This window comes from Enterobacter cloacae complex sp. IR5384 (assembly GCF_049237265.1).
GTDB classification, from domain to species: domain Bacteria; phylum Pseudomonadota; class Gammaproteobacteria; order Enterobacterales; family Enterobacteriaceae; genus Enterobacter; species Enterobacter cloacae.
In genome coordinates, this window is the sequence record NZ_JBMKHJ010000001.1 from 1 (window position 1) to 112,957 (window position 112,957).

General features: G+C 54.9%; 113 protein-coding genes, 2 tRNA genes and 1 other RNA gene (1 of these 116 cut by a window edge). 47 read left to right on the forward strand and 69 right to left on the reverse strand.

Annotated features, from left to right (window positions below; translation table 11 throughout):
- The first annotated feature begins 270 nt into the window (after positions 1-270).
- Genes potA through potD form a run of 4 tightly spaced genes read left to right on the forward strand, consistent with a single transcriptional unit; the run spans position 271 to position 4,049 of the window.
- Positions 271-1,389, forward strand: a complete 1,119-nt coding sequence (gene potA / locus ACOTX3_RS00005) for a spermidine/putrescine ABC transporter ATP-binding protein PotA (RefSeq protein ID WP_029881970.1) — start codon at positions 271-273, stop codon at positions 1,387-1,389.
- A complete protein-coding gene (gene potB, locus ACOTX3_RS00010) occupies positions 1,373-2,230 on the forward strand; it encodes a spermidine/putrescine ABC transporter permease PotB (protein WP_013097090.1) in 858 nt (285 codons plus the stop codon). The genes potA and potB overlap by 17 nt, the downstream gene beginning before the upstream one ends.
- Positions 2,227-3,018: a spermidine/putrescine ABC transporter permease PotC gene (gene potC / locus ACOTX3_RS00015; RefSeq protein ID WP_013097091.1), complete on the forward strand. Its 792-nt coding sequence runs from the start codon at positions 2,227-2,229 to the stop codon at positions 3,016-3,018. The genes potB and potC overlap by 4 nt, the downstream gene beginning before the upstream one ends.
- On the forward strand, positions 3,015-4,049 hold the full coding sequence (gene potD, locus ACOTX3_RS00020; protein WP_013097092.1) for a spermidine/putrescine ABC transporter substrate-binding protein PotD: 1,035 nt from the start codon (positions 3,015-3,017) through the stop codon (positions 4,047-4,049). Before potC ends, potD begins: the two co-directional genes overlap by 4 nt.
- Positions 4,050-4,092: 43 nt before the next feature.
- Here the strand turns inward: potD and ACOTX3_RS00025 are convergent, their stop codons facing one another.
- The 6 genes from ACOTX3_RS00025 to lolC all read right to left on the reverse strand — a co-directional run bounded on the left by ACOTX3_RS00025 (position 4,093) and on the right by lolC (position 10,487).
- The gene (locus tag ACOTX3_RS00025) at positions 4,093-5,322 is read right to left on the reverse strand and encodes an EAL and HDOD domain-containing protein (RefSeq protein ID WP_058679145.1); all 1,230 of its coding nucleotides are present in this window, start codon (positions 5,320-5,322) and stop codon (positions 4,093-4,095) included.
- A gap of 226 nt (positions 5,323-5,548) precedes the next feature.
- The gene (gene cobB / locus ACOTX3_RS00030; RefSeq protein ID WP_013097094.1) at positions 5,549-6,370 is read right to left on the reverse strand and encodes a Sir2 family NAD+-dependent deacetylase; all 822 of its coding nucleotides are present in this window, start codon (positions 6,368-6,370) and stop codon (positions 5,549-5,551) included.
- 14 nt (positions 6,371-6,384) lie between these two features.
- A complete protein-coding gene (nagK, locus tag ACOTX3_RS00035; protein ID WP_013097095.1) occupies positions 6,385-7,296 on the reverse strand; it encodes an N-acetylglucosamine kinase in 912 nt (303 codons plus the stop codon).
- Positions 7,297-7,349: 53 nt separating this feature from the next.
- On the reverse strand, positions 7,350-8,594 hold the full coding sequence (lolE, locus tag ACOTX3_RS00040; RefSeq protein ID WP_013097096.1) for a lipoprotein-releasing ABC transporter permease subunit LolE: 1,245 nt from the start codon (positions 8,592-8,594) through the stop codon (positions 7,350-7,352).
- Positions 8,594-9,295 (reverse strand): lipoprotein-releasing ABC transporter ATP-binding protein LolD, encoded by a 702-nt coding sequence (gene lolD / locus ACOTX3_RS00045; protein WP_013097097.1) that lies wholly within the window; start codon positions 9,293-9,295, stop codon positions 8,594-8,596. Before lolD ends, lolE begins: the two co-directional genes overlap by 1 nt.
- Positions 9,288-10,487 carry a lipoprotein-releasing ABC transporter permease subunit LolC gene (gene lolC / locus ACOTX3_RS00050; protein WP_013097098.1) on the reverse strand — a complete coding sequence of 400 codons (1,200 nt, stop codon included), beginning with the start codon at positions 10,485-10,487 and terminating at the stop codon, positions 9,288-9,290. Before lolC ends, lolD begins: the two co-directional genes overlap by 8 nt.
- Positions 10,488-10,743: 256 nt before the next feature.
- Here lolC and ACOTX3_RS00055 point away from each other — a divergent pair, with 256 nt between their 5' ends.
- The 3 genes from ACOTX3_RS00055 (at position 10,744) to ldtC (ending at position 16,527) form a co-directional block, all read left to right on the forward strand.
- The gene (locus ACOTX3_RS00055; RefSeq protein WP_058679146.1) at positions 10,744-11,817 is read left to right on the forward strand and encodes an acyltransferase family protein; all 1,074 of its coding nucleotides are present in this window, start codon (positions 10,744-10,746) and stop codon (positions 11,815-11,817) included.
- Between the two features lie 148 nt (positions 11,818-11,965).
- Positions 11,966-15,412: a transcription-repair coupling factor gene (gene mfd, locus ACOTX3_RS00060; RefSeq protein ID WP_058679147.1), complete on the forward strand. Its 3,447-nt coding sequence runs from the start codon at positions 11,966-11,968 to the stop codon at positions 15,410-15,412.
- 149 nt (positions 15,413-15,561) lie between these two features.
- Positions 15,562-16,527: a L,D-transpeptidase LdtC gene (gene ldtC / locus ACOTX3_RS00065; protein ID WP_020689587.1), complete on the forward strand. Its 966-nt coding sequence runs from the start codon at positions 15,562-15,564 to the stop codon at positions 16,525-16,527.
- Positions 16,528-16,600: 73 nt separating this feature from the next.
- Here the strand turns inward: ldtC and bhsA are convergent, their stop codons facing one another.
- Positions 16,601-16,858, reverse strand: coding sequence for a multiple stress resistance protein BhsA (bhsA, locus tag ACOTX3_RS00070; protein WP_013097102.1), 258 nt, complete (start codon positions 16,856-16,858; stop codon positions 16,601-16,603).
- 244 nt (positions 16,859-17,102) lie between these two features.
- Between bhsA and ACOTX3_RS00075 the strand changes: the two genes are divergently transcribed.
- Positions 17,103-17,744, forward strand: coding sequence for a TetR/AcrR family transcriptional regulator (locus tag ACOTX3_RS00075; RefSeq protein ID WP_013097103.1), 642 nt, complete (start codon positions 17,103-17,105; stop codon positions 17,742-17,744).
- A gap of 55 nt (positions 17,745-17,799) precedes the next feature.
- On the opposite strand, the gene ACOTX3_RS00080 is transcribed toward ACOTX3_RS00075, so the two are convergent.
- The 8 genes from ACOTX3_RS00080 to hinT all read right to left on the reverse strand — a co-directional run bounded on the left by ACOTX3_RS00080 (position 17,800) and on the right by hinT (position 23,888).
- A complete protein-coding gene (locus ACOTX3_RS00080) occupies positions 17,800-18,339 on the reverse strand; it encodes a glycine zipper 2TM domain-containing protein (RefSeq protein ID WP_013097104.1) in 540 nt (179 codons plus the stop codon).
- Between the two features lie 193 nt (positions 18,340-18,532).
- On the reverse strand, positions 18,533-19,837 hold the full coding sequence (locus ACOTX3_RS00085) for an NAD(P)/FAD-dependent oxidoreductase (protein ID WP_013097105.1): 1,305 nt from the start codon (positions 19,835-19,837) through the stop codon (positions 18,533-18,535).
- Between the two features lie 238 nt (positions 19,838-20,075).
- Positions 20,076-20,618 carry an alpha/beta hydrolase YcfP gene (ycfP, locus tag ACOTX3_RS00090; protein WP_020689592.1) on the reverse strand — a complete coding sequence of 181 codons (543 nt, stop codon included), beginning with the start codon at positions 20,616-20,618 and terminating at the stop codon, positions 20,076-20,078.
- Between the two features lie 34 nt (positions 20,619-20,652).
- Complete coding sequence (gene nagZ, locus ACOTX3_RS00095; RefSeq protein WP_044158668.1) at positions 20,653-21,678, reverse strand: beta-N-acetylhexosaminidase; 1,026 nt, start codon at positions 21,676-21,678, stop codon at positions 20,653-20,655.
- 11 nt (positions 21,679-21,689) lie between these two features.
- Positions 21,690-22,514 carry a thiamine kinase gene (gene thiK, locus ACOTX3_RS00100; RefSeq protein WP_058679148.1) on the reverse strand — a complete coding sequence of 275 codons (825 nt, stop codon included), beginning with the start codon at positions 22,512-22,514 and terminating at the stop codon, positions 21,690-21,692.
- Complete coding sequence (gene lpoB / locus ACOTX3_RS00105; protein WP_013097109.1) at positions 22,495-23,142, reverse strand: penicillin-binding protein activator LpoB; 648 nt, start codon at positions 23,140-23,142, stop codon at positions 22,495-22,497. Before lpoB ends, thiK begins: the two co-directional genes overlap by 20 nt.
- A gap of 10 nt (positions 23,143-23,152) precedes the next feature.
- Positions 23,153-23,527, reverse strand: coding sequence for a YcfL family protein (locus tag ACOTX3_RS00110; RefSeq protein WP_023621894.1), 375 nt, complete (start codon positions 23,525-23,527; stop codon positions 23,153-23,155).
- Between the two features lies 1 nt (position 23,528).
- The gene (gene hinT / locus ACOTX3_RS00115; protein ID WP_013097111.1) at positions 23,529-23,888 is read right to left on the reverse strand and encodes a purine nucleoside phosphoramidase; all 360 of its coding nucleotides are present in this window, start codon (positions 23,886-23,888) and stop codon (positions 23,529-23,531) included.
- A 351-nt stretch (positions 23,889-24,239) separates the two neighbouring features.
- Between hinT and fhuE the strand changes: the two genes are divergently transcribed.
- Positions 24,240-26,429 carry a ferric-rhodotorulic acid/ferric-coprogen receptor FhuE gene (gene fhuE, locus ACOTX3_RS00120; RefSeq protein ID WP_048971490.1) on the forward strand — a complete coding sequence of 730 codons (2,190 nt, stop codon included), beginning with the start codon at positions 24,240-24,242 and terminating at the stop codon, positions 26,427-26,429.
- An 84-nt stretch (positions 26,430-26,513) separates the two neighbouring features.
- Here fhuE and ptsG read toward each other — a convergent pair whose 3' ends face one another.
- The 14 genes from ptsG to yceD all read right to left on the reverse strand — a co-directional run bounded on the left by ptsG (position 26,514) and on the right by yceD (position 38,840).
- The gene (gene ptsG, locus ACOTX3_RS00125; protein ID WP_058679149.1) at positions 26,514-27,947 is read right to left on the reverse strand and encodes a PTS glucose transporter subunit IIBC; all 1,434 of its coding nucleotides are present in this window, start codon (positions 27,945-27,947) and stop codon (positions 26,514-26,516) included.
- A gap of 297 nt (positions 27,948-28,244) precedes the next feature.
- Entirely contained in the window at positions 28,245-29,039 is a 795-nt protein-coding gene (locus ACOTX3_RS00130; protein WP_020689599.1) for a metal-dependent hydrolase, read from the reverse strand.
- A 10-nt stretch (positions 29,040-29,049) separates the two neighbouring features.
- Positions 29,050-30,054: a DNA polymerase III subunit delta' gene (gene holB / locus ACOTX3_RS00135; protein ID WP_023621897.1), complete on the reverse strand. Its 1,005-nt coding sequence runs from the start codon at positions 30,052-30,054 to the stop codon at positions 29,050-29,052.
- The gene (tmk, locus tag ACOTX3_RS00140) at positions 30,051-30,692 is read right to left on the reverse strand and encodes a dTMP kinase (RefSeq protein ID WP_058679150.1); all 642 of its coding nucleotides are present in this window, start codon (positions 30,690-30,692) and stop codon (positions 30,051-30,053) included. Before tmk ends, holB begins: the two co-directional genes overlap by 4 nt.
- Positions 30,682-31,704: a cell division protein YceG gene (gene yceG / locus ACOTX3_RS00145; RefSeq protein ID WP_038979809.1), complete on the reverse strand. Its 1,023-nt coding sequence runs from the start codon at positions 31,702-31,704 to the stop codon at positions 30,682-30,684. The genes tmk and yceG overlap by 11 nt, the downstream gene beginning before the upstream one ends.
- Before the next feature lie 2 nt (positions 31,705-31,706).
- The gene (gene pabC / locus ACOTX3_RS00150; protein ID WP_058679151.1) at positions 31,707-32,516 is read right to left on the reverse strand and encodes an aminodeoxychorismate lyase; all 810 of its coding nucleotides are present in this window, start codon (positions 32,514-32,516) and stop codon (positions 31,707-31,709) included.
- A 121-nt stretch (positions 32,517-32,637) separates the two neighbouring features.
- Entirely contained in the window at positions 32,638-33,879 is a 1,242-nt protein-coding gene (fabF, locus tag ACOTX3_RS00155) for a beta-ketoacyl-ACP synthase II (RefSeq protein ID WP_028028098.1), read from the reverse strand.
- A 91-nt stretch (positions 33,880-33,970) separates the two neighbouring features.
- Complete coding sequence (acpP, locus tag ACOTX3_RS00160; protein WP_003857954.1) at positions 33,971-34,207, reverse strand: acyl carrier protein; 237 nt, start codon at positions 34,205-34,207, stop codon at positions 33,971-33,973.
- 154 nt (positions 34,208-34,361) lie between these two features.
- Positions 34,362-35,096, reverse strand: a complete 735-nt coding sequence (gene fabG / locus ACOTX3_RS00165; RefSeq protein ID WP_013097120.1) for a 3-oxoacyl-ACP reductase FabG — start codon at positions 35,094-35,096, stop codon at positions 34,362-34,364.
- A 12-nt stretch (positions 35,097-35,108) separates the two neighbouring features.
- Positions 35,109-36,038, reverse strand: coding sequence for an ACP S-malonyltransferase (gene fabD, locus ACOTX3_RS00170; protein ID WP_023621900.1), 930 nt, complete (start codon positions 36,036-36,038; stop codon positions 35,109-35,111).
- Between the two features lie 15 nt (positions 36,039-36,053).
- The gene (locus tag ACOTX3_RS00175) at positions 36,054-37,007 is read right to left on the reverse strand and encodes a beta-ketoacyl-ACP synthase III (protein ID WP_013097122.1); all 954 of its coding nucleotides are present in this window, start codon (positions 37,005-37,007) and stop codon (positions 36,054-36,056) included.
- Positions 37,008-37,013: 6 nt separating this feature from the next.
- Positions 37,014-38,048 carry a phosphate acyltransferase PlsX gene (gene plsX / locus ACOTX3_RS00180; protein ID WP_060578773.1) on the reverse strand — a complete coding sequence of 345 codons (1,035 nt, stop codon included), beginning with the start codon at positions 38,046-38,048 and terminating at the stop codon, positions 37,014-37,016.
- 80 nt (positions 38,049-38,128) lie between these two features.
- A complete protein-coding gene (gene rpmF, locus ACOTX3_RS00185) occupies positions 38,129-38,302 on the reverse strand; it encodes a 50S ribosomal protein L32 (protein WP_003857964.1) in 174 nt (57 codons plus the stop codon).
- Positions 38,303-38,318: 16 nt separating this feature from the next.
- Entirely contained in the window at positions 38,319-38,840 is a 522-nt protein-coding gene (gene yceD, locus ACOTX3_RS00190; protein WP_013097124.1) for a 23S rRNA accumulation protein YceD, read from the reverse strand.
- 140 nt (positions 38,841-38,980) lie between these two features.
- Here yceD and ACOTX3_RS00195 point away from each other — a divergent pair, with 140 nt between their 5' ends.
- Positions 38,981-39,565 (forward strand): Maf family protein, encoded by a 585-nt coding sequence (locus ACOTX3_RS00195; protein ID WP_058679153.1) that lies wholly within the window; start codon positions 38,981-38,983, stop codon positions 39,563-39,565.
- A 94-nt stretch (positions 39,566-39,659) separates the two neighbouring features.
- On the opposite strand, the gene rluC is transcribed toward ACOTX3_RS00195, so the two are convergent.
- A complete protein-coding gene (rluC, locus tag ACOTX3_RS00200; protein ID WP_038419104.1) occupies positions 39,660-40,607 on the reverse strand; it encodes a 23S rRNA pseudouridine(955/2504/2580) synthase RluC in 948 nt (315 codons plus the stop codon).
- Positions 40,608-41,178: 571 nt separating this feature from the next.
- Between rluC and rne the strand changes: the two genes are divergently transcribed.
- On the forward strand, positions 41,179-44,283 hold the full coding sequence (rne, locus tag ACOTX3_RS00205) for a ribonuclease E (RefSeq protein ID WP_040019482.1): 3,105 nt from the start codon (positions 41,179-41,181) through the stop codon (positions 44,281-44,283).
- Between the two features lie 40 nt (positions 44,284-44,323).
- Here rne and ACOTX3_RS00210 read toward each other — a convergent pair whose 3' ends face one another.
- Positions 44,324-45,226 carry a LysR family transcriptional regulator gene (locus ACOTX3_RS00210; protein ID WP_013097129.1) on the reverse strand — a complete coding sequence of 301 codons (903 nt, stop codon included), beginning with the start codon at positions 45,224-45,226 and terminating at the stop codon, positions 44,324-44,326.
- 145 nt (positions 45,227-45,371) lie between these two features.
- Between ACOTX3_RS00210 and ACOTX3_RS00215 the strand changes: the two genes are divergently transcribed.
- Positions 45,372-46,586 (forward strand): MFS transporter, encoded by a 1,215-nt coding sequence (locus tag ACOTX3_RS00215; RefSeq protein ID WP_058679155.1) that lies wholly within the window; start codon positions 45,372-45,374, stop codon positions 46,584-46,586.
- Between the two features lie 76 nt (positions 46,587-46,662).
- Here ACOTX3_RS00215 and flgL read toward each other — a convergent pair whose 3' ends face one another.
- From flgL to flgB, 11 genes are all read right to left on the reverse strand, one after another.
- Positions 46,663-47,616 (reverse strand): flagellar hook-associated protein FlgL, encoded by a 954-nt coding sequence (flgL, locus tag ACOTX3_RS00220; protein WP_013097131.1) that lies wholly within the window; start codon positions 47,614-47,616, stop codon positions 46,663-46,665.
- A 14-nt stretch (positions 47,617-47,630) separates the two neighbouring features.
- Entirely contained in the window at positions 47,631-49,268 is a 1,638-nt protein-coding gene (gene flgK / locus ACOTX3_RS00225; protein WP_013097132.1) for a flagellar hook-associated protein FlgK, read from the reverse strand.
- Positions 49,269-49,343: 75 nt separating this feature from the next.
- Positions 49,344-50,297, reverse strand: a complete 954-nt coding sequence (gene flgJ, locus ACOTX3_RS00230) for a flagellar assembly peptidoglycan hydrolase FlgJ (protein ID WP_020689612.1) — start codon at positions 50,295-50,297, stop codon at positions 49,344-49,346.
- Positions 50,297-51,394, reverse strand: coding sequence for a flagellar basal body P-ring protein FlgI (locus ACOTX3_RS00235; RefSeq protein ID WP_013097134.1), 1,098 nt, complete (start codon positions 51,392-51,394; stop codon positions 50,297-50,299). The genes flgJ and ACOTX3_RS00235 overlap by 1 nt, the downstream gene beginning before the upstream one ends.
- A 12-nt stretch (positions 51,395-51,406) precedes the next feature.
- Entirely contained in the window at positions 51,407-52,105 is a 699-nt protein-coding gene (gene flgH, locus ACOTX3_RS00240; RefSeq protein ID WP_003857987.1) for a flagellar basal body L-ring protein FlgH, read from the reverse strand.
- 57 nt (positions 52,106-52,162) lie between these two features.
- A complete protein-coding gene (gene flgG / locus ACOTX3_RS00245; protein ID WP_008500810.1) occupies positions 52,163-52,945 on the reverse strand; it encodes a flagellar basal-body rod protein FlgG in 783 nt (260 codons plus the stop codon).
- Between the two features lie 11 nt (positions 52,946-52,956).
- The gene (locus tag ACOTX3_RS00250; protein WP_013097135.1) at positions 52,957-53,712 is read right to left on the reverse strand and encodes a flagellar basal body rod protein FlgF; all 756 of its coding nucleotides are present in this window, start codon (positions 53,710-53,712) and stop codon (positions 52,957-52,959) included.
- Positions 53,713-53,732: 20 nt separating this feature from the next.
- On the reverse strand, positions 53,733-54,941 hold the full coding sequence (flgE, locus tag ACOTX3_RS00255) for a flagellar hook protein FlgE (protein ID WP_013097136.1): 1,209 nt from the start codon (positions 54,939-54,941) through the stop codon (positions 53,733-53,735).
- Between the two features lie 26 nt (positions 54,942-54,967).
- Complete coding sequence (gene flgD / locus ACOTX3_RS00260; RefSeq protein WP_013097137.1) at positions 54,968-55,678, reverse strand: flagellar hook assembly protein FlgD; 711 nt, start codon at positions 55,676-55,678, stop codon at positions 54,968-54,970.
- Positions 55,679-55,689: 11 nt separating this feature from the next.
- Positions 55,690-56,094 carry a flagellar basal body rod protein FlgC gene (flgC, locus tag ACOTX3_RS00265; protein WP_013097138.1) on the reverse strand — a complete coding sequence of 135 codons (405 nt, stop codon included), beginning with the start codon at positions 56,092-56,094 and terminating at the stop codon, positions 55,690-55,692.
- The gene (gene flgB, locus ACOTX3_RS00270; RefSeq protein ID WP_013097139.1) at positions 56,095-56,514 is read right to left on the reverse strand and encodes a flagellar basal body rod protein FlgB; all 420 of its coding nucleotides are present in this window, start codon (positions 56,512-56,514) and stop codon (positions 56,095-56,097) included.
- Between the two features lie 157 nt (positions 56,515-56,671).
- Here flgB and flgA point away from each other — a divergent pair, with 157 nt between their 5' ends.
- The 3 genes from flgA to flgN all read left to right on the forward strand — a co-directional run bounded on the left by flgA (position 56,672) and on the right by flgN (position 58,145).
- On the forward strand, positions 56,672-57,328 hold the full coding sequence (flgA, locus tag ACOTX3_RS00275) for a flagellar basal body P-ring formation chaperone FlgA (protein ID WP_013097140.1): 657 nt from the start codon (positions 56,672-56,674) through the stop codon (positions 57,326-57,328).
- Positions 57,329-57,421: 93 nt separating this feature from the next.
- Positions 57,422-57,715, forward strand: coding sequence for a flagellar biosynthesis anti-sigma factor FlgM (flgM, locus tag ACOTX3_RS00280; RefSeq protein WP_013097141.1), 294 nt, complete (start codon positions 57,422-57,424; stop codon positions 57,713-57,715).
- 4 nt (positions 57,716-57,719) lie between these two features.
- Positions 57,720-58,145: a flagella biosynthesis chaperone FlgN gene (gene flgN, locus ACOTX3_RS00285; protein WP_028027944.1), complete on the forward strand. Its 426-nt coding sequence runs from the start codon at positions 57,720-57,722 to the stop codon at positions 58,143-58,145.
- 59 nt (positions 58,146-58,204) lie between these two features.
- On the opposite strand, the gene murJ is transcribed toward flgN, so the two are convergent.
- The 4 genes from murJ to rimJ all read right to left on the reverse strand — a co-directional run bounded on the left by murJ (position 58,205) and on the right by rimJ (position 62,040).
- Positions 58,205-59,740, reverse strand: a complete 1,536-nt coding sequence (gene murJ / locus ACOTX3_RS00290) for a murein biosynthesis integral membrane protein MurJ (protein WP_023620179.1) — start codon at positions 59,738-59,740, stop codon at positions 58,205-58,207.
- A 129-nt stretch (positions 59,741-59,869) separates the two neighbouring features.
- Positions 59,870-60,793, reverse strand: a complete 924-nt coding sequence (locus ACOTX3_RS00295; RefSeq protein WP_013097144.1) for a Gfo/Idh/MocA family protein — start codon at positions 60,791-60,793, stop codon at positions 59,870-59,872.
- Between the two features lie 2 nt (positions 60,794-60,795).
- Complete coding sequence (locus tag ACOTX3_RS00300) at positions 60,796-61,446, reverse strand: YceH family protein (RefSeq protein ID WP_013097145.1); 651 nt, start codon at positions 61,444-61,446, stop codon at positions 60,796-60,798.
- A 9-nt stretch (positions 61,447-61,455) separates the two neighbouring features.
- Positions 61,456-62,040: a ribosomal protein S5-alanine N-acetyltransferase gene (rimJ, locus tag ACOTX3_RS00305; RefSeq protein WP_013097146.1), complete on the reverse strand. Its 585-nt coding sequence runs from the start codon at positions 62,038-62,040 to the stop codon at positions 61,456-61,458.
- Positions 62,041-62,276: 236 nt separating this feature from the next.
- Here rimJ and mdtH point away from each other — a divergent pair, with 236 nt between their 5' ends.
- The 9 genes from mdtH (at position 62,277) to ACOTX3_RS00350 (ending at position 68,958) form a co-directional block, all read left to right on the forward strand.
- A complete protein-coding gene (mdtH, locus tag ACOTX3_RS00310; protein ID WP_038979779.1) occupies positions 62,277-63,485 on the forward strand; it encodes a multidrug efflux MFS transporter MdtH in 1,209 nt (402 codons plus the stop codon).
- Between the two features lie 121 nt (positions 63,486-63,606).
- Positions 63,607-64,167, forward strand: coding sequence for a lipoprotein (locus ACOTX3_RS00315; protein ID WP_013097149.1), 561 nt, complete (start codon positions 63,607-63,609; stop codon positions 64,165-64,167).
- A 127-nt stretch (positions 64,168-64,294) separates the two neighbouring features.
- On the forward strand, positions 64,295-65,341 hold the full coding sequence (pyrC, locus tag ACOTX3_RS00320) for a dihydroorotase (protein ID WP_020689622.1): 1,047 nt from the start codon (positions 64,295-64,297) through the stop codon (positions 65,339-65,341).
- Between the two features lie 74 nt (positions 65,342-65,415).
- A complete protein-coding gene (gene dinI / locus ACOTX3_RS00325) occupies positions 65,416-65,661 on the forward strand; it encodes a DNA damage-inducible protein I (RefSeq protein WP_013097151.1) in 246 nt (81 codons plus the stop codon).
- A gap of 272 nt (positions 65,662-65,933) precedes the next feature.
- Positions 65,934-66,188 (forward strand): biofilm formation regulator BssS, encoded by a 255-nt coding sequence (gene bssS / locus ACOTX3_RS00330; protein WP_008500827.1) that lies wholly within the window; start codon positions 65,934-65,936, stop codon positions 66,186-66,188.
- 116 nt (positions 66,189-66,304) lie between these two features.
- Entirely contained in the window at positions 66,305-67,423 is a 1,119-nt protein-coding gene (gene solA, locus ACOTX3_RS00335) for an N-methyl-L-tryptophan oxidase (RefSeq protein ID WP_044158660.1), read from the forward strand.
- Positions 67,424-67,479: 56 nt separating this feature from the next.
- Positions 67,480-67,593: a YceO family protein gene (locus tag ACOTX3_RS00340; RefSeq protein ID WP_020689623.1), complete on the forward strand. Its 114-nt coding sequence runs from the start codon at positions 67,480-67,482 to the stop codon at positions 67,591-67,593.
- 218 nt (positions 67,594-67,811) lie between these two features.
- Entirely contained in the window at positions 67,812-68,378 is a 567-nt protein-coding gene (locus ACOTX3_RS00345) for a cytochrome b (protein ID WP_028027945.1), read from the forward strand.
- Position 68,379: 1 nt separating this feature from the next.
- Positions 68,380-68,958 carry a YceI family protein gene (locus tag ACOTX3_RS00350; protein WP_013097156.1) on the forward strand — a complete coding sequence of 193 codons (579 nt, stop codon included), beginning with the start codon at positions 68,380-68,382 and terminating at the stop codon, positions 68,956-68,958.
- A gap of 41 nt (positions 68,959-68,999) precedes the next feature.
- Here the strand turns inward: ACOTX3_RS00350 and ACOTX3_RS00355 are convergent, their stop codons facing one another.
- Positions 69,000-70,049: a rhodanese-related sulfurtransferase gene (locus tag ACOTX3_RS00355; protein WP_013097157.1), complete on the reverse strand. Its 1,050-nt coding sequence runs from the start codon at positions 70,047-70,049 to the stop codon at positions 69,000-69,002.
- Positions 70,050-70,272: 223 nt separating this feature from the next.
- On the opposite strand from ACOTX3_RS00355, the gene ACOTX3_RS00360 reads away from it, so the two are divergent.
- From ACOTX3_RS00360 to ACOTX3_RS00370, 3 genes are all read left to right on the forward strand, one after another.
- Positions 70,273-71,199: a Kdo(2)-lipid IV(A) acyltransferase gene (locus ACOTX3_RS00360; RefSeq protein ID WP_029881949.1), complete on the forward strand. Its 927-nt coding sequence runs from the start codon at positions 70,273-70,275 to the stop codon at positions 71,197-71,199.
- Positions 71,200-71,341: 142 nt separating this feature from the next.
- Positions 71,342-72,559, forward strand: coding sequence for a multidrug efflux MFS transporter MdtG (gene mdtG, locus ACOTX3_RS00365; RefSeq protein WP_028027946.1), 1,218 nt, complete (start codon positions 71,342-71,344; stop codon positions 72,557-72,559).
- A gap of 97 nt (positions 72,560-72,656) precedes the next feature.
- Complete coding sequence (locus ACOTX3_RS00370; RefSeq protein ID WP_014831418.1) at positions 72,657-73,031, forward strand: MysB family protein; 375 nt, start codon at positions 72,657-72,659, stop codon at positions 73,029-73,031.
- 6 nt (positions 73,032-73,037) lie between these two features.
- Here ACOTX3_RS00370 and ACOTX3_RS00375 read toward each other — a convergent pair whose 3' ends face one another.
- The 3 genes from ACOTX3_RS00375 to mdoG form a co-directional block, all read right to left on the reverse strand.
- Positions 73,038-73,265, reverse strand: a complete 228-nt coding sequence (locus ACOTX3_RS00375; RefSeq protein WP_013097162.1) for a YceK/YidQ family lipoprotein — start codon at positions 73,263-73,265, stop codon at positions 73,038-73,040.
- Between the two features lie 84 nt (positions 73,266-73,349).
- Positions 73,350-75,878: a glucans biosynthesis glucosyltransferase MdoH gene (mdoH, locus tag ACOTX3_RS00380; RefSeq protein ID WP_058679156.1), complete on the reverse strand. Its 2,529-nt coding sequence runs from the start codon at positions 75,876-75,878 to the stop codon at positions 73,350-73,352.
- A complete protein-coding gene (gene mdoG, locus ACOTX3_RS00385) occupies positions 75,871-77,424 on the reverse strand; it encodes a glucans biosynthesis protein MdoG (RefSeq protein ID WP_020689627.1) in 1,554 nt (517 codons plus the stop codon). The genes mdoH and mdoG overlap by 8 nt, the downstream gene beginning before the upstream one ends.
- Positions 77,425-77,679: 255 nt before the next feature.
- Here mdoG and mdoC point away from each other — a divergent pair, with 255 nt between their 5' ends.
- Positions 77,680-78,819 (forward strand): glucans biosynthesis protein MdoC, encoded by a 1,140-nt coding sequence (mdoC, locus tag ACOTX3_RS00390; RefSeq protein ID WP_013097165.1) that lies wholly within the window; start codon positions 77,680-77,682, stop codon positions 78,817-78,819.
- A gap of 34 nt (positions 78,820-78,853) precedes the next feature.
- On the opposite strand, the gene ymdB is transcribed toward mdoC, so the two are convergent.
- From ymdB to csgB, 5 genes are all read right to left on the reverse strand, one after another.
- Positions 78,854-79,396: an O-acetyl-ADP-ribose deacetylase gene (gene ymdB / locus ACOTX3_RS00395; RefSeq protein WP_045295774.1), complete on the reverse strand. Its 543-nt coding sequence runs from the start codon at positions 79,394-79,396 to the stop codon at positions 78,854-78,856.
- A 105-nt stretch (positions 79,397-79,501) separates the two neighbouring features.
- Positions 79,502-79,822 (reverse strand): type 1 fimbrial protein, encoded by a 321-nt coding sequence (locus ACOTX3_RS00400; RefSeq protein ID WP_029881947.1) that lies wholly within the window; start codon positions 79,820-79,822, stop codon positions 79,502-79,504.
- Positions 79,823-79,983: 161 nt separating this feature from the next.
- Positions 79,984-80,316, reverse strand: coding sequence for a curli assembly chaperone CsgC (csgC, locus tag ACOTX3_RS00405; protein WP_023620193.1), 333 nt, complete (start codon positions 80,314-80,316; stop codon positions 79,984-79,986).
- Positions 80,317-80,377: 61 nt separating this feature from the next.
- A complete protein-coding gene (gene csgA / locus ACOTX3_RS00410; RefSeq protein WP_023620194.1) occupies positions 80,378-80,839 on the reverse strand; it encodes a curli major subunit CsgA in 462 nt (153 codons plus the stop codon).
- A 41-nt stretch (positions 80,840-80,880) separates the two neighbouring features.
- The gene (gene csgB / locus ACOTX3_RS00415) at positions 80,881-81,336 is read right to left on the reverse strand and encodes a curli minor subunit CsgB (RefSeq protein WP_013097170.1); all 456 of its coding nucleotides are present in this window, start codon (positions 81,334-81,336) and stop codon (positions 80,881-80,883) included.
- Between the two features lie 743 nt (positions 81,337-82,079).
- Between csgB and csgD the strand changes: the two genes are divergently transcribed.
- The 4 genes from csgD to csgG are packed head-to-tail and all read left to right on the forward strand — an operon-like array spanning position 82,080 to position 84,421.
- Positions 82,080-82,730 (forward strand): biofilm master transcriptional regulator CsgD, encoded by a 651-nt coding sequence (csgD, locus tag ACOTX3_RS00420; RefSeq protein ID WP_023620195.1) that lies wholly within the window; start codon positions 82,080-82,082, stop codon positions 82,728-82,730.
- Between the two features lie 4 nt (positions 82,731-82,734).
- Complete coding sequence (gene csgE, locus ACOTX3_RS00425) at positions 82,735-83,124, forward strand: curli production assembly/transport protein CsgE (protein ID WP_023620196.1); 390 nt, start codon at positions 82,735-82,737, stop codon at positions 83,122-83,124.
- Positions 83,125-83,147: 23 nt separating this feature from the next.
- Entirely contained in the window at positions 83,148-83,561 is a 414-nt protein-coding gene (csgF, locus tag ACOTX3_RS00430) for a curli production assembly/transport protein CsgF (RefSeq protein WP_013097173.1), read from the forward strand.
- Between the two features lie 26 nt (positions 83,562-83,587).
- A complete protein-coding gene (csgG, locus tag ACOTX3_RS00435) occupies positions 83,588-84,421 on the forward strand; it encodes a curli production assembly/transport protein CsgG (RefSeq protein ID WP_028027948.1) in 834 nt (277 codons plus the stop codon).
- Positions 84,422-84,464: 43 nt separating this feature from the next.
- Here csgG and ACOTX3_RS00440 read toward each other — a convergent pair whose 3' ends face one another.
- The 4 genes from ACOTX3_RS00440 to ghrA all read right to left on the reverse strand — a co-directional run bounded on the left by ACOTX3_RS00440 (position 84,465) and on the right by ghrA (position 87,379).
- Positions 84,465-84,947: a DUF1097 domain-containing protein gene (locus ACOTX3_RS00440; RefSeq protein ID WP_072200468.1), complete on the reverse strand. Its 483-nt coding sequence runs from the start codon at positions 84,945-84,947 to the stop codon at positions 84,465-84,467.
- Between the two features lie 96 nt (positions 84,948-85,043).
- Positions 85,044-85,598 (reverse strand): TorD/DmsD family molecular chaperone, encoded by a 555-nt coding sequence (locus tag ACOTX3_RS00445; protein ID WP_013097176.1) that lies wholly within the window; start codon positions 85,596-85,598, stop codon positions 85,044-85,046.
- 20 nt (positions 85,599-85,618) lie between these two features.
- On the reverse strand, positions 85,619-86,356 hold the full coding sequence (locus ACOTX3_RS00450; protein WP_023622347.1) for a phosphatase: 738 nt from the start codon (positions 86,354-86,356) through the stop codon (positions 85,619-85,621).
- 84 nt (positions 86,357-86,440) lie between these two features.
- Positions 86,441-87,379, reverse strand: coding sequence for a glyoxylate/hydroxypyruvate reductase GhrA (ghrA, locus tag ACOTX3_RS00455; protein WP_013097178.1), 939 nt, complete (start codon positions 87,377-87,379; stop codon positions 86,441-86,443).
- Between the two features lie 231 nt (positions 87,380-87,610).
- Here ghrA and ACOTX3_RS00460 point away from each other — a divergent pair.
- Together ACOTX3_RS00460 and ACOTX3_RS00465 are read left to right on the forward strand one after the other, a co-directional pair.
- Positions 87,611-87,698: transfer RNA gene (locus ACOTX3_RS00460), tRNA-Ser, on the forward strand.
- A gap of 45 nt (positions 87,699-87,743) precedes the next feature.
- A non-coding RNA gene (locus tag ACOTX3_RS00465) (RtT sRNA) lies at positions 87,744-87,879 on the forward strand.
- Positions 87,880-88,010: 131 nt separating this feature from the next.
- On the opposite strand, the gene ACOTX3_RS00470 is transcribed toward ACOTX3_RS00465, so the two are convergent.
- On the reverse strand, positions 88,011-88,916 hold the full coding sequence (locus ACOTX3_RS00470) for a LysR family transcriptional regulator (protein ID WP_029881942.1): 906 nt from the start codon (positions 88,914-88,916) through the stop codon (positions 88,011-88,013).
- Positions 88,917-89,025: 109 nt separating this feature from the next.
- Between ACOTX3_RS00470 and ACOTX3_RS00475 the strand changes: the two genes are divergently transcribed.
- From ACOTX3_RS00475 to ACOTX3_RS00485, 3 genes are all read left to right on the forward strand, one after another.
- Positions 89,026-89,886 carry a pirin family protein gene (locus tag ACOTX3_RS00475; RefSeq protein WP_023622203.1) on the forward strand — a complete coding sequence of 287 codons (861 nt, stop codon included), beginning with the start codon at positions 89,026-89,028 and terminating at the stop codon, positions 89,884-89,886.
- A gap of 20 nt (positions 89,887-89,906) precedes the next feature.
- Positions 89,907-90,584 (forward strand): isochorismatase family protein, encoded by a 678-nt coding sequence (locus ACOTX3_RS00480; protein WP_020689641.1) that lies wholly within the window; start codon positions 89,907-89,909, stop codon positions 90,582-90,584.
- Positions 90,585-90,721: 137 nt separating this feature from the next.
- Positions 90,722-90,809: transfer RNA gene (locus tag ACOTX3_RS00485), tRNA-Ser, on the forward strand.
- 192 nt (positions 90,810-91,001) lie between these two features.
- Here the strand turns inward: ACOTX3_RS00485 and ACOTX3_RS00490 are convergent.
- The 5 genes from ACOTX3_RS00490 to efeU all read right to left on the reverse strand — a co-directional run bounded on the left by ACOTX3_RS00490 (position 91,002) and on the right by efeU (position 97,501).
- On the reverse strand, positions 91,002-92,507 hold the full coding sequence (locus ACOTX3_RS00490) for an alanine/glycine:cation symporter family protein (protein WP_038419085.1): 1,506 nt from the start codon (positions 92,505-92,507) through the stop codon (positions 91,002-91,004).
- A gap of 408 nt (positions 92,508-92,915) precedes the next feature.
- Positions 92,916-93,707, reverse strand: coding sequence for a phosphate starvation-inducible protein PhoH (phoH, locus tag ACOTX3_RS00495; protein WP_013097183.1), 792 nt, complete (start codon positions 93,705-93,707; stop codon positions 92,916-92,918).
- Positions 93,708-94,207: 500 nt separating this feature from the next.
- Entirely contained in the window at positions 94,208-95,491 is a 1,284-nt protein-coding gene (efeB, locus tag ACOTX3_RS00500) for an iron uptake transporter deferrochelatase/peroxidase subunit (RefSeq protein ID WP_029882758.1), read from the reverse strand.
- Between the two features lie 5 nt (positions 95,492-95,496).
- Positions 95,497-96,624: an iron uptake system protein EfeO gene (gene efeO / locus ACOTX3_RS00505; protein WP_127868997.1), complete on the reverse strand. Its 1,128-nt coding sequence runs from the start codon at positions 96,622-96,624 to the stop codon at positions 95,497-95,499.
- Positions 96,625-96,667: 43 nt separating this feature from the next.
- Complete coding sequence (efeU, locus tag ACOTX3_RS00510) at positions 96,668-97,501, reverse strand: iron uptake transporter permease EfeU (protein ID WP_013097186.1); 834 nt, start codon at positions 97,499-97,501, stop codon at positions 96,668-96,670.
- A gap of 250 nt (positions 97,502-97,751) precedes the next feature.
- Between efeU and ACOTX3_RS00515 the strand changes: the two genes are divergently transcribed.
- Complete coding sequence (locus tag ACOTX3_RS00515; RefSeq protein ID WP_058678379.1) at positions 97,752-98,936, forward strand: NupC/NupG family nucleoside CNT transporter; 1,185 nt, start codon at positions 97,752-97,754, stop codon at positions 98,934-98,936.
- A 70-nt stretch (positions 98,937-99,006) separates the two neighbouring features.
- Here ACOTX3_RS00515 and ACOTX3_RS00520 read toward each other — a convergent pair whose 3' ends face one another.
- Positions 99,007-99,426, reverse strand: coding sequence for a DUF3574 domain-containing protein (locus ACOTX3_RS00520; protein WP_421631595.1), 420 nt, complete (start codon positions 99,424-99,426; stop codon positions 99,007-99,009).
- A gap of 117 nt (positions 99,427-99,543) precedes the next feature.
- Positions 99,544-101,052 carry a sodium/proline symporter PutP gene (putP, locus tag ACOTX3_RS00525; RefSeq protein WP_029882760.1) on the reverse strand — a complete coding sequence of 503 codons (1,509 nt, stop codon included), beginning with the start codon at positions 101,050-101,052 and terminating at the stop codon, positions 99,544-99,546.
- 422 nt (positions 101,053-101,474) lie between these two features.
- Here putP and putA point away from each other — a divergent pair, with 422 nt between their 5' ends.
- Both putA and ACOTX3_RS00535 read left to right on the forward strand, forming a co-directional pair.
- Positions 101,475-105,437, forward strand: a complete 3,963-nt coding sequence (gene putA, locus ACOTX3_RS00530; RefSeq protein WP_038419081.1) for a trifunctional transcriptional regulator/proline dehydrogenase/L-glutamate gamma-semialdehyde dehydrogenase — start codon at positions 101,475-101,477, stop codon at positions 105,435-105,437.
- Between the two features lie 101 nt (positions 105,438-105,538).
- Positions 105,539-105,928 (forward strand): lysozyme inhibitor LprI family protein, encoded by a 390-nt coding sequence (locus tag ACOTX3_RS00535; RefSeq protein WP_044158640.1) that lies wholly within the window; start codon positions 105,539-105,541, stop codon positions 105,926-105,928.
- A gap of 68 nt (positions 105,929-105,996) precedes the next feature.
- Here ACOTX3_RS00535 and rutR read toward each other — a convergent pair whose 3' ends face one another.
- Complete coding sequence (gene rutR / locus ACOTX3_RS00540; protein WP_013097192.1) at positions 105,997-106,635, reverse strand: HTH-type transcriptional regulator RutR; 639 nt, start codon at positions 106,633-106,635, stop codon at positions 105,997-105,999.
- 242 nt (positions 106,636-106,877) lie between these two features.
- On the opposite strand from rutR, the gene rutA reads away from it, so the two are divergent.
- From rutA to rutG, 7 genes are read left to right on the forward strand one after another with little or no spacing between them, the layout of a single operon-like run.
- Positions 106,878-107,969 carry a pyrimidine utilization protein A gene (gene rutA, locus ACOTX3_RS00545; protein ID WP_029882763.1) on the forward strand — a complete coding sequence of 364 codons (1,092 nt, stop codon included), beginning with the start codon at positions 106,878-106,880 and terminating at the stop codon, positions 107,967-107,969.
- A complete protein-coding gene (rutB, locus tag ACOTX3_RS00550) occupies positions 107,969-108,658 on the forward strand; it encodes a pyrimidine utilization protein B (protein ID WP_013097194.1) in 690 nt (229 codons plus the stop codon). The genes rutA and rutB overlap by 1 nt, the downstream gene beginning before the upstream one ends.
- A gap of 11 nt (positions 108,659-108,669) precedes the next feature.
- Entirely contained in the window at positions 108,670-109,056 is a 387-nt protein-coding gene (gene rutC / locus ACOTX3_RS00555; protein WP_013097195.1) for a pyrimidine utilization protein C, read from the forward strand.
- 7 nt (positions 109,057-109,063) lie between these two features.
- A complete protein-coding gene (rutD, locus tag ACOTX3_RS00560; protein ID WP_038419080.1) occupies positions 109,064-109,864 on the forward strand; it encodes a pyrimidine utilization protein D in 801 nt (266 codons plus the stop codon).
- Positions 109,865-109,873: 9 nt separating this feature from the next.
- On the forward strand, positions 109,874-110,464 hold the full coding sequence (locus ACOTX3_RS00565; RefSeq protein ID WP_013097197.1) for a malonic semialdehyde reductase: 591 nt from the start codon (positions 109,874-109,876) through the stop codon (positions 110,462-110,464).
- Positions 110,465-110,473: 9 nt separating this feature from the next.
- Positions 110,474-110,968: an NADH-dependent FMN reductase RutF gene (gene rutF / locus ACOTX3_RS00570; RefSeq protein ID WP_013097198.1), complete on the forward strand. Its 495-nt coding sequence runs from the start codon at positions 110,474-110,476 to the stop codon at positions 110,966-110,968.
- 21 nt (positions 110,969-110,989) lie between these two features.
- Positions 110,990-112,318, forward strand: coding sequence for a pyrimidine utilization transport protein G (rutG, locus tag ACOTX3_RS00575; RefSeq protein ID WP_058678380.1), 1,329 nt, complete (start codon positions 110,990-110,992; stop codon positions 112,316-112,318).
- Positions 112,319-112,353: 35 nt separating this feature from the next.
- Here rutG and ACOTX3_RS00580 read toward each other — a convergent pair whose 3' ends face one another.
- A protein-coding gene (locus ACOTX3_RS00580; protein WP_029882766.1) for a DMT family transporter crosses the window boundary here: on the reverse strand, positions 112,354-112,957 show its 3' portion. The gene runs 290 nt beyond the window's last position; the window shows 604 of its 894 coding nt (coding positions 291-894); its start codon lies beyond the right edge, outside the window — the gene reads right to left on this strand; it ends in the stop codon at positions 112,354-112,356.

Consider the following 112,957-nt stretch of genomic DNA (forward strand, 5'->3'; position numbering starts at 1 on the left):
AAGGCGCGGGAATAAAATCCCATTCAGACGCCGGATAGATTCAAGCAAGCCAACTTGTCGTCAAAATCGGTGTTGCAAAAACGGGAGTGACCATAGATTCCGTTTATATCGTGTACGTCAGTAAATGTAGCTTATGAATCAGTGACAAGGATTGGCGATTACAGTGGTTTGCCGTAGAATGTCCGCCCTCATTACGAGTCACCAAGGTGGTTACACACAAACCCCGCTTCGGTCTGCTGCCCGGAGCGTCTATATGGGACAGCGCAAAAATTGAATACTCAATCCCGTTCACGTTCACCGCTGGTGCAACTGGAACGAATTCGTAAAAGTTTTGATGGTAAAGATGTCATTTCCGACCTCAACCTGACCATCAATGATGGTGAGTTCCTCACGCTGCTTGGCCCTTCTGGCTGCGGCAAGACAACCGTACTGCGCCTTATCGCCGGGCTGGAAAGCGTCGATAGCGGCCATATCCACCTTGAAAAGCAGGACATTACCCAGGTCCCCGCTGAAGATCGTCACGTTAACACCGTCTTTCAAAGCTATGCTTTGTTCCCGCACATGACCGTGTTTGAAAACGTTGCGTTTGGTCTGCGGATGCAAAAAACACCGGCCAGCGAGATCCCGCCGCGCGTGACCGAGGCTCTACGGATGGTACAGCTGGAGGAGTTTGCTCAACGCAAACCGCATCAGCTGTCTGGTGGTCAACAGCAACGTGTGGCCATCGCCCGTGCGGTGGTCAACAAACCGCGTCTGCTTCTGCTGGATGAGTCCCTCTCCGCGCTGGACTACAAACTGCGCAAGCAGATGCAGAACGAGCTTAAGGCCCTGCAGCGTAAGCTCGGCATCACCTTCGTCTTTGTGACGCATGACCAGGAAGAAGCGCTCACCATGTCTGACCGTATCGTGGTGATGCGTGATGGTAAAATCGAGCAGGACGGCACGCCGCGTGAAATTTACGAAGAGCCGAAAAACCTGTTTGTGGCCAGCTTCATTGGCGAGATCAATATCTTCAACGCCACGGTTGTCGAGCGTCTGGATGAGCAGCGCGTTCGGGCGAATGTCGAAGGCCGCGAGTGCAATATCACCGTTAATTTTGCCGTTGAGAAGGGACAAAAGCTCAACGTGCTGTTACGCCCGGAAGATCTGCGCGTCGAGGAGATCCACGGCAATGCGCAAGCCGAAGGATTGATCGGCTATATCCGCGAGCGTAATTACAAGGGGATGACGCTGGAATCCGTTGTCGAACTGGAAAACGGTAAGATGGTGATGGTCAGCGAGTTCTTTAACGAGGACGACCCGGACTTTGATCACTCGCTCGATCAAAAAATGGTTATTAACTGGGTAGAAAGCTGGGAGGTTGTGCTGGCTGATGAAGAACACAAGTAAATTCCAGAATGTGGTGATTGCCACGATCGTCGGTTGGCTTGTGTTGTTTGTCTTTTTACCCAACCTGATGATCATCGCCACCAGCTTCCTGACCCGCGACGATGCCCACTTTGTGGCGCTGGTCTTTACGCTGGATAACTACTCACGTCTGCTCGATCCGCTCTACTTTGATGTGCTGCTGCACTCATTGAACATGGCGCTGATCGCCACCGTTGCCTGCCTGGTGCTGGGGTATCCCTTCGCGTGGTTCCTGGCGCGTCTGCCACAAAAAATCCGCCCGCTGCTGCTCTTTTTACTGATTGTGCCGTTCTGGACCAACTCCTTAATTCGCATCTACGGGCTGAAAATTTTCCTCAGCACCAAAGGCTATCTGAACGAGTTTCTGCTGTGGCTGGGGGTGATTGATACGCCAATCCGCATTATGTTTACCCCGGGCGCGGTGATTATTGGTCTGGTCTATATCCTGCTGCCGTTTATGGTGATGCCGCTCTACTCCAGCATTGAGAAGCTGGATAAACCGCTGCTGGAAGCGGCCAAAGATCTGGGGGCGAATAAGCTGCAGACCTTTATCCGCATTATCATTCCGCTGACGATGCCCGGCATTATCGCAGGCTGTCTGCTGGTGATGCTTCCGGCGATGGGCTTGTTCTACGTCTCTGACCTGATGGGCGGTGCGAAAAACCTGCTGATCGGAAACGTGATTAAGAGCCAGTTCCTTAACATTCGCGACTGGCCGTTCGGCTCCGCCACCAGCATTACGCTGACGGTGGTGATGGGTCTGATGCTGCTGGTTTACTGGCGCGCGTCGCGGCTGCTGAATAAGAAGGTGGAACTCGAATGATCGGTCGACTGCTTCGCGGCGGTTTTATGACCGCCATTTACGCTTACCTGTATATTCCGATTATCATTTTGATCGTGAACTCGTTCAACAGTTCACGCTTCGGGATCAACTGGCAGGGCTTTACCACTAACTGGTACAGCCTGCTGATGAACAACGACAGCCTGCTCCAGGCCGCGCAGCACTCATTAACCATGGCGATTTTTTCAGCAACGTTCGCCACGCTGATTGGTTCGCTCACCGCCGTGGCACTGTATCGCTACCGCTTTCGCGGTAAACCGTTCGTCAGCGGCATGCTGTTTGTGGTGATGATGTCACCGGATATCGTCATGGCGATTTCTCTGCTGGTACTGTTTATGCTGCTGGGTGTCCAGCTCGGCTTCTGGTCGCTGCTGTTTTCCCACATCACCTTCTGCCTGCCATTTGTGGTGGTGACGGTCTATGCACGCCTGAAAGGCTTTGATGTGCGTATGCTGGAGGCCGCAAAAGATCTCGGCGCCAGCGAGATGACCATTTTGCGCAAAATTATCCTGCCGCTGGCGATGCCCGCCGTCGCGGCCGGGTGGCTGCTCAGCTTCACCCTGTCGATGGATGACGTTGTGGTCTCCTCTTTTGTGACCGGGCCGAGCTATGAAATTCTGCCGTTGAAAATCTATTCGATGGTGAAAGTCGGCGTCTCGCCTGAGGTGAACGCGCTGGCGACCATACTGTTAGTGTTCTCTCTGGTACTGGTGATTGCCAGCCAGATTATTGCTCGTGATAAAACAAAATCTCAGGGGACAATGAAATGAAAAAAATGCTTGCCGCTGCGGCACTGGTGCTCGGAATGGGCGTCGCGCACGCTGATGACAGCAAAACGCTCTACTTCTATAACTGGACTGAGTATGTGCCGCCGGGTCTGCTGGAGCAGTTCACCAAAGAGACGGGCATTAAGGTCATCTACTCTACCTACGAGTCCAATGAAACCATGTACGCCAAGCTTAAAACGTACAAGGACGGCGCGTACGATCTGGTGGTGCCATCGACCTACTTCGTCGACAAGATGCGTAAAGAGGGCATGATCCAGAAGATCGACAAGTCGAAGCTGACCAACTTCAACAACCTCGATCCGCAGATGCTCAACAAACCGTTCGATCCGAACAACGACTACTCCATTCCGTACATCTGGGGTGCGACCGCCATCGGGGTTAACAGCGAAGCAATCGATCCTAAAACCGTCACCCAGTGGGCCGACCTGTGGAAGCCTGAATACAAAGGCAGCCTGCTGTTAACCGACGATGCCCGTGAAGTGTTCCAGGTGGCGCTGCGCAAGCTGGGTTACTCGGGCAACACAACGGACCCGAAAGAGATTGAAGCGGCCTATAACGAGCTGAAAAAACTGATGCCTAACGTGGCGGCGTTCAACTCCGATAACCCGGCGAACCCGTACATGGAAGGAGAAGTGAATCTCGGCATGGTGTGGAACGGCTCTGCATGGGTTGCGCGTCAGGCCGGTACGCCGCTGGAGGTCGTCTGGCCGAAAGAAGGCGGTATCTTCTGGATGGACAGCCTGGCTATTCCTGCCAATGCGAAAAACGTTGACGGTGCCCTGAAGCTCATTAACTTCCTGCTGCGCCCGGACGTGGCGAAGCAGGTTGCCGAGACTATTGGCTACCCAACGCCAAACCTGGCCGCCCGCAAGCTACTGAAGCCTGAAGTGGCGAATGATAAATCCCTCTACCCGGATGCCGACACCATCAGCAAAGGTGAATGGCAAAACGATGTCGGCGACGCGAGCCGTCTGTATGAAGAGTATTACCAGAAATTAAAAGCCGGCCGATAAGGGCCGCAGTCTGGCTCCTCACGTCGCCACGCCGTGAGGGGCCTTAACCCGCCGCATTTTCCCCCGCCCAGATCGTCGCCATTCTCATGGCATCGACAACGTCGTCATCCGACAGCCCAAGACCGTTCGCTATCCTGGCCGCCTCCTCCCACTCCTGCTGTTCATAGTGGCGGCACAGCGTCACCATATCGGCTAACACGCCTTCCTGATGACACAGGGCCTGGCTGACAGCCTGCGGCACCGCAATTTGCTTCATCAACTCCGCCATTGGCAATTCAAGCAAGGTATCAAGCAGAGAGAACAGGCCACACATAAACGCGTTTTCCGCGAGCCCCGGCGCAGGCATCTTCTCTGCAATCAGCTCACAGAATTTGCCCCGCATCATGCTCAGAGGATACAGCTCATCGACGGTGTCGTTGCCGGCACTGGCCAGCACCACCACCGCAACAAAGCGTCGCAGCTGATTTTCCCCCAGATACCTGAGGACTTCGCTGAGCGTTAACTTGCTAAAATTGCAGGCACCGACGTGTTTAAACGCCGTGTGTTTCATATAACGCATGATTTTATAGGACAAGGTGAGATCGGTTTTTATTAACGACTCGATGATCCGAAAATCAGGTTTATTCCGCCCCACTTCCATCTGCAGGCGGAAAATCGCCAGTTGATTTTGTGATAAGCGTTTATATTTAATCACTTCAGGGCGACAGAAAAAGTAACCCTGAAAAAGCGAAAAACCGGCATCACGATAGCGTTTGAATTCCTCTTTAGTCTCAACTTTTTCAGCGAGATACTTTATATGGTGAGTCAGGCTTTTACGTGTACGCAGGTAATCCTGAATTTGCGCTAAGGTATAATTTCTGACATCAAATTTAAGTACAGAAATATAGGGTAAAAAGCGATCCCATTCCGGCGCGAGGGTAAAATCATCAAGCGCAAAGCGATATCCGTGCGCATTCATCTCTTTCACGGCCTGCAATAACGCCTCGCCGGGAACAGCATCTTCAAGGATCTCAATGACCACGCTCTCCTTGTCCAGCGCTTCACCGCTGCGGTCGATGACCATTCTGGATGGAAAGTTGATAAACAAGGTCTGTGTCCCGGCGATACGCTGAGACGGTACAGATAAAAAATGGTCGGATATCATTCTGGATGTTGCATATTCTGCCGATACATCCGGAAAACGGTTTGCCATCCCATCCCTGAAAAGCAGTTCATAAGCTACCGTATTCATATCCGGGTTAAAAATGGGTTGTCTCGCAATAAATCCGTACATATCCCATCCTCCTTATCGACGTTATATTTATTAGCATCCTCTTTCTACACCACGATAACGAGCATTATTAAGCACTATTTTGAGTGAATGCACAAAATAATAGCATCCACACTAATTAACAGGGCTTATATTGTGGTTTAGTAAACATCATTAATGGTAATTTCAGCGGACGAGTTTATAAACAAAAAAGCACCCGCTTAACGGGTGCCTTTTCATACTGTCGCTATTACAGACCTTTGAGCAGCTTGTCGACGAACTCGGGTACGACCTCGCTTGCCAGCCCATAGTGCTTCTCTTCAAACTCGCTTCCCACCTGGCTGGGTTCGAGGTTCAGCTCTACGGTATGCGCACCGTGCAGACGCGCTTCGTGAACAAACCCCGCCGCCGGATAGACATGCCCAGAGGTACCGATGGCGATAAACACATCCGCCATGGCCAGCGCGCTGTAAATCTCATCCATCCCCAGCGGCATTTCACCAAACCAGACCACATGCGGACGCAGACGCGAAGGGAACTGGCAGCAGTGACATTTATCCTCAGGCAGCACGTCCTCTTTCCACTCCAGCACCTGGCCGCTCCAGGCACAGCGCACCTTCAGTAGCTCGCCGTGCATGTGGATGATGTTTTTGTTGCCGGCTCGCTCGTGCAGGTTATCGATATTCTGCGTAACCAGCAGAAAACGGTCACCCAGCGCCTCCTCCAGCTTCGCCAGCGCCAGGTGCGCCGGATTAGGCGCTATTTCTGGCTGCTGAAGCTGACGACGGCGGGCATTGTAAAATGCCTGCACAAGATCCGGGTCACGGGCGAAGCCTTCTGGTGTCGCCACATCCTCAACACGGTGCTCTTCCCACAACCCGTCCGCAGCACGGAAGGTTCGAATACCGGACTCGGCAGAGATCCCCGCCCCGGTCAGCACCACCACTCTGGGTTTATCCATCGCTTCTGGCATCATTCTGTCTCTGAAAAAGATCCGCTGGCGCAAGCGCTCACGTAAGCGGCGTTTATTTTTGCGAAAACGGCTGAGTCGACCCTGGCGACGCGACAGCATAGTAACCTCGTAAACTAGTCGGTGAGATGAAGGAATGCGGCTCCGCGCATGCCTCCTGCGTCCCCGTGTCGCGCACGTTCAATACGCGGCACGCGGGCGACTGGCAATAAATGTCGGGGCAGACGCCCGGACAGGTGTTCCGTTATCGCGGTAAAGTTTGATAACCCGCCCCCAATCACCAGCAGATCCGGATCGACGATGGTGAGGATATTTCCCAGACACACCGCCAGCAGATCGAGATAACGTTCAACGTGCTCTCGCGCCTGCGCATCGCCCTGCTCCCACAGGGTAATGATTTGAGGGGCTTCGAGTTTCTGATGATAGAAGTGTTCGTAAAGCCATGCAAACCCACGACCTGACAGGTAGTTCTCAATACAGCCATGCTGACCACAGCCGCAGCGGGTAAGCGGGAAATCGCGTCCCACGACCTCAAGCGCATCTACCGGTAAACGGATATGACCAAACTCTCCCGTGATATAGCTGCGCCCGGTGATCGGTTTGCCATTAATAACAATTCCCCCGCCAACGCCGGTGCCAAGGATCAACCCCATCACCAGCGGATAGTGACGGAATTCATCATCCCAGGCTTCAGAGAGCGCAAAGCAGTTGGCATCGTTATCTAAACGCACGTCGCGTTCAAGGAGAGCAGTGAGATCGGCGCGCAGCGGTTTGCCGCTGGCAGCAGGGACGTTGGCGGCATACAGCGTGCCGTCGTCGGTTTCAGGCATGCCTGGAATACCGATGCCGACGCTGCCTTTTACGCCAAAGCGTTCATCCGCTTGCGCCACCAGCGCGGCAATGGCGGTTAAAAATTCATCGTAGCTTTCGCGCGGCGTGGGAACGCGGGTTTCCCACTGCAGTTTGAGATCGTTATCAAACGCGCCGAGCGCAATTTTGGTGCCGCCAATATCAAATCCGTAATACATAACGCATTCCTCTTTTAACCTGGCGGCCCGTAAGCCGCTAGATCATGACGTAATTACTGGCCACTTAATACCCTCGCCGGATCAATTCGGCTTGCGCGACGCGCCGGATACCAGCTTGCCAGCAGACTCAGTAAAAGTGCTGTAACCAGCACATAAATAACGTCCAGCCAGTGCAATTCAGACGGCAGGAAGTCAATAAAATAGATATCACCCGACAGGAACTGGTGGCCGATCAGCTTCTCAATTCCGTTGATGATTGGCGTGAGCTGTAACGACACCACGACGCCAATCACCACCCCGCACAGGCTACCGAACAGCCCCGCCAGCAGACCATACCAGACAAAAATGGCGCGAATAAGACCGTCCTTTGCCCCAAGGGTACGCAGAACCGCGATGTCGCCACTCTTGTCTTTGACCGCCATAACCAGCGTCGAGACGATATTAAAGCACGCCACACCAATCACCAGCACCATCGCCAGATACATGATGGCGCGGATCATCTGGATATCACGATACATATACCCGTAAGTGCCGATCCAGCTTTTGATGTAGACATAGTTATTGGTCACGCTGCCCGCATCACGCACCAGTTTATTGGCGTTGAAGACGTCGTTGACCTTAATGGCGATGCCCGTCACGCTGTCGCCCATGTCCAGATACTGACGTGCGTCTTCCAGCGGTACCATTGCAAAGCTGTGATCGAGTTGACCGCTCAGTTGCAGGATCCCGGTGACGTGCAGACGCACGCGCTTAGGCTGCTGCAATTTATGGTCAGCGCTGGCGTTTGGGATCATGATCGACACCCAGTCGCCCTGCTTCACTTTCAGCGCGTCGGCCACACCTTTGCCCATGATGATCTGTTGCTCACCGGCCTTAAAGTTTGCCCACGCGCCGTTCTGCACATACTTCGGCAGCGCGCTCAGACGCGCCTCCTGCGCCGGGTTCACCCCTTTCACCTGAATGGCGCGCAGGTTAACACCGCTTTCCACCAGCCCTGTAAAGTTGATGTAAGGTGCAGCGGCGGCAATGCCCGGCACGTTTTCCACTTTGCTGAGGGCATCACGCCAGTTGTTCCACGGCTGATTAACCGGTTCGATTTCGCCGTGCGGCACAACGGCCAGAATACGGTTATTCAGCTCACGCTCAAAACCGTTCATGGCGCTTAATCCCACAATCAATACCGCCACGCCGAGCGCAATACCGATGGTGGAGATCACCGAGATAAGGGAGACCATCCCGCCGCGACGACGGCCGCGGCTGAAGCGTAGCCCGATGAGTAACGATAACGGTGAGGCCATTACTCCGCTCCCATCAGAGTCAGTTCAGCGTTCAGATGACCATCACGCATCTCAAGCTGGCGTCCCATCCGTTTTGCCAGCTGCAAATCGTGGGTCACCACCAGAAACGCCGTCCCCTGTGAGGCATTCAGCTCACCCAGAAGCTGGAAAATACTGTCAGCATTGCGCGCATCCAGGTTGCCGGTTGGTTCATCCGCCAGCACCAGACGCGGGTTGTTCACCAGCGCACGGGCAATTGCTACACGCTGACGCTCGCCACCGGACAGCTCAGACGGACGGTGGTCACCGCGATGCCCCAGGCCTACGGCTTTCAGCATGTCGCTGGCACGGGCATTAATTTCTGCCGGTTTCTTTTTACCAATCAGCAAAGGCATCGCCACGTTTTCCAGCGCCGTGAAATCCGGCAGCAGATGGTGGAACTGGTAGATAAAGCCCAGCTCACGGTTACGCAGCTCCGCTTTTGCCGCAGAAGACATTTTGCTCATCGGCTGGCCAGAGAAAATCACGTCGCCACTGGTCGGCGTATCCAGCCCGCCCAGCAGGTGTAATAAGGTACTTTTGCCGGAACCGGAGCTGCCGACAATCGCCATCATCTCGCCTTCGCCCACGCTGAAGCTCACATTGTGCAGCACATCAGTCTGTACAGAGCCTTCCTGATAGCGTTTGGACAGGTTGTCGCATTGCAACAGGATCTTATTCATAACGTAAAGCCTCAGCGGGTTGAGTGGCGGCAGCGCGCCAGGAAGGATAGAGCGTAGAAAGCAGCGCAATGGCCATCGCGGCCAGCGCAATACCGACCACCTGCAGCGGTTCGATAGCAACCGGCAGCGCCGCGCCATCAAGCAGCGCGCCGATGATCGGCATTAAGTTATTCAACTGACTGGCCAGCAGCGCCCCGAGAACGGCCCCGAGTAACGCGCCAATGATCCCGGCGCTGGCCCCCTGCACCATAAAGACGGCCATAATCTGGCGCGGCGTCAGCCCCTGGGTTTGCAGGATGGCAACTTCGCCCTGCTTTTCCATTACCATCAGACCAAGCGAGGTGATGATGTTAAACGCCGCGACCGCGACGATCAGGCTCAGCAGCAGGCCCATCATATTTTTTTCCATACGCACAGCCTGGAACAGTTCGCCTTTACGCTCGCGCCAGTCCTGCCATTTTGTGCCTTCCGGCAAGGTTTGCTGGCTGAGGGTATCGACCTTCAGCGGTGCGTCGAGCCACAGACGCCAGCCGGTAATGTTGCCCACCGGATAACGCATCAGACGCGAAGCATCCTGGATATTCATGAGCATCTGGTAGCCGTCAACTTCGCTGTTGGCGGCAAACGTGCCAATAACCGTGAACAGACGCTGGCTGGGCAAACGTCCCATCGGCGTAAACTGGCTGGCAGACGGCACCATCACGCGCAGCTGGTCGCCACGGTTCACGCCAAGCTGCCCGGCAAGCTGCTCGCCGAGGATGACGTTGTATTTTCCCGCTTCCAGATCGCTTTGCTTCACGTTGACCAGATACGGCGTGAGCGGATCTTTTTGCGCCGGGTCAATCCCCAGCATGACGCCCACCGCCACGCTGCGGGCGCTTTGCAGGACGACATCACCCGTTGTCACCGGCGCAACGCGCGTGACACCCTGTAACTTCGCCGCACTTTCCGGCAGTTGTTGCGGGTTAACGGAACCGTTGGTTGAAGAGAGAATGGCCTGCGGCATCAGCCCCAGGATGTTGTTTTGCAGCTCGCGCTCAAAGCCGTTCATGACGGAAAGCACCGTCACCAGTGCCATCACGCCAAGCGTAATGCCAATAGTCGAAAGCCAGGAGACAAAGCGACCGAAACGGTCCGCGGCGCGCCCACGCATGTAGCGTAAGCCTATGAAGAGTGCGACAGGTTGATACATGAAGTCCGTCTGTTTGCTGATAGCAGACCCACGAGTATATAAGCGAATCCGTTAAGCGTAAATGACTGAAACCGTAAGCTTTGGTAATCATTTTTCTGAAAAATTCAGATAAATCAGAATGCTACTCTTCGAATTATCGCGCCACACCCTCCACCTTTTCCGAAAAACTTCCTGATACAGACTGTTTCCCGTTACATCCCGGCTGCGTTTACCAACAATTGTTCGTTCGTTTATGGCAATAAGGTAGTTGCGAACAATGAAGCAAAAAGCATTATGGATTAACCAGATAAAAGGGCTGTGTATCTGCCTGGTGGTAATCTATCATTCGGTTATCACATTTTATCCCCATCTGACGGGGCTACAACATCCGTTGTCCGGTCTTCTCGCCAAATGCTGGGTCTATTTTAACCTTTATCTCGCGCCCTTCCGTATGCCGGTATTTTTCTTCATATCCGGTTATCTGATCCGTCGTTATATTGACGAGGTGAACTGGCGCACCAGTTTTGACAAACGGATCTGGAGCATTGTCTGGGTCCTTGCGCTGTGGGGCGTATTGCAATGGCAGGCGCTGAGCCACCTCAATGCCTGGCTGGCACCTGAACGTGAGCTGGCCACCTCCTCGAACGCCGCGTATGCCGATTCCCTTTCCGGGTTTGCGTGGGGGATGCTCACTGCCAGCACCAGCCTGTGGTATCTGTACGCCCTGGTGGTCTATTTCACGCTATGTAAACTGCTTAGCCGCTGGAAGCTGCCCGTACTGGTGCTGCTGGCACTGGCCAGCATCACGATCAATTTCCTGCCGCTGCCGTGGTGGGGAATGAACAGCGTGGTACGCAATATGATCTACTACAGCCTTGGCGCGTGGTATGGCGCAGAGCTGATGGTCTGGATGAAGGGGCTGAACCTGCGTCGCACCTGGCTGGCGCTGGCCGCTTTTGCTGCGGTCTCCGTGGTACTGTGGTTTGCTAACGTTCCGCTGCTGCTTTCCCTGCTGTCGATCGTGCTGATCATGAAGCTTTTCTATAGCCTCGAGCAGCGTTATGCCGTTCATCCCAGCAACCTGCTTAACGTTATCGGCTCAAACACCATCGCTATCTATACCACGCACCGCATCCTGATAGAGGCCTTCAGCCTGTTCCTGATCGGTGAGATGAATGCTGCCTACTGGCCGGTCTGGGCCGAGCTTGCCTTAATCCTGGTCTACCCATTTGCCAGCCTGCTGATCTGCACCCTCGCCGGGCTTGGCGTACGCAAAATATCGACGGCACTGTTTGGCGATCTGTTCTTCTCTCCCCCTTCCGCGAGCGCACTGTCTCCGGCAACCCGATAATACCGCCCTCGCCCCCGTCCGGGGGCGAATCTTCCCGCGTTGCAGTTCAGATTTGCTTATGCAAAACGATCGAGGATAATAAAGACATTGCGTATCAGTGATATGCCCCAATACTGTTGGTATATCCACAAGAGACTCTGACATAGCCATGCCTGAACACTATCGTTATTCCCTGCCTGTCAAAGCGGGCGACCAGCGCCAGCTGGGCGAACTCACTGGCGCTGCGTGCGCCACGCTGGTGGCAGAAATCGCTGAGCGACATCCTGGTCCGGTGGTGCTGGTCGCCCCGGATATGCAAAATGCGCTGCGATTGCATGATGAAATTCGCCAGTTCACCGATAACCTGGTCTTCAGTCTGGCCGACTGGGAAACGCTGCCGTATGACAGCTTCTCCCCGCATCAGGAGATCATCTCCTCGCGCCTGTCGACCCTCTATCAGTTACCGACCATGCAGCGCGGCGTGCTGATCGTTCCGGTCAACACCCTGATGCAGCGCGTCTGTCCTCACAGCTATTTGCACGGCCATGCGCTGGTGATGAAAAAAGGTCAGCGCCTGTCCCGGGACGATCTGCGCGCGCAACTGGACAGCGCCGGATACCGTCATGTCGATCAGGTTATGGAGCACGGGGAATACGCCACGCGCGGTGCGTTGCTCGACCTGTACCCGATGGGCAGCGACCAGCCGTATCGACTGGACTTCTTCGACGATGAGATCGACAGCCTGCGCGTATTCGACGCCGACACGCAGCGTACGCTGGAAGAAGTGGAAGCCATCAATTTATTACCCGCCCATGAATTCCCGACGGACAAAACCGCTATCGAGCTGTTCCGCAGCCAGTGGCGCGACAAGTTCGACGTTAAGCGCGACGCTGAGCATATCTATCAGCAGGTCAGCAAAGGTACGCTTCCTGCCGGGATCGAATACTGGCAGCCGCTGTTCTTTAACGAGCCATTGCCCGCCCTGTTCAGCTACTTCCCGGCGAACACGTTGATTGTCAACACCGGTGATATCGACGCCAGCGCCAGCCGCTTTGAGAGCGAAACCCGCGCGCGCTTTGAAAACCGGGGCGTAGACCCAATGCGCCCGCTGCTGCCACCTGAAGCGCTGTGGCTGCGCACCGACGAGCTCAACGCCGAACTCAAGCGCTGGCCGCGCGTACAGCTGAAAACCGATACGCTTGCCGATAAAGCTGCCAACACCAATCTTGCATTCCAGAAGCTGCCAGATTTAGCCGTTCAGGCACAGCAGAAATCCCCGCTGGAGAGTCTGCGCAAGTTCCTCGATGCCTTTACCGGCCCGGTTGTCTTCTCCGTTGAGAGTGAAGGCCGCCGTGAAGCGCTGGGCGAACTGCTGGGGCGGATTAAAGTTGCTCCGAAACGCATTTTGCGCCTGAGCGAAGCCACGGGGACGGGGCGTTACCTGATGATCGGTGCCGCCGAGCACGGGTTTATCGATACCCTCAACAACATGGCATTAATCTGTGAAAGCGACCTGCTGGGTGAACGTGTTGCGCGCCGCCGTCAGGACAGCCGTCGCACCATTAACCCGGATACGCTGATCCGCAACCTGGCGGAACTCCATCCGGGCCAGCCGATTGTGCACCTTGAACATGGCGTGGGTCGTTATCAGGGGATGACGACGCTGGAAGCCGGTGGCATCAAAGGCGAATACCTGATGCTGACCTACGCCAACGACGCCAAACTCTACGTGCCGGTCTCATCCCTGCATCTGATCAGTCGCTACGCCGGGGGTGCAGAAGAGAATGCACCATTGCATAAACTGGGCGGTGACGCCTGGGCACGCGCCCGGCAGAAAGCGGCGGAAAAAGTGCGTGATGTGGCGGCCGAGCTGCTGGATATCTATGCCCAGCGTGCGGCCAAAGAGGGCTTTGCCTTTAAGCATGATAAAGAGCAGTACCAGCTGTTCTGCGACAGCTTCCCGTTTGAAACCACGCCGGACCAGGCTCAGGCCATCAATGCCGTGTTAAGCGACATGTGTCAGCCGCTGGCAATGGACAGGCTGGTCTGTGGCGATGTCGGCTTCGGGAAAACCGAAGTAGCCATGCGCGCGGCGTTCCTCGCCGTTGAGAATAACAAGCAGGTGGCGGTGCTGGTGCCCACCACCCTGCTCGCTCAGCAGCACTTCGATAACTTCCGCGACCGCTTTGCCAACTGGCCGGTACGCATCGAGATGCTGTCACGTTTTCGCAGTACCAAAGAGCAAACGCAAATCCTGGAGCAGGCCAGCGAGGGTAAGATCGATATTCTGATCGGCACCCACAAACTGCTGCAGAGCGACGTGAAGTGGAAAGATCTGGGGCTGCTGATTGTTGATGAAGAGCACCGTTTCGGGGTACGCCATAAAGAGCGTATTAAAGCGATGCGTGCCGACGTCGATATCCTGACCCTGACCGCGACGCCAATCCCGCGAACCCTGAACATGGCGATGAGCGGCATGCGCGATCTGTCAATTATCGCCACGCCGCCGGCGCGTCGTCTGGCCGTAAAAACCTTTGTGCGAGAGTACGACAATCTGGTAGTGCGTGAGGCCATTCTGCGTGAGGTGCTGCGCGGCGGTCAGGTCTATTACCTCTACAACGACGTGGAAAATATCCAGAAAGCGGCAGACCGGCTGGCAGAGCTGGTGCCGGAAGCGCGTATTGCCATCGGTCACGGGCAAATGCGCGAACGCGAGCTGGAACGGGTGATGAACGACTTCCACCACCAGCGCTTTAACGTGCTGGTGTGTACGACCATCATTGAAACCGGGATCGATATCCCGACGGCCAACACCATCATCATTGAACGCGCGGATCATTTCGGTCTGGCGCAGCTTCATCAGCTGCGTGGCCGCGTCGGGCGTTCGCACCATCAGGCCTATGCATGGCTGCTGACGCCGCATCCAAAAGCGATGACCACCGATGCGCAAAAACGTCTGGAAGCGATCGCCTCGCTGGAAGATCTGGGCGCTGGCTTTGCACTGGCGACGCACGACCTGGAGATCCGCGGTGCGGGTGAGCTGTTGGGTGAAGATCAAAGTGGCTCGATGGAAACCATCGGTTTCTCGCTCTACATGGAGTTGCTGGAAAACGCGGTCGATGCCCTCAAGGCCGGACGCGAACCGTCGCTGGAAGATCTCACCAGCCAGCAAACCGAAGTTGAGTTACGCATGCCGTCTCTGCTGCCGGACGATTTCATTCCGGATGTGAACACCCGCCTGTCGTTCTACAAATGTATCGCCAGTGCGAAAAATGAGAACGAGCTGGAAGAGATCAAAGTCGAGCTTATTGACCGCTTTGGCCTGCTCCCGGATGCCGCACGCAACTTGCTGGATATCGCGCGGCTGCGTCAGCAGGCGCAGAAGCTGGGCATCCGTAAGCTTGAGGGCAACGAGAAAGGCGGCGTGATTGAGTTTGCCGAGAAAAACCACGTTAACCCTACGTGGCTCATCGGTTTACTGCAAAAGCAGCCGCAGCATTTCCGCCTGGATGGGCCAACGCGGCTGAAATTTACGCAGGAGCTGACGGAGCGTAAAACCCGTATGGACTGGGTACGCAACTTTATGCGCCAGCTGGAAGAGAACGCGATCGCATAATCTGCTCTGCCCCCGGTTGCGCCATGCTACCGGGGGTAACAATTTACAAACTCTTTTCACTTCACCCGATCTTCCCGACAGACCCCTTCGCCATAATTATCACTAACCGTTATAAAACAATCACCCTGTCATTTATATGGATTATAGTGATGATGACCTCTTCGCGTTTCACTCGCTGGATAACCGTGTTAGCGCTGGCCGCAACGGTCGCGGTTGCACTTCCCGCTCGCGCAAACACCTGGCCACTCCCGCCTGCAGGCAGTAAGGTGGTTGGGGAAAACCGTTTTCATGTGGTTGAAAACAATGGTGGATCGCTTGAGGCGATTGCCAAAAAATATAACGTCGGCTTTCTGGCCTTACTGCAGGCCAACCCCGGCGTTGACCCTTATGTCCCGCGCGCTGGCAGCGTGTTAACCATCCCGCTGCAGACGATTTTGCCGGATGCGCCGCGCGAGGGGATCGTGATAAACCTTGCCGAACTGCGTCTTTACTATTACCCGCCCGGTAAAAATGAGGTGACCGTATACCCTATTGGTATTGGCCAGTTGGGCGGCGACACGCTGACCCCGACGATGGTTACCACCGTATCAGACAAGCGTGCAAACCCAACCTGGACGCCAACGGCCAATATTCGTGCCCGCTATAAAGCGCAGGGGATCGATCTGCCCGCCGTTGTACCGGCCGGCCCGGATAACCCAATGGGCCACCATGCCATCCGCCTCGCGGCCTATGGCGGCGTGTACCTGTTACATGGAACGAACGCGGACTTTGGTATTGGCATGCGCGTCAGCTCCGGCTGTATTCGTCTGCGCGATGACGATATCAAAACGCTCTTCAACCTGGTTACGCCGGGCACCAAAGTGAACATCATTAATACCCCGATCAAGGTCTCTGAGGAGCCAGGCGGCGTGCGACTGGTTGAAATTCACCAGCCGTTATCGAAAAACATTGATGACGATCCTCAGACGCTGCCAATCAACCTGAATGCGGCGATGGTGAGTTTTAAAACCGATGCAAGGACGGATGGCATTGTGATGGAGCGGGCAATGGAAGCACGTTCGGGCATGCCGACTGACGTCACACGACATCATGGTGTCGCCCAGCAGTCGATGTAAACCCAAACGCAAAAACGCCCTGCACATGCAGGGCGTTTTTTTAGCAGTGGCATAAATGAGGGTTTAGCCAGGCTTATTTGTAAATAACAGCGGTACCGTGAAGGGTGTTAGGACCGGTTACAGAGGTAATGCGGAACGATTTCGCACCCATCTCATCCGCTTTTTGCGCCAGCTGGTCTTCCAGTGAACCCAGGTTAGTCCCGGCGCTGGCAGAGATGGTCCCTACTTTATGCTGGTCAGCAGGCGTTGACTGGACTTCCACAGCAGCAAAGCTTGCGAAAGAGAGTGAGCTAAGAACAGCAGCGGCGATGAGGGTTTTTACGTTTTTCATGATTTTTACCTTTGGCAGATGAATTTTGAGGTCGTTAGCTATTTAGTTAACGATCGATAGGTAAATGATAGATGTGATCCAGCTCACACGTCAACATGTTTTTATAACGACCTTTAAATTAATTTTAATTCCGTTGTTTTTCATACCCATATGATTAATTTATTTTTCAGAAAACAGCACTGGTGGTGAAATGCGTTTATTTTTATAATGGTTATTCAACAAACCAACAGAGGACCAACGGCAAATGACAACCGATGTCACGAGTTGTGCGAAGAAAAGCCGTGGCCGACCAAAAGTGTTCGACAGGGATGCAGCGCTTGATAAGGCCATGACTCTCTTCTGGCAACATGGGTATGAAGCGACTTCGCTTTCCGATCTGGTAGAAGCCACCGGAGCCAAAGCGCCGACGCTGTATGCGGAATTCACAAATAAAGAGGGGTTGTTCAGGGCGGTACTGGACCGATACATCTCTCGCTTCGCATCGCGATACGAAGCACAGCTGTTTTGTGAAGAGAAAACGGTTGAGCAGGCACTGCATGACTATTTCACCGCCATCGCCACCTGCTTCACCAGCAAAGAGACGCCCGCGGGCTGTTTTATGATTAACACCTCCGCGACGCTTGCGGCCTCCTCGAAAGAGATCGCCAACACGGTGAAATCGCGTCATGCCATGCAGGAGGAGACGCTCAGCACCTTCCTGGCCCAGCGCCAGCAACGTGGTGAAATTCCGGCGCATTGCCGCCCTCAGGAATTAGCACAATACCTGAGCTGTATTTTACAGGGGATGTCGATTAGCGCCCGAGAAGGGGCGACGCTGGAAAAACTGCAGCATATCACCGAGACCACCCTGCGACTGTGGCCCGAACTGCTTAAAATACAGGGCTAAAAAAAAGCTCCTCAGCCTGAGCGCTTGAGGAGCTAAGTTCAGAGAACATCTTTTTTTACGCTTTGTTATTCAGTACCAGCTGGCCATTTCCATCCAGCGGAATCTGTGTGCCAGGGTCTCTGTCCATACGGATTTTGCCCTGCTGGTCACCAATTTTGTACGTCACGTCATAACCCAGCATTTTTTCCGACTTGTCATAGACGGTTTTACAGCGCTGCTGTGTCGTGGTGTACGTATCATTATCCTGCATTGCGCCCTGTACCTGGTTACCGGCATAGCCGCCACCCAGCGCACCGACCACGGTCGCCACATCTTTACCACGGCCGCCACCAAACTGGTGACCAATCACCCCGCCAGCTACCGCGCCCAGCACAGAGCCGGCAATACGGTTTTCATCCTGAACCGGACGACGATGGGTGACAGAGACGTTACGGCACTCCTGACGAGGCGTTTTAACTGTTTCTTTAATGGGGGTTGCAGAAACCACCTGCGCATACTGTGGGCCGCGATTCAGTACGTTGAGACTGGCAACGGCAGCCACACCTAACGCAGCAGCGACGCCAATCCCTATACCCGCCAACATTGATTTATTCACGGGACTTCCTCCTTTGTTGCTATTAGTAACAATTTTGCAATGCAGGCTACGCTTCGCCAATAAGACAAAGGCTCAAAAAAATAGCTTTCAGGAGAGTGACAGGGCGTTTAGGAGAACTCTTAAGCACTCAATCTGTGATGAGCAGCATGATATGCTAAAAAATCCCTCCGGAGGGCCCGGAGGGAGAGAAAAATCAGTGCAGCTTCAGACGTGGACGGATCACGCGGTTGATTCGCCCTACCAGCATCATCAACCCGGTTTTGAAGTAGCCGTGCAGAGCAATCTGGTGCATACGGTACAGGGATATATAGACAAAGCGTGCGATGCGCCCTTCTACCATCATCGAGCCGCGCATCAGGTTCCCCATCAGGCTGCCTACGGTAGAGAAGTTCGACAGCGAAACCAGAGAGCCGTGGTCTTTGTAGACGTAGGCCTTCATTGGCTTGCCTTTGCGCTGTGCCAGAATATTGTGCAGCACCAGGCTTGCCATCTGATGCGCTGCCTGGGCGCGAGGAGGCACGAAACCGCCTTCTGGACGCGCGCATGACGCACAGTCACCAATCGCGAAAATCTCTGGATCGCGCGTGGTTTGCAGCGTCGGCTCGGTCACCAGCTGATTGATACGGTTGGTTTCCAGCCCGCCAATGTCTTTCATGAAATCAGGTGCTTTGATACCCGCCGCCCAGACCATCAGATCCGCTTTGATGTACTCGCCATCTTTGGTGTGCAGGCCACCTTCGTCTGCGCTGGTCACCATCGTCTGGGTGAGAACACGTACGCCCAGTTTGGTCAGTTCGTTATGCGCCGCGCCAGAAATACGTGGAGGCAGCGCAGGCAGAATACGCTCACCTGCCTCAACCAGCGTTACGTTCAGCGCTTCATTGGTTAACCCTTTGTACCCGTAGCTGTGCAGCTGTTTTACCGCATTGTGCAGCTCAGCGGAGAGTTCAACGCCCGTTGCGCCACCGCCTACAATGGCGATATTCACCTTGCCATTCGCACCCATGTTATTGGTGTACTTCAGGAACAGGTTCAGCATTTCCTGGTGGAAACGACGCGCCTGGTGTGGGTTATCCAGGAAAATGCAGTGCTCTTTCACACCCGGGGTGTTGAAATCGTTGGAGGTACTGCCCAGCGCCATGACCAGTGTGTCATAGGCAAGCTTGCGCTCCGGGACCAGCAACTCCCCTTTTTCGTCACGCAGCTCGGCCAGGGTAATGGTTTTGCTCTCACGGTTGATATCCACCACGGAACCCAGCTGGAACTGGAAATGGTGGTTACGTGCGTGCGCCAGATAGCTCAGCGCGTCAACGCCCTCATCCAGTGAACCGGTCGCCACTTCGTGCAGCAACGGTTTCCACAGGTGGCTGTGGTTACGATCCACCAGCGTGATTTTGGCTTTTTTGCCGCGACCCAGCTTCTTACCCAACTGTGTCGCCAGCTCCAGCCCGCCAGCACCACCGCCTACAATCACTATCTTTTTCAATGGCGTAGTCAACGTGACCCCCTCAAATTATTAACCAATTGTTAATTAAAAGTTATAAAAATAACCCTTAATTAACAACAGGTTACAGCACTGAAACCATTCAGGTGCATTGAGAATACCACGTCAGGCGCATTGGTCATACCAAAATTGACGTGCATCAAGTTTTGGTGGCTTAAAAGTAGACAATTCTGCAGAAAAAGAAAGCCCGGCACGCTTTCGCGGCCGGGCCCGGGAGATCTTATGCAGTATCTTAGCCCAGTGTTTTGAAGGCTTTGATGCGCTGCAGATGCGGGGAGATGTTCTTGAACTTGTGGGTCTGTTCTTCGTCCCAGACAATTTCATAGAAGTGATGCAACAGCTCAGCCGCACGGTGGCTGTTGAGCGCCTCATCATTACGCGAAAGGATCACCAGACAGCGGTCGCGGTTCTTTTCACGGAAATTGCTGACGCACTTGGTGGCAATATCGACATACTCTTCTGGGCGGTCAATCTTGCCTTCCATGTTCTCGTTCGGGAACAGGTTAGGATTGAATACCACCTGGCGAATATCGCACAGGAACCCAATCCGCTCCGCCCAGTAGCCACCCAGCCCCACGCCGCAAATCAGCGGGCGATCGTCGATGTTGAGCTGCAGCATCTTGTCCACTTCTTTGAGCAGATGCTGCATATCATGTTTCGGATGGCGCGTGCTGTAGCTGATCAGCCGTACATCCGGATCGATAAACTGCAGTTGCAGTACCTTCTCATGATTACCAGGACTGTTTGAGTCAAAACCGTGTAAATAGATGATCATCGTCTTCTCACCACGCTACGCCTTCCGGGAGGATTTACAGGCTGGCTTTATGTGCCTGCCAGCGCTCATTCAGTGCTTCAAGCCGGGCGTTAACCGCTTTCCAGCGTGCCGAATCCATCAGCTCCTGACGGCTAAATGAACCTTTATGATACAAATGTGTAACACGCTCTGCATTGATCGGCGACAGGTTATCCAGCACGCTGACTGCGCCTTTACGATTATTGCAGACGAGGATCATATCGCAACCTGCGTCGAGCGACGCCTGCCCACGCTCCGCGTAGCTGCCCATGATCGCCGCCCCTTCCATCGACAAATCGTCGGAGAAGATCACGCCGTTGAAACCGAGTTCCTGACGCAGCACGGTTTTTAACCAGTGCGGAGAACCGCTCGCCGGGCGCGGGTCGACGTCACTGTAAATCACATGCGCAGGCATAATGGCATCCAGCTTGTTATCGCTAATCAGCGAGCGGAACACCGACATATCTTTGGCACGAATTTCCGCCTCCGGGCGCGGATCACGCGGAGTCTCTTTATGCGAATCCGCCGTCACGGCGCCGTGCCCCGGGAAGTGTTTACCGGTGGTTTTCATTCCTGCATCGTGCATGCCGTCGATAAAGCGGGTGGCCATCTCCAGCGCAATACGGGGATCGCTATGGTAAGAGCGCTCGCCAATTGCCGCACTGATATGCCCTACGTCCAGCACCGGGGCAAAACTGATGTCGATATCCATGGCAATCATCTCGCTGGCCATCAGCCAGCCAGCCTCCTGGGCCAGATTTCCGCCCTCTTCGGTGCCGAGCAGCGCCGCGAAAGACTGGGCCGCGGGCAGACGGGTGAAGCCCTCACGGAAACGTTGCACGCGCCCGCCTTCCTGATCGACGGCCACGACCAGATGATTACGCGACGCCGCGCGGATCTGGCGAACCAGCTCACGCAACTGCGCCGGATCGTGATAGTTGCGGGTAAACAGGATGAGCCCCCCCACCAGCGGGTGCGCCAGAATTTCACGCTCCTCCGCATCCAGTTCAAACCCTTCTACATCCAACATGACTGGACCCACAGCAACCTCTCTTATCCTTTAATGTGTAACTGACGCCAGGCATCATCTGCCAGCGCCATAAATTGTTTCTCGCCGGACTGCTGAAAACGCATTTCAAACCAGCCCGCCATCAGCATGACGACCCAGGGCCGCCAGCGTCTGACCTGACGCGCCAGCTGTCCCGTGTCCAGATGCGCAATGCGAGCGTAATCGCCGATCAGTCTTTGGCGCGCTGTATCATCTTCCACCCAGACGGCCGCCAGCTCCAGTGCCACATCCCCATCACCGGCATACTCCCAGTCGATAAGCCTGATGCCGGTGGACGTATGCACAATATTTCCGGCATGAACATCCATGTGCAATGGCGACAGCCGAAGCGGCTGAGGCTCTCCCGCAGTGCGTAACCGTTTAAGCTGCGCAAGCCACCGTGGAGTACGTCTGTCCTGTGAGGCTCGCTGCCAGTATTGTTCCAGCAAAGGGAGCAGCGTGACTCGCCACCCCAGACACGGCTGATGGTGCAACTGACAGAGCGTCGTCGCAAGCGTAGCGCTGTCGGGCAGCGTATGCCGGATCTCCCCTGCCAGATACTCTACCGCCATCCAGCCCTGTCTGAAAAAGCGCGGGGCTGGCACGAGATCCGCCGGTAGACGCTTCAGGGCACGAAACTGACGGCGAAAATGGGAAACGGGGGCTAAGGGATCGTGGTGATGACGCAACACCAGACGCTGCTCGCCCTGTTCCAGAATGCAACTCGCGCCGCCAAGCCCGGAGTGGGCCTGCGGCGCGATAAGACGATACTGCGGAAAATAACGCGTGAGGATCGCTTCACGCGTGCAGTCAGAGTTGCGTAACCGCACCTTTACCTGACCAGATAATCTCGCCTGTCTGAACCAGCATCAGCTGCATCTGCAGGGCTGGCGTATTCACGTTACCGGTGGCATTAGAGTACAGCACATACTGCGCACCAACGTTACGGGCAATCCCCATCGCCTTACTGCGCGTACCGAGGCTGTCCTGTGGCGACAGACCAAGCTGCTGTTTGGCTACTGCCAGCTGCTGTGCGGAAACCAGCGTAAACTTGCCGTTATTGGCCAGTGCATTGCGCAGGGTTTCTGTCGCTTCCCCGGCATTGAGTGAACCGTTAGTCCGGTTATTTACGCTATCCACCAGCAGTACGCTGCCTGCCGTTACGCCCTGCGCCTGCAGCATTTTGCCCACCATCGGCTGCATCGCACCATTCCAGTCATAATGACGCACGCGCGGCGTTGGCTGGGAGGTCTGGTCCGGATGTTCAATCGGGCCAGGCTGCGACGGGATCGTCGGTACAGACGGCACGGTTGGCTGCGGTTGCGTTGGCTGTGTCGGCTGCTCCGTACCCGGTTTTGCCTCGTCCACCGGCGCAGGCTGTTCGGTTCGCGTCACACATCCTGCAAGGAACAGTGCAAAAGCTGTCACGAGCGCATAACGGCTCATATTTTTAATCAAGGTTCACCTCTTACAGATAAAGATAAAGTCTCACCTTATGCGCACCCAGATAGTTGGCGCTACCATAGAGCGTTACCGACGATCCTGCCGGAATGGTCACGCTGCGCGGCGCTTCCAGCGGGTGCATTTCAAGACCCCGTACGTCATACCAGAAGAAACGGTAGTGCACCGTCACCGGTTCGTGTCTTTCGTTAAAGAGCGTAGAGGACGCAGAAGATTTAATTTCACTGATGGTCAACGTAGGTTGTTCTGCGGTGATGCCCGCGGCAAGTACCGAGGACTCCATCACCAGCGTCTGTTCATCACTGACGGGAATGGCCGGGCGCGTGCTGCATCCCACCATTACCAATGTCATTGCCAGCGCTGCAATACGCCCTTTTAACATGTCAAAGACCTTTATGTGACAGCATCGGTCCCAGAGGACGCCCACCCAGAAGATGCATATGAATATGATAAACTTCCTGACCACCATGGCGATTACAGTTCATGATCAAACGGTAACCGTCTTCAGCAATCCCCTCCTGCTCGGCGATTTTCGCGGCTACCGTCAGCATACGGCCTAACGCCACTTCATGCTCGGCTTTTACGTCATTGACGGTGGGAATCAGAATATTTGGAATGATAAGGATATGAGTCGGAGCCTGAGGAGAAATATCTCTGAAAGCCGTCACCAGCTCATCCTGATAAACGATATCCGAAGGGATTTCGCGGCGGATAATTTTACTGAAAATGGTTTCTTCAGCCATGACCTGTTCCTTTGTAGTTTAATCTGGCGTGGTGCGTCCGCTATTAACACAATCTCTGCATGAGTGTGTGGCACAATGGAAGAGTATGAGCGACTTTCTCCTGTCCTTTCAACCTTCTCCCCGGATTTCTTTCCTGAAAGCGTTTCAGCTGACTGAAGAGTAACCGCTCTCGACGCTTCACCACCTGAAACATAATTTCATTTCCTTTTGACACATCTGTTTACAGTGCTAATCACAATGCGTATATTTCGCATTTGCATTTTCATGCGCATTTTTAACATAGAAAACGACGTCAGCCCGTTCTCACGGGACTGTCGCACTCACCTTTCACCATTCAGTAAGGGTTTGATGATGTCTTTCATTAACCACACCAGGGATGGGCAACCGCAGCCAGCCGCCACGCCTTCGTTGCTGGCTGCCTGTATTGCTATGGCATTGATGCCAGCCGTCAGTTTCGCCGCCTCTGCAACCGAAGATACCGTGGTTGTCGAGGGCGGTTTTGATAACGCACAGGACCCGTCCAGCAGTCAGGATACGGACTACAGCGTTAAGACCACCACCACGGGGACGAAACTGTTACTGGTTCCCCGCGATATTCCGCAGTCCGTCAGCGTCATTAGCCAGCAGCGTATGGCAGATCAGAATCTGCAATCCCTCGGCCAGGTGTTAACTAACACCACCGGCGTCACCGCGCAGGTACAGGACAGCGACCGGACGGTATTTTACTCGCGCGGCTTCTTTGTCAGTAACTATGCGTATGATGATCTGCCAACCTCCATCAGCGAAGTATGGAACTTTGGCGACACCGCCGCCGATACCGCCATTTACGATCGTATTGAAGTGGTACGCGGCGCAACCGGCCTGATGTCCGGCACGGGAAATCCCGCCGCCTACGTCAACATGGTACGTAAGCATGCAGACAGCAATGAATTTAAAGGCAATGTCTCCGCCAGTTACGGTAGCTGGGACAAACAACGCTACGTGCTGGATCTGCAGGCTCCGCTGGTAGAGTCGGGTAACGTGCGCGGTCGTCTTATTACGGGTTATCAGGACAACGACAGTTTTGTTGATAACTACCACTACCGCAAAAAGTTCCTCTATGGCGTGGTCGATGCGGACGTGACTGACAGCACCACCCTGTCTGTGGGCTATGAATATCAGGAAAGCGATACCGATAACCCAACCTGGGGCGGCCTGCCAACCTGGTACAGCGATGGCAGCAAAACCCATTACAACCGCAGCCAGACCGTTGCACCAGACTGGGCTTATTCAGATAAAGACAACACCCGTATTTTCGCCAACTTCACCCAACGCTTCGACAACGGCTGGGAAGCCCACATCAACGGCATGCATGCCGACACCAACTTCGACAGCAAACTGATGTATATGTCCGGCTACCCGGATAAAGAGACCGGTGCGGGTATGGTCGGATATGGCGGCTGGAACCGCGGTGAACGTAAGCAGGATGCGGTGGATGCCTTCCTGCGCGGCGGTTTCGATCTTTTCGGTCGCCAGCATGAGATGATGTTTGGCGGTAGCTTCAGCCGCCAGCGTAACCACTATGACAACACCATGCCGGACGCGCTGTACGGCATGGTTGACGTGGGTAACTTCAAAAACTGGAACGGGAATATCGCCGATCCGCAGTGGACCCCCTGGAAGCTTTACAGTCAGGATGATATCCGCCAGTCTTCGGCCTATACCTCAGCCCGCTTCTCGCTTGCCGATCCGCTATCTCTGATCCTCGGTGCGCGTTATACCCATTACAACATTCGCTATAACCCGGCGGGCTCCCCGGACACCCGCCTGGAAAGCAGTAAGGATGATGTAACGCCATATGCGGGCCTTGTTTATGATATCAATGAAGACTGGTCAACCTACGTCAGTTATACCTCCATCTTCCAGCCTCAGGACAAACGTGACGCCAGCGGCCGCTACCTGGACCCGACAACGGGGAAAAGCTATGAAGCCGGGGTGAAAGCAGACTGGTTTAGTACGCGCCTGACCACCTCGCTCGCCCTCTTCCGCATTGAGCAGGATAATGTGGCGAATAATACCTACACCTACATGCCCAGCGGCGAGTCAATTTATGAATCTCTGGATGGGGTCGTCAGTAAAGGGATCGAGTTCGAGCTAAACGGCGCCCTGACCGATAACTGGCAGCTGACCTTCGGCGCAACCCGCTACATTGCTGAAGACAAGCGCGGCAACGCGGTAAGTTCCGATCAGCCTCGTACCACAATGAAACTCTTTACCCGTTATCAACTGCCCATGCTACCTGCACTGGCAGTGGGCGGGGGGGTGAACTGGCAGAATAAAGTCTGGAACGATGTAGATGGCGGCCCGGCAGGTCGATCACGTGCAGAACAAGGCAGCTACGCGCTGGTTAACCTGTTCAGCCGGTATCAGGTGACTAAAGATTTTGCTGTCCAGGCTAACATCAACAACCTGTTCGACAAAGAGTATTACGACTACGTCGGCTCTTATGTGGTATATGGCGCGCCGCTGAACGTCTCTGTAAGCGCGAGCTACGACTTCTGAATGTTCAGCCGCTACCCGGCATAACAAAACTGCAGGCATAAAAAAGGCAGCCATTCGGCTGCCTTAGTCTCCCCAGGTCACAGCTTAGCTGTTGCGGATGTATTCATCCATTTCGGTTTTCAGGTTATCGGATTTGGTACCGAAGATTGCCTGAACACCAGAACCTGCAACAACCACACCCGCTGCGCCCAGTTTTTTCAGACCCGGCAGGTCTACTTTCGCAACATCGGCAACGCTCACACGCAGACGAGTGATACACGCGTCCAGGTTAGTGATGTTCTCTTTACCGCCGAATGCTGCAACCAGTGCCGGAGCCATTTCGCTGGTCGCGCCTGCTTTGCTGTCTTCTGTTGCATCTTCACGACCTGGCGTTTTCAGGTCCAGTGCTTTGATCAGCACGCGGAAGATGGTGTAGTAAACAACGGCGTAGCACGCACCCACGATTGGGAACAGCCACAGTTTGCTGCTGTTACCGGACAGAACGATGAAGTCGATCAGGCCGTGTGAGAAGGACGTACCGTCACGCATACCCAGCAGGATACAGATTGGGAACGCCAGACCCGCCAGAATCGCGTGGATAACGTACAGGATCGGCGCAACGAACATGAAGGAGAACTCGATCGGCTCGGTGATACCGGTCAGGAACGAGGTCAGCGCTGCGGAGATCATGATACCGCCCACTTTTGCACGGTTCTCTGGTTTAGCAGAGTGCCAGATTGCAATTGCCGCGGCTGGCAGACCATACATTTTGAACAGGAAGCCACCAGACAGTTTACCTGCAGTTGGGTCACCCGCCATATAACGTGGGATATCACCGTGGAACACCTGACCTGCTGCGTTGGTGAATTCACCAATCTGCATCTGGAATGGAACGTTCCAGATGTGGTGCAGACCAAATGGCACCAGGCAACGCTCGATGAAGCCGTAGATACCAAACGCCACAACCGGGTTCTGATAAGCAGCCCACTGAGAGAAGGTCTGGATTGCCGTACCGATTGGTGGCCAGATGAAGGACAGGATCACACCCGTGAAAATCGCTGCCAGACCAGAGATGATCGGAACGAAACGCTTGCCCGCGAAGAAGCCCAGATACTCAGGCAGCTTGATGCGATAGAAGCGGTTAAACATATACGCTGCAATCGCACCGGAGATGATACCGCCCAGAACACCGGTATCCGCCAGGTGTTTCGCTGCGATCTCTTCAGCAGGTAAATGCAGAACCAGCGGTGCAACCACAGCCATGGTTTTCACCATGATGCCGTAGGCAACCACAGAAGCCAGCGCAGAAACGCCGTCGTTATTGGTGAAGCCCAGAGCAACACCGATAGCGAAGATCAGTGGCATGTTAGCAAAGACAGAACCGCCTGCTTCGGCCATTACGTGGGACACTACGGCTGGCAGCCAGCTGAAGTTTGCAGAACCGACACCCAGCAGGATACCTGCGATAGGCAGTACGGATACTGGCAGCATCAGCGATTTACCGACCTTTTGCAGGTTAGCAAATGCATTCTTAAACATAATTGAGAGTGCTCCTGAGTATTTGTGCTTTTTTTACGCTTTCACGCATTGGCCCGGGGGGAGTACCGTGCCGTGGACAGGACATCTAAGCGCCCTTTATTTATTACACAGAGTAAAATAATTCCCTCTGAGTTTGTTTGACGGCTATCACGTTTCAGCTTAAGACGGTCGAAAAACTTTCAGTTATTTACAAAAAGCATTTCTGGATGTGTCTAAAAACACCATCACCGCCCCAAATGAGGCGGTGAACTTTACTCGTTTTATCTATTAATTACGAGCCTAAAAAAAACAGGTGTATCAAACAGATTGCAGGCGGGCGGGGTCAATATGGAACAGTGTAGAGAAGTTTTCCGTCGTGACGCGGGCCAGCTCTTCGATACTGACGCCCTTCAGAACGGCCATGTATTCAGCCACGTCTCTCGTCATTGCTGGCTGGTTTTCTTTACCGCGATGCGGTACCGGAGCCAGATAAGGAGAGTCTGTTTCCACCAGAATACGATCGAGCGGAACATAACGCGCAGCATCGCGAAGCTGCTCAGCGTTACGGAACGTCACGATCCCGGAAAACGAGATATAAAACCCTAAATCAAGCAGTTTTCCCGCCGTTTCTCTGTCTTCTGTGAAACAGTGTAGTACGCCACCGCAATCCGTCACGTTTTCTTCCCTGAGGATCGCCAGGGTATCGGCGCGGGCATCGCGGGTATGAACGATAACCGGTTTGTTAAGCTCACGGCCAATGCGAATGTGATGGCGGAAGGACTCCTGCTGACGCGCCATGGTCTCCGGCGTGTAGTAATAATCCAGCCCGGTTTCCCCCATCGCGACCACGCCCTCTTCGGCCGCCAGACGACGTAACTCCTCGACGTCGTATGCTTCATCCTGATTGAGCGGATGCACGCCACAGGAAAAGACCACATTAGGGCGAACGCCCACCAGCTCACGCATGGTGCGATAGCCCGGCAGCGTGGTAGCCACCGCAAGGCAAAATTTCACATCGCGGGCGGCGGCTTTAGCCAGCACGTCGTCCACGTCTTTATGCAGGGATTGATAATCCAGGCCATCGAGATGGCAGTGTGAGTCGACTAAAAACATAATGTCTCTCTCAGAGATGGGAAACAGGCGGAGTAACGCCTGGTTGCAGGTAATGTTCGATACGCAATAACTGGTCGGTCAGTACAAGCTCGCGATTAAGACCGGTTACCGTTAAAAGTTGTTCGCGGCTCTGGCAAGTATCGTGCAGGATCGCACGCAACGTGGCGCCAGGCAGACGATTCGCCAGCGTGTTTACCAGTGGCCAGACATCGGGATTGGTCAGCAGCGTGGCCCCCTGCTGGATCTTGAGGGCATCCAGAAGTAAGGCAGCCAGCCAGTGCAGACGCTCGGCAGCCTGATCGCTGTTAAGTGCAGGCAGTACGCTCAACCAGTCACCGCTCTCCAGCGCAGAGGCAACGGCGCGGCAAAGCGCTTCTCGTTGCGACCAGACGTCCGCCTGCAGCAGAGCCAGCGCCGCGGCAGGTGCGCCGCTGCTGAGGCGCAATGCGGACAACGCGCTATCCTGTGACGTTGTCACCTCACGCTCCAGCCAGCTCAGCGCCCACGATTCCTGGGGAGTCGCAAGGTGATGAAGCCGACACCGACTGCGTAACGTCGCCAGTAATCGACCCGGATCGCGGCATGACAGGAAGAACCACGTTTTTTCCGGTGGCTCCTCCAGCGTTTTAAGCAGCGCGTTTGCCGCCGCCTCGGTAAGCAACGCCGCGTCTTTCAGCCAGACGACTTTTGCGCCACCCAGTCGTGCGTGCTCGTATAATTTTTCACTGACTTCACGCACGGCATCGATACCGAGCGCACTTTTGCCCTTCTCCGGCTCCAGCGTGTAATAGTCAGGATGCGTGCCCGCCTGCATCAGCTGGCAGCCGCGGCATTTACCGCAGCTTTTGTGACCTTCTGGCTGCTGGCACATCAGAAAACGGGTGATGGCGTAGATCAATGCATCTTCACCCATGCCCGGCAATGCCTGAATCAGTAACGCATGATGCCCCCGTCCGGCCTGATAGCTGGCGATCAGCTGTTCAAAGTGCGGGCGCAACCATGGGTACCATTTCATGCCTGTTGCTCCTGTAGCCAGTGTTTGACAGTTTCCTCAATGGAACGGGTCACCTCTTCCAGGGACTGCGTCGCATCAATGGTGCGAATGGAACTGTCCTGACTGGCGAGTTCAAGATAACGCGCGCGGGTGCGATTAAAGAAGTCGAGCGACTCTTGCTCAATGCGATCCAGCTCGCCGCGCGCGCGCGCGCGCTTCAGGCCCACTTCCGGCGTTACATCCAGATACAGCGTCAGATCGGGGCGGAAATCCCCTAATACTGCATCACGCAACGTTGCCAGCATTGTCTGGTCAATTCCGCGTCCCCCGCCCTGATACGCCTGAGTCGACAGATCGTGACGGTCGCCAATGACCCACTTGCCAGCGGCCAGAGCCGGTTTGATGACCGTCTCTACCAACTGCACGCGAGCGGCATAGAACATCAGCACTTCGGCTTTGTCAGTGATAACTTCATCGCCCACGGATTTGATATCCAGCACCAGGCTGCGCAGCTTTTCAGCCAGCTGCGTACCGCCGGGTTCACGGGTAAACACCATGTCCGCAACGCCGAGCGTTTTCAGCGTTTCGATTACCACGCTGCGGGCTGTGGTTTTACCGGCTCCTTCGAGTCCCTCAATGACAATGTATTTACTGCGCATTTTTTTCCTTAAGTGCCTTCAGATAATCCTGAACGGAGCGATTATGGCTGGCAAGGTTGGTGTTAAAGGTATGCCCCCCTTTTCCATCAGCCACAAAGTAGAGATACGGTGTTTTTGCCGGATGCGCGGCCGCCTTAAGCGAGGCTTCGCTCGGCGTGGCAATCGGGCCTGGCGGCAGGCCGCTAATAACGTAGGTATTATACGCCGTCGGCGTCTCCAGATCTTTTCGTGAAATCTTGCCGCTGTAGTTCTCACCCATTCCGTAAATCACGGTAGGGTCAGTTTGCAGACGCATGCCAATGCGCAGTCGGTTGATAAAGACCGACGCCACCTGGTCGCGCTCTGAAGCCACCGCGGTCTCTTTCTCAATAATTGAGGCCATGGTGACAAACTGGTTTTGATCTTTATACGGCAGGCCATCGGCGCGCCCTTCCCACGCAGACTCCACCGCCGCGACCATTTTTTTGTGCGCACGCTTCAGGATCGCCACATCGGTTGTTCCGGCTGTATACATCCAGGTGTCCGGCCAGAACCAGCCTTCAACCCACTCGGGATGTTCAAATTCAAGTACCGCGGCAACCGTCTGGTAACTGTCATCTTTTAGCGTGTGTTTAATATACGGCGCATCACGCAGCTGTTTGAGGTAATCGCTAAGGCGCATCCCTTCAACAAACCGCAGCGGGAACTGCGCTTCTTTGCCGCTTTCCAGCAGCTGCAGCATCTCTCTGACGGTCATCCCGGGCGTGAAACGATAGGTGCCAGCTTTAAAATGAGACAGCTCAGGTTCCACACGCAATAACCACTGGAACACGCGTGGACGATTAATTATTTTATCGCCATAAAGCTGTTCACCGAGCGCCAGTCGCCCGGTTCCCGCTTTCAGGGTAAAGATCGTTTCGTCCTTAATCAGGATCTTACTGTCCGCCAGCTGGCGAACTTTCCACATTCCCGCGCCGCCAGCGATACCCAGCGCAACGATTAGAAGGAGGACAAAGCGCAACATTTTCTTCATGACTATCTGGTTTGCTCACATATCGGGGCTAAAAAAGAGAACAGCTCGCGCGATGGCAAGCAAATTTGACCATAAGCGCGGACAGGTATAACCGGCATCAGCGCGTTGCAAATAACGATTTCATCTGCTGCCTGCAACGCCTCTTCGCGTGCGTTAACTTCGACAACGTGAAAGTCAGAGCGTGCCAGTTGCTGCAAACAAAACTGACGCATGATACCGTTGACTCCCGCCTGTTCCAGCGAAGGCGTGAAAACAGTGTTGCCCTGCCGCCAGAATAAATTAGCCGCACAGCATTCCGTAATGAACCCTTCGCTGTCAAGAACCAGCGCTTCATCGGCTGCCGTCTGCTCAAGATGAATACGGATTAGCACCTGCTCAAGACGATTGAGATGTTTTATCCCGGCAAGCATGGGGTTTCTTCCCAGACGTACCGGGCTGAGCGTCAGGGTAACGCCCTCTTCACGCCAGCGCGTATACTGGGCAGGATACGCAGAAGCCGACAGGATCCGGGTGGGATGTTGGCAACTGGCACCGCTATAACCCCGTCCACCGCTGCCGCGGCTGATAATGACCTTGAGTACCCCACTGGGCTTTCCGGACGCAAGATGGCGCATTTCCTGGCGCAACGTGTCCCATTGCGTAAAGGGGATCAGTAACGTTTTGCAGGCCGTTTGCAGACGACGTATATGCGCATCCAGCAGACACACGTCGCCATCCGCAATGCGCGCCGTGGTAAAGCAGCCATCACCAAACTGAGTCGCCCTGTCGCTGGCAGGCAGAGATTCTTGCTCAAGGCCATTGATTAAAAACATGGTGGCTCCTTATGCGTGGGCGTTTAGTCTGGCAGGATGTCGTGCAGCCGACAAGAAGATTAGCCTGAATAAAAAAGGCCCGACAAGCGGACCTTTTTTCACAGCCATAGGGTACGCAGACTCAGATCTTTTTGAAGATCAGAGAACCGTTAGTACCGCCAAAGCCGAAGGAGTTACACAGGGTGTACTCCATTCCACTCACCTGGCGCGCTTCGTGAGGAACGAAGTCCAGATCGCAACCTTCATCCGGGTTATCCAGGTTGATGGTTGGCGGAACAGCCTGGTCGCGCAGCGCAAGAATAGAGTAAATAGACTCTACTGCCCCCGCCGCACCCAACAGGTGACCGGTCATGGATTTTGTGGAACTGACCAGTACGCGGCTGGCAGATTCACCGAAGATAGACTTAACAGCCTGAGCTTCTGCTTTATCGCCCGCAGGGGTAGAGGTACCGTGTGCGTTAACGTAGCCGATTTGCGCTGGGGTAATACCCGCATCGCGAATCGCGTTTTCCATGGCCAGCGCGGCGCCCGCACCATTTTCTGGCGGTGACGTCATGTGATAGGCATCGCTGCTCATACCAAAGCCAACGACTTCAGCATAAATTTTCGCGCCACGTTTTTTCGCATGTTCGTACTCTTCCAGAACGAGCATACCTGCACCATCGCCCAGCACGAAACCGTCACGGTCTTTGTCCCAAGGACGGCTTGCCGCCTGAGGATTATCGTTGCGGGTAGACAGCGCGCGCGCAGCACCAAAGCCACCCACGCCAAGCGGGGTACTGGCTTTTTCAGCACCGCCCGCCACCATAGCATCTGCATCGCCGTACGCAATCATACGCGCGGCCTGGCCGATGTTATGCACGCCAGAGGTACATGCGGTCGCGATAGAAATGCTTGGCCCACGCAGACCGAACATGATGGTCAGGTGACCCGCCACCATATTAACAATCGTGGACGGAACGAAGAACGGGCTGATTTTACGCGGTCCGCCATTCATGAGAGATGAATGGTTTTCCTCGATCAGACCAAGACCGCCAATCCCGGAGCCAATAGCGGCACCGATACGGGTTGCGTTCTCTTCCGTAATTTCAAGGCCAGAATCCTGCATGGCCTGAACGCCAGCGACAATTCCATATTGAATGAAGGCATCCATCTTGCGCTGTTCTTTGCGCGAGATGATCTCTTCACAGTTAAAATCCTTTACTAAGCCAGCAAATTTCGTTGCATAGGCGCTAGTATCGAAATGGTCGATTAGGCTGATGCCGCTCTGACCGGCAAGGAGAGCTTTCCAGGTGGACTCTACGGTATTGCCGACAGGAGACAACATGCCAAGTCCGGTCACAACTACACGACGCTTAGACACGTTTGTCCTCCAGGGAGGGATAAAAAAAGAGATTCGTGGGACTAAAAAAGATAAAACTCAGGCGGTCGAATGACCGCCTGGAGATGTTCACTTACGCCTGGTGGCCGTTGATGTAATCAATGGCAGCCTGAACGGTGGTGATCTTCTCAGCTTCTTCGTCCGGAATCTCAGTATCAAACTCTTCTTCCAGAGCCATTACCAGCTCAACGGTGTCAAGAGAATCTGCGCCCAGGTCTTCAACGAAGGAAGCGGAGTTCACAACTTCTTCCTGCTTAACGCCCAGCTGTTCGCCGATAATTTTCTTAACGCGTTCTTCGATAGTGCTCATACTCTTAAATTTCCTATCAAAACTCGCTTTCGCGATGGTTTTCGTAGTGTATAAAATGTTGAAAAATTTGCAACTAAATCCCGGCAGGTCTTACCACGATTTTACGTTATTTTGAGGCCAATCCCCCCAATAACGCAAATATTTTCGATCGTGATTAAACCATATACATCCCGCCGTTGACGTGGAGGGTTTCACCAGTGATGTAACCCGCTTCGTCAGAGGCTAAAAATGCAACCGCGCTGGCAATTTCTTTAGGGTCGCCTAAGCGGCCCGCAGGAACAGCTGCCAGCGTACCCGCACGCTGCTCATCAGTCAGCGCACGCGTCATGTCCGTTTCAATAAAGCCCGGAGCAACAACGTTTACAGTAATCCCGCGGGACGCGACTTCACGCGCCAGCGACTTACTGAAACCAATCAGACCTGCTTTCGCCGCAGCGTAGTTAGCCTGACCAGCATTTCCCATGGTACCAACCACAGAACCGACAGTGATAATACGACCATGACGCTTTTTCATCATAGCGCGCATTACCGCTTTTGACAGACGGAATACAGATGACAGGTTGGTTTCGATAATATCGTTCCACTCGTCGTCTTTCATTCGCATCAACAGGTTATCGCGAGTGATCCCGGCATTATTGACCAGAATATCCACTTCGCCAAACTCTGCGCGAATATTTTCCAGAACAGATTCGATAGATGCAGGTTCGGTCACATTCAGTACCAGACCTTTACCGTTCGCACCCAGATAATCGCTGATGGCCTTCGCGCCATTCTCGCTGGTTGCTGTACCAATCACTTTCGCGCCGCGCGCGGCCAGTGTTTCAGCAATTGCACGCCCGATACCGCGGCTTGCGCCAGTGACCAGGGCAATTTTTCCTTCAAAACTCATGGTATTCCTCTTTTATTGCGAGAGTGCCGCTTCAATGGCTTCCGGCTCGTTAATCGCCGAGGCAGTCAGGGTGTCAACAATACGTTTTGTCAAACCAGTCAGGACTTTCCCTGGGCCGACTTCGTACAGGTGCTCAACGCCCTGAGAGGCCATAAACTCAACGGTTTTGGTCCACTGTACCGGGCTATAGAGCTGACGAACCAGCGCGTCACGGATAGCCTCCGGCGTGGTTTCACATTTCACATCGACGTTGTTCACAACGGAAATCGTCGGTGCGTTAAAGGTAATTTTTTCCAGTTCAACCGCCAGCTTGTCAGCAGCAGGTTTCATCAGCGCACAGTGGGACGGAACACTCACTGGCAGCGGCAGCGCACGTTTCGCGCCCGCGGCTTTACAGGCTGCACCTGCACGTTCAACCGCTTCTTTATGACCGGCGATAACCACCTGGCCTGGCGAGTTGAAGTTAACCGGTGAAACCACCTGACCTTCTGCTGATTCTTCACACGCTTTTGCGATGGAAGCATCGTCGAGACCGATGATCGCAGACATGCCGCCCGTGCCTTCTGGCACCGCTTCCTGCATGAATTTACCACGCAGTTCTACCAGGCGTACCGCGTCAGCAAAGGCGATCACACCGGCACAGACCAGTGCAGAGTATTCACCCAGGCTATGGCCCGCGAGCAGGGTTGGCGCTTTGCCGCCCTTCTGCTGCCAGACGCGCCACAGCGCAACGGAAGCGGTCAGCAGTGCTGGCTGAGTCTGCCAGGTTTTGTTCAGCTCTTCGGCCGGACCTTGTTGGGTCAGCGCCCATAAATCATAACCCAGCGCATCGGAAGCTTCACGGAAAGTCTCTTCGATTACCGGATAGTTTGCTGCCATTTCAGACAACATCCCAACGGTTTGAGAGCCCTGACCCGGAAACACAAAAGCAAATTGCGTCATCTTTTAATCCTTATCCTAGAAACGAACCAGCGCGGAACCCCAGGTGAACCCGCCACCGAAGGCTTCAAGCAAGACCAACTGGCCCCGTTTGATTCGTCCGTCACGTACCGCTTCATCAAAGGCGCACGGTACTGACGCCGCAGAGGTATTGCCGTGGCGATCGAGCGTCACCACAACGTTATCCATCGACATGCCCAGCTTTTTCGCGGTTGCACTGATAATACGCAGGTTCGCCTGATGCGGCACCAGCCAGTCGAGTGCGGTGCGCTCAAGGCCATTCGCCTCCAGCGTTTCATCAACAATGTGGGCCAGTTCCGTCACCGCGACCTTAAACACTTCGTTACCTGCCATGGTCAGATAGATAGAGCTGTCCGGATTCACACGGTCGGCATTAGGCAGCGTTAACAGTTCGCCATAGCTACCGTCAGCATGCAGATGCGTGGAGATGATGCCCGGCTCTTCAGACTGACCCAGCAGTACGGCACCCGCACCATCACCAAAAATAATGATCGTTCCGCGATCGGTTGGATCGCAGGTACGCGCCAGCACGTCAGCACCGATCACCAACGCATACTTCACCGCGCCGGATTTTACATACTGATCGGCAACGCTCAATGCATAGGTGAAACCTGCGCAGGCTGCGGCAACGTCAAACGCCGGGCAGCCTTTAATACCGAGCATATTCTGCACCTGGCACGCTGCGCTTGGGAAAGCATGCGTGGCCGATGTTGTGGCAACCACGATCAAACCAATCTGATCTTTATCGATGCCCGCCATCTCGATAGCACGCTGTGCGGCTTCGTAACCCATGGTGGACACGGTTTCGTCTGGCGCGGCGATACGACGTTCACGGATACCTGTGCGCGTGACAATCCACTCGTCAGACGTATCTACCATTTTTTCCAGATCGGCGTTGGTTCGCACTTGTGTTGGCAGATAGCTGCCGGTACCAATAATCTTCGTATACATGTACGCTCAGTCACTTTTAGCTAATACAGATTCCAGGCGAGCGGCAATCCGCTGAGGGACTTGTCGCTGCACCGCCTGCACTGCCTGTTCAATGGCGACAGTAAATGCTCGCTGATTGGCGGCACCGTGACTCTTGATCACAATGCCGCGCAATCCTAACAGACAGGCGCCATTATACTGGTCGGGGTTGAGGTGACTGAATCGCCGCGTCAGGCTTTTTTGTAACCAACGCTTTAATAAAATCAGCCACCAGGCGCTTTTTTTACCTTCTCCCTGCGATTTGAGGAGAGAAAGGAACATTCGCACAACCCCTTCCATGGTCTTCAACGTCACGTTTCCAGTGAAGCCATCACACACCAGAACATCCGTTTTCCCCGTCAGCAACTCATTGGCTTCGAGATAACCAATATAGTTGATGGAGGGAACCTGTTTAAGCAATTCGGCAGCCTCACGAATGCTGTCCAGGCCTTTGGTCTCTTCTTCACCTATGTTCAGTAACGCAACACGGGGAGTCTTGATCCCGACCACTTCTTCTGCCAGCACCGACCCCATCACGGCAAACTGAGCCAGCATTGTACTATCACAATCGACGTTAGCGCCCAGATCGAGCACCACCGTTTTGCCCTTTTGCTGATGCGGGAGTACCGTCACCAGCGCCGGACGCTCAATGCCCTCAATAGGCTTGAGCAGTAATTTCGACAGCCCCATCAGCGCGCCGGTATTCCCCGCGCTGACGCAGGCCTGCGCACGTCCTTCTTTTACCAGCTCCAGCGCCATTCGCATAGAGCTGCCACGGCTATTGCGAATCGCCTGCGATGGCCGGGCATCACTGGCAATAACTGACTGCGCAGGAATAATCTGCAGACGTGAACGTTGTTCGAAGTCAGCTTTTGCAAGTAATGGCGTGATTGTGTCGGGATTGCCGACTAAAAGAAGTGTGAGTTGCGAATTAGAATTCAGTGCCTGCAATGCTGCAGGCACTGTCACGGAAGGCCCAAAATCTCCTCCCATGACATCTAACGCCAGGGTTAGACGTGTCAAGGTATCGTCGCAGCCTGGTTCGGTAAATTCCCCGTTTGCACGGGGAGTTCCTCACTAAGCCTAATCACGCAAACGCGTGATTACTTAGTGATAACCTTGCGGCCGCGGTAGAAACCGTCAGCAGTGATGTGGTGACGCAGGTGTTTCTCACCAGAAGTCTTGTCTACAGACAGGCTGGTAACTGCAGTCAGCGCGTCATGGGAACGACGCATGCCACGTTTGGAACGGGTTGGTTTATTCTGTTGTACGGCCATGGACCTTACTCCTCAATTACTTACGCTTTAAGCTGGCTAATACGGCAAATGGGTTTGGTTTTTGCGCTTCATCAGGCAGTTCCCCAAAGACCATGTCCGCCTCGGACACTTCACAGTGTTCAGAATCATGCACCGGAACCACTGGCAAGGTGAGGATGATTTCATCTTCAACCAGAGCCAGAAGATCGATTTCACCGAATTCGTTAACCTCAATCGGCTCATACGCTTCCGGGAGTGCCTCAGCCTGTTCGTCAGAACGAACCGGACTGAAACAATACGTTGTGTGAACGTGCTGTGTGAACGGTTTCCCGCAACGCTGACATTCGAGCGTTACCGTCACCTTTGCATCACCGGTTAAAACGGCAAGGCGCTGGTTATCGATAGCGAACGACATGGAGCATTCCACATCACTGTCCACACTGACTACGGATTCGGCAATACGCTCAGCCTGATCGGAAGTATAGATACCTTCGTAATCGAGGCGTTTTTGAGCCGTACGAACCGGATCAAGAGTCAGGGGTAATTTTACCTTTTGCATAGGGCGCGCATATTAACTTTGTAACGTCATATAGTCAAAGAAAAAGGCAACCAGGGCTGCCTTTTGCCAATTATTCGCACACATTGCGGCCTGTAGTTTAAAATGGCTGGCATCGATACGCTATATCTGGTGATAAAAATATGCCAAATCTCGTTCTCGCTTCCACTTCTCCCTACCGCCGAATGTTGCTGGAAAAGCTCGGGATCCCGTTTGTGTGTGCCGCGCCGGACGTTGACGAGACGCCACAACCTGGCGAGTCGCCGCGTCATTTAGTAACGCGTCTGGCGAAAGAGAAAGCACAATCGCTTGCCGCACAATACCCTTTGCATTTGATTATAGGCTCCGATCAGGTTTGCGTGCTGGATGGTGTCATCACCGGTAAGCCACACACCGAAGAGAATGCCTGTAAACAGCTTATGCAGGCGCGCGGCAATATTGTTACCTTTTATACCGGCCTCGCGCTCTACAACTCCGCCGTGGGCCACCTGCAGACCGAATGCGAACCGTTTGATGTTCACTTCCGACACCTGAGCGAGCAAGAAATCACTGATTATGTGCGTCGTGAACGGCCTCTCAACTGCGCCGGCAGTTTTAAAAGTGAAGGTCTTGGGATTGCGCTCTTCGAAAAGCTGGAGGGGCGTGATCCGAACACGCTGGTGGGCTTACCGCTGATTGCGCTGTGCCAGATGTTAAGACGCGAAGCGTGTAATCCGCTGACGGCGTGACCGTTGCAGCCTGATGCCCTCACCCCGGCCCTCTCCCACAGGGAGAGGGGGCAAACATTAAAAACGGCAATTCCGTTGCCGTTTAACTTTTACCTTAGCCGCGCAGAACTTTCAGGCAGCGTTTCAACTGCTCATCCAGCGGCGCTTCAATACGTATAGTCTCGCCGGTATTTGGATGGGTAAACTTCAGCGCTGCCGCATGCAGGAACAGACGCGACAGCCCCGTCCCCACCAGTTGCTTATCAAATTCCCTGTCGCCATAGCGATCGTCAAACGCAATCGGATGGCCCGCAAACTGGGTATGCACGCGAATCTGGTGGGTTCGGCCCGTCACCGGGCTACAGCGCACCAGGGTGGCAAACTCATAGCGCTCTTCTACTTTAAAGCGCGTCTCAGACGGTTTACCTTCCTGGCTGACGCGAACGATTCGCTCACCGCTTTGCAAAATATTTTTCAACAGCGGGGCCTGCACCACTTTCACGTGGGACTGCCACTGACCGCGCACCAGCGCCAGATAATCTTTCTGCATCCCTTTTTCGCGCAGTTGCTCGTGCAACGAGCGCAGGGCTGAACGTTTTTTGGCGACCAGCAGCACGCCAGAGGTGTCACGATCGAGACGGTGAACCAGTTCGAGGAAACGGGCTTCCGGGCGCAGCGCGCGCAGCCCTTCAATCACGCCGAAGCTGAGACCGCTGCCGCCGTGTACCGCCGTACCCGACGGTTTATTCAGCACCAGGATGTGGTCATCTTCATACAGGATCACATCACTCAGGGCGGCCACCTTCTGCAGCTTAGGAGACACGATCTCATCTTCACGTTCGGCAACACGCACCGGCGGGATACGCACTTCGTCACCGGCTTCGAGCTTATACTCAGGCTTCACGCGTTTTTTGTTAACCCGCACCTCGCCCTTACGCAGGATGCGGTAAATCATGCTTTTTGGTACCCCTTTCAGCTGGGTGCGCAAAAAGTTATCGATACGTTGCCCCGCTTCATCATCGGCGATAGCAACCATTTTTACGGCTGGAGTCTCTGTTTTCATGGTTGGCGATTCTAAATATCGTCAGGCATTAGCGCCACTCATTTTTCTATGCTTATATTTACTTTTATCCGGCCTGCCCCGGTTTCGCGCAATCGATTTGGTGGTTATTAAACCAATCACCATCCTGAAGTGAAGAAACTGTGAGTAACCGGGTGATAATTGGTAAAAGTCATCTTGCTATAACCCGGCGAGCAGTGGAATAATGAAGCCGTTTTCCGCGTTAAATCCGGGTTTTGTAAGGATGTCGACGGAATGACCAATTTTGTCTGACCGATCATCCACGCAGCAATGGCGTAAGACGTATTGATCTTTCAGGCAGTTAGCGGGCTGCGGGTTGCAGTACTTCCCGGTATAAGGATTGTTCTCTGGAGAGTTCTACCCAGGCAATTCCCCTGATAATTGCGCTGTGTTTCCGTATGAAACACAGGCAACCGACACTCTGCGCCTCTTAAGCGAGCGACAACCGTGAGGTTGGCGACGTGAATAGACACGAGGCCATCGGTTCATACCCCGGAAAGCGTCACCTTGCCCGCAGCTTTGTCGTCAATGTAAGAATAACGAGTAAGTTACGATGAAAAGAATGTTAATCAACGCAACTCAGCAAGAAGAGTTGCGTGTCGCCCTTGTGGATGGGCAGCGCCTGTACGATCTGGATATCGAAAGTCCTGGACACGAACAGAAAAAAGCGAACATTTACAAAGGTAAAATCACCCGCATTGAACCAAGCCTTGAGGCTGCATTTGTCGATTACGGTGCTGAGCGTCATGGTTTCCTCCCTCTGAAAGAAATCGCCCGCGAATATTTCCCTGCTAACTACAACGCTCATGGCCGTCCGAATATCAAAGATGTTCTGCGTGAAGGTCAGGAAGTGATTGTTCAGATTGATAAAGAAGAGCGCGGCAACAAAGGTGCCGCACTGACAACCTTTATCAGCCTGGCAGGAAGTTATCTGGTACTGATGCCAAACAACCCGCGTGCGGGTGGTATCTCTCGCCGTATCGAAGGCGATGACCGTACCGAACTGAAAGAAGCGCTGGCCAGTCTTGAACTGCCGGATGGCATGGGTCTTATCGTGCGTACCGCCGGTGTGGGCAAATCTGCCGAAGCGCTGCAGTGGGACTTAAGCTTCCGTCTGAAGCACTGGGAAGCTATCCAGAAAGCAGCAGAAAGCCGCCCTGCTCCGTTCCTGATCCACCAGGAAAGTAACGTTATTGTACGTGCCTTCCGCGACTATCTGCGTCAGGATATCGGTGAAATTCTCATCGACAACCCGAAAGTGCTTGAGCTGGCTCGCCAGCACATCGCCGCACTGGGTCGTCCGGACTTCACCAGCAAAATCAAACTGTACACCGGTGAAATCCCGCTTTTCAGCCACTATCAGATTGAATCCCAGATTGAGTCCGCCTTCCAGCGTGAAGTGCGTCTGCCATCCGGCGGTTCTATCGTTATCGATACCACAGAAGCGCTGACCGCTATCGACATCAACTCCGCACGTGCGACGCGCGGCGGCGATATCGAAGAGACCGCCTTCAACACCAACCTTGAAGCCGCTGATGAAATCGCCCGCCAGCTCCGCCTGCGCGACCTGGGTGGTCTGATTGTTATCGACTTTATCGACATGACCCCTGTTCGTCACCAGCGTGCAGTTGAAAACCGTCTGCGCGAAGCGGTGCGCCAGGATCGTGCGCGTATCCAGATTAGCCATATTTCACGCTTCGGCCTGCTGGAGATGTCCCGCCAGCGCCTGAGCCCGTCTCTGGGCGAATCCAGCCATCACGTTTGCCCGCGCTGCTCCGGTACCGGGACCGTTCGTGATAACGAATCTCTGTCTCTCTCTATTCTGCGTCTGATTGAAGAAGAAGCGCTGAAAGAGAACACCAAAGAGGTTCACGCCATTGTTCCGGTGCCAATTGCTTCCTACCTGCTGAACGAAAAACGTGCCGCGGTGAGTGCCATTGAAGCGCGCCAGGGCGGCGTTCGCTGCATCATCGTGCCAAACGACCAGATGGAAACGCCGCACTATCACGTGCTGCGTGTCCGTAAAGGCGAAGAGACCAGCACGCTCAGCTACCTGCTGCCGAAGCTGCATGAAGAAGAGATGGCGCTGCCATCTGATGAAGAGCCAGCCGAGCGTAAACTGCCAGAGCAGCCTGCGTTAGCGACCTTCATCATGCCGGAAGCTCCGCCAGAAAGTGCCCTGGAAAAACCAGCGGCTAAACCTGCGGCACAAAAACCGGCAGTGGCGGCAAAAGCCGAGCCAGCACAACCGGGTCTGCTGAGCCGTTTCTTTGGCGCGCTGAAGAAAATGTTCGCAGGTGAAGAAGTTCAGCCAGAGCAGCCGAAAGAAGAACCTAAAGCGGCTAAACCTGAGCGTCAACAGGACCGTCGTAAGCGTCAGAACAACCGCCGCGATCGTAATGACCGCAGCGACCGTAACGAGCGTCGTGACAACCGTTCGGACAACAATGAAGGCCGTGAGCAACGCGAAGACAACCGTCGCAACCGTCGCGAGAAACAACAGCAGAACGTTGAAGATCGTGAAATTCGCCAGCAGGCGGGCGATGAGTCCGAGAAGAGCAAACAGCGCGACGAGCAGCAGCCTCGCCGTGAGCGTAACCGTCGCCGTAACGACGAAAAACGCCAGGCGCAGCAGGACGTTAAAAACCTGAATCGCGAAGAGCCTGCTGAGCAGCAGGAGACCGAGCAGGAAGAACGTACTCAGGTTATGCCACGTCGTAAGCAGCGCCAGCTGTCTCAGAAAGTGCGCGTCGGTGCTGTTCAGGCAGAAGAAACCGCAGCTGTCGCAGCCGAAGTGACAGAAACCACAACGGGCACGCAGGTTGCGAAAGTTGACCTCCCGGCCGTCGTGGAAAATCAGGTAGAGCAGGATGAAAACGGTGAAAACCGTGACAACGCGGGTATGCCGCGTCGCTCGCGCCGTTCTCCGCGTCATCTGCGCGTGAGCGGTCAGCGTCGTCGTCGCTACCGTGACGAGCGTTACCCAACGCAGTCGCCAATGCCAATGACCGTGGCGTGCGCGTCACCTGAAATGGCATCCGGTAAAGTCTGGATCCGCTACCCTGTTGCTCGCCCGGAACAGGCTGTTGAAGAACAGGCAGTGACCGAAGAGGTGATTGCACCAGCACCAGCAGCAGCGGTAGAAGAGGTTGTAACGGAAGCGGCAAACGTGGTTGAACCACAGGTTGTTGAAACTGAAGCACCTCACGCTGTGGACGTCGAAACCACCCATCCAGAAGTGATTGCCGCGCCGGTTGATGCCGCGCCGCAGCTTATTGCCGAAGAAGATGCCGTGGTGGCTGAAGAAGTCGCTGAAGAGGCTGAACCTGTAGCCGCAGTGGAAGAAACCGCTGAAACCATCGTTGAAACCACGACCGAAGAGGTTGTGCAGGACGTTGAGATTCAGGTTGAACCTGTTGTTGAAGAAGCGAAAGCGCCGGAAGTGAAACCCGAGCCGGTGAAGGTTGCCGTCGCGCCTGCGCACGTTGCCACAGCACCGATGACTCGCGCCCCTGCGCCTGAGTATGTGCCTGAAGCACCGCGTCACAGCGACTGGGTTCGCCCGGAGTTCAACTTCGAAGGTAAAGGTGCTGCCGGTGGTCACAGTGCTACGCACAAGGCTACTGCACCAGCAACCCGTCCGCAGTCAGTTGAATAACGCACGCTAAGTGTGAAAGCCGACCTTCGGGTCGGCTTTTTTATGGCTGCTGTAGCGGCTTTCTCATTCCAGTGACCTCCGGCATGATCTGCCGCATCAACTCCAGAAAACGCCGCAAGCGCGCCGGATAGTAACGGGACCAGGGGTAAACCAGATGCACCGGTAACGCCGCCGGCTGCCACTCGGGAAGTAAATGCACCAGCCGCCCTTCCCGAATATCCTCCTGCACTGTCCAGCTTGATACCACCGCCACGCCAAGCCCGGTGAGAGCCGTATTACGTGCGACATACAGACTGTCGGTACTGAGGCGGGGAGTAATCGCCACGCGCGCGGTGGCTGGCGAGGCATCGTGAAAAAGCTCCACATGGCGCTGGTAGAAAGAGCTGATGGCTATCCAGGGAAGCTGCTGCAAATCTTCCGGGGTGTTAACCGCCGGAAAACGGGCCAGCAATGCCGGAGAAGCCACCACTGAGCGCGGCACCTCAGCCAGCAGCACGGACACGGTCGCCGGGTCAACCTCGACGCCCACCCGAATCGCACAGTCAAGGTTGTCGCCGAGGAAGTCAGCCGACCGGTCGTTGAGCATCCACTCAATAGAAAGCTGCGGATAACGCTGCAGAAATTCGGTTAACGGTTTCAGGAGCTGATCCTGACCAAACGCGTGCGGGGCGCGTACCCGCAGGACGCCTACCGGTTCGTCTTCTGTCTGCCCTACCTCATCTTCCAGTGCCAGCCAGCTGTCAATCACCCGACGGGCGTGCTGATAGCAGCGCTCGCCGTCATCCGTCAGACGCGTCGTGTGGGTAGTGCGCAATATCAGGCGCACACCGAGCATCGTCTCAAGCGACTGCAACCGTCGGCTCACCGTGGCCTGGGTGGTTGCCAGCTGCCGTGCCGCCGCAGAGAGGGATCCGGCCTCAACAATACGAACAAACGTGCGCATTAACTCCACCCTGTCTATACGCTCAATTCTTTTAATCATCTCTTTGCCTATACGCTAAACGTATAAGCGTTTTACCACCGGGCCCGCTACCGCTGCAAGGCATGCTGATAAAAAATAGCCACACACGATGAATGAGGAACATCTTATGAACACAACATCCGCCGCCCATGCCGTAAGCCGCTGGGTCATCTTAATGCTGGCGCTCGGTGCGGGCTTCAGTGTGGCATCCATCTATTATGCTCAGCCTCTGCTGCCGCTGATGGGCGCTGACCTGCATCTGAGTATTGAAGGAATGGGCATGGTCCCGACGCTTACCCAGGCAGGATATGCTCTGGGAATCCTGTTCCTGCTGCCGCTCGGCGACCGCCACGACCGCAGAACACTGATCCTGATAAAAAGTGCAGCCCTGGCGCTATTTCTGCTTGGCTGTAGCCTGACCGGACAGATCCACTCCCTGCTGCTGGCAAGTCTGCTTATTGGCATGGCCGCCACCATGGCGCAGGATATCGTCCCTGCCGCGGCAATCCTTGCACCGGAAGGCAAACAGGGGAAAACCGTCGGTACGGTGATGACCGGCCTGTTGCTGGGTATTCTGCTCTCCCGAACCGTCAGCGGCGTGGTGGGTGAAGCTTTTGGCTGGCGCGTCATGTACCAGCTGGCCGCCGCAAGCATTGCGTTTATCGGCGTTGTGATGTGGGCCGTACTCCCGCGGTTTGCCATCCAATCCACCCTGAGCTATCCGGCGCTGCTGCGTTCTATGGAACACCTGTGGCGTCGTTATCCGGCTCTGCGCCGCGCGGCGCTGGCTCAGGGTTTTCTGTCGATTGCCTTTAGCGCCTTCTGGTCCACGCTGGCAGTGATGCTGCTGGAACGTTATCACTTAGGAAGTGCGGTCGCGGGGGGATTTGGTATTGCGGGTGCTGCAGGTGCGTTAGCCGCCCCGCTGGCGGGAGGTCTGGCCGATAAGCTGGGCGCCGGAAAAGTCACGCAACTCGGTGCGCTTCTCGTGACCGTCTCATTTGCCCTGATGTTCCTGATGCCCGCGCTGGGCCTTCATGGACAGCTCATCCTGATTGCCCTCTCCGCCGTCGGGTTCGATCTGGGTCTGCAGTCAAGCCTGGTGGCGCATCAGAATCTGGTGTATAGCCTTGAGCCGCAGGCCCGTGGACGCCTGAACGCCCTGCTCTTTACGGTAATCTTCATCGGCATGGCACTGGGCTCTGCGCTGGGCAGTAATATCTATACGCTGGCGGGATGGACCGGGGTGGTCGCGCTTGCGACGGTATGCGGCGTCATTGCGCTGGTCATTCGCCTGATTGAGAGTGCTCGCGTCAGCGCCGTGCAGGCAGACATCGCCTAAAAAAAATGCCCAATCCAGACGGATTGGGCAGTCAAAACATGCCCAGTTTCAAGACATGTTCTAAGAGGTAAAGATGTTATTTGTTCAACTGGAACAGCGACATACCCTGCATATCGCTAAACGCTTTATAGGACGCCTGCAAGGCAGCCTGCTGCATAATGTAAGAAGAAATGGCACTGTTCCAGTCAACATCGACCAAATCGCTCATCTGCTGAGTCTGCCCCAGCGCACGGTCATCGCCCAGGTTATCGAGTTTTTCCAGTTCGTTCATCTTGGTACCCACATCCGCCACGACGGTAAGGACATTGTTCTGGGTATTGGTGATGCCGATCTGTGCATCAGAAATCGCTTTGTTCTGCACTTCCGCCGCCGCAGAGTCGTTATCAACAGGAACCTTGAGCGCGGAAATCGCCGAGTCGAGGATCTTGAACATATTCGTCTCGCCATAACCGCCGCCAGGCAGTTCTTTGGCGTTACTGGTAATACTTTCGAAGATCTGCTGACCAGTGTGGCTAATCACCATATTACGGGCGGTATCAACCTGCTGAGAGATGGCCTGAGTTCCCCCGTTGTAATCACCGGTAACGGAATCAAACGGTGGCGCTTCGGTCTTATAGCCAGCAAAAATATACCGACCATTACCATCCGCTGAGTTTGCCAGGTTCATCAGCTGATCGCGGATACCCTGCAAGTCACTCGCCAGTGACAGACGATCGTCATCACTTAACGTGCCATTTCCTGCGTTAACGAGTTTCTCTTTCGCACTGGTAATTGCCGCGTTAACCTGGCTCAGCACGTTATCTTCCAGAGAGACTTTTTGCGTGGCGAACGTTCTCGCCAGGGCAAACTGGCTATTCTGGGATTGAGATTGTGACAACACAACCGCCTGCGACGCCGCAATAGGATCGTCCGACGGACGGTTAACACGCTTGCCGGTGGACATTTGCTCACCGTAGCTCAGCCACTTGCTCTGGGAATCGGTGATTCCCCGCATGTTCTGGTCGTACATCATCTGGGTGCTAATACGCATTTTTCACCTCAGCCTTAGCGAATATTGATAATTGCATCAAAAAGCGTGCTGGCAGTTTGTAACACCTGCGCATTGGCAAGGTAATACTGCTGATAGCGCTGCAGGTTGCCATACTCTTCGTCGAGGTTTACCCCAGAGATGGACTGCTGCTGCTTAGTCAGTTGCGTCGCCACATTCGCTTTCGTTTCGCTGCTGGTTTTCAGCGCGGCGGTTGAGCTGCCGACCGTACTGACAAGGGAAGCATAGGCATCGTTGAAAGTCTTATTGCCGCCAACAACCTTACTGTTTTGCAGATCGAGCAGTTTTTGTCCATTGCGGTTGTCGCTCTCGCCGCCGTTGCTTGCGGATGCCATAGCCAGTTTGGACTCATCTTTGAACTTGAGCTCCATATTGACGATGACATCAGAAACAGGCTTGACGATGAAACTGTCTTTGGCGTTCGCGCTACCGGTCACGTTGACGCTCAGGCCATCAAAGGAGAGATTGCCACTTGCGTCCGGGGCCATGGTGAAGCTGGTTTTATCCGAACGGGTGATAGTCCAGTCGGTGCCGTTAAACTGCAGCTTATAATCGGTGGCCTGCACTTTGGTGCTGTCTGCCACAGTGGCCGTCATTGCGGCCGTACCGGTATTGCGGCTGTTGGTTACCACGGCTGGCGAACCAAAGTCGAACAGCTTGCCACCGGCATCGCCATTGGCATCAAACCCGGCTTCATGCTGCTTATTCATCGCGTCCGCAAAGGCCAGTGCCAGCTGGTTGAGGTTGTTACGCGCTTTATCCAGATCTTCTGAGCGGAACGTAAACAAGCCCCCCAGCGAACCGGTGGTGACCATTTTCTCGGGAATTTCAACGTTGCCGGACACCTCATCGCTGTAGGCGATAGTCGTCCGGGTCGGATCGGCGCTGGATTTCACCGCAGCTAACTGGTTTGCTTTGCTCCCCTGCACCAGGCTGTAACCGTTGCCAAAGGAGACGTTATAGGTGCCACCGTCCTGAACAGCCACTTCAACACCCACAATTTGGTTCAGCTCACTCACCAGCTGATCGCGCTGATCCAGCAGGTCATTTGGCGATGAACCTGCCCCTACGCCGGTAAGACGGGAAATCTGATCGTTCAGATTCGCAATCTGTTTCGCGTAGTTGTTGATCTGCTCAACGCTTGAAGCGATGGCGGTATTAACCTGAGAATCCTGATCGCGAAGATACTGGTCGTTCGTTTTAAACTGATTGACCAGACCATCCGCTTTTCCCAGCACCGTCTGTCTTGCGGCCGGGTCTTCCGCGTTGCTCACCAGCGTTTGCAGGCTTTTAAAGAAATCCTGAAGCGTCGTCGAAAGTGAGTTGGTGGAATCAGAGAGCACATCGTCAATTTTTGACATCTGCTGATAGCGCGTCGTCAGACCGCTACTCTGCGTTTGCGCGGCGCGCAGTTGGTTGGTGATGAAAGCATCATATTCACGCTGCACACCAGACACATACACCCCGTTGCCCACCCAGCCACCGCCGGTCAGCGTGCTGTTAGACGCACCCAGCACGGTCGTCTGGCGGGTGTAACCTGCCACGTTATAGCTTGAAATGTTATTACTGACGGTATTGAGTGCCGCCTGAGCAGCACTGAGGCCACTCATGGCGCTGTTAATCAAACTGGACATGGAGGTTCCTTTTATTCGTTCAGACACGAGTCCTGATGAAAGTTATCGGCAGCCTCCACCGGGACTTGAGAAGTTTCAGAACAGATTTTCGATATCTGTGCTATAGGCTTTGCTGACTTTCTCGCCCATCGATTTAAGCTGCTGAATCATGCTGGTGAGCTTACGCGCATAGTTCGGGTCGGTGGCATAGCCCGCATTTTGCAGGGCCTGCGCACCCTGCTCAGGCGTAGCCGCCTGCGTAACGGCGGCATAACGCGGGTTGCGGCTCAACAGGCCTACATAATCGGACAACGCTTCCAGATAAGAGCTGTAAACGCGGAATTTTGCTTTGATCTTCACCGCCGCTCCGTTTTCATATTCGGTGGTGGTGATCTCCGTTGTCGGCCCCTTCCAGCTGGCATTCGCCTTCACGCCAAAGATGTTGAAGCTCGGCTCGCCGTTTTCTTTACGGATCTGGCGCTGACCCCAGCCCGATTCCAGCGCGGCCTGGGCCAGAATCAGGTGATGTGGCACCCCACTCTGTTCACTGGCAAGACGGGCCGGCAGCGAAAGCTGTGCCAGGAAGTCTTTGCTGTCGCCGGAGAGCGGCTCATCGCTGCTCACCGTCGCCTTCGGTATCGCTTTACGCACCATTTGCGTCAGCGCCTGGTTCTGATAGCTGGTCACCGTTTGCAGGTCGAACTTCATCGGCACCTGCTGCGGCTCATCCTTCGGCTGGATCCCCTGCGCGGCTTCGGTCTGTTTGACTATCATGTCAGCCAGACCGAGCCCTTTACCGGCGGTCATCTGCTGCGCAATCTGTTGGTCATACATGCTGGTATACAGGCGCGTTGAATCACTGCTGAACATGCCGTCTTTAGGCAGAGTTTCACGCATGCTCTTCAGCATCATCTGTACAAACATCCCCTCCACCTGGCGGGCGACCGGGCGGATATTCGCCGCCGGGTCTTTGCCTGCCTGGGTTTTCAGTTCGTTAAGCGACTGGGCATCCCAGGCCGCGCTGGTCAACAGTTTGCTATCGGTCAGCATCAGATGATTTCCAGTTTGGCGCGCAGACAGCCCGCACTTTGCATGGATTGCAGAATAGACATCAGATCCATCGGCGTTGCCCCCAGGGCATTCAGGGCACGCACCACGCTGTTGAGGTTGGCACTGGAGCGTACGCTCTGCAGCGAGCCCCCGCTCTGACGCAAATCGATCTGAGTTTGCGGCGTTACCACCGTCTGCCCACCACCAAACGGGGTATCCGGCTGGCTGACGTTGGCGGAGCGGTTGACCGTTACCGAGAGGTTACCCTGCGCCACGGCGCAGCTGTCCAGCGACACTTCACGGTTCATCACCACCGAACCGGTACGGGAGTTGATGATCACTTTGGCATCCTGAACAGGGACATTCACTTCCATGTTCTGGATATCGGCCAGCATGCGCACCTGGTTGCTGCCGCCCGTTGAGGTGCGGATCTGCACGGTACGGGCATCCAGCGCCGTCGCACTGCCATAGCCGCGGCTGCGGTTGATGGTGTCGGCGATCTGCTGCGCCATGGTGAAATCTTCGTTGTTCAGCTGCAGATTGATGGTATTCCCCGCGCCGAACTGGGTCGGCAGTTCACGCTCAATGATTGCACCGTTAGTGATACGCCCGCCGTTCAGCTGGTTGACCTGCACGCTGCTGCCGCCTGCAGAGGCCCCCGCGCCGCCCACCAGAATGTTACCCTGCGCCAGGGCATAAACCTGGCTATCCACCCCTTTCAGCGGAGTCATCAGCAGCGTACCGCCGCGCAGGCTTTTGGCGTTACCCATGGAGGAAACCACCACATCGATGGTCTGCCCCTGACGTGCAAACGCCGGGTAGGAAGCGGTTACCATTACCGCCGCCACGTTTTTCAACTGCATGTTGGTGCCCGCCGGTACGGTGATACCGAGCTGGGACAGCATGTTGTTCAAGCTCTGGGTGGTGAATGGCGTCTGGGTGGTCTGGTCACCCGTGCCATCCAGGCCAACCACCAGACCATAGCCAATGAGGGAGTTTTCACGCACGCCCTGAACGCTGGTGAGATCGCGAATGCGGTCAGCCTGGGCAAATGTTGCCACCAGCATCAGCGCCACGGCGAAGATCGATTTAAACATGGGTCACCTCGCTTACATCGGCGATAAATTAAGGAAGAAGCGCTGCAGCCAGCCCATATTTTGCGCTTCGTTGATATAGCCGTTACCGACGTACTCAATGCGCGCATCCGCCACCTGGGTGGACGGAACGGTGTTGGTGCCGCTGATGGTGCGAGGGTTAACCACACCGGAGAAGCGAATGAATTCAGTGCCCTGGTTAATGGCGATCTGTTTTTCACCCACCACATGTAAATTGCCGTTAACCAGCACCTGGTCAACCGTTACCGTCAGCGTGCCGCTGAAGGTATTGCTGGCGTTCGCGCCACCTTTACCGTTAAAGGTATTGCCGCCAGACGCCTCAACATCCGCACGTGCATTGCCGAAGAGTCCCTGCAGATAGCGCGGTACGGTATCGAAGCCAAAATTGGTTTTGCCATCGCGGCTGGCATTCGCCGACGAGCTCTTGCTCGCGCTGACGTTCTCCTGCAGCACAATGGTCAGGGTATCGCCGACGTTACGCGGGCGACGATCTTCAAACAGCGGCTGATAACCATAGTTGATCGGCTGCGCGGTCTGGAAAATGGAGCCGTTCACCACTGGCGCAGGGCCAGGAACGGGTTGGGCGGTCGTCGCACCCTGGACCAATGGTTTAGACGGGATCCAGGCACATCCGCTAAGGGTGACGGCCAGAACAGTCAGAATCGGATAACGAAACGCCGCGTTTTTTTGCATTGCCTTCATCTTCGAAAACAGGGAGCCGGTGCGGCATTCACCGCACCGGGCTGCGCCTTAGAGTTGCGTCAGTTTCTGCAGCATCTGGTCGGTCGTCGACACTGCTTTACTGTTAATTTCATACGCGCGCTGGACCTGGATCATATTCACCAGCTCTTCCGCCACGTTCACGTTCGAGGTTTCCACATAACCCTGATACAGCAGCCCTGCCCCGTTCAGCCCCGGGGTGCTCTCATTCGGCGTACCGGAGGATTGCGTTTCGGTGTAGAGGTTCTCGCCAATGCTTTCCAGACCGGTATCGTTCATGAAGGTGGTCAGGTTGAGCTGCCCCACCTGAACAGGCGCGGCCTGTCCCTGCTGGGTGACGCTCACCACGCCGTCACGCCCGATGGTGATGCTCAGGGCATTCGCCGGGATCGTGATAGCAGGCTGAACCTGGAAACCACCGGCCGTGACCAGCTGGCCGTTCTGATCGACCTGGAACGAGCCGTCACGGGTATAGGCAGAGGTCCCGTCAGGCAACTGCACCTGGAAGAAACCCTGGCCTTTAATGGCGACGTCTTTGCTGTTGTTGGTCTGAGACAGGTTGCCCTGGCTGTGCAGACGCTCGGTGGCGACCGGACGAACACCGGTACCGATCTGCAAACCTGACGGCAGCGTGGTTTGCTCAGAGGACTGCGCACCCGGCTGACGAATGGTTTGGTAAAGCAAATCTTCGAAAACAGCACGCTGACGCTTGAAACCATTGGTGCTGACGTTTGCCAGGTTGTTGGCAATCACATCCATATTGGTTTGCTGCGCGTCCAGGCCAGTTTTCGCGATCCATAAAGAACTGATCATAGGGAGTCCTGTTAACTCATAGCCAGAAGTTGGTTAGCTTTGCCCGCGTTTTCATCAACGCTGCTGATAATCTTCATCTGCATTTCAAAACGACGGGCGCTGGCGATCATGTCGGTCATGGCTTCGACCGGCTTGACGTTGCTGCCTTCCAGAACACCGGACATCACGCGAATGGTCGGGTCGGCCTGAAGCGTGGCGCCACGGGTGGCCTGAGCCGCCTGGGTCAGACGGAACATACCGTCATCACCACGCTGCACCTCTTTGCCATCCGCTTTGACCAGCTTCAGACGCCCGACGGGCGCAACGGTATTGGCCGGGTCGCCCGGGTTCAAGGCGGAGATGGTACCGTCTGCGGCGATGGTCAGCTCTGAGCCTTCCGGCACCGTCAACGGACCCGCTTCACCCATTACCGGGTGCCCCTGAATCGTCAACTGGCCCGTGGCACTGACCTGGATATTACCGTTGCGGGTATAGCCTTCGCCGCCGTCTGCCGTTTGCACGGCCAGCCAGCCGTCCTGCTGCAGAGCAACGTCCAGCGGACGGGCGGTGTAATCCATCTGCCCTGGCGTCATGTCTGCACCCGGCGTGGAGGCGGTCACCAGCGTACGCGTCGGCAGGGACAACCCTTCTACCGGCACCGCACGCAGCGCATTGAGCTGTGCGCGGAACCCCGGCGTAGAGGCGTTCGCCAGGTTGCTGGCGGTAACGGCCTGCTGATTGAGCGTCTGACTTGCCGCGCCCATCGCGGTATATATTGCGTGATCCATTGCGCTTTCCTGTTAGCCGCTTAACGCAGGTTAACCAGCGTGTTGAGGATCTGATCCTGGGTCTTGATGGTCTGCGCGTTCGACTGATAGTTACGTTGCGCGACAATCATGTTCACCAGCTCTTTACTCAGGTCGACGTTAGAGGCTTCCAGCGCACCGTTGGTCAGCGTACCGAAGTTACCGGAACCCGCGGTACCCAGCAGCGCGACGCCGGAGGACTGCGTGGCAGACCAGACGTTGTCACCTTCAGACTTCAGACCTTCGTTGTTGGCGAAGTTTGCCAGCACGATCTGGCCCAGAACCTGGGTCTGTTCGTTGGAGTAGTTACCGACCACGGTGCCGTCGTCGTTGATCTGGTAGCTCACCAGGTCGCCCGGTTTAAAACCATTCTGGCTGGTTCCAACGATGTTGTTCGCACCGGTGTTCTGCTGCATGGAGTTCGCAAAACTCATGGCGAAGGTCGCAGGCGTGGCACCAGGAATGGTCGCAGTAGTCAGGTTGATGTTGCCACCGCCGATCAGCGTACCGTTGTTGTTGAAGGTCAGCGTCGTGGCGAGAGAGGCCGTGCTGCCTGCCACGCTACCGTCCTGGGCATACACTTTCCAGGAGTTAGCCGGGGTCGCATCTTTAACGTAAAACAGGTTCATGTTGTGCGCATTACCCTGGCTGTCAAAGACGGTGACCGTACCTTTTTTGTTGTAGGTATCCGGGTTGGCCGGATCAAAGGCGGTGGTCGGTGCGGTATCGGTGGAGTTGAGGTTAATCTGCTGGGAAGCCGTGGTGGTGGCCTTCGCGGCCATCAGCGTGGTCGGGATATTGATAGGCTGTGGGTTCGCACCGGTCTGAACCGTTGATGGCGTCCCGGCAACCGGATAACCGGTTAATTGCATCCCCTGCATGTTCACCAGGTTACGGTTTTCGTCCAGCTTGAACTGGCCGTTACGGCTGTAGAACACCGAGCCGTTAGCATCGACCATACGGAAGAAACCGTTCTGGCTGATGGCAACGTCCAGGCCACGACCGGTATTGGTGGTGGTGCCGTCGGTAAAGTCCTGGGTAATGCCTGCAACTTTTACGCCCAGACCCACTTTGGAACCGGCAAACATATCTGCAAATGAAGCAGAACCGGATTTAAAACCATAGGTCGCGGAGTTGGCGATGTTGTTGCCAATGACGTCCAGGTTGGTGGCCGCAGCATTCAGGCCGCTGACCGCTTGAGAAAAGGCCATGACTTACTCCTGATAAGTGTTAAGGCTTAGATAATCTGCCGAACTTCGTCGAGTGTGGTGGTACCAGAAGTACCCAAATCCAGTTTGTTGCCATCGCTACCTTTAATGACGCCCTGGACCAGCGCAAACTGCAGCGGCTGAGCCACCAGCTGGGTAGAGCCATTGCTGGCACTGATTGCCACTTTGTAAGAACCGTTTGGCGCTTTGGTGCCGTCGGCCAGGCTGCCATCCCAGGTAAAGGTATGAACGCCCGCCTTCAGTTCGCCGATATCAATCGTGCGAACCACGGCGCCGGTAGCGTCGGTGATCGTCGCGGTGACTTTGTCGGCCGCCTGCTGCAGCTCAACGCCAAACGGCGTGGTGGTGGTGGTCGTGTTGCCTTCGGTGGTGCTGGTGCCCGCCAGGATCGTGGTGCCCGGGATCATCACCCCGTGACCAATCAGGCTCGCAGCCTGCAGGGACTGGCTGTTATCAATTTGCCCGGAAACAGAGCCGAGGGTGGTATTGAGTTTCTCAATGCCGCTGACGGTACTGATCTGCGCAAGCTGCGTGGTCAGTTCGTTGTTCTGCATGGGGTTGGTGGGATCCTGGTTCTTCAGCTGTGCCACCAGCAGCGTCAGAAAGCTGCTTTGCAGATCGGAGGCGTTACTTCCCGTCAGGGAGCTGGAACCCGTCGAACTTTTGGCGCCACTGACGCCCGAGTTCGTTGGATCATTCACATTAACGGCGATGGACATGCATGTCTCCTTTACTGGCCGAGAGTGAGGGTTTTGAGCATCATGCTCTTCACGGTATTAAGCACTTCGACGTTTGCCTGGTAGCTACGTGAGGCGGACATGGAGTTCACCATCTCCCCCACCACATCCACGTTTGGCATTTTCACGTAGCCATTCGCATCCGCCAGCGGGTTGCCGGGCTCATATACCAGCTTGTCCGGTGCCTGGCTTTCCACCACGTCAGAGACTTTCACCCCGCCCGTCGCCGCGCCTGGTGCAGCATCCACCTGGAACACCACCTGCTTTGCACGATAAGGCTGTCCGTCAGGTCCGGTCACGCTGTCGGCGTTCGCCAGGTTACTGGCAGCCACGTTCAGGCGCTTGGACTGCGCGGTTAACGCCGAGCCGGCGATATCGAAAATATTCAGCAAGGCCATTTATCCGTTGCCCCCCTGCAGGACGTTCATCATGCCTTTGATCTGTCCGCCGAGTACGGTCAGGCCCATCTGGTATTTCAGGCTGTTATCGGCAAACTGCGTACGCTCCCGGTCCATATCCACGGTGTTACCGTCGAGTGAAGGCTGGTCGGGAATGCGATAAAGTAAATCGGTCGTGGGCGCCGTCATCGCCTGAGCAGGAATATGGCGTGAGGAGGTCAGAGCGAGCGCGACACCGCTCCCTTCTGCACGTCCACGCTCCATCACTTTTTTAAGCTCACTGGAAAAATCAATATCGCGCGCCTGATACCCTGGCGTATCGGCGTTGGCAATATTGGCGGCTAAAATCTCCTGCCGCTGGGCGCGTAAATTGAGCGCTTCCTGCTGAAAACGTAACGCGGCGTCGAGTTTATCGAGCATGTCTCCTCCGCTGATGGCAAAATTTCAGTTCACAGCTTAAATCTCACCCCGTCACCCCTATCGACGGAATAAGCGCAAAATGCGTCGCTATTTATTCCGTTGATGCAAAACCACTGCAGGTAGAATCCTCTCAATTCGGGTAACGGTGGAATGTGCAATGCAAACGTTAAAACGCGGCCTGGTGGCTACGGCCCTGCTTTTCAGCCCCCTGGTACAGGCTGAAGTACAGGATCAACTGACGGCTTTCTTTGCTCAGCAACTGGCGGGCTTTAGCGATGAAGTCAACGTCACCGTGCGCACGCCACCTAATCTCTATCCCTCCTGTGAGCAGCCGTCGTTCAGCGTAACGGGCACCACAAAACTGTGGGGGAACGTGAACGTGCTGGCGCGCTGTCCGGGTGAAAAACGCTATTTACAGGTTGCGGTACAGGCGACGGGCAATTATGTTGTGGCCGCCGTTCCCATTGCTCGCGGCAGCATGTTGCACGCCAGCAGTGTGACTCTGAAACGCGGTCGTCTGGATCAGCTTCCGCCGCGCACCATGCTTGACATTAACCAGGCACAGGATGCCGTCAGCCTGCGTGATGTCGCGCCAGGCCAGCCGATACAGCTCTCCATGCTGCGTCAGGCATGGCGGGTTAAAGCGGGTCAGCAGGTGATGGTGGTGGCCAACGGCGATGGTTTTCAGATAAACAGTGAAGGGAAGGCATTAAACAATGCCGCGGTGGCGCAAAATGCCCGCGTCAGGATGTCCTCAGGCCAGGTGGTTAGCGGAACCGTCGATTCTGATGGGAATATTCTGATTAACCTATAATCTTTTTAAAGAAATCGCTGCGACTGCCGATAAATAATCAACTAATGATGATGTCAGGCGCCAACGCCGCGAACCCTCGATGAGGACAACACTATGAGCATTGATCGTACATCAGCCCTGAAGCCGGTAAGCGCTGTACAGCCTCGCGAAACGAATGACGCCACGCCGCAGAAAACGCGTGTGGAAAAACCGTCAACGTCCAACAGCACCAGCGTCACCCTGAGCGATGCTCAGGCAAAACTGATGCAGCCAGGCAGCAGCGATATCAATATGGAACGCGTGGAAGCGCTGAAAACGGCTATTCGTAATGGTGAGCTGAAGATGGATACCAGCAAAATTGCTGACGCCCTGATTCAGGAAGCACAGAGTTTCTTACAGAGTAACTAACCGTATGAGTCGACTGTCAGAAATACTGGATCAAATGACGGTTGTCCTGAACGACCTGAAAACGGTCATGGACGCGGAGCAACAGCACCTCTCTTCCGGTCAGATCAACGGCAGCGCGTTGCAGCGTATTACGGAAGATAAAAGTTCGCTTCTGGCGACGCTGGATTATCTGGAACAACAGCGTCGCGCTGAGCAAGATCCTAAGCGCAGTGCGAATGACGATATTGTAGAACGCTGGCAGACCATTACAGAAAAAACCCAGCATCTGCGCCATCTTAATCAGCACAACGGTTGGCTGCTGGAAGGCCAGATTGAGCGTAATCAGCAAGCGCTTGAGGTGTTAAAGCCGCATAAAGAGCCCGGGCTGTACGGTGCGGATGGTCAAACATCAACGGCACGTGTCACGGGCGGGAAAAAGATTTCGATTTGAAGCCCAGGCGACAAATCAGGCAGCGGGGAGCACCCTAAGGTGAACTCCCCTTTTGGCGTTTATGCGGTACGGCGGGCAAACTCTTTCACTTTGAAGCCCAGCACCGCGAGCGTCGCAAAGTAGGCCACAACCCCAACCCCCACAACGGCCATCAGCCGCATCAGACGGTAAAGCATGGTGCCCTGCGACCATTCCGGCATGACATGCAGCATGCCAAGCAACGCCGCAGCCATAACCAGCACCGCAACGATCAGACGCACAAAGAAGCTTTTCCAGCCCGGTTGCGGCGTGAAGATATCCTGCTTACGCAACTGCCAGTACAACAGCCCGGCGTTGAGACAGGCCGCAAGACCAATAGACAAGGCCAGACCGGCGTGCTTCAGCGGGCCAATAAAGGCCAGGTTCATCAGCTGAGTCATAATCAGCGTCACAATGGCAATTTTCACCGGCGTTTTGATGTCCTGGCGCGAGTAGAACCCTGGTGCCAGCACTTTAACGACGATCAGCCCCATCAGCCCCACCGAATAGGCAATCAGCGCCTGCTGCGTCATTGACGCGTCAAAAGCGGTGAATTTGCCGTACTGGAACAGGGAAACGGTCAGCGGCTGCGCGAGGATCCCCAGCGCTACCGCACTCGGCAGCGCCAGCAGGAAGCAGAGACGCAGCCCCCAGTCCATCAGACGGCAATATTCGTCATGGTTTCCGCTGGCAAAACTTTTCGACAGCGACGGCAGGAGAATGGTCCCCAGCGCCACCCCCAACACCCCGGAGGGAAACTCCATCAAACGGTCCGCGTAGTACATCCACGAAACGGAACCGGATTTGAGGAAAGAGGCGAAGATAGTGTTGATGATAAGCGAGATCTGGCTAACCGAAACCCCGAGAATGGCAGGCCCCATCTGCTTAATCACGCGCATCGCACCGGCGTCACGGAAATTAATTCGCGGCAGAACCAGCATGCCGATTTTCTTCAGATGCGGCAGCTGATACGCCAGTTGCAGCACGCCACCTGCCGTCACCGCCCAGGCCAGCGCCAGCACCGGCGGGTTGAAATGGGGCGCGGCGAATAGCGCAAAGCCAATCATGCTGATGTTAAGGAAGGTTGGCGCAAAGGCCGGAACGGAAAAACGGTTCCAGGTATTGAGGATTGCCCCCACCAGCGAGGCCAGGGAGATCAGCAGGATATAAGGAAAGGTAATACGCAGCAGTTGAGTGGTCAGGGCAAATTTATCTGCCGAGTCCGCAAAGCCGGGTGCCGTCACCATAATCACCCAGGGCGCAGCCAGCATCCCGAGTACCGTTACGATCGCCAGGGCCAGCGTCAGGAGGCCTGAAACGTAAGCGACAAACACGCGCGTGGCGTCTTCACCCTGCTTGCTTTTATATTCCGCCAGGATAGGAACGAATGCCTGGGAAAATGCCCCCTCGGCAAAAATGCGACGCAATAAATTCGGCAATTTGAACGCGACGAAAAAGGCGTCCGTTGCCATCCCTGCACCAAATACTCTTGCCACAATCGCATCGCGCGCAAAACCCAGCACGCGGGAAAACATGGTCATCGAGCTGACTGCCGCCAGCGATTTTAATAAGTTCATTAATGAGAATTCCCACAACCCTACGGATTTCCAGGACGGGTAAGCGAAAGCGCCACCCATTGAAACCAACAAACGGCGCTTAGTCTACCCGGATTTAAGGGAATTACTATCGGCAGATGTTACAGAGAATTATTCGCTCATGGCCTCTCGCCAGAGCCGCTCAACAATGCGTTGTGCCATGATGGCCTGCTCACCGGATGTTTCCGGAACCGTCTGATTTTGCACACAGGTGATAAAGTGGCGGGCGCATCCGTCAAAGCCGCGCTGCTCGAGGGTGCTTTGCCAGCCAGGCGCCGGTAGCGTGACCACGCCGCTGCCTTTCTCTTCGCGCCATTCGCGCATGTCGGTAATGTCATACAGGGCACCATCCGTGACCGCCTGCACAGACTCCCGCTGACTGCCGGCCCGGCGATGCATGCTGGTGGTGACCTGCAGATGCTCAAGAGCAAAATGGTGCTCAGCGTAAACCATCTGGCCCTGATCGTTGGTCAACAGGGTGCCGCTTTTAAGCTGGGCTTGCCCGTTGGTTAGCCAGAGCGCCGTATCTACTACGTGCAGGTAATCATCCAGAAGGGTAAAGCGCAGATCGTTCGGTCCAACGCTGTCGGTACGATGCTTGTCCATTCTCAGGGACGCGAGCCCACCAGACCGGGCCTTCAACTGCTGGTAAAGCGGCGCAAAACGGCGGTTGAAACCCACCATCAGCGTCAGTTTTTTGCGTGCAGCGAGTTCAATCAGCCGTTCGGCATCCTGAATGTTTTCCGCCAGGGGTTTATCCACACAAACGTGGACCCCGGCATTCAGTAATTCGCTGACCACCTGATAATGGGTGGCGGTAGAGGTGTGCACAAAGACCGCATCGCAGTCGCGCGCCAGATCCTGAAGCGATGCCGCATACGGCATGCGCCAGGTTTCGCAGATCCGCTCGGCCTTCTCGCGGGTAGGTGACCACGCCCCTTGCAGCGTCCAGTCCGTCGCGGCCCCCAGAACAGGCAGCCAGGCCTTTTGCGCAATACCGCCCAGCCCTACCACGCCAACGCGTAATTTTTTCACCGTCAGTCTCCTAAATGTGCCAGCAATGCATCCAGGCGTTGTTTCAGCCCGGCCACCTCTTCCTCCAGCGCCTCTACGCGTGCTGCGAGGCTGTCATGCGCGGCGGGGGCAGCCGAATCTGCTAACACCGTTGACGTATCAACCTCACCGCTAAACAGGTGCATATAGCGGCTTTCACGTTTCCCCGGCTCGCGCGCCAGACGTACCACATAAGGGCCATCCTCGCGGGTGGCAAGCCCATCCAGGGTCTGCTCAACCTCCTGCATATCGGCGAACTCATGCATGCGGGAGGCCCGGGTGCGCAGTTCACCGGGTGTTTGCGCGCCGCGCAGTAACAGCGTGGTGATCACCGCCACCTCGGCGGCACTCAGCTTCAGATCGCCGAACTCAGAATTGCAAAACCGCTGCTCGTACTTGGTCACGCGGTTACCGAAACCGCTGACCGTGCGCAGGTAATGGCGTTTAACCAGCTCATCGAGAATATCCTGCACCTCATGTTCGCCGAGATTCATCACCGGCTCACGGTTGGTTTTCTGGTTACACGCCATCGTCACGGCATTGACGGAGAGCGGATACTGTTCCGGCGTGGTGACCTGTTTTTCCAGCAGGCAGCCAATCACACGCGCTTCTGTTGCGCTTAACTGATATTTCATCTCTTCTCCTTAGCGGCCTGCCGTCCAGTCCCGGGTGGTTAATGCTGTCAGTACGTGGTCGCGCCACTCTCCGTCTATCAGCAGATAATCTTTGGCGTACCCCTCTTTCTCAAACCCCAACCGCGCGAGCAAATTACCGCTGCGCTGATTGTGTGGCATGTAGTTCGCCATAATGCGATGGATATGTTGAGTGCGCTGCATATAACGGATCGCCACCGTTAGCGCCTCATACATCAGCCCCTGCCCTTGCCATTTCTGGCCGATGGAGTAGCCGAGGTAGCAGGCGTGAAACGATCCGCGCACCACGTTGGAAAAGTTGGCAATACCGATGATCTCTTTTTCCTCCGGATCCAGCAGCGCGAAATAGAACGCGCTTCCCTGCTTGTGGAATTCTGCAATCATGCTGAGGCGCGCCTGCCAGCCGGAAGGGTAGCAGTGGCTCTCATCCCGAACGGGTTCCCAGGGTTTTAAAAACTGGCGATTCTCGGCGTAATAATCCGCCAGACGCCAGGCATCACGCTCGTGCACCAGACGAACAACCAGCCTGTCCGTTGTCAGACGCACTTTTGGCACATTACTGCGATAGCCAAACATCGATACCACTCCTTCCCGTCACTTCTGCTTACCCATTAGCTTTACTATACCTGCGCCTGTGCCGTCTGTGAAAACAGTGACATACCATTTTGACCTCTTTTCACATTTTTCGATGAGAACTCTCTATCAAAGCGCTCTTTTGATAAAAAAATATTGTCACGCGCGGGGGTGGGAAAAAACGTGGCGACACCGCAGAATGTTAGCGTGCTCACCATCCTGTTTTCCCTGGAGGGAAAATGTCCCGCGTATCACAGGCCAGGAGCCTGGGTAAATATTTCCTGCTAGTCGATAACATGCTGGTCGTGCTCGGCTTTTTTGTTGTGTTTCCCCTCATCTCGATCCGCTTTGTCGATCAAATGGGCTGGGCGGCACTGATGGTCGGTATCGCGCTCGGGTTACGCCAGTTTGTCCAGCAGGGTCTGGGCGTGTTTGGTGGCGCCATCGCTGACCGCTTTGGTGCCAAACCGATGATCGTGACGGGCATGCTGCTACGCGCGGCAGGCTTCGCCACCATGGCAATTGCCCAGGAGCCGTGGCTGCTGTGGTTTTCCTGCTTCCTCTCCGGTATCGGTGGCACCCTGTTTGACCCGCCGCGCACCGCGCTGGTGGTTAAACTCATTCGTCCGCATCACCGGGGACGCTTCTTCTCAATTCTGATGATGCAGGACAGTGCCGGGGCGGTAATTGGCGCCCTGCTGGGAAGCTGGCTGTTGCAGTACGACTTTCGTCTGGTCTGCGCGGCGGGTGCGCTGCTCTTTATTCTGTGTGCGCTCTTTAATGCCCTGTTTCTGCCGGCATGGAAACTGTCGACGGTCAAAGCCCCGGTACGTGAAGGTCTTGGCCGCGTGCTGCGAGACAAACGCTTTGTTACGTACGTGCTGACCCTGACGGGGTATTACATGCTGGCCGTTCAGGTCATGCTGATGCTGCCGATCATGGTAAACGACATTGCGGGCACCCCGGCCGCCGTAAAATGGATGTACGCCATAGAAGCCTGCCTCTCTCTGACCCTGCTCTACCCGATCGCCCGCTGGAGCGAACGGCGTTTTCGCCTGGAGCATCGCCTGATGGCAGGGCTGTTATTGATGACGCTCAGCATGATGCCCATCGGGCTGGTGAACTCGCTCCAGCAGCTGTTTACGCTGATTTGCACCTTCTATATCGGCTCCATTATTGCCGAACCGGCTCGTGAAACGCTGAGCGCCTCGCTTGCCGACGCGCGCGCTCGCGGCAGCTATATGGGGTTCAGCCGCCTGGGGCTGGCCTTTGGCGGTGCATTGGGTTACGCCGGCGGCGGCTGGCTGTTCGATGCCGGAAAAGCCCTAAGCCAGCCGGAACTGCCCTGGGTCATGCTCGGCGTGGTCGGCTTTATGACGCTCCTTGCGCTGTGGTGGCAATTCAGCCAGAAGCGCAGCGCGAGCGGCATGCTCGAACCTGGGGCATAATATTCCCTGCGGCGGGGCCTCTCCCGCCGCCATTATCAGTTTTTTCTGCTGGTTTCCGCTATTTCACCCTGACATACTGGCGTAACAGGACAGTAGCGCCGATTTTTCGTTGAGGAACACTATGAAAAAAATTGTCATTGCCGCCGCATTCATTGTCAGCGGCCTGCTGGTAGGTTGTAACCAGCTTACGCAATACACCGTCAGTGAGCAGGAAATTAATCAGGCGCTGGAAAAACATAATAACTTTTCAAAAGACATTGGTGTGCCGGGGCTTGCCGATGCGCATATCGTCCTCAGCAACCTCACCAGCCAGATTGGGCGCGAAGAGCCGAATAAAGTCACTCTCGCCGGGGATGCCAATCTCGATATGACCTCTCTCTTCGGTAACCAGAAAGCCAACATTAAGCTGAAGCTCAAGGCGCTGCCGGTCTTTAACAAAGAGAAAGGGGCCATTTTCCTGCAGGAGATGGAAGTGGTAGATGCGGACGTCACGCCGGACAAGATGAAACCGGTGATGCAGACCCTGATGCCCTACCTGAACCAGTCCCTGCGCAACTACTTTAACCAGCAGCCGGCCTATGTCTTAAGTGAAGACAAGAGCAAGGGTGAGGCGCTGGCGAAAAAATATGCCAAAGGCATCGAGGTGAAACCGGGAGAGATCGTTATTCCATTCACCGATTAACCTGAAGGGGCGCAAAAGCGCCCTTTTTTTTACGGAAAAGTGTGCAAACGAAAACGTTTCCGCTTATGATTTGTGTCCGGCAAAAACAGCCATCCTAATGACTGATTCCTGACAAGCCGGAGCTTCCATGACTGCACAACCCCAGGTTCTTAAAATCCGCCGCCCTGACGACTGGCATATCCATCTGCGTGATGGCGATATGCTGAAAACCGTCGTACCGTATACCAGCGAAATTTATGGCCGCGCGATTGTCATGCCTAACCTGGTTCCACCAGTCACCACCGTTGATGCCGCTATGGCTTATCGCCAGCGAATTCTTGATGCCGTGCCGGCAGGACATGATTTCACTCCGCTGATGACCTGCTATCTGACCGACACCCTCGATCCGAATGAAGTGGAACGCGGCTTTAACGAAGGCGTGTTCACCGCGGCGAAACTCTACCCGGCTAACGCTACCACCAACTCCAGCCACGGTGTCACCAGTATTGACGCCATCATGCCGGTTCTGGAGCGCATGCAAAAACTGGGCATGCCGCTGCTGGTACACGGTGAAGTGACCCACGCCGACATTGATATCTTCGACCGTGAAGCCCGCTTTATCGAAACCGTAATGGAGCCGCTACGCCAGCGTCTTCCTGCGCTTAAAGTGGTGTTTGAACACATCACCACCAAAGATGCCGCAGAGTATGTCCGCGATGGCAATGAACTGATTGCCGCCACCATCACGCCGCAGCATCTGATGTTTAACCGCAACCACATGCTGGTTGGCGGCGTTCGTCCGCATCTCTATTGCCTGCCCATTCTGAAGCGTAACGTTCATCAGCAGGCGCTGCGTGAACTCGTTGCCAGCGGTTTCTCCCGCGCCTTCCTCGGCACGGACTCCGCGCCTCATGCACGCCACCGCAAAGAGGCCAGCTGCGGTTGCGCAGGCTGCTTTAATGCCCCTACCGCACTCGCCAGCTACGCCACCGTGTTTGAAGAGATGAATGCCCTGCAACATTTCGAAGCGTTCTGCTCGCTCAATGGACCACGCTTCTACGGGCTGCCGGTCAACGAAACGTTCATTGAACTGGAGCGTAAAGAGAGCCGCGTAGACGAGGCCATTCCGCTGACGGATGACACGCTCATCCCATTCCTTGCCGGTGAAACCGTCAACTGGACGGTAAAACGCTAAAAAAACAGTGCCCCTTGTTGTCAAACCTACAATATACCTGTATAAATAAACAGTATATTACACAGGGGGCATTTATGCGTATTGAAGTCACCATAGCCAAAACAACCGTTCTGCCTGCTGGCGCGCTTGATGCGCTGGCCGGTGAATTATCCCGCCGTATTAACAGTACTTTCCCTGACAACGCTGGTGCCGTAACGGTTCGTTATGCGGCGGCAAACAACCTCTCCGTCATTGGCGGCGCGAAAGAAGATAAAGACCGTATCAGCGAAATCCTGCAGGAAACCTGGGAAAGCGCCGACGACTGGTTCATCACAGATTAATCTTGCTCCCTCATTGTTCTTTTTTGCCGGGTCGCCCCGGCTTTTTTTCGTCTGAAATCCGGTTCGTTCAAATTAATTCGGCAACAAATTTAAAAATCGTGAACAAGGTGGTGTTTTATTGTTCGAACAATCCTAAAAAGCAGAAAAATGTGTTGCCAACTGTTTATTTTTCCCTTGCGAACCCTTATTACTTGTATACTGAAGATGCTTTCAGAAAAACATGCATTGAACCTCGGAGCCGTTGTCTTCTAACACGCATTAAGGGGGTTATAATGGAAAAGAATAGCGAAGTCATCCAGACCCATCCGCTTGTTGGCTGGGATATCAGTACCGTAGATAGCTACGATGCGCTGATGCTGCGTTTGCACTACCAGACCCCGAATCAACTCAACCGTGAAGAAGCGGAAGTTGGACAGACGCTGTGGCTTACAACAGACGTCGCCCGTCAGTTTATTTCTATTTTAGAGGCAGGTATTGCCAAAATAGAATCTGGCGACTATCAGGAAAATGAGTATAAACGGCACTAGGTTTATACCTATTCTTCGCTCAACAGGCACCCTCCGGGTGCCTTATTTATTTCTCCCTTGTGTCAGCCCGCATAGTTAATTACTCTGCTAACAAAGCGTGAGTTCGAGAGATGGATATGAGATACGACTTAATCATTATTGGTAGCGGATCCGTGGGGTCTGCCGCCGGTTATTACGCAACGCAAGCGGGTCTGAAGGTCCTGATGATCGATGCCCATCGTCCTCCCCATGCAGAGGGCAGCCATCATGGCGACACCCGGCTTATTCGCCACGCCTATGGTGAAGGCGAGCGCTATGTTCCGCTGGTGCTTCGCGCCCAGACGCTATGGGATGAACTGGCGAAGCTGACGGAAGAACGCATTTTCGAACGCACGGGCATCATCAACCTGGGCCCTGCCCGCTCTGATTTTCTGGCCAACGTTGAGCAGAGTGCGAAAGCGTTTAATCTTGATGTGGAGAAGCTGGACGCGGCAGGCATCATGGCCCGTTGGCCAGAGATTGCCGTCCCGGACGATTATATCGGCCTGTTTGAAGCCAACTCCGGGGTCTTACACAGTGAAACGGCCATCAAAACCTGGATCGATCTTGCGGAAAAAGCGGGCTGCGCTCAGCTCTTCAACTGTCCGGTGGAATCCCTCACTCATCACGCTGACGGCGTTACGGTCACCACTGCGGACGGAGAATATTCAGCGTCCCGTCTGCTGATTAGCGCAGGCACCTGGGTCACCCGTCTGCTGCCCGATCTGCCTGTTCAGCCGGTGCGCAAGGTCTTCTCCTGGTTCCAGTCGGATGGCCGTTACAGTGCACAGAATAAATTCCCGGCATTTACCGGGGAGTTACCGAACGGCGATCAGTTTTACGGCTTCCCGTCTGAGAAAGACGCGCTCAAAATCGGAAAACACAATGGCGGGCAGGCGATCTCCTCCCCTGAAGAGCGTAAACCGTTCGGCGCATACCCACAGGATGGCTCCGAAGCGTTTACCTTCCTGCGCAATATCCTGCCGGGCGTAGGCGGCTTACTGTATGGTGCTGCCTGCACCTACGACAACACGCCGGACGAAGACTTCATCATTGACACCCTGCCGGGGCATGACAACACGCTACTCATCACCGGCCTCAGCGGTCATGGCTTTAAGTTCGCCTCCGTGCTGGGCGAAATCGCTGCGCAGTTTGCCCAGGGGATCGCACCGCAGTTTGATCTCACCCCCTTCTCACTTTCGCGTTTTAGCAGATAATCCGCCGCGGGTTTCGGACGTCCGGAACCCGTTTTCCAGACAGAAAACGGGACATTATGCGCAGGATCGTTGGCTTTCTTATCAATAACATTCGTGAGCATTTTATGCTCTATATTTTATTATGGGTGCTGCTGGCACTCATCGATATTATTTACATTGTATTTTACTGAAAAGTGAAGCTGACAATTACTGACATTACTTTAGATTAGCTTAATCTTTTGCTTGCTGCTTATTCCGCCTTGGACGAAGCGATTGAATTACATTTGCGGATCATTTTCAAAACTGCTGAAATAAATAAAATAAAAATCTATATTCAATTATTTCAGTTGCAATATCATTTATTCCCGTTCATTTTTACTATTCTGTTTTTCTTCGAATGGTCATTCTGATGCAATTGCGTAACTCCTCTCAGCGCTACGGAATAATATCCATGTGTTTACACTGGATAGTTGCTCTTACCGTTTATGCAATGTTCGGACTGGGTCTGTGGATGGTGACGCTCAGTTATTACGACGGCTGGTATCACCAGGCACCAGAACTGCATAAAAGCATCGGCATCCTGCTGATGATGACGTTGGTTATTCGCGTGATCTGGCGTCACATTTCCCCGCCGCCCGCCGCGCCCAAAACCCACAGTAAATTAACGCGTGTCAGCGCGGTTGCCGCGCACGTTACGCTCTATATCCTGCTGTTCGCCATTCTGATTAGCGGGTATCTCATTTCCACTGCAGACGGCAAGCCGATTAACGTCTTTGGCCTGTTTGAGGTTCCGGCCACGCTCTCTGACGCAGGGGTTCAGGCCGACACCGCAGGCGTGGTGCATCTCTGGCTCGCGTGGAGCGTGGTGATCCTGTCTGTCCTGCACGGGCTTGCCGCCCTTAAACACCATTTCATCGATAAAGACGATACGTTAAAGCGCATGCTTGGCCGTTCGTCAGTTGACTCTGGAGCATAAAATGAAAAAACACCTGCTGGGTATCGCATTAGGTTCTCTGTTATTCACCACCGGTTCTGCCGTGGCGGCTGATTATAAAATTGATAAAGAAGGCCAGCATGCTTTCGTCAATTTCCGTATTCAGCACCTCGGTTATAGCTGGCTGTACGGTACCTTTAAAGATTTTGACGGCACATTCACCTTTGACGATAAAAATCCTGCCGCCGATAAGGTCAATGTGACCATTAATACGAATAGCGTCGACACCAACCATGCAGAGCGCGATAAACATTTGCGTAGTGCGGAATTCCTGAATGTATCAAAATTCCCACAGGCGACCTTTACGTCGACCGAGGTGAAGAAAGAAGGTGAGAAGCTGAATATTACCGGTAATCTGACGCTCAATGGCGTCACGAAACCGGTGACCCTGGAAGCCAAATTACTCGGCCAGGGTGACGATCCGTGGGGTGGCAAACGTGCAGGTTTTGAAGCCGCAGGAAAAATTCATCTGAAAGATTTTAATATCACCACGGATTTGGGTCCGGCGTCTCAGGACGTAGAGCTGATAATTTCCGTTGAAGGTGTTCAGCAGAAGGCATAATAAACACGCCCGGCAGGGTTTGACGTTGCCGGGCGTCATTATCATTCCGGGTCAGGAATACCCAGTTTGGTATTCAGGCGGCCACGGGATTTATTAAAAATCTTATTGCCGTTTTCACGTCCCGCACGACGGCGGCGCTGCTCCTCTTCCGGCAGCATGCTCTCTTCACTGCACAGTTCGCTACAGCAGCCGTTAAATTTCTCTGCGCACGCCGGGCACTGAATAAACAGCAGATGACAACCGTCATTTTTGCAGTTGGTGTGAGTATCGCACGGTGCGCCGCACTGGTGGCAATGGGCAATAACGTCTTCTGAAATACGCTCACCCATTCGCTCGTCAAAGACAAAGTTTTTACCGATAAAACGCACCGGTAACCCCTGCTCACGGGCACGGCGGGCATACTCGATGATACCGCCTTCGATATGCCAGACCTTATTAAATCCGTTATGTTTCATCCACGCGCTGGCTTTTTCGCAGCGAATACCGCCGGTGCAGTACATAACGATTTTCTTATCTTTATGTTCCTGCATCATCTCAACCGCTTTCGGCAGTTGCTCGCGGAAGGTGTCGGCCGGGATTTCCATTGCGTTCTCGAAATGGCCCACTTCATATTCGTAGTGGTTACGCATATCGATGAATACCGCGTCCGGGTCATCAAGCATCGCATTGACTTCCGCCGCCTTCAGGTATTCCCCCACGTCGGCCGGGTTGAAGGCCGGGTCGTCAATGCCGTCTGCCACGATACGCTCACGCACTTTCATACGCAGCACCCAGAATGATTTACCGTCATCGTCCAGGGCGATGTTCAGGCGTAAGCCGTTCAGCGCCGGATCGAAGCCGTAAAGAAAATCGCGGAAGGCGCTTACGTTGCTTTCCGGGATGCTGATCTGGGCGTTGATACCTTCACGCGCCAGATAGACGCGCCCAAAGACGTTCAGCGCGGTGAAGGCTTTATAGAGCTCATCGCGGGTCGCTTGCGGATCGTTGATCGTGAAGTATTTATAGAATGAGATGGTCGTGCGCGGTTCGGTTTCAGCCAACATACGCGCTTTCAACATCTCATTCGATACGCGGTTGTGTAACACTGGCATGGTGTACAAGTCCTGCAATCGTTATTGAGAAAGGAAAATCGGTCGGCATCATATAGCAAACAATAACAATTTACATCCACACAATTTACGCTACATTTCTGTCAGCCTGAACTATGCGTCATAACATTTGCTGCATTAGCGCGCGTTTCGACATCAGACATTTTGGCTATGTAGTAAAAAATGAGACACTAAGACCTTCAGGACGTTAGAAAACAGGACCGACATGACCCAATTACCGAAATTTACCGTCACCCTTTTGCATCCTCGCTATTGGTTGACCTGGCTTGGCATTGGCTTTTTATGGCTTCTGGTCCAACTCCCCTACCCGGTTATTTTCCGTCTGGGAAAAAACCTGGGTCGTCTTGCGCAAATGTTTATGAAGCGTCGCGCCAGAATCGCCTACCGCAACCTTGAACTGTGCTTCCCGGACATGAGCGAGGCTGAACGTCATGACATGGTGACCAGGAATTTCGAGTCTGTCGGCATGGGGCTGATGGAAACAGGAATGGCGTGGTTCTGGCCGGACAAACGCATGGCACGCTGGAGCGTCGTTGCCGGTACGGGGATGGAGCCGGTACATTCGCTGCAGGCGAATCAGACGGGCGTGCTGCTGATTGGCGTACACTTTCTGACCCTGGAAATCGGCGCCCGTATGTTCGGTATGCAGGCGCCCGGCATTGGGGTTTATCGTCCAAACGACAACCCGGTTATTGATCTGATCCAGACCAATGGCCGTATGCGGTCCAACAAAAGCATGATCGACCGTAAGGATCTGAAGGGTATGATCCGCGCCCTCAAATCAGGTGAAGTAGTCTGGTATGCCCCCGATCACGACTACGGCCCGCAATCCAGCGTATTTGTTCCGTTCTTTGCCGTTGAAGAGGCGGCCACCACCACGGGCACCTGGATGCTGGCACGCATGTCCAAAGCCGCCATCGTCCCTTTTGTTCCGCGCCGCAAACCGGATGGTTCGGGTTACGAATTGATTATGCTGGAGCCCGAACTGGCGCCTCCACTGGATGATGCTGAAACCACCGCACGCTGGATGAACGGCATTGTCGAGAAATGCATTATGCTCGCACCGGAGCAGTACATGTGGCTGCACCGCCGCTTTAAAACGCGGCCAGAAGGTACGCCGTCCCGCTATTAATTCCCCCTGCGGCCCTTTGGGCCGCTCCCTGTTTTAGCTTTAAAAGCTCTCCCTCATTGCGGCAATCATAACCCAGGCGCATAATTAGCAGGCTTATTACTTCATGCCTTACGGTGCGCTGCACCTCATTATGCGGATTGTTATGTCACCCTCAGATGCCCCCATAAACTGGAAACGTAACCTTACGGTTGCCTGGCTTGGCTGTTTTCTTACCGGCGCGGCGTTTAGCCTCGTGATGCCCTTTCTGCCCCTGTACGTTGAACAACTGGGCGTGACGGGCCACAGTGCGCTCAATATGTGGTCTGGTCTGGTGTTCAGCATCACTTTCCTCTTCTCCGCCATTGCTTCGCCGTTCTGGGGCGGCCTTGCCGACCGTAAAGGGCGTAAAATCATGCTGCTGCGCTCGGCGCTGGGAATGGCCATCATCATGGCGTTAATGGGTGTGGCGCAGAACGTCTGGCAGTTTCTGATTTTGCGCGCGCTACTTGGCCTGCTGGGAGGATTTATTCCCAACGCGAATGCGCTGATCGCCACTCAGATCCCGCGTCATAAAAGCGGCTGGGCGCTAGGGACGCTCTCAACCGGAGGCGTCAGCGGCGCCTTGCTGGGGCCTCTGGCGGGCGGCTTGCTGGCGGACAGCTATGGCCTGCGGCCGGTGTTTTTCATTACTGCCAGCGTGTTGTTCCTCTGCTTTATCGTTACGCTGATCTGCATTCGTGAAAACTTCACCCCCGTCGCCAAAAAAGAGATGCTCCACGCACGGGATGTGCTGGCTTCACTCAAAAACCCCAGACTGGTACTGAGCCTGTTCGTGACGACCCTGATTATTCAGGTCGCGACCGGTTCGATTGCCCCTATTCTGACGCTGTACGTTCGCGATCTGGCAGGTAACGTGAGCAACATTGCGTTTATCAGCGGGTTGATTGCATCCGTACCCGGCGTGGCGGCGCTGCTTAGCGCCCCGAGGTTAGGGAAACTGGGAGACCGCGTCGGCCCGGAAAAGATCCTGATTTGTGCGCTGGTGATCTCCGTGCTGCTGCTCATTCCCATGTCGATGGTGCAATCACCCTGGCAGCTGGGCGTTCTGCGCTTTTTGCTGGGTGCCGCCGACGGGGCGTTACTGCCCGCCGTTCAGACCCTGCTGGTTTACAACTCTACGAACCAGATCGCCGGGCGTATCTTCAGCTACAACCAGTCATTTCGCGACATCGGCAACGTTACCGGCCCGCTGGTGGGGGCCGGGATCTCCGCCAGCTTCGGTTTTCGCGCCGTGTTTATCGTCACGGCGGGCGTAGTACTGTTTAATGCGGTTTACTCGTGGTTCAGTTTATCCCGGACATTACGGCCGGTGGCGGAATAAGACAAATACGTGACGGCTTATTTTCGCATTCATACTTGCAGAATCAGATATTCAGCTATTCTTTCCCTGAAACCTTCTGGAAAACAGGGAGACACCAATGACCATGTACGCCACGCTGGAAGAAGCTATTGATGCCGCTCGTGAAGAGTTCCTCGCCGATAACCCCGGCGTTGATGAAGAAGATGCGGACGTGCAACAACTCAACATCCAAAAGTATGTCCTTCAGGACGGAGATATTATGTGGCAGGCCGAATTCTTTGCTGACGAAGGTGAAGAAGGCGAATGTTTGCCGATCCTGAGCGGTGAAGGAGCTCAGGCCGTCTTTGATGGTGACTATGACGAAATTGAGTTGCGTCAGGAGTGGCTGGAAGAGAACACCCTGCACGAGTGGGATGAGGGTGAATTTCAGCTCGAGCCACCGCTAGATACGGAAGAAGGTCAAACCGCAGCTGACGAATGGGACGAGCGTTAATTCCCGCTACTCATAAGGGCCGTGGCTGGCATCGATGGGCAACAACAGCGTATCGAAAATCAGCGAGAACGGCAGATCGAGTACCGTCAGGTAGCGCCATGCGGAATCCCGGACATCCCATTTCACGCCCGGATAGTACTGATTCCCGTGGCCCTGCCCCGGAATGGTGCGACTGATGATGCTGCCGCAGCCGCTCAGCAGACATGCCATCATGACGACGATGATTATTTTCATCCGTTACCTCTAAAAAAATACCGGCGTTTAAGCCGGTATTTTATCTGGCGGGTGGCACATTGCTTACCCGCCCTACGTTGCCACTTACTTCGCCTTCAGCGCCAGCGGGTTAAGCTTCAGATCGTTGTAGTAGTTCACCCACGAGGAGTAGCGCTCCGGGGAAGACCACACACGGTAGTGCAGACGCGACATAGTCACCGGATCGCTTAACAGCACCAGACGGCGGTCGCGGTTAAGTTTCTCTGGCGTCTCGTTCAGCGCCTGTTCAACGTGACGATCGCGGGCAATCTCCAGCACCTTACTGGCACGGTGACGCGCGGTAGCCATTGCCGTTGCCAGGGCGTTAAACGACGGGTTAAACACCGCGTGCATAAAGCCATCATCCAGCGTACGACGGCGGTTCTGCTCCAGATAGGTGTCAGTATCCACCAGCACCTGCGGCGGCGAATACTCTTCCGGGATCAGGAACAGCTTCCAGCGTTTGGTACGCAGGCCAACCGTTGAGCGGCTTGAAATAACCGACACAAACGGCGACAGGATCAGCGAGAAGACGATCGGCGCCAGCCAGAACAGGAAGCGCAGATCCAGCCATGCCATCCCAGCAGCCCACACCAGCCCCAGCAGCAGCTGCGAGCCGTGACGCATAAAGGCTTCACCCCAAGGCGTGGAGTCATCATCACGCTGCGGTGAGTTCCAGACCACTTCCCAGCCCAGGAACGCGCTGACCACAAACACGGTATGGAACAGCATACGTACCGGTGCCAGCAGCACGGAGAACAGCACTTCCAGCAGCAGTGAAACCGTTACCCGCCAGAAACCGCCATACTCCTTCGAGCCTTTGCACCAGATCAGAATGATACTGAGCAGCTTCGGCAGGAACAGCAGCACCATGGTGGAGGCAAACAGCGCTATCGCCAGCTCCGGACGCCACTGTGGCCACACCGGGAACAGCTGACGCGGTTGCAGGAAGTACTGCGGCTCCGTCAGCGCATGCACCACCTGCAGAGCCGTGGACAGCGCCAGGAACATAAACCACAGCGGCGCGGAGAGATAAGACATCACGCCGGTCAGGAACACCGCACGGTGAACCGGGTGCATCCCTTTCACGAGGAACAGACGGAAGTTCATCAGGTTCCCGTGACACCAGCGGCGGTCACGCTTAAGTTCGTCCAGCAGGTTCGGCGGCAGTTCTTCATAGGATCCAGGCAGATCGTAGGCAATCCAGACGCCCCACCCTGCACGACGCATCAGCGCCGCTTCCACGAAGTCGTGCGACAGAATCGAGCCGGCAAACGAACCTTCGCCCGGCAGCGGTGCCAGTGCACAGTGCTCAATAAACGGCTTCACGCGGATAATGGCGTTGTGACCCCAGTAGTGGGACTCACCCAACTGCCAGAAGTGCAGACCGGCAGTAAACAGCGGCCCGTAAACACGGGTGGCAAACTGCTGGCAACGCGCGTATAGCGTGTCCATGCCTGACGCTTTTGGCGAAGACTGGATGATACCCGCGTTCGGGTTAGCTTCCATCAGACGCACCAGACCGCTCAGACAGTCACCGCTCATCACCGAGTCGGCGTCCAGCACCACCATGTAGCTGTACTGGTTACCCCAGCGACGGCAGAAGTCATCGATGTTGCCGCTTTTACGCTTCACACGACGACGACGGCGACGGTAGAAGATCTGACCTTCGCCCTGTACTTCTGCAATCAGCTCCATCCAGGCTTTTTGCTCGGCAACGCAGATGTCCGGATTGTAGCTGTCGCTCAGGATATAGACGTCGAAATGGGCGGCGTTACCGGTCGCCTTAACGGACTCCCAGGTTGCGCGCAGCCCCGCGAATACGCGGTCAACGTCTTCGTTACAGATAGGCATAATCAGTGCCGTACGGTGCTCAGGATTCAGGGGTTCATCCCCGACCGTAGACGCCGAAATGCTGTATTTGTCTCGTCCCATCAGCAGCTGCAGGAAGCCCATCAGCGCGGTCCAGAAACCGGCCGAAACCCAGCAGAAGAGAACGGCGAACAGCAGAAGAATGCCACTTTGCAGGATATACGGCAGCAGTTGCATGAAAGAGACCCAGATATCCTGGCCCATCATGTCTGCCGGGTTGATCAGCGCCCAGCCCTGGTAAGGCAGAATCGTCTTCATGTACCAGGTTGCGACAACCGTCTGCGCCAGCGTCAGCAGCAGAAGAATGTAGCGACGGATCGTCCCCACGGTACGCCATTTCTGTTCGGAGGCCTGCTCTTCTTTTGTCAGACGCGACAGATAGCGTGGCGTCACGTCACGCCCGCGCAGGCGATCCCAGAAGCGGCCAACCGGGTTGGTACGCCAGGGGTCGGGGAACATGGAAGAACGCGTTGCTTTCGGCATCGCCTGAAGCTGATCGCGTCCTTCGTCGTCTTTAATCAACTGCCCTTCTGCCAGCGAGTCCGGCCATGCCTGCTCCAGACGTGCCTTCACTGACCCCAGCGGAGAATCGTCATCACGTGAAAACTGACGATGTTCCCCATCCAGCGCGGCATGTACCGCGCGGATGTCGCTCTCAGGCAGTGCCGCTTTTGCGATATCCGTCAGCGGCATGGCATCAATATATTCAGATGTATTATTCATTGGCAGGTAGCTGATAGCTCCAGGTTTCACTCAGCGGCTGATCGTTACTGACCAGCGCAGCGCGCATTTCAGTGGTCTGTTTCGGATCTTTCACTTTCACGCGCAGGGTCAGACGCCACCCTTTCGTTACCGGGTTGTAACGTACGGTGTTCTCAACAATCTCACCGTTATCACCGATGCTGGCCTGGGCGGTCACGGCAGTATCCGGCGCCAGTTTCTTCATGTCCTGGCCGGTGAAGTCCACCACGAAAGCGACGGTACCGTCAGGCTGACGGATAAGATTAGACTGTTTCACGTCACCCGTTGAACGGCGAGTCTGCATGACATACGCGTTATCCGGCGCATGCAGTTTGTCTTCGTCACGGCTAAAGGTGATCGTGTATTTGAAGTTCATCTCTTTCCCGGCTTCCGGCAGCTGATCCGGCGTCCAGTAAGCGACGATGTTATCGTTGGTTTCATCATTGGTTGGGATTTCAACCAGTTCAACCTTCCCTTTGCCCCAGTCACCTTTCGGGGTCACCCACGCGCTTGGACGCAGGTCGTAGCGGTCATCCAGATCTTCAAAGCGAGAGAACTGACGGCCACGCTGCAGAAGGCCGAAACCTTGCGGGTTTTCCATCGCAAAGCTGCTGACAGCCAGATGTTTCGGGTTGTTCAGCGGACGCCAGATCCACTCACCGTTACCGGCATGAATAGACAGGCCGTTGGAATCGTGCAGTTCAGGACGGAAGTTGGTCGCCGGTGACGGCTGGTTCGGCCCAAACAGGAACATACTGGTCAGCGGCGCAACGCCCAGTTTACCCACTTTGTCGCGCAGGTAGACTTTAGATTGCACGTCAACCACCGTGTCACGCCCAGGCATGATCACAAAGCGGTACGCGCCCGTTGCACGCGGGGAATCCAGCAGTGCGTAGATAGTCAGACGTTTATCCGTTGGTTTTGGACGTTCGATCCAGAACTCGCGGAAACGTGGGAATTCTTCACCTGATGGCAGCGCGGTATCAATAGCCAAGCCGCGCGCAGAAAGCCCGTACACCTGTCCCGCGCCAATAACGCGGAAGTAGCTGGCGCCGAGCATGCTGACGATTTCGTCGTTTTTATCTTTGCTGTTGATCGGGTAAAGCACCTTGAAGCCTGCAAAGCCCAGATCTTTAACCGTATCTTTGTCGTGCTGCACATCGCCAAAATTGAAGTAATCCGGGCTGTATTTGATTTTACGTACCGCCGTTGCCGTCACTTCATTGATGGCAACAGGGGTGTCGAAGTACATACCCTGATGATAAAACTCAAGCTTGAACGGGGTCTTAATATTGTTCCAGTACGCTTTATCGTGATTGAACTGGATCTGCTGATAGTCCGCATATTTCATGTCGCGGAAAACGGAGGGCAAGTTACTTTTCGGCGCTTCGTAGCTCTTGCCTGCCATCGATTTTGCCTGTTTTGCGACATCGTCGATGTTAAAGGCCAGTGCCGATGAGGTATACAGGGATAACACCACTGCAGCACCCAACCAACGCATTTTCATCATCTGTGGTTTATGTTTCATAATAAGTAAGCACTTCCCCCTTTGTGTGCTTATATCGATCCGATCCATTTTAATGGAAACTCAGGCAATCCGACAACATTATCACCGCTTTGTTCAGCTCGCTGGCTCAGGGATTAAGCAAATGAAAGAACCCTCTTTTCACTTTGCGTGCTTATCCTGGAGACAGGGTGTCGGTCTTGGTGTAGGGTTGGCTTCGAATGTAACCATTATGAGTCTTAGGGATAAGGCGAAAAGTCTGAGAATGCACAAAGTTATATGAGCACAACACCTGTAGAACGTGAATACTTCCTCGACTCGATCCGGGCATGGCTGATGCTATTGGGGATCCCCTTCCACATTTCACTGATTTACTCCAGCCACACCTGGCATGTTAATAGTCAAATGCCCTCCTGGTGGCTGACGCTGTTTAATGACTTTATTCACGCCTTCCGCATGCAGGTGTTTTTTGTCATTTCAGGTTATTTCTCTTATATGCTGTTTCTGCGCTACCCCATCAAGCGCTGGTGGAAAGTGCGCGTGGAGCGCGTCGGCATTCCGATGCTCACCGCCATTCCTCTGCTGACGCTGCCGCAGTTCATCATGTTGCAGTACGTAAAGGGTAAGGCGGAGAACTGGCCTAACCTGTCGCTGTACGAAAAATACAACACCCTGGTTTGGGAGCTGGTGTCCCACCTCTGGTTCCTGCTGGTGCTGGTGGTCCTTACCACGGTCAGCGTGTTGATTTTTAGCCGCTTTCGCCGCCATTTAAGCGACAAAGCTAACGCCTTTTTCGCCAGTATCACCCTGGGAAAACTGTCGCTGCTCTTTTTGCTGCTGGGCATCGCCTATGCGGCAGTGCGACGGACGCTGTTTATTGTCTATCCGCCGATTCTGAGCGACGGATTATTCAATTTTGTGGTGATGCAGTCGCTGTTCTACATCCCCTTCTTTTTAATCGGGGCGCTGGCCTTTATTTATCCGAAGCTTAAGTCGCTGTTTACGACGCCCTCACCGTGGTGTGCTTTTGGTGCCGCCATCGCGTTTGCGGCCTATCTGTTAAATCAGCGCTACGGCAGCGGCGATGCGTGGATGTATGAAACCGAGAGCGTCATTACCATGCTGCTGGGCCTGTGGATGGTGAATGTGGTCTTTGCGCTGGGCCACCGGCTGCTTAATTTTAAGTCCAGCCGCGTGACCTATTTCGTCAATGCTTCGCTGTTTATCTATCTGGTGCACCATCCCCTGACGTTGTTCTTCGGGGCCTATATCACACCGCATATCGCCTCCAACACGCTGGGCTTCTTTACCGGGCTGGTCTTTGTGATTGGAATCGCCATCGTGCTTTACGAAATCCATCTGCGGATACCGCTTCTGCGTTTCCTTTTCTCCGGAAAACCGCAGGTAAGAGCATCATAAAAAAACGCGGCGCACTCAGTGCGCCGCGTGTGTTTCAGGTCTCTAATTCCTGTCCGCGCTGGGTCAACAGCCGCTGATAAAGATGCAGTGTCTCCTCATCGAAACAGACAAATGTCACTTTTTCGGGCATCGGTTTAAGCGACAGGTAACGATACACGGTGTCTACCGCAATCGTCGCTGCGGCAGCTTTCGGATAGCCATAGACTCCGGTGCTGATGGCCGGAAACGCCATGGTTTTATAGCCATTATCAGCGGCCAGACGCAGGCAGTTTCGGTAGGCCTCTTCGAGGATACTCGCCTCATGCCGATCGCCGCCATGCCATATTGGCCCCACGGCATGAATCACCGCTTTCGCGGGAAGATCGCCCGCAAGCGTAATAACGGCATGACCCGGTGGGCACTCCCCCTGTTGCTGACGCACAGTCTTGCAGGCTTCCAGCAGTTGCGGTCCGGCAGCCCGGTGGATAGCGCCATCCACGCCACCTCCGCCCATCAGTGACGGATTGGCTGCATTGACGATCACATCAACGTGCATCGTCGTAATATCGCCATGAATAACATCAATTTGCGGTTTCATAAATACCCTCTGCTTCCCGCCATTTTCTTAAGTGTATCGCAGAGGTACCCGAGAGAAAAAACTATCGGGAAAAACCTCTTCCGCCGTAAAGCGGAAGAGCACACATCAGCGGTACTGAATTTGTACCACCGCGAGCGTTTTTTCAGGATTGAGGTACTTCATGCTGAGGGTGGCAAGGCTGGTATCGGTCACATGGCCATTAAGTGCATCTTCATAACTGACTATGCGCGTATGAATCCGGTTATTTTCCGGGCATGACAACGCAAACTGCCGCGTTTGTGCAGTCACTTCACAGGGGTCGGCGACAATCGCGCCGCGAAAATGAATGACCCCACCCTCAACAACCGTCGCCGCAAAAACCGGGGTTACAAAAAGAGAAACGAGCAGACTAAAACCAGAAGCGAGTTGAGCGATATATTTGGTCACGTGTATGTACTCCTCAATGAAAATCGTCCTTGAGGGGTAAAAGCGCTCCATTAAAGCAAACGTAGTTTCACGTTCCGGAACTTAGTTGCTCAGTTCCTGTTATCAGCATAGCTCAACGGTGAAGGCATGCCACATTGGCAAATCATTGATTTTATGAATGATTAAAGCCTCTTCTCCGGCGGTGACCACTGCTGTGATAAATGAAGCGATTTACCATCAGAGACGGTGACAATAATGTTCACCGTATCCCCCGTACCAATATTTAAACTCAGCCGCATTAAATCGATCGTCTGATTAGCGGGGATAAAAAGCCTGTTTTGCTGGCGTGATGTACTTTGACCACTCTGCCCTTCCCGTTCAGCCACGATTTGTACCAGACAATCACACGGCGTTGTCAGCGTAACCTGGGGAATAATGGTGGTCATATCGCCCTGCTGCGATGTGTTAAACGTTATTTGACTGGAAAGCGCGGCAAGGAGAATTAAGGTATTCATGATGCACTCCCGAAAAAAAACAGGGCTGAGGCCCTGTTTTTTTGTAGCACAGATTTCAGTATTAATACTGATAAGCTGCAGCGTGGTTACCAAAACCAATCTGGGTAACATTGACCGTAGAATTAGACGCAGTCTGATCAACCATTGCGCCGTTAAATCCACCGTACTGGCTCACATTCATTGTGGAGTCGTGACTGTTCCATTGATCAAGCGTTGCGCTGTTGGCAAAACCATTCTGAGTCAGAGAGATGGTGCTGTCGTCAGAACCTTGTCCAACATCTGCGCCATTACCGCCACCGCTCTGGCTAATAGACAGCGTTGAATCTCTGGCATTGGTCTGCAAGGCGACAGCTGAGTTACCGCCACCGTTCTGGTAAATATTCAGGGTTGAATTTGGGCCATTACCGCCTTGACCATGGCCATGACCGTGTCCATGGCCCCAGCCACCTTGATCAATGAGACCGGCCATAGCACTACCAGAAACGACGATTGCTGCAAGAGCTGCCACTTTGATAAATTTCATGGTAAAACCCCCATCGGATTGATTAAAGTCGCCGCGAATAACTAACGTTGAATAACGCGAATTGCCATTTGCGACTGTTTTTGCACTACAACTGCGTTTTTCTGTGTACCGTACTGCGTGATGCTTGCCCTATTACCCGACCCTTTCTGGATAATTTTCGCACTATTACCAAATCCGTCCTGCGTAATATCTGCATCATTCGCAAAGCCGCTCTGAGCAATATACGCAATATTATAAGTCCCTGATTGATCAACCCGCGCCCTGTTACCTGACCCATCCTGGGAAACGATGGACAATAATTTTGAACCGTCCTGGCGCACCTGAGCGTCATTAAGTACACCCTGTTGACCAATAATGGCTGCCTGATTTAATGATGTACGGCTTAATTCATTTACCGCAAAGTTATATTCAGAGGTAGCCAAATCTGAATTCGCCGCGGTGACAACCCCAGGCGCTCCCAGTAATGTAAACATCATAAATAACGATGTGTTTTTCATGTTGCCACCCTGGACCTGGCTGTTTTAAAAGACTTCAGGTTAGAACAACGCATATTTTGTTAACGCGTCGTTACGGTGAAGAGTATGTCTGCCGAAACACGTTAAATATCTCACCCGCGCGGCTTATTTTTATTTTTCAGGTCACCTCAAAGTAGTAATTCCTGAACCAAAATAGCGATAAGCGAATCCATTTAATTTCTATAAAGCCTTATCCATCGCAAATGAGTGAAACATCGCAGCGGCTGTTCCGACGCGAGAGAGGAAGGGTTAAACGTAACGACAGGATGACATTAACGTTAACGTGTGACACAAGACGCGATTTCTTAAGGCGAAGCGGCATGCATTCCGTAGGTTAGATTTTTTTTGAAACTCATACTTTAAAATTCCTGAAAAAGAATAGCATAAAAACATTAAAATCAGTCACATATAAATATTTGTATGATTTTTAAAATCTGTGCATCTTTATTTAGCTGTACAACTTTTTCATCAATTAAAGGCTTTCAAGAAGGTACACATTCATAAATTAATATTGATTTTTACATCTTGTTACACGTTTACACTTGCTTTAAACTTCGTAAAAGCTAGATTGAAATTAGATGTACGAAATTCGTTTTATATTTTCCTCCCTTGTGGAGGTTATGGTTTGATTCTACACACAGCAGCGCAACATCTGTCAGTACTTCTGGTGTCCTCTTTTCGCAGGAGGACAACTGCCAGGTGTCATAAAAAAGTGGGGTTTCATCATGTATAATGAAGTCCATAGTTTACATGGTCATACATTACTGTTGATCACAAAACCTTCTTTGCAGGCGACCGCTTTATTACAACATTTAAAGCAATCTTTATCACTGAACGGGAAATTGCATAATATTCAACGTTCTTTCGATGATATTGCACCTGGCTGCATTATTCTTTTCGATATGATGGAAGCGGATAAAAAGCTCATCCATTACTGGCAAGATACTTTGAGCAGGAAAAACAATAACATCCGCGTGTTATTATTGAATACGCCTGACGAGTATCCTTTCCGGGACATTGAAAGTTGGCCGCATATCAATGGCGTGTTCTACGTCACTGAAGAAGAGAATCGGGTGGTAGAAGGCCTGCAAGGTATCTTGCGAGGAGAGTGTTATTTTTCGCAAAAGCTGGCCAGCTACCTTATCACGCACTCCGGAAATTACCGCTACAACAGTTCAGAGTCAGCACTGCTAACGCACCGCGAGAAAGAGATCCTGAACAAATTGCGCATTGGTGCTTCAAATATTGAAATCGCCCGTTCGTTATTTATCAGCGAAAATACGGTAAAGACGCACCTTTATAATCTTTTCAAGAAGATAGCTGTTAAAAACCGAACTCAGGCGGTTTCATGGGCAAACGATAACCTCAGGCGTTAATCACATGAAACGCACCATGAGTTGGATTGCCGCAGCGGGCTTTCTGCTCGCTGCCGGGAACCTGAAGGCCGTCGAGGTCGAAGTTCCCGGATTGTTAACGGACCATACCGTCTCTTCTGTCGGACACAATTTTTATCGTGCCTTCAGTGATAAATGGGACAGTACGTATCCTGGAAATATAACAATCAACGAGCGGCCCAGTGCACGATGGGGAAGTTGGATAACAATAACGGCTAATCAGTTCGTTATTTATCAAACATTTTTATTTCCCACCAAAATAGACTTCGATAAAAACGTAGCCTTGGCGCTGGCGCAATCAGAAGACGCTATTAATCGCATGCAAATAGACAAAGCGCTATTAAGCACAAGAGATTTAGCAAAAGACGAGTTCTAGCGAACCTATATCCGGAGGCTGTCATGCGTATTGCATATGCAGTTGTTTCGATAATGCTCATCACCCCATTAAGCTGGGCCGGGAATATGACATTCCAGTTCCGTAATCCCAACTTTGGTGGTAACCCGAATAATGGGGCGTTCATGTTGAATGAAGCCCAGGCGCAAAATTCTTATAAAGATCCCAGCTTCAAGGATTTTAGCGTGGATACGCCATCTGCACTGGACAACTTCACCCAGGCGATCCAGTCGCAAATTTTGGGCGGTTTGCTGACCAATATCAACACCGGCAAACCCGGCCGCATGGTGACCAATGACTTCATTGTCGATATCGCCAACAGGGACGGGCAGCTCCAGTTGAACGTTACCGATCGTAAAACCGGAAAAACCTCAACCATTCAGGTTTCCGGTTTACAAAATAACTCGACTGACTTTTGAACAACCCCAAAATAAGGACAACGATCATGCAGCGCTTCCTGATACTTGTTGCAGTGTGCTTATTGAGCGGTTGTTTAACTGCTCCACCTAAAGAAGCTGCAAAACCGACATTAATGCCTCGGGCTCAAAGTTATCGTGATTTAACCCATTTGCCTGCCCCGACAGGTAAAATATTTGTCTCCGTCTACAACATTCAGGATGAAACCGGGCAATTTAAACCTTACCCGGCAAGTAACTTCTCTACGGCCGTACCGCAAAGCGCCACCGCCATGCTGGTGACCGCGCTGAAAGATTCGCGCTGGTTTATTCCACTGGAACGCCAGGGGCTGCAAAACCTGTTAAATGAACGAAAAATTATTCGTGCGGCGCAGGAGAATGGTACCGTTGCAGATAATAACCGCATGCCGCTGCAATCTCTGGCTGCGGCGAATGTTATGATTGAAGGGTCGATTATCGGTTACGAAAGTAACGTGAAATCTGGCGGTGCTGGCGCACGTTATTTCGGTATCGGTGCAGATACGCAGTATCAGCTCGACCAAATTGCCGTTAACCTGCGTGTCGTTAACGTCAGTACCGGGGAAGTGCTCTCTTCGGTAACCACCAGCAAAACCATACTCTCTTATGAAGTGCAGGCCGGGGTGTTCCGCTTCATTGACTATCAGCGTCTGCTGGAGGGTGAAATCGGTTATACCTCTAACGAGCCGGTGATGATGTGCCTGATGTCAGCCATTGAAACCGGAGTTATCTTCCTGATAAATGATGGTATCGACCGCGGGCTGTGGGATCTGCAAAACAAAGCAGACGTGCAAAACCCGGTACTGGTGAAATACCGCGATATGTCGGTTCCTCCGGAATCCTGACAGGACGCGCATAAAAAAGGCGAGATAGTTATCTCGCCTTTTTTTATTCACTCACCGCTGGCACGTTTTGCGCTTTTTCTCGTCGTGCCGCCAGCCACAGACCACTGTTCTTCATGGCATAGCCAAACAGCAACCCCAGCGCCAGCGAGGGGACCACCAGCTTCCAGTCACCCTGCCCCGCAAAGGTGGCACACGCCCCCATAAACGTGCCGGGTACAAACGACAGCAACAGATGCTTTGCCTGAACGCACATCAAAAAGGCGACCACACCCGTCATGATATAGCCGAGGATCTCCAGATGCGGGGCGAGCGCACTGCCCTTCATGATAACCAGCGCCCAGATAACGCCGCTCATCAGAGTGCAGCCTGAGATAAAAAGCCCTTTGATCCCACCCTGCGGGCAGGCGAAGTAGGCCGTGCAGCCGAGAAATCCAGCCCAGCTGAGCAGTCCGAGAGAGACGGCTACCCATCCCCAAAGCCCGGAGAGGATACCTGTTGTGAGTGCGATACAAAGTAATATGTTCATGGCGCGCATCTTAGCAGAAGCGCGCCATGGAAATGAGATCAGAAGCACATTATATGCAAGATGATGCGTTGCGTTGCAGAACTAATGTGATCATGATCACTCTTCATTCTCTTCTTCCAGCTCATCCCACATTGCAGCGATGGCGTCACGCGTCAGGGGAGCCAGCGTTCTCCAGAATGGCGAGGTGGCATGCGCTTCAACTTTCCCAAGGAATGTCCCGACCCACGGCAGCAGGTACATTTCGAACAAGGTTTCGATGGCTTCGTTCTCATCGTCACCGGCGTGGTCCTCAATCCAGGATGCGGCCAGCAGCAGCGTACCGATATGATCGGCAGGCGTGTCGGTCAGCGGCATGCCGCGCTCTGAAAGAAAAGCGCGCACTTCCGCTTCCGTTGCCCCTTCCTGCCAGGCAGAGCGGTAAGGTGAAACACGGCACTCTTCCCCCACAAACAGCGCGTTGTAATCTGTGGAGATTTGCTGCATGTCGCAGCTTTTCTGCAGGCGCTCCAGTAAATCATCCTGTTCCAGCGGCCAGTTCTGCGCCAGTTTCCCTTCACGAATTAATGTAAAGAGCGGGACCAGCAGCGGGTCTTGAGGCTGGCGGTAGTACAGCGTACCCAGCACGCGGCAAAGGATGGAAAACTCATTCATTTTTTTATTCCATTACACAATTAAAGATCGGCAAATTCGGCAATCGGTTCCATTCCGCGCGACTCAAGGAAATCGAGCATGCGACGAGGGGTCACGTTCAGGATTTGCGCTTCCGGGAAGTTAACATCATTCAGCACTTTCAGGCACTCGCTGAAATCACCCAGTGTGAACGCAGTATGGGAATCTGAACCCAGCGCCACCATGCCTCCGGCGTCACGCACTGCGGCCGCCACTTCGCGGCAGTTCGCTTCACTGCCCTTACGCGAGTGCACGAAGGAGGAGTTGTTAATCTCCAGCGCCACGCGATGCTTCGCTGCCGCCTGCGCGACAGCCTGAATATCAATTGGGTACTTCGGGTTGCCAGGGTGGCTAATAATATGCACGTTGCCGCTGGCAATGGTGGCAATCATCGCTGCGGTATTGGTTTCTTTATCCTGAGGCGCAAAGACAGGTTCATGGAAACCGGCGAGAATAAGGTCAAGAGATGTCAGCATCGGGCCGGTGCAGTCGATCTCACCGTCGGTATTTTTAATGTTCGCCTCAATGCCACGCAGTATCCCAATACCGTCCACCAGGCGTGGCCAGATCCGCATATTCACAAAATGCCAGTAGTGCGGCGCATCCGCCATATCCGGGCCATGATCGGTGATCGCAAAAAGCCTGATGCCCTTGAGCTTCGCTTGTGCAATGTAATCATGGAGGTTGCTATACGCGTGGGTGCTGGCGACGGTGTGCATATGCAGGTCAACGGGATACATCTCTCTCTCCTCTGCGGTTTTTCCAAAGGATAGCAGTTATCTGCTGCGATTATTAGCAAAAACCCGGCTAACGCCGGGTTTCACTCAGTAGCCGCGCGTTCTGTCGACCTGCCCGGTCACCGCGTTGCCCTGCTCTATCTCACTGATGGTGTGCGTAATATAGGCCACCGCCTCTGCCGGACGCGTCACGGCGGCGACGTGTGGGGTCATCGCCACGCGCGGATGTGCCCACAGCGGGCTCTCTGCCGGCAACGGCTCGCGGCTGTACACATCCAGCATCGCGCCTTTCACCTTGCCACCATCAAGAGCTTTGAGGAGATCGGCTTCCACCAGATGAACCCCGCGCGCCAGATTCATCACGTAACTCTGATCCGCCAGCTGATTCATAAGCGCGCTATTAATAATGCCGACCGTTTCCGCCGTATTCGGCAGCAGATTGATCAGTACGCGCGTCCCCTTCAGAAACGCCGGGAGTTCATCTGTTCCGGCAAAACTCTCAACGCCAGGATAGTTCTTGCGGCTGCGGCTCCAGCAGCGCAGCGGGAAGCCCCACGGTGCCAGCGCTTCGGCCACTTTTGAGCCGAGCACGCCCGCCCCGAGAATACCGATAGTAAACTCTTCACGTTGATATTCTGGCAGCGGCTCCCAACGGGATTGCAGTTTTAAGGCCTGATAATCGTCAAAACGTCGGAACCAGTGCAGCACCTGACTCACGGCATATTCCTGCATTTGCTGGCCCATGCCGGTATCTTCCAGGCGGAACAGGGGGATTTCCTCCGGCAGCATTTCAGGGTGCGCTTTCAGTTTGCTCAGAATGGAATCCACACCGGCGCCGAGGGCAAAAACGGCCTTCAGCTTGCGCCCCTGGAGCATCTCGACCGGGGGATGCCACACCAGCGCGTAGTCTGCATGTTCGTTATCACCGCGCTTCCATTCACGCACGCGCGCCCCCGGTAACGCTGCCGAAAGTGCCTTAATCCAGTAAGCCGTATCAAAAGTGGGGTGATAGAAGATAATATCCATACTCATTCCTGCCTTTTTTGCGCTGTTTTATTTTCATTTTCAACTGGATTGCCAGCATAACAAATTTATCGCCGGACCGCGTTGCCGATAAAAAAGGCGCTTTCAGCACATTTAAGAATCATGTTGTTTGAAGTTTGTCTAAATGCGCTAATTTACTGAAAAAGTGTGTTGACGGCTGTTCGGCTTTTCCTTACATTAGCGCCCGTCCCGACAACAACGGGATGACAATATGGTGAGGTGTCCGAGTGGCTGAAGGAGCACGCCTGGAAAGTGTGTATACGGCAACGTATCGGGGGTTCGAATCCCCCCCTCACCGCCATATTCAAGGCAAGAGCTCGTACGAAAGTACGGGCTTTTTTCTTTTATAGTCTCCGAAAGGGGGGGATGAGAATCCCCGACCGGGGTTCGACAACTGGCGACAGCCAGTTGGACAGACTGCGAGCGCAGCGAACAGACTGCCCGAAGGGCGAGCGAAGCGAGTCAATCCCCCCTCACCGCCATATTCAAGACAAGAGCTCGTACGAAAGTACGGGCTTTTTTCTTTTATAGTCTCCGAAAAGGGGGATGAGAACCTTGAGCCCCCTGCGCTCTTTATGTCGGGTGGCGCTGCGCTTACCCGACCTACAAAAAACTACTCTTCAACCATCCGTGCATACTCTTCTGTAAGAAAATCCACCAGCGCCCTGACGGACGGCAGTAATCCGCGTCTTGATGGATAAACCGCATGAATCACTTCTCTTTTTGGCTCCCACGCCTCCAGCACCCGAATCAGCTCTCCTGATGCCAGCTGATCTTTCACCATCAATATCGGCAGTTGCACCACACCGATGCCCGCCATGGCCGCTTCACGCAGCGCCAGCATGTCGGTGGTAATCAGGCGCGGGGAAAAATGGATTTCTGCTTTCGCGCCTTCCGGGCCGCATAATTGCCATTTATGGATATGCTTACCCTCGCCCATACTCAACCCGGGCCAGGCGCTGAGTTCTGACGGCATCGACGGTTTTCCCAGGCGTTCAATCAAGGCCGGGCCCGCGACCAGGCAATGTCCCCGGTCGGCAAGCACCCGTAATACCAGATCGCTGTCATCAAACGGACGGGGACGCACGCGGATCGCCACATCCACACCCTCCCCCACCAGATCCACCCGCCGGTTCGTTGCTTCCAGCTGAAGGTTGATCCCGGGATAGCGCACCATAAACCGCGCCAGCATCGGGCCAACATGCACATGCAACAACGTGACAGGACAGGTAAGCCTGACGATACCGCGCGGTTCCGCCTGCAGCGCGGCCACGGCTTCTTCCGCCGCTTCCGCTTCAACCATCATGGCTTTGCAGTGTTGATAGAACGTCTGCCCGACCTCCGTTACCGTAAATTGTCGCGTTGTACGTTGAATTAACCGCACGCCGAGCCGCTCTTCAAGCTGCGCAATACGGCGGCTCAGCCTGGACTTAGGCAGATCGAGTGCCCGCCCTGCTGCTGCAAAACCACCGTAGTCGACCACTTTCACAAACCACACAAAGTCATTGAGATCCTGCATAAATCCTCATCGTTCTATTTCCAGAACAGTGAATGCCATTTTCACTCTCTACCGGAACATTAACTCTGAATATAAGCTAATTACATCAACAGAACATCAGGAGTTCATCATGAAAAACGTAACAGGCGTCTATACCGCCCCCCGTCAACACTGGGTTGGCAATGGTTTCCCGGTGCGTTCGATGTTTTCTTATCAGACACACGGCGAGTCGCTGAGCCCGTTCTTACTGCTGGACTACGCAGGCCCACATACCTTCCCGGCGGACGGCACAAAACGCGGGGTGGGCGAGCATCCGCATCGTGGTTTTGAAACGGTCACCATTGTCTATTCCGGCGAAGTGGAGCATCGCGACTCCACCGGCAGAGGCGGCGTCATTGGTCCGGGCGACGTGCAGTGGATGACAGCCGGTGCAGGCATTCTGCATGAAGAGTTCCACTCCAGCGCGTTCGCGCACAAAGGCGGAGAACTCAAGATGATGCAGCTTTGGGTCAACCTGCCGGCGAAAGACAAAATGGCCACGCCGGGCTATCAGAGCATTACCAAAGCCGATATCCCGGTGGTGACGCTGCCCGACAACAGCGGCTCGCTGCGGGTTATCGCTGGTCACTACGACGATGTTAGCGGCCCGGCGCATACCTTCTCGCCGCTGAACGTGTGGGACATTGCCCTCAACCAGGGCAGCCACGTCACACTCAGTCAGCCAGAGGGCTGGAGCACCGCGCTGGTGGTGCTGGAAGGCCATGTCACGGTGAACGGTACGGCTCACGCGGGAGAAGCACAGCTGGTGGTCATGAGTCAGGAAGGTGACAGGTTACACCTGGAAGCCAGCAGCGATGCCAAAGTACTGCTGATGGCCGGTGCGCCGCTGAATGAACCGATTGTGGGCTACGGCCCGTTCGTGATGAACAGTAAAACCGAAATCAATGAAGCCATTCGTGATTTCAACTCCGGCCGTTTCGGCCAGATCTAACCGTAATAAAGGAGATGAACATGTCTACACCTGCCAACTTTAATGGAGCACGTCCGGTCATTGATGTGAACGATGCGGTGATGTTGCTTATCGACCACCAGAGTGGCCTGTTCCAGACCGTCGGCGATATGCCGATGCCTGAGCTGCGTGCCCGTGCGGCGGCTCTGGCGAAAATCGCGACGCTTGCGAACATCCCGGTGATCACCACCGCTTCCGTCCCGCAGGGCCCGAACGGTCCGCTCATCCCGGAAATTCATGCCAACGCGCCGCATGCACAGTATGTGGCACGTAAAGGGGAGATCAACGCCTGGGATAACCCGGAATTTGTGGCCGCGGTTAAAGCCACCGGACGTAAGACGTTGATTATCGCCGGTACCATCACCAGCGTCTGCATGGCGTTTCCGTCGATTAGCGCAGTGGCGGATGGCTATAAAGTCTTTGCGGTGATTGATGCGTCCGGTACTTACAGCAAAATGGCGCAGGAGATCACCCTGGCCCGTGTGGTGCAGGCGGGCGTGGTGCCAATGGATACGGCGGCTGTTGCCTCTGAGATCCAGCGGACATGGAACCGTGAAGATGCGGCCGAGTGGGCAGAAGTCTACACACACATTTTCCCGGCGTATCAGCTGCTGATCGAGAGCTACGGCAAGGCGCAGGAAGTGGTGAAAAACAGCGAAGCGCTCGATTCACAGCGTTAAGCGCCCGTGCTGTGACCAAAGCTGATTAAGGCTTAACCGAACACGCACTAAAGCTGAAAATCTGCTTGACCGTTTTAGCGCAACTCCCTATAGTAGCGCCCCGTTGCCCCCCAAGCGGTCAGGCAGCAAAACAATATGGTGAGGTGTCCGAGTGGCTGAAGGAGCACGCCTGGAAAGTGTGTATACGGCAACGTATCGGGGGTTCGAATCCCCCCCTCACCGCCATATTCAAGACAAGAGCTCGTACGAAAGTACGGGCTTTTTTCTTTTATAGTCTCCGAAGGGGGGGATGAGAATCCCCGACCGGGGTTCGACAAAGACAGTTCAGCAACGTAGTCGCCTTATTCGCCGGGTGGCGCTAACGCTTACCCGGCCTACAAGACCCATGGGCCCGTAAATTAATACGGGCTACCACGATTAATTGTTCAGTTTCCCTGCGTTCTGCTCTCTCACGACAGAAGTCGTCTGTTCTGGATTTGCAGCAGGTTCATCTTTACGCTCTTCCAGCCAGTAGTCCGCATTTTTAATCCCCAGTCGAATCGGGTCAAAATGCGGATCTACCCCCTGCGCATTCTGAATTTCATAATCCTTAAGGCTGGCAAACGCTTTTTTATGTAAAAGCACAATGGCAATAATGTTGAGCCATGCCATCAGCCCTACCCCAATATCCCCCAGCCCCCATGCCAGATCCGCCGTACGGACTGTGCCATATACCGTTGAAGCCATCAGGCATAATTTGAGCACGAATGTCAGCCATGGACGGTGAATTTTACGGTTGATGAAGGCGATATTGGTTTCAGCAATATAGTAGTAAGCAATAATGGTCGTGAAGGCAAAGAAGAACAGCGCAACAGCAACAAAGTAATTACCAAAGCCTGGCATCATACTTTCCATTGCCGTCTGCACATAGCCAGGCCCTGCTGCCACGCCGGAAATACCGGTGTAGAGTGCAGCACCGTCAATGCCCTGCACGTTATACAGACCGGTGATCAACAGCATAAACCCGGTCGCCGAGCAGACAAACAGCGTGTCGATATAGACCGAGAAAGCCTGAACCAGCCCCTGCTTCACCGGATGGCTCACTGCCGCCGCAGATGACGCATGCGGCCCGGTACCTTGCGCCGCCTCGTTGGAATAGACTCCGCGCTTAACGCCCCACATGATAGCCTGACCAAGAATGGCACCAAAACCAGCTTCCAGACCAAAAGCGCTTTTCCAGATCAACAGAATCACACCAGGAAGCTCAGTAATATTAATCGCGATAATAACGCATGCCACAATAATATAGCCGAGCGCCATAAACGGAACGACCATACTGCTAAAACTGGCGATCCTTTTCACACCACCGAAAATAATAAAACTTAACAGTACGGCAAGTAATGCTGCCGTGACATTTGGATCAAGCCCAAATGCAATATCCAGGCTGGCACCAATCGAGTTTGCTTGTACCCCTGGCAGTAATAAACCGCAGGAGAAAATGGTGACGACGGCAAATAACCATGCATACCATTTAACGCCTAATCCTTTTTCAATATAAAAGGCAGGACCGCCACGATATTCACCGTTGATTTTTTCTTTATAAACCTGGCCCAACGTAGATTCCACAAACGCAGAGCTGGCCCCCAAAAACGCCACAATCCACATCCAGAAAAGTGCGCCCGGTCCACCGAAGGTAATAGCGGTGGCGACGCCAGCAATGTTCCCGGTCCCTACACGCCCTGCCAGCGTCATCGTCAGTGCCTGGAACGACGATACGCCAGCATCGGTAGGACGCCCCTGAAACATCAAGGTAATCATATGTTTTATATGACGTAACTGCAAAAAACGACTACGTAATGAGAAATAGAGGCCGACACCCAGACATAAAAATATTAACGCCGGGCTCCAGATAACACCGTTAATTGCACCAACCAGTTCGTTCATGTATGACCCTCAACGTGATGTTCCAGGGAAACGGTTCCCCATGGGATTTTCTTGTTAGAATGTTGTTTGAATCAGTACGAAACATAGAGAATTAGACACAATACACCAACTTAATTTTCACATCTTAGTAACATTATGTGACAACATTCACGTTTAAATTTGAGCGAACAATTAGCGCGATCATGATATTCATGGGTACTTTGTGGATATTATAAATACACATCACATTTCGCTGAGCGTGATAAAAAACCAGCGTCAAAAATGAATAACCGACATGATGAATTCCGCAAGACAGGCAATCTTTTAAAAGACAACCAGACGCGAGTCGTGAGAAGAAATAAAAGAAGCTTCCCGGCATTACGCCGGGAAGGGATGACAGGTGAGCGGTAAAACGGCGATGTTTTACCGTCAGTCGGAATAGACTTCCAGCGTGCGCTGGCACAGCGCCGACCGCACACAATCTTCTTTGGTAAAGCGTACTACCCCAATCATGTCGTCTTCCTCAAAACGTGACATGGCGTCGCTCAAGCCGGATTTCACGCCGGATGGCAGGTCACACTGGGTAATATCGCCATTGACGATAACCGTCACGTTCTCCCCGAGGCGCGTTAAGAACATCTTCATTTGCGCAGCGGTCACGTTCTGAGCCTCGTCAAGAATGACGACCGCATTTTCAAATGTACGTCCGCGCATATAGGCGAACGGCGCGATTTCCACCTTGCCAATCTCTGGTCGCAGGCAGTACTGCATAAAGGATGCACCCAGTCGCTTCACCAGCACGTCATAAACGGGCCTGAAGTAAGGGGCAAACTTCTCCGATATGTCACCGGGCAAGAAGCCGAGATCTTCATCAGCTTGCAGTACCGGACGGGTAACAATAATTCTCTCCACGTCCTTATGGATCAGGGCCTCCGCTGCTTTGGCTGCACTGATCCAGGTTTTCCCGCATCCGGCTTCACCGGTTGCAAAGATGAGCTGTTTACTCTCGATAGCATTCAGGTAGTGCGCCTGAGCCTCATTGCGCGCCACAATTGGGGAATTATCACGGCTGTCCCGCGCCATGCCAATTGCTTCTACGCCACTCATCTGCACAAGCGAGGTGACCGATTCTTCTTCACGCTGTTTATGACTACGTGAATCCCGTCTCAGCACACGTTTTGCTTCGCGACGAGCTTTGATCACTGCTTTTTGTCTTCCCATGGATAGCACCTTGAGTTGTTGGTATTCATCACACGCGCCAGTTTCGGCACGATTATGCGCACGAACATCAGAGGGTTGGCTTCCTTGTAAGCCATTGCTTGCCTTGCCGGATGACGATACAGAATAGCTACGCGCACCATTCTGCACGTCGGTAGAATCTGGTTTCTGAATAGAAGGGGAGAATTTAGTGGTGAGGAAATCGCTGCCGGAGTCTGAGCCTCCGCGCCGGGTACTGCGGTTGTTGTGTTTACATTGTCCAGTACAGGACGATACCATTCGCGATCTCCATAGTGATTCAGCATCACTGCCGGGAACTACCGCTGTCTTATCTTAAGTACATCAGGGATTATCATAAATGCAACATTTATTTTACCTGAATGCAACTTTTAAGACTGCTCCTGCAGTTGAAAACAGTCTCATACAGGAATATTACAGAAATATAACAGAGGGATAGTCATATGAAAAAATAATGTCCCCGCGAACTATCGCAGGGACAATTATCAGGCTTCTATCAGCCCTTGCGCGAGCCAGGCGTTCGAATCGCGCACGCCGGGCAGCGCGAAGAAATAGCCGCCGCCGATAGGTTTAACGTACTCTTCCAGCGCTTCGCCGTTTAACCGCTTCTGCACGGTGAGGAAACCCTTCTCCAGATCGTGCTGATAGCAGACAAACAGCAGCCCCATATCCAGCTGACCGGAATTGGTCACCCCCAGCGAGTAGCTATAGCCCCGGCGCATCATCAGGCTTGACTGCGTCTCTTTGGTGCGCGGATTCGCCAGCCGGATATGGCTGTCCAGCGCAATGGTATCGCCATTAGGATCGCTGGCGTAATCCGGCACATCATGCTCGTGCTTCATGCCAAGCGGCGCCCCGCTCTGCTTGTCACGGCCAAAGATCGTCTGCTGCTCTTTAAGTGGCGTGCGATCCCAGAATTCCACATGGAACTGAATCACCCGCACCGCCTGATAGCTCCCGCCGACGGCCCAGGCAGGCTCACCCTGATCGGCTGTGACCCAGACGACCTCTTTCATTAGCGCGCCGTTGCTGCTGTCCGGGTTGGCGGTGCCATCCTTAAAGCCCAGCAGGTTCACCGGCGTCTCTTTGCCTTTGCTGCGGGCAGCATGGTCAGAGATAAACCCTTCCCGCTTCCAGCGCACGCTCAACAGATCAGGCGTGTGTTTGATGATATCCCGCAGAGCGTGGATCACCGTGTCCTGCGTGTTAGCGCAAATCTGCAGGAGCAGATCGCCGTGGCAGAGAGCAGCATCCAGAGAATCATTCGGGAAACGCGTCATTTTTTGCAGCGCTTTCGGCTTCTGTTTTGCCAGCCCGTAACGTTCATCAAACAGCGATTCGCCCAGCGACACCGTAATGGTCAGATTATCCGGGGCGATGAACGACCCTAAGATCCCCGAGTCCATAGGCGGCAGTCGGGGATTTGGCGTTTCTGGCGCCGGTCCCCCTGCAGTCAGAAACGCGATGCGGGTGGTGAGCAGGCGAAACAGGCGCTCCAGGTCAGCTTTATCACTTGCCAGCGAATCAAAGGCCACCAGCATCATGGAGGCCTGCTGTGGTGTCAGAATGCCCGCCTGATGCTCGCCATAGAAAGGCTGCGTCTCCATACGGGCGTCCGGTGACAGCGTACCGGGCGCACTTTGCGGTTTTGCCGCATGCGCCACAGGACACCCTCCGGCCAGGGCAAATGCGCCCCCCAGCGCCCCTACCCCTTTCAACAACCGACGACGTGACGGTTCTGCCACGTCGTATTCGTCATGCTTGTTCATCGTGCTTAGTCCAGACCCAGTACGCCACGCAGCAGGGAGAGATCTTCCGCCAGGGTGGTAATCGGGCCTTTCAGCGCGTTACGGTCGGCGTCGGTCAGTTTGTCGTAGGTTTCAAACCCGTCTTTGGTGCGGTACTTCGCCAGAATGGTGTCGACTTTCTTAAAGTTGGCATCCACTTTTGCCAGCAGCTCGCTATTCTCTTTCTGCAGCTGTGGGCGCAGCAGGTTAACAATTTTCTGCGCGCCATCGACGTTCGCCTTGAAATCCCACAGATCAGTGTGGCTGTAGCGATCTTCTTCACCGCTGATTTTGCTGGCGGCCACTTCTTCAATCAGTCCGGCCGCACCGCCCACCACTTTAGATGGCGGGAAGGCCAGCTCGCTGATGCGCTTTTGCAGCTCCAGCACGTCGCTGTTGAGCTGATCGGCATACTTCTCCATCCCTTTGGTGGAGTTATCGCCAAACAGGGCTTTCTCCAGACGGTGGAAGCCGGTGAATTTTGGATCGGCCGCTTTCTGCTCGTAATCGTCTTCACGGGCATCAATACTGCCATCAAGATCGGAGAACAGCTCCGCAATCGGCTCAATGCGCTCGTAGTGCTGACGGGTGGGCGCATACAGGGATTTCGCTTTGTCGATATCGCCCGCTTTCACCGCATCCGTAAAGGCTTTGGTTCCCGCCGCCAGGTCTGCCGTCTCTTTGATGACATACGCTTTATAAGCGGTGATGGCATCGCCCAGGCTCAGCAGGGCCGTGCCTTTCGCGGCATCCGCTGTGGCATTCCCCTTAACGATGAGCTTACCTTTCGGGTTGGTCAGCAGACCGCAGGTCATGTCATATTCACCCGGCTGCAGGTTAGCCGTCATTTTCTGGCTAAAGCCCGGCGCGATATTTTCGCGCTCTTCCACGACCATCACGCCTTTGAGAATTTCCCACTCCAGCGCTTTCTGGCTGTGGTTCTGAATAATAAATTGTGTCTTACCGCTGTTGACCGTAATGGTCATCGGCTCACACTGCTTATCATTCACCGTCACCTTGACCTGTGGAATATCAGCAGCCTGAGCGGCGAAGGCAGAAGCAACAAGCGCTGCCACACCAACCTGTAACGCACTACGACGAAATTGAATTGCCATGACCCTTCCCTTTTAAAAGTATGTTGTAACTACAGTAAGCACATCAGGGCGCAGTACGCGACGGCTGAGCACTGGGGCGCGATGGCATAAAGAACAGCGCCAGCGCCGGAATAAGATAGATAAAGTACATCGCCACTTCACTGACGCTTGGCGTTTCCTGATAGCCGAAGATCCCTTCGAGCAGCGTGCCGGTCAGTGAATGGGTAGAAAGAACATTGCTAAGATCGAACGCCACATCCTGGAAGTGGTTCCACAGACCCGCCTCATGGAAAGCGCGGATCGCCCCTGCCGCCAGCCCTGCGGCCACCAGCAAAATGAACAGGCTGGTCCATTTAAAGAAGGCCCCCAGGTTCAGGCGAATGCCGCCCCAGTAGAGCAGGAAACCCAGCACCACGGCCGTTGCCAGCCCCAGCATCGCCCCCAGCGGTGGCCAGATCCCCACATCCTGCTGAAAGGCAGCCAGCAGGAAGAATACGGATTCCAGACCTTCACGCGCCACGGCGAAAAAAACCATCATGATCAGCGCCCAGCCGTGATGATTTCCCTTCTGCAGGGCATTATCTACCGCCTGCTCCAGCTGCACCTTCACGTTACGCGAGACTTTACGCATCCAGAACACCATCCAGGTGAGGATCACCACCGCTATCACCGCAACGATACCTTCGAACAGCTCCTGCTCTTTCTGCGGGAATTCACCGGTGGTTTCATTGATCAGAATGCCCAGGCCCAGACAGAGCGCAGCGGCGAGGAAAACCCCTATCCACATCACCCCAATCCAGCGTCCGCGCTGGGTTCGCTTCAGATAACTGGCGATGAGGCTAACAATGAGGGCCGCTTCCAGGCCTTCGCGTAACATAATGAGAAATGGAACAAACATGCCGACACCTTAAATGTTTATCGCGGTCAACTGATGCAAAGAAAGGTAAATTCTTGTGATAGTGATTATCATTACGGCGATAAGAAAAACAAGCGAAATGTGTGGTTTTTGATGACGAGTTGTAAACGCATCGCGGGGTAATAGTTGCGCTCGTGACGTTCCGGTTTATAAGGTATAACGAAAATGCCCATTTACGGTTAATCAGCGCTGTGGCTAAATATCCGCCTCGCAAACTAACCGAAAATAAACCATGTTTAAGATTGTCCATTTCCTGCTGGCGCTGGTGATTATTCTTGCGCTTGCCTGGCTGGTAAGTTTTGACCGCCGAAAAATTCGCATTCGCTTTGTTTTACAGCTGATCGTTATTGAAATTGCGCTGGCGTTCTTTTTCCTGCACGCCGAAAGCGGGTTATTCCTGATTAAATACGTCTCCGGTTTCTTTGAATCACTGCTGAAATTTGCCGGCGAAGGGACCAATTTCGTCTTTGGCGGAATGGGTGAAAAAGGGCTGGCGTTCATTTTCCTCGGCGTGCTTTGCCCGATTATTTTTATCTCCGCACTCATTGGTATTCTTCAGCACTGGCGCATTCTGCCGATTTTTATTCGGCTGATTGGCACGCTGCTGTCAAAACTGAACGGCATGGGCAAGCTGGAATCCTTTAACGCGGTGAGTTCGCTGATCCTCGGACAGTCTGAAAACTTTATTGCCTACAAGGGCGTACTGGGCGATCTCTCGTCACGTCGTCTGTTCACCATGGCGGCCACGGCCATGTCGACCGTCTCCCTGTCGATTGTCGGTGCCTATATGACCATGCTCGACGCTAAATTTGTGGTGGCGGCGCTCATTCTGAACATGTTCAGCACCTTTATTATTCTCTCCGTCATCAACCCGGCACGCCCGGAAGCGGAGCCGGATATTAAGCTCAAAAAACTGCATGAGTCCCAGAGCTTCTTCGAAATGCTGGGCGAGTATATTCTGGCCGGTTTTAAAGTGGCGATGATTATTCTGGCGATGCTGATTGGCTTTATTGCGCTTATTAGCGCCATTAACGCCCTCTTCTCCAGCGTATTTGGCATGAGCTTTCAGCAGATCCTCGGCTATGTGTTTTATCCGCTGGCGTGGCTGGTGGGTATTCCGCTGAGCGATGCCTTAAATGCCGGCAGTATTATGGCAACTAAGCTGGTAGCGAATGAATTTGTGGCGATGATTGAGCTGCAAAAAATTGCGCATCAGATGTCACCGCGCGGGCTGGGGATTTTATCCGTGTTCCTGGTGTCGTTCGCCAACTTCGCCTCCATCGGTATTGTCGCAGGTGCAATCAAGGGCCTGAACGAGCAGCAGGGCAACGTGGTGTCGCGGTTTGGTCTGCGTCTGGTGTATGGCGCGACGCTGGTGAGTTTGCTGTCGGCGAGCTTTGCGGGCCTGGTATTGTGATGTGATGCCGGGTGGCGCGCAGCGATCCCGGCCTACGATGCAACAACGGCGGGTTATCCCGCCGTTTTCTTTAAAACTGCACACACACCGGCTGATCGACCCGCATCACCGACTCCTGCGCAAAGCGGGATTTATAGATACCGCGTAACGCCTCAATGTTCTTCTCGCTCTGCGCATCTTTTCCGTGGATCAGCATCAACGCCTTGCTCGGCTCACGCGCCACTTTACCGTCGTTGCCCAGCCACTGTCCGCGCGCATCAAACACCGTTAAGCCATCACGAAAACGCGGCGTCACGTCCCGGTCAACAAACTGCTGCCACTCGTCGGGGGTGATCTGCGCCCCGGCCGGACGATTTAAGCCGAAATAAAGCGTGGTCTGCAGCATCTGGTTATCCACTTTGCAGGTGTCAGTCGCCGTATGCTGCGACGGTGCCGTACAGCCAGCCAGCAGCAGGAATGCCGCTGCCAGTAACCCTGTTTTGATTGTCATGCTTCGCTATCCTCATTGTTATAAGTGCAGCGATATCACCGTAAATTACGGATTTTGGCAAGAAAAAAGCCGGGTGGCGCTGACGCTCACCCGGCTTACAGTGTGCAGGAAGAAAAATTACTCAGCCTGGAGCTTCGTCGGCGGCGCAGTGTGGTAATGGGCATCCGCTTCCGCAAAGCGTTTCTGCATGGAGGCAGACGGCGCTTTACCCAGCAGGCTAAAGACCACAATACCGAGACTGCCGAAGATGAAGCCCGGGATAATTTCGTACAGACCCAGCCACGCGAACTGTTTCCAGACGATAACCGTGACCGCACCAATAATCATCCCCGCCAGCGCGCCGTTACGGGTCATACGCGACCACATCACGGAGAACAGCACCACCGGACCAAACGCCGCACCAAAGCCCGCCCACGCGTAGCTCACCAGACCCAGCACGCGGTTTTCCGGGTTCGACGCCAGCGCAATGGCCACCAGCGCCACCACCAGCACCATGAAGCGCCCTACCCACACCAGCTCTTTCTGGCTTGCGCCTTTACGCAGGAATGCCTTGTAGAGGTCTTCGGTGATCGCACTGGAGCAGACCAGCAGCTGGCAGCTCAGGGTGGACATCACCGCCGCCAGAATAGCGGAGAGCAGAATACCGGCAATCCATGGGTTAAACAGCACCTGCGCCAGCTCGATAAACACACGCTCGGCGTTCTGGTTTACCGCTCCCGCCTGCGCCGGGTTGTTGTTGAAGTATGCAATGCCAAAGAAGCCCACCGCGCACGCCCCTGCCAGGCAGAGGATCATCCACGTCATACTGATGCGACGCGCATGAACGATGGTGTGGTGAGAGTCGGCCGCCATAAAGCGCGCCAGGATATGCGGCTGACCGAAATAGCCCAGACCCCAGCCCATCAGGGAGACGATGGCGACAAAGTTCAGCCCTTTGAGCATATCGACGTTTTCAATGCTCTTCTGCTTGATCACTTCCAGCGACTCGCCAAAACCACCAACGGTGAAGATCACAATCACCGGGGTCAGGATCAGGGCGAAAATCATCAGGCTCGCCTGCACGGTGTCGGTCCAGCTTACCGCCAGGAACCCACCCACGAAGGTGTAGAGGATGGTAGCCGCCGCACCGGCCCACAGGGCGGTTTCGTAGCTCATGCCGAAGGTGCTTTCGAACAGACGCGCACCGGCCACAATGCCGGAGGCACAATAGATAGTGAAGAACAGCAGGATCACCACCGCCGAGATAATGCGCAGAATGCGGCTGTTATCTTCGAAACGGCCGGTGAAATAATCCGGCAGCGTCAGGGCGTTGTTGTTCACTTCGGTATGCACGCGCAGACGGCCTGCTACCAGCTTCCAGTTAATCCACGCCCCGAGAGTCAGGCCAATGGCGATCCAGCTTTCAGAGATGCCGGAGATGAAAATCGCCCCCGGCAGCCCCATCAGCAGCCAGCCACTCATGTCCGATGCCCCCGCAGAAAGCGCAGTCACCATTGGGCCTAAACTGCGGCCACCCAGAATGTAGTCGTCAAAGTTCTTTGTAGAACGCCATGCCAAAAACCCTATCAGGATCATGCCAAAAATATAAACGAGAAATGTCACCAGCATCGGTGTGCTCATTGCCATTCAAATTCTCCAAAAGTCGAGCGACAACCGTCCGGGTTGCCTTGTTATGTCATCACCGGAACGGGGTGATGGGTATCTGTGTTTCTGTTGGCCGCGCGTATCCTGCCGTAAGCAGTGCTCGCACACAAACGATTTAACACTGCATTTACATCAAATTCATCCCCGGTTTTATATGTCTTTCCTATAGGTTGCACTTGCTCACATTTATACGGGTTGCACCTTTTAAAAGTGTTAAGTACCGCATAAAAACAGGCTTCGTATGCAGAAGCCAGCGCTTTTTTCCAGCTAACCATTCGTTAACAATCCATTCATTTTTCAGCTTGCTAGCCGGGTCACATTTAACACGGTTGCACAAAGTTGCAACATGGTGGATATTTCAGGCTAACCACCGAACACGATCAAAGAACAACAGGAGTTTTGGCATGGGCATGACCACCATGGGGGTTAAGCTGGATGACGCAACCCGCGAACGGATTAAGACCGCAGCAACCCGCATTGACCGCACGCCGCACTGGCTAATCAAGCAGGCAATTTTTAACTATCTCGAACGGCTTGAGAGCGACGAAGGTCTGCCCGAGCTGCCCGCCCTGCTGGCAGGTGCCGCCAATGAGAGCGAAGACGCGCCGGTTGCTGGCGACGAGAATCATCAGCCGTTCCTGGAGTTCGCGGAGCAGATCCTGCCGCAGTCAGTCAGCCGCGCCGCCATTACCGGTGCGTACCGCCGTGCTGAAACGGACGCCGTGCCAATGCTGCTGGAGCAGGCTCGCCTGCCGGAAGCCGTCGCCGCGCAGGCGCACAGCCTGGCGTATCAGCTGGCCGACAAACTGCGTAACCAGAAAACCGCCAGCGGCCGTGCCGGTATGGTGCAGAGCCTGCTGCAGGAGTTTTCCCTCTCCTCCCAGGAAGGCGTGGCGCTGATGTGTCTGGCAGAAGCACTGCTGCGTATCCCTGACAAAGCCACCCGCGATGCGCTGATCCGCGACAAAATCAGCAACGGCAACTGGCAGTCACACATTGGCCGCAGCCCGTCGCTGTTCGTTAACGCCGCCACCTGGGGTCTGCTGTTTACCGGCAAGCTGGTCTCGACCCACAACGAAGCGAACCTCTCCCGCTCCCTGAACCGTATTATCGGCAAGAGCGGCGAGCCGCTGATCCGCAAAGGCGTGGATATGGCGATGCGCCTGATGGGCGAGCAGTTTGTTACCGGTGAAACCATCGCCGAAGCGCTGGCCAACGCCCGCAAGCTGGAAGATAAAGGGTTCCGCTACTCTTACGACATGCTGGGTGAAGCGGCCCTGACCGCTGCCGACGCGCAGGCCTACATGGTCTCTTACCAGCAGGCGATCCACGCCATCGGTAAAGCGTCCAACGGCCGCGGTATTTATGAAGGTCCGGGCATCTCAATCAAGCTCTCCGCCCTGCACCCACGCTACAGCCGCGCGCAGTACGACCGGGTGATGGAAGAGCTCTACCCGCGCCTGAAATCCCTGACCCTGCTGGCGCGCCAGTATGACATTGGCATCAACATCGACGCCGAAGAGGCAGACCGTCTGGAGATCTCGCTCGATCTGCTGGAAAAACTATGCTTTGAGCCAGAACTGGCAGGCTGGAACGGAATTGGCTTTGTTATTCAGGCCTACCAGAAACGCTGCCCGTTCGTTATTGATTACCTGATTGACCTGGCCAGCCGCAGCCGTCGTCGCCTGATGATCCGACTGGTAAAAGGCGCTTACTGGGACAGCGAGATCAAACGCGCCCAGATGGAAGGTCTGGAAGGCTACCCGGTTTACACCCGCAAGGTTTACACCGACGTCTCTTACCTCGCCTGTGCGAAAAAGCTGCTCGGCGTACCAAACCTGATCTACCCGCAGTTCGCTACCCACAACGCTCATACCCTGGCGGCGATCTATACCCTGGCCGGGCAGAACTACTATCCGGGCCAGTACGAATTCCAGTGCCTGCACGGCATGGGTGAACCGCTCTACGAGCAGGTCACCGGTAAAGTGGCAGAGGGCAAGCTGAACCGTCCGTGCCGTATTTATGCTCCGGTCGGTACCCATGAAACCCTGCTGGCGTACCTGGTGCGTCGTCTGCTGGAGAACGGGGCGAACACCTCCTTCGTTAACCGCATTGCCGATACCACCCTGCCGCTGGACGAACTGGTTGCCGATCCGGTGCAGGCCGTTGAGAAAATGGCGGCTCAGGAAGGCCAGATTGGTCTGCCGCATCCGAAGATTGCCCTGCCGCGCGAGCTGTACGGCAAAGGCCGCATCAACTCGGCGGGTCTGGATCTCGCCAACGAACACCGTCTGGCGTCCCTCTCCTCTGCCCTGCTCAACAGCGCACTGCAGAAATGGCAGGCCAAACCGATGCTGGAACAGCCGGTCGCAGACGGCGAGATGCAGCCGGTGATCAACCCGGCAGAGCCAAAAGATATTGTCGGCTACGTGCGTGAAGCCACGGAAGCGGAAGTGGAGCAGGCGCTGGAGAGCGCGGTAAACAACGCGCCAATCTGGTTCGCCACCCCGCCGCAAGAACGTGCCGCCATTCTGGAACGCGCCGCAGTGCTGATGGAAGATCAGATGCAGTCGCTCATCGGTATCCTGGTGCGCGAAGCGGGGAAAACCTTCAGCAACGCCATCGCCGAAGTCCGTGAAGCCGTCGACTTCCTGCACTACTATGCAGGCCAGGTGCGCGATGATTTCGATAACGAAACGCACCGCCCGCTTGGTCCTGTGGTCTGTATCAGCCCGTGGAACTTCCCGCTGGCGATCTTCACCGGCCAGATTGCCGCCGCGCTTGCCGCAGGCAACAGCGTGCTGGCCAAACCGGCGGAGCAAACCCCGCTGATTGCCGCTCAGGGGATTAACATCCTGCTGGAAGCGGGCGTACCGGCGGGCGTGGTGCAGCTGCTGCCTGGGCGGGGTGAAACAGTGGGTGCGAAGCTCACTGCGGATAACCGCGTGCGCGGCGTGATGTTTACCGGCTCGACCGAAGTGGCCTCCCTGCTGCAGCGTAACATCGCCACCCGTCTGGATGCCCAGGGCCGCCCAACGCCGCTCATCGCGGAAACCGGCGGCATGAACGCCATGATTGTCGACTCCTCTGCTCTCACCGAGCAGGTAGTGGTAGACGTGCTGGCCTCCGCCTTTGACAGCGCGGGTCAGCGCTGCTCCGCCCTGCGCGTGTTGTGCCTGCAGGACGACGTGGCCGACCACACGCTGAAGATGCTGCGTGGTGCCATGGCCGAGTGCCGCATGGGCAACCCGGGCCGCCTCACCACCGATATCGGGCCGGTGATCGACGCGGAAGCCAAAGCGAATATTGAAAACCACATTCAGGCCATGCGTGCCAAAGGCCGTCCAGTGTTCCAGGCCGTGCGCGAGAACAGCGAAGATGCCCGCGAGTGGCAGACCGGCACCTTTGTGCCGCCTACGCTTATCGAACTGGCAAGCTTCGACGAGCTGAAAAAAGAGGTCTTCGGCCCGGTCCTGCACGTGGTGCGTTACAACCGTAACAACCTGAATGCATTGATTGAGCAGATCAACGCCTCCGGCTATGGCCTGACGCTCGGCGTGCATACCCGTATCGACGAAACCATCGCCCAGGTCACCGGCAGCGCCAAAGTGGGCAACCTGTACGTCAACCGCAACATGGTTGGCGCGGTCGTGGGCGTGCAGCCGTTCGGCGGCGAGGGGCTCTCCGGCACCGGTCCTAAAGCGGGTGGCCCGCTCTATCTGTACCGTCTGCTGGCGAACCGTCCTGAGCGCGCGCTGGGCGTGACGCTGGCACGCCAGGACGCGGACTATCCGGTGGATGTCCAGCTGAAAACCGTGCTGACGCAGCCGCTGGAAGCACTCATCACCTGGGCGGAAAAACGTCCTGAGCTGCGCGCTGTCGCACAGCAGTACGGCGAGCTGGCGCAGGCTGGCACGCAGCGTCTGCTGCCGGGTCCTACCGGCGAACGCAACACCTGGACGCTGATGCCGCGTGAACGCGTGCTGTGCGTGGCGGATAACGAACAGGATGCGCTGGTTCAGCTGGCCGCCGCGATGGCAACAGGTTGTGAAGTGCTGTGGCCGGAAGACGGTCTGCACCGCGATCTGGCGAAGCAACTGCCGAAAGCGGTGTCTGCCCGCATTCACTTTGCGAAACCTGATGCCCTGCTTGCGCAGCCGTTTGACGCGGTTATCTACCACGGTGATTCCGATCAGCTGCGCGAACTGTGCGAGCAGGTTGCGGCCCGCAGCGGGGCGATTGTTTCGGTGCAGGGCTTCGCCCGCGGTGAAACCAACCTGCTGCTGGAGCGCCTGTACGTGGAGCGTTCGCTCAGCGTCAACACCGCGGCAGCGGGCGGTAACGCCAGCCTGATGACAATCGGGTAATCGTGTACACTCTCCCCGGTGACGCTACGCTAACCGGGGCTACAACTTCACCTTAGGCCGGATAAGCACAGCGCATCCGGCTTTTTTACACGGAGGGGATGATGAAAAGAGTATTTCTCGCAGGCGCCGCCCTGCTGCTGAGCGCCAGCGCGCTGGCCGACGAGTGCGACAACGCCACTACGCAGCTTGAACTGAATACCTGTAGCGCGCAGCAGTACCAGGCCGCTGATAAAAAGCTCAACCAGACTTATCAGTCCGCCATTAAGCGTGCGGCGGCCCCACAGCGTGACCTGCTGAAAAAGGCGCAGCAGGCGTGGATCGCCCTGCGCGATGCGGATTGCAATTTTATCGGTTCTGGTACCGAGGGAGGCAGCGTGCAGCCTATGATCATGAGTCAGTGCCTGACGGAGAAAACCGTGGAACGCGAGGCGTTTCTGGCCTCGCTGATGCAGTGTGAAGAGGGCGACTTAAGCTGTCCCCTCACCCCATAGGGGCGAGGGATAAAAGACAGCACAGAACAGTCCCCTCTCCCCGTGGGAGAGGGTTAGGGTGAGGGAAACTAGCGCACGCGGATCCCTTCAATAATCATCCGCTGCACGTTTTCGAGGGTGCTCTGGAAAAACGCTTCGTCCTGCAGCGTCTTTCCGGTTACCGCTTCAACCTGGGCCGCAAAGTCAGCGTAGTGCTGGGTGGCGGCCCAAATCATAAAGATCAGATGCTGCGGATCGACAGGTGCCAGTTTGCCGCTGGCGACCCACCCGGCGATGATCGCGGATTTATCGTCCACCAGCTGTTTTAAATCCCCCGTCAGCTCTGCCTTCAGCAGCGGCGCGCCCTGCAGCATCTCCAGACAGAACAGCCGGGATGCCTGCGGATAATCACGGGACACCTCCAGCTTCAGGCGGATGTACTCTTTGATCGCCACCAGCGGGGCGAACTCCTGACGAAAGGCCTTTAGCGGCGCCAGCCAGATATCCAGGATCTGCTGCATTACTGCCACATACAGCGCCTCTTTCGACGGGTAATAGTAGAGCAGATTGGTTTTGGACACCCCGGCCTGCTCCGCCACCTGTTCCAGGCGCGTGCCGTGAATGCCGAACTGTGAAAAGGTCTCCAGCGCCGCACTGAGGATGGCGTGCTTTTTGGCGCTCACCGCCTGCGAACGTTTACCTGCTGTTTTCACTGCGCCTTGTGTCATCCCGCTCTCCTTATTCTGCGTTGCCAACAGCATAGCAAAACCCCCGCCTCGCCACGACATTCTGCACTCCCATCGCGCATGAATGCCTGTTTTGTGTGCAATGTTTTTGACCATTTAGTCCACTTTTGTCACATTCAATTCATCAACCATTGATTAACACATTAATAACAAAGCCATTTTGAAAACTGGCACTCCCTTTGCAAAACCCTGTTCACCTGCAACGTAGTGAAGAGAGGTTCGTGATGAAAATTGGCGTATTTGTACCCATTGGCAACAACGGCTGGCTTATCTCGACCACTGCTCCGCAATACATGCCGACCTTTGAGCTGAACAAAGCCATCGTGCAAAAAGCGGAGCACTACCATTTCGACTTTGCACTTTCGATGATCAAGCTGCGCGGCTTTGGCGGCAAAACCGAATTCTGGGATCACAATCTGGAATCCTTCACCCTGATGGCGGGCCTGGCGGCGGTGACGTCACGGATTCAGATCTACGCCACCGCCGCCACGCTCACCCTGCCGCCAGCCATTGTCGCGCGGATGGCCTCCACTATCGACTCCATCTCCGGGGGACGCTTTGGCGTCAATCTGGTCACCGGCTGGCAAAAGCCGGAGTACGACCAGATGGGGCTCTGGCCGGGAGATGAGTACTTCTCGCGCCGCTATGAGTACCTTACCGAATACGTGCAGGTGCTGCGCGATCTGTGGGGTACCGGCAAGAGCGATTTCAAAGGTGACTACTTCACCATGAATGACTGTCGCGTCAGCCCGCAGCCTTCTGCGCCAATGAAGGTGATCTGCGCCGGGCAGAGCGACGCGGGAATGGCGTTCTCGGCAAAATACGCCGACTTCAATTTCTGTTTCGGTAAAGGCGTCAACACCCCCGCCGCCTTCGCCCCAACCGCCGCACGCATGAAAGAGGCCGCCGACAAAACCGGCCGTGATGTGGGCTCTTACGTGCTGTTTATGGTCATTGCCGACGAAACCGATGAGGCCGCGCGCGCCAAATGGGAGCGTTATAAGGACGGGGCCGACGACGAGGCCCTGAGCTGGCTCACCGAACAGAGCCAGAAAGATACCCGTTCCGGCGCGGACACCAACGTGCGCCAGATGGCCGACCCGACCTCTGCCGTCAATATCAACATGGGCACGCTCGTCGGCTCGTATGCCAGCGTTGCCAGAATGCTCGACGAAGTGGCCGCCGTTCCCGGCGCGGAAGGCGTTCTGCTGACCTTCGACGATTTCCTCACCGGTGTGGAGACCTTCGGCGAGCGCATTCAGCCGCTGATGCAGTGCCGCGCCCACATTACCGCCATCACCAAGGAGGTGGCGTAATGACAACCCTTAATGCCCGTCCGGAAGCCATCACCTTTTCTGCACCGCAGAGCGCGCTGATTGTGGTGGATATGCAAAACGCCTACGCCAGCCCCGGCGGTTATCTGGATCTGGCGGGGTTTGACGTCTCCGCCACCCGGCCGGTGATTGAGAACATCAAAACCGCCGTCGCCGCCGCACGCGCCGCCGGGATGCTCATCATCTGGTTTCAGAACGGCTGGGACGATCAATACGTGGAAGCCGGTGGCCCCGGCTCGCCCAATTTTCACAAATCGAACGCCCTGAAAACCATGCGCAAACGGCCCGAACTGCAGGGCAAGCTGCTGGCTAAAGGTGGCTGGGATTATCAGCTGGTGGATGAACTGGTGCCGGAAGCAGGCGATATCGTGCTGCCCAAACCGCGCTACAGCGGCTTTTTCAACACGCCGCTCGACAGCCTGCTGCGCAGCCGGGGCATTCGTCATCTGGTCTTTACCGGCATTGCTACCAATGTCTGCGTGGAGTCGACCCTGCGCGACGGCTTCTTCCTCGAGTATTTCGGCGTGGTACTGGAAGACGCCACTCATCAGGCGGGGCCGGAATTTGCCCAGAAAGCGGCGCTGTTCAATATCGAAACCTTTTTTGGCTGGGTCAGTAACGTCGCAGATTTTTGCGACGCCCTGAATCCGCCGCTCGCCCGTATCGCCTGAGGAGACATACGATGCCGAAATCCGTGATTATTCCACCGGGCACCAGCACGCCGATTGCGCCGTTTGTCCCCGGCACGCTCGCCGATGGCGTGGTGTACGTCTCTGGCACCCTGCCGTTTGATAAAGACAACAACGTGGTGTTTATCAACGACCCAAAGGCGCAAACGCGCCACGTGCTGGAGACGATCAAGACCGTGATCGAAACCGCAGGTGGCACGATGGAGGATGTGACGTTCAACAGCATCTTTATCACCGACTGGAAAAACTACGCCGCGATTAACGAGATCTATGCGGAGTTCTTCCCCGGCGATAAGCCGGCCCGCTTCTGCATTCAGTGCGGGCTGGTAAAGCCGGACGCGCTGGTTGAAATCGCCACCGTTGCGCACATTGGAAAGTGAGGCTGCCATGAAGCTCTCCGTCTCACCGCCCCCGTTTGACGGCGCGCCCGTCGTGGTGCTGATTGCCGGACTCGGCGGGGGCGGCAGCTACTGGTTACCCCAGCTAGCCGCGCTGGAACAGGAGTATCAGGTGGTCTGTTACGACCAGCGTGGCACCGGCAATAACCCTGACACCCTGCCGGAAGAGTACACCCTGGGGCAGATGGCCGGTGAGCTGGCACAGGCGCTGACCGCGGTCGGCATCACCCGCTACTGTGTGGTCGGCCATGCGCTGGGGGCGCTGATCGGCCTGCAACTGGCGCTCGACACCCCCGATGCGCTCAAAGCGCTGGTGTGCGTCAACGGCTGGCTGACGCTGAATGCCCATACCCGACGCTGCTTTCAGATCCGCGAACGGCTGCTGCATGCCGGTGGCGCGCAGGCGTGGGTAGAGGCGCAGCCGCTGTTTCTCTATCCGGCAGACTGGATGGCCGCCCGCGCACCGCGTCTGGAAGCAGAAGAGGCACTGGCGCTGGCGCACTTTCAGGGCAAAAACAATCTGCTGCGCAGGCTGAACGCGCTGAAAAAGGCCGATTTTAGTCGCCATGCCGCCCGCATCGCCTGCCCGGTGCACCTTATCTGTTCCGCCGATGACCTGCTGGTGCCCTCTGTCTGCTCGTCTGAGCTGCAGGCGGCGCTCCCGCACAGCCACAGCGTGGTGATGCGCCAGGGCGGCCATGCCTGCAACGTCACCGAGCCGGAAACGTTTAATACCCTGTTGCTGAACGGGCTTGCCAGCCTGCTGCACAGCCATGAACCCGCTTTATAAGGAGTTTCGATGAGCGAAGCCATTACCTCTGCCGCGCTGGATTCACTGTTCACCGGCGCACGCACCCACAACGGCTGGCTGGACATACCGGTCAGCGACGAGACGCTGCGCGAGATCTACGACCTGATGAAATGGGGGCCTACCTCCGCTAACTGTTCCCCGGCCCGTATTGTGTTTGTGCGCAGCGCAGAGGGTAAAGAGAAGCTGCGCCCCGCACTCTCCAGCGGCAACCTGGAGAAAACCCTCACCGCACCGGTCACCGCGATTGTGGCGTGGGACACGGAATTTTATGAGCGTCTGCCTGAACTGTTCCCGCACGGGGATGCGAAGAGCTGGTTTACCACCAGCCCCGCGCACGCTGAAGAGACCGCCTTTCGCAACAGCTCCATGCAGGCCGCTTATCTCATCTTTGCCTGTCGCGCCCTGGGGCTGGACACCGGCCCGATGTCCGGTTTTGACCGGCAAAAAGTCGACGAGGCCTTTTTCACCGGCACGCTGCTGAAAAGCAATCTGCTGATCAATATCGGCTATGGCGATGTGGGCAAACTCTACGGCCGTCTGCCGCGCCTGGCCTTTGAAGACGCCTGCGGGCTGGCGTAAGGAGCCATCATGACGACACCCGATAAACAAACCTTTCGCGATGCCATGGCCTGTGTAGGCGCGGCGGTCAATATCATCACCACCGACGGCCCTGCTGGCAGAGCGGGCTTCACCGCCAGCGCCGTATGCAGCGTCACCGACTCGCCCCCGACGCTATTGGTATGTCTTAACCGCGGCGCGTCCGTCTGGCCGACGTTTAGCGAAAACCGCACCCTGTGCGTCAACACCCTGAGCGCCGGACAGGAGCCACTCTCCAACCTGTTTGGCGGCAAAACGCCGATGGAAGATCGCTTCGCCGCTGCCCGCTGGCAGACAGGCGAGACGGGCTGCCCGCGTCTGGAGGAGGCGCTGGCCTCGTTTGATTGCCGTATCAGCCAGGTGGTCAGCGTCGGCACCCACGACATTCTGTTTTGCGACATCGTGTCCATTATCCGCCACCCCGCCCCGCAGGGGCTGGTGTGGTTTGACCGCGGCTACCACGCGCTTATGCGACCCGCCTGTTAACCCTTCTTAAGGAAGCAGCCCATGGCAATGTTCGGATTTCCCCACTGGCAGTTGAAATCGACCTCTACAGAACCTGGCGTGGTCGCGCCGGATGAACGGCTCCCGCTCGGGCAAACCCTGGTGATGGGCGTCCAGCACGCGGTCGCCATGTTTGGTGCAACGGTGCTGATGCCGATGCTGATGGGCCTTGATCCCAATCTCTCCATTCTGATGTCGGGTATTGGCACCCTGCTGTTCTTTTTTGTCACCGGCGGGCGCGTGCCCAGCTATCTGGGCTCCAGCGCCGCCTTTGTCGGCGTGGTCATCGCCACCACCGGGTTTAACGGTCAGGGGATCAACCCCAACCTCAGCGTCGCCCTCGGCGGCATTATCGCCTGTGGTCTTGTCTATACCCTGATTGGCGTCGTGGTGATGAAGATCGGAACCCGCTGGATCGAGCGAATGATGCCGCCAGTGGTTACCGGTGCGGTGGTGATGGCGATTGGCCTGAACCTGGCGCCAATTGCCGTGAAGAGTGTCTCCGGCTCGCCGTTTGAGAGCTGGATGGCGGTGATCACCGTGCTGTGTATCGGTCTGGTGGCGGTATTCACCCGCGGCATGGTCCAGCGTCTGCTGATTCTGGTCGGGCTGATTGTGGCCTGTCTGATCTACGCCCTGCTGGCCAATGTCTTTGGTTTCGGCAAGCCTGTCGACTTTACCCTGCTCCATCAGGCTGCCTGGTTCGGTCTGCCGCAGATCACGTCGCCAACCTTTAACACGCAGGCGATGATGCTTATCGCCCCTGTCGCGGTGATCCTGGTGGCGGAGAACTTAGGGCACCTGAAGGCCGTGGCGGGCATGACCGGGCGCAGTATGGATCCGTATATGGGACGCGCGTTTGTCGGGGATGGCCTGGCGACGATGCTCTCCGGGTCGGTGGGCGGCAGCGGTGTCACCACCTACGCCGAGAACATTGGCGTGATGGCGGTAACGAAAGTCTACTCCACGCTGGTGTTCGTGGCGGCGGCGGTCATGGCGATGCTGCTCGGCTTCTCACCAAAATTTGGTGCGCTGATCCACACCATTCCCTCGCCGGTCATCGGCGGCGCATCAATTGTGGTGTTCGGGTTGATTGCCGTGGCGGGAGCGCGCATCTGGGTACAGCATCGCGTCGATCTCAGCCAGAACAGTAACCTGATTATGGTGGCGGTCACGCTGGTGCTGGGTGCAGGTGATTTTGCCCTGACGCTGGGCGGATTTACGGTTGGCGGGATTGGTACGGCGACCTTTGGGGCGATCCTGCTTAATGCCCTGCTGAGCCGCCGGAAAGGGGATGAAGCGCAAGGGGAAGTCATCACCCCCTCCACCTGATATAAATGCCCCTTTCTTGCCGGGTGACGCTGCGCTTACCCGGCAATCGCCTTACGTCGTTTTTTGAGCTTTAGCTCACTCACCAGCACCCCAACAACGATAAACGCCGCGCCGACCAGCGCCAGCAGCGGTAAGCGTTCTCCGGCAATGCGTCCAAAAATCCCCGCCCATACCGGTTCACCGGTGTAGATCACCGTCGCCCGCGTCGGCGACACGCTGCGCTGTGCCCAATTCATGGTCACCTGAATAATGGCGCTGAAAATACCCAGCCCCAGTGCCACCACCACCAGCCCGGCAGACATCGGCGGAACCGACTCCCCTGCCGGAACCATCGTCGCGAACGCCACCAGCGACGCCGTGGCAAGCTGTACCACCGTGACGCGCTTAACGTCGACCTTCCCGGCCCAGGCGCTAATGAGGATAATTTCCGCGGCAATCGCAATGGCTCCCACCAGGGTAATGATCTCGCCCGGCCCCAGTGCCAGCAGGTTATTTTCCGGCCCGGCCAGCAAAATCAGGCCGATAAACGCCAGCACAATACCAATGCAGGACATCACACCCGGCAGGCGTCCCAGACACAGCCATTGCAATAACGGCACCAGCGGCACATACATGGCGGTGATAAAGGCCGATTTACTG

What these genes read in the sequence shown, in the direction of transcription:
- potB (WP_013097090.1), top strand. Translation starts at nt 1,373, where the DNA reads ATGAAGAACACAAGTAAATTCCAGAATGTGGTGATTGCCACGATCGTC.
- potC (WP_013097091.1), top strand. Translation starts at nt 2,227, where the DNA reads ATGATCGGTCGACTGCTTCGCGGCGGTTTTATGACCGCCATTTACGCT.
- potD (WP_013097092.1), top strand. Translation starts at nt 3,015, where the DNA reads ATGAAAAAAATGCTTGCCGCTGCGGCACTGGTGCTCGGAATGGGCGTC.
- ACOTX3_RS00025 (WP_058679145.1), bottom strand. Translation starts at nt 5,322, where the DNA reads ATGTACGGATTTATTGCGAGACAACCCATTTTTAACCCGGATATGAAT.
- cobB (WP_013097094.1), bottom strand. Translation starts at nt 6,370, where the DNA reads ATGCTGTCGCGTCGCCAGGGTCGACTCAGCCGTTTTCGCAAAAATAAA.
- nagK (WP_013097095.1), bottom strand. Translation starts at nt 7,296, where the DNA reads ATGTATTACGGATTTGATATTGGCGGCACCAAAATTGCGCTCGGCGCG.
- lolE (WP_013097096.1), bottom strand. Translation starts at nt 8,594, where the DNA reads ATGGCCTCACCGTTATCGTTACTCATCGGGCTACGCTTCAGCCGCGGC.
- lolD (WP_013097097.1), bottom strand. Translation starts at nt 9,295, where the DNA reads ATGAATAAGATCCTGTTGCAATGCGACAACCTGTCCAAACGCTATCAG.
- lolC (WP_013097098.1), bottom strand. Translation starts at nt 10,487, where the DNA reads ATGTATCAACCTGTCGCACTCTTCATAGGCTTACGCTACATGCGTGGG.
- ACOTX3_RS00055 (WP_058679146.1), top strand. Translation starts at nt 10,744, where the DNA reads ATGAAGCAAAAAGCATTATGGATTAACCAGATAAAAGGGCTGTGTATC.
- mfd (WP_058679147.1), top strand. Translation starts at nt 11,966, where the DNA reads ATGCCTGAACACTATCGTTATTCCCTGCCTGTCAAAGCGGGCGACCAG.
- ldtC (WP_020689587.1), top strand. Translation starts at nt 15,562, where the DNA reads ATGATGACCTCTTCGCGTTTCACTCGCTGGATAACCGTGTTAGCGCTG.
- bhsA (WP_013097102.1), bottom strand. Translation starts at nt 16,858, where the DNA reads ATGAAAAACGTAAAAACCCTCATCGCCGCTGCTGTTCTTAGCTCACTC.
- ACOTX3_RS00075 (WP_013097103.1), top strand. Translation starts at nt 17,103, where the DNA reads ATGACAACCGATGTCACGAGTTGTGCGAAGAAAAGCCGTGGCCGACCA.
- ycfP (WP_020689592.1), bottom strand. Translation starts at nt 20,618, where the DNA reads ATGATCATCTATTTACACGGTTTTGACTCAAACAGTCCTGGTAATCAT.
- ACOTX3_RS00110 (WP_023621894.1), bottom strand. Translation starts at nt 23,527, where the DNA reads ATGTTAAAAGGGCGTATTGCAGCGCTGGCAATGACATTGGTAATGGTG.
- hinT (WP_013097111.1), bottom strand. Translation starts at nt 23,888, where the DNA reads ATGGCTGAAGAAACCATTTTCAGTAAAATTATCCGCCGCGAAATCCCT.
- fhuE (WP_048971490.1), top strand. Translation starts at nt 24,240, where the DNA reads ATGTCTTTCATTAACCACACCAGGGATGGGCAACCGCAGCCAGCCGCC.
- ptsG (WP_058679149.1), bottom strand. Translation starts at nt 27,947, where the DNA reads ATGTTTAAGAATGCATTTGCTAACCTGCAAAAGGTCGGTAAATCGCTG.
- ACOTX3_RS00130 (WP_020689599.1), bottom strand. Translation starts at nt 29,039, where the DNA reads ATGTTTTTAGTCGACTCACACTGCCATCTCGATGGCCTGGATTATCAA.
- holB (WP_023621897.1), bottom strand. Translation starts at nt 30,054, where the DNA reads ATGAAATGGTACCCATGGTTGCGCCCGCACTTTGAACAGCTGATCGCC.
- tmk (WP_058679150.1), bottom strand. Translation starts at nt 30,692, where the DNA reads ATGCGCAGTAAATACATTGTCATTGAGGGACTCGAAGGAGCCGGTAAA.
- yceG (WP_038979809.1), bottom strand. Translation starts at nt 31,704, where the DNA reads ATGAAGAAAATGTTGCGCTTTGTCCTCCTTCTAATCGTTGCGCTGGGT.
- pabC (WP_058679151.1), bottom strand. Translation starts at nt 32,516, where the DNA reads ATGTTTTTAATCAATGGCCTTGAGCAAGAATCTCTGCCTGCCAGCGAC.
- acpP (WP_003857954.1), bottom strand. Translation starts at nt 34,207, where the DNA reads ATGAGCACTATCGAAGAACGCGTTAAGAAAATTATCGGCGAACAGCTG.
- fabG (WP_013097120.1), bottom strand. Translation starts at nt 35,096, where the DNA reads ATGAGTTTTGAAGGAAAAATTGCCCTGGTCACTGGCGCAAGCCGCGGT.
- fabD (WP_023621900.1), bottom strand. Translation starts at nt 36,038, where the DNA reads ATGACGCAATTTGCTTTTGTGTTTCCGGGTCAGGGCTCTCAAACCGTT.
- ACOTX3_RS00175 (WP_013097122.1), bottom strand. Translation starts at nt 37,007, where the DNA reads ATGTATACGAAGATTATTGGTACCGGCAGCTATCTGCCAACACAAGTG.
- rpmF (WP_003857964.1), bottom strand. Translation starts at nt 38,302, where the DNA reads ATGGCCGTACAACAGAATAAACCAACCCGTTCCAAACGTGGCATGCGT.
- yceD (WP_013097124.1), bottom strand. Translation starts at nt 38,840, where the DNA reads ATGCAAAAGGTAAAATTACCCCTGACTCTTGATCCGGTTCGTACGGCT.
- ACOTX3_RS00195 (WP_058679153.1), top strand. Translation starts at nt 38,981, where the DNA reads ATGCCAAATCTCGTTCTCGCTTCCACTTCTCCCTACCGCCGAATGTTG.
- rluC (WP_038419104.1), bottom strand. Translation starts at nt 40,607, where the DNA reads ATGAAAACAGAGACTCCAGCCGTAAAAATGGTTGCTATCGCCGATGAT.
- rne (WP_040019482.1), top strand. Translation starts at nt 41,179, where the DNA reads ATGAAAAGAATGTTAATCAACGCAACTCAGCAAGAAGAGTTGCGTGTC.
- ACOTX3_RS00210 (WP_013097129.1), bottom strand. Translation starts at nt 45,226, where the DNA reads ATGCGCACGTTTGTTCGTATTGTTGAGGCCGGATCCCTCTCTGCGGCG.
- ACOTX3_RS00215 (WP_058679155.1), top strand. Translation starts at nt 45,372, where the DNA reads ATGAACACAACATCCGCCGCCCATGCCGTAAGCCGCTGGGTCATCTTA.
- flgL (WP_013097131.1), bottom strand. Translation starts at nt 47,616, where the DNA reads ATGCGTATTAGCACCCAGATGATGTACGACCAGAACATGCGGGGAATC.
- flgK (WP_013097132.1), bottom strand. Translation starts at nt 49,268, where the DNA reads ATGTCCAGTTTGATTAACAGCGCCATGAGTGGCCTCAGTGCTGCTCAG.
- flgJ (WP_020689612.1), bottom strand. Translation starts at nt 50,297, where the DNA reads ATGCTGACCGATAGCAAACTGTTGACCAGCGCGGCCTGGGATGCCCAG.
- ACOTX3_RS00235 (WP_013097134.1), bottom strand. Translation starts at nt 51,394, where the DNA reads ATGTTTAAATCGATCTTCGCCGTGGCGCTGATGCTGGTGGCAACATTT.
- flgH (WP_003857987.1), bottom strand. Translation starts at nt 52,105, where the DNA reads ATGCAAAAAAACGCGGCGTTTCGTTATCCGATTCTGACTGTTCTGGCC.
- flgG (WP_008500810.1), bottom strand. Translation starts at nt 52,945, where the DNA reads ATGATCAGTTCTTTATGGATCGCGAAAACTGGCCTGGACGCGCAGCAA.
- ACOTX3_RS00250 (WP_013097135.1), bottom strand. Translation starts at nt 53,712, where the DNA reads ATGGATCACGCAATATATACCGCGATGGGCGCGGCAAGTCAGACGCTC.
- flgE (WP_013097136.1), bottom strand. Translation starts at nt 54,941, where the DNA reads ATGGCCTTTTCTCAAGCGGTCAGCGGCCTGAATGCTGCGGCCACCAAC.
- flgD (WP_013097137.1), bottom strand. Translation starts at nt 55,678, where the DNA reads ATGTCCATCGCCGTTAATGTGAATGATCCAACGAACTCGGGCGTCAGT.
- flgC (WP_013097138.1), bottom strand. Translation starts at nt 56,094, where the DNA reads ATGGCCTTGCTGAATATTTTCGATATCGCCGGCTCGGCGTTAACCGCG.
- flgB (WP_013097139.1), bottom strand. Translation starts at nt 56,514, where the DNA reads ATGCTCGATAAACTCGACGCCGCGTTACGTTTTCAGCAGGAAGCGCTC.
- flgA (WP_013097140.1), top strand. Translation starts at nt 56,672, where the DNA reads ATGCAAACGTTAAAACGCGGCCTGGTGGCTACGGCCCTGCTTTTCAGC.
- flgM (WP_013097141.1), top strand. Translation starts at nt 57,422, where the DNA reads ATGAGCATTGATCGTACATCAGCCCTGAAGCCGGTAAGCGCTGTACAG.
- flgN (WP_028027944.1), top strand. Translation starts at nt 57,720, where the DNA reads ATGAGTCGACTGTCAGAAATACTGGATCAAATGACGGTTGTCCTGAAC.
- murJ (WP_023620179.1), bottom strand. Translation starts at nt 59,740, where the DNA reads ATGAACTTATTAAAATCGCTGGCGGCAGTCAGCTCGATGACCATGTTT.
- ACOTX3_RS00300 (WP_013097145.1), bottom strand. Translation starts at nt 61,446, where the DNA reads ATGAAATATCAGTTAAGCGCAACAGAAGCGCGTGTGATTGGCTGCCTG.
- rimJ (WP_013097146.1), bottom strand. Translation starts at nt 62,040, where the DNA reads ATGTTTGGCTATCGCAGTAATGTGCCAAAAGTGCGTCTGACAACGGAC.
- mdtH (WP_038979779.1), top strand. Translation starts at nt 62,277, where the DNA reads ATGTCCCGCGTATCACAGGCCAGGAGCCTGGGTAAATATTTCCTGCTA.
- ACOTX3_RS00315 (WP_013097149.1), top strand. Translation starts at nt 63,607, where the DNA reads ATGAAAAAAATTGTCATTGCCGCCGCATTCATTGTCAGCGGCCTGCTG.
- pyrC (WP_020689622.1), top strand. Translation starts at nt 64,295, where the DNA reads ATGACTGCACAACCCCAGGTTCTTAAAATCCGCCGCCCTGACGACTGG.
- dinI (WP_013097151.1), top strand. Translation starts at nt 65,416, where the DNA reads ATGCGTATTGAAGTCACCATAGCCAAAACAACCGTTCTGCCTGCTGGC.
- bssS (WP_008500827.1), top strand. Translation starts at nt 65,934, where the DNA reads ATGGAAAAGAATAGCGAAGTCATCCAGACCCATCCGCTTGTTGGCTGG.
- solA (WP_044158660.1), top strand. Translation starts at nt 66,305, where the DNA reads ATGAGATACGACTTAATCATTATTGGTAGCGGATCCGTGGGGTCTGCC.
- ACOTX3_RS00340 (WP_020689623.1), top strand. Translation starts at nt 67,480, where the DNA reads ATGCGCAGGATCGTTGGCTTTCTTATCAATAACATTCGTGAGCATTTT.
- ACOTX3_RS00345 (WP_028027945.1), top strand. Translation starts at nt 67,812, where the DNA reads ATGCAATTGCGTAACTCCTCTCAGCGCTACGGAATAATATCCATGTGT.
- ACOTX3_RS00350 (WP_013097156.1), top strand. Translation starts at nt 68,380, where the DNA reads ATGAAAAAACACCTGCTGGGTATCGCATTAGGTTCTCTGTTATTCACC.
- ACOTX3_RS00355 (WP_013097157.1), bottom strand. Translation starts at nt 70,049, where the DNA reads ATGCCAGTGTTACACAACCGCGTATCGAATGAGATGTTGAAAGCGCGT.
- ACOTX3_RS00360 (WP_029881949.1), top strand. Translation starts at nt 70,273, where the DNA reads ATGACCCAATTACCGAAATTTACCGTCACCCTTTTGCATCCTCGCTAT.
- mdtG (WP_028027946.1), top strand. Translation starts at nt 71,342, where the DNA reads ATGTCACCCTCAGATGCCCCCATAAACTGGAAACGTAACCTTACGGTT.
- ACOTX3_RS00370 (WP_014831418.1), top strand. Translation starts at nt 72,657, where the DNA reads ATGACCATGTACGCCACGCTGGAAGAAGCTATTGATGCCGCTCGTGAA.
- ACOTX3_RS00375 (WP_013097162.1), bottom strand. Translation starts at nt 73,265, where the DNA reads ATGAAAATAATCATCGTCGTCATGATGGCATGTCTGCTGAGCGGCTGC.
- mdoH (WP_058679156.1), bottom strand. Translation starts at nt 75,878, where the DNA reads ATGAATAATACATCTGAATATATTGATGCCATGCCGCTGACGGATATC.
- mdoG (WP_020689627.1), bottom strand. Translation starts at nt 77,424, where the DNA reads ATGAAACATAAACCACAGATGATGAAAATGCGTTGGTTGGGTGCTGCA.
- mdoC (WP_013097165.1), top strand. Translation starts at nt 77,680, where the DNA reads ATGAGCACAACACCTGTAGAACGTGAATACTTCCTCGACTCGATCCGG.
- ymdB (WP_045295774.1), bottom strand. Translation starts at nt 79,396, where the DNA reads ATGAAACCGCAAATTGATGTTATTCATGGCGATATTACGACGATGCAC.
- csgC (WP_023620193.1), bottom strand. Translation starts at nt 80,316, where the DNA reads ATGAATACCTTAATTCTCCTTGCCGCGCTTTCCAGTCAAATAACGTTT.
- csgA (WP_023620194.1), bottom strand. Translation starts at nt 80,839, where the DNA reads ATGAAATTTATCAAAGTGGCAGCTCTTGCAGCAATCGTCGTTTCTGGT.
- csgB (WP_013097170.1), bottom strand. Translation starts at nt 81,336, where the DNA reads ATGAAAAACACATCGTTATTTATGATGTTTACATTACTGGGAGCGCCT.
- csgD (WP_023620195.1), top strand. Translation starts at nt 82,080, where the DNA reads ATGTATAATGAAGTCCATAGTTTACATGGTCATACATTACTGTTGATC.
- csgE (WP_023620196.1), top strand. Translation starts at nt 82,735, where the DNA reads ATGAAACGCACCATGAGTTGGATTGCCGCAGCGGGCTTTCTGCTCGCT.
- csgF (WP_013097173.1), top strand. Translation starts at nt 83,148, where the DNA reads ATGCGTATTGCATATGCAGTTGTTTCGATAATGCTCATCACCCCATTA.
- csgG (WP_028027948.1), top strand. Translation starts at nt 83,588, where the DNA reads ATGCAGCGCTTCCTGATACTTGTTGCAGTGTGCTTATTGAGCGGTTGT.
- ACOTX3_RS00440 (WP_072200468.1), bottom strand. Translation starts at nt 84,947, where the DNA reads ATGAACATATTACTTTGTATCGCACTCACAACAGGTATCCTCTCCGGG.
- ACOTX3_RS00445 (WP_013097176.1), bottom strand. Translation starts at nt 85,598, where the DNA reads ATGAATGAGTTTTCCATCCTTTGCCGCGTGCTGGGTACGCTGTACTAC.
- ACOTX3_RS00450 (WP_023622347.1), bottom strand. Translation starts at nt 86,356, where the DNA reads ATGTATCCCGTTGACCTGCATATGCACACCGTCGCCAGCACCCACGCG.
- ghrA (WP_013097178.1), bottom strand. Translation starts at nt 87,379, where the DNA reads ATGGATATTATCTTCTATCACCCCACTTTTGATACGGCTTACTGGATT.
- ACOTX3_RS00470 (WP_029881942.1), bottom strand. Translation starts at nt 88,916, where the DNA reads ATGCAGGATCTCAATGACTTTGTGTGGTTTGTGAAAGTGGTCGACTAC.
- ACOTX3_RS00475 (WP_023622203.1), top strand. Translation starts at nt 89,026, where the DNA reads ATGAAAAACGTAACAGGCGTCTATACCGCCCCCCGTCAACACTGGGTT.
- ACOTX3_RS00480 (WP_020689641.1), top strand. Translation starts at nt 89,907, where the DNA reads ATGTCTACACCTGCCAACTTTAATGGAGCACGTCCGGTCATTGATGTG.
- ACOTX3_RS00490 (WP_038419085.1), bottom strand. Translation starts at nt 92,507, where the DNA reads ATGAACGAACTGGTTGGTGCAATTAACGGTGTTATCTGGAGCCCGGCG.
- phoH (WP_013097183.1), bottom strand. Translation starts at nt 93,707, where the DNA reads ATGGGAAGACAAAAAGCAGTGATCAAAGCTCGTCGCGAAGCAAAACGT.
- efeB (WP_029882758.1), bottom strand. Translation starts at nt 95,491, where the DNA reads ATGAACAAGCATGACGAATACGACGTGGCAGAACCGTCACGTCGTCGG.
- efeO (WP_127868997.1), bottom strand. Translation starts at nt 96,624, where the DNA reads ATGGCAATTCAATTTCGTCGTAGTGCGTTACAGGTTGGTGTGGCAGCG.
- efeU (WP_013097186.1), bottom strand. Translation starts at nt 97,501, where the DNA reads ATGTTTGTTCCATTTCTCATTATGTTACGCGAAGGCCTGGAAGCGGCC.
- ACOTX3_RS00515 (WP_058678379.1), top strand. Translation starts at nt 97,752, where the DNA reads ATGTTTAAGATTGTCCATTTCCTGCTGGCGCTGGTGATTATTCTTGCG.
- ACOTX3_RS00520 (WP_421631595.1), bottom strand. Translation starts at nt 99,426, where the DNA reads ATGACAATCAAAACAGGGTTACTGGCAGCGGCATTCCTGCTGCTGGCT.
- putP (WP_029882760.1), bottom strand. Translation starts at nt 101,052, where the DNA reads ATGGCAATGAGCACACCGATGCTGGTGACATTTCTCGTTTATATTTTT.
- putA (WP_038419081.1), top strand. Translation starts at nt 101,475, where the DNA reads ATGGGCATGACCACCATGGGGGTTAAGCTGGATGACGCAACCCGCGAA.
- ACOTX3_RS00535 (WP_044158640.1), top strand. Translation starts at nt 105,539, where the DNA reads ATGAAAAGAGTATTTCTCGCAGGCGCCGCCCTGCTGCTGAGCGCCAGC.
- rutR (WP_013097192.1), bottom strand. Translation starts at nt 106,635, where the DNA reads ATGACACAAGGCGCAGTGAAAACAGCAGGTAAACGTTCGCAGGCGGTG.
- rutA (WP_029882763.1), top strand. Translation starts at nt 106,878, where the DNA reads ATGAAAATTGGCGTATTTGTACCCATTGGCAACAACGGCTGGCTTATC.
- rutB (WP_013097194.1), top strand. Translation starts at nt 107,969, where the DNA reads ATGACAACCCTTAATGCCCGTCCGGAAGCCATCACCTTTTCTGCACCG.
- rutC (WP_013097195.1), top strand. Translation starts at nt 108,670, where the DNA reads ATGCCGAAATCCGTGATTATTCCACCGGGCACCAGCACGCCGATTGCG.
- rutD (WP_038419080.1), top strand. Translation starts at nt 109,064, where the DNA reads ATGAAGCTCTCCGTCTCACCGCCCCCGTTTGACGGCGCGCCCGTCGTG.
- ACOTX3_RS00565 (WP_013097197.1), top strand. Translation starts at nt 109,874, where the DNA reads ATGAGCGAAGCCATTACCTCTGCCGCGCTGGATTCACTGTTCACCGGC.
- rutF (WP_013097198.1), top strand. Translation starts at nt 110,474, where the DNA reads ATGACGACACCCGATAAACAAACCTTTCGCGATGCCATGGCCTGTGTA.
- rutG (WP_058678380.1), top strand. Translation starts at nt 110,990, where the DNA reads ATGGCAATGTTCGGATTTCCCCACTGGCAGTTGAAATCGACCTCTACA.